This is a genomic window from Rhodovulum sp. P5, assembly GCF_002079305.1.
Classification (GTDB): Bacteria; Pseudomonadota; Alphaproteobacteria; order Rhodobacterales; family Rhodobacteraceae; genus Rhodovulum.
Map to the genome: position 1 here is coordinate 3,657,944 of NZ_CP015039.1, position 111,733 is coordinate 3,769,676.

The window sequence follows — 111,733 nt, forward strand, 5'->3', positions numbered from 1 at the left end:
CGTTTACGTCTTGGCGACTATGCTGCTTCATTGGGCGGGACGTGTCCGGTTGCGCACCGCTATCAACCTCAACAGACGAAAAGCGAGTCGCGCTCTTGCAGGTAAAACGGCACGAAACTAAGACTCTGATGAAACCTCAGGGCGACCATCACCCCTGACACCATCCAGAGGCAGGCAAACATGACCGATCCGATCGAGCACTACATGAACAACCTCGTTCCCATGGTGGTCGAACAGACCTCGCGCGGAGAGCGGGCCTACGACATCTTCTCGCGGCTTCTGAAAGAGCGGATCGTCTTCGTGACCGGCCCGGTGCATGACGGAATGTCCAGCCTGATCGTCGCGCAGCTTCTGCATCTTGAGGCCGAGAACCCCTCGAAAGACATCTCGATGTACATCAACAGCCCCGGCGGCGTGGTGACCTCGGGCCTGTCGATCTATGACACGATGCAGTACATCAAACCCAAGGTGTCCACGCTGGTCATCGGTCAGGCCGCCTCGATGGGGTCGCTTCTGCTGGCCGCGGGGGCGCCCGGCATGCGGTACTCCCTGCCCAACTCTCGCATCATGGTGCACCAGCCCTCCGGCGGATATCAGGGGCAGGCGACCGATATCATGATCCATGCGCAGGAAACGCAGAAGCTGAAAGACCGGCTTAACCAGATCTACGTGAAACACACCGGGCAGGAATTCCAGGCAGTTGTCGATGCGCTTGAGCGCGATAACTTCATGGATGCCGAGACGGCAAAGGACTGGGGCCTGATCGACGAAATCGTCGAAAGCCGCATGGCGGTGGAAGGCGAAGCGGGCTGATGCCGGCCGGGCCCGCGCCCGGATTTAGGCATTGTGCCCCAAAACGTCCTGCCCTACCCTGACAGGTGGGGCAGCGAAACTGGGGCAAAAGCCCACACCTGCCGCGAGGGACGCGGCACACAGGACGACCGCAGAGGACCGACATGGCGACGAATTCAGGCAGCGACTCCAAGAACACCCTCTACTGCTCTTTCTGCGGGAAGAGCCAGCATGAGGTGCGCAAGCTGATCGCCGGCCCCACGGTGTTCATCTGCGACGAATGCGTCGAACTGTGCATGGATATCATCCGCGAGGAAACCAAGACCTCGGGGCTGAAGTCCTCCGAAGGGGTGCCCACGCCCAAGGACATCTGCGAGGTGCTGGACGACTACGTGATCGGACAAGCGCATGCGAAGCGCGTTCTGTCGGTGGCGGTCCACAACCACTACAAGCGTCTGAACCACGGCGGGAAGTCGGGCGATATCGAACTGGCCAAGTCGAACATCCTGCTGATCGGCCCGACGGGGTGCGGCAAGACCCTGCTGGCGCAAACGCTGGCCCGTATTCTTGATGTGCCCTTCACCATGGCCGACGCCACCACCCTGACCGAGGCCGGTTATGTGGGCGAGGATGTCGAGAACATCATCCTGAAGCTCTTGCAGGCCAGTGAATACAATGTCGAGCGTGCACAGCGCGGCATCGTCTATATCGACGAGGTCGACAAGATCACGCGCAAGTCCGACAACCCCTCGATCACCCGCGACGTGTCGGGCGAGGGCGTGCAGCAGGCGCTTCTGAAGATCATGGAAGGCACGGTTGCCAGCGTGCCACCGCAGGGCGGGCGCAAGCATCCGCAGCAGGAATTCCTGCAGGTGGACACGACCAATATCCTGTTCATCTGCGGCGGTGCCTTTGCCGGTCTTGAAAAGATCATCGCCCAGCGCGGCAAGGGCTCTGCCATCGGCTTCGGCGCCGATGTGAAGGAAGAGGACAGCCGCGGCATCGGCGAGATGTTCATGGAGCTGGAGCCTGAGGACCTGCTGAAATTCGGGCTGATCCCTGAATTCGTTGGCCGTCTGCCGGTGATCGCGACTCTGCAAGACCTTGATGAGGACGCGCTGGTCCAGATCTTGACGGAGCCCAAGAATGCTCTGGTCAAACAGTATCAGCGCCTCTTCGAACTGGAAGACACGCGCCTGACCTTTACCGACGATGCGCTGTCGGCAATTGCCAAGCGGGCCATCGAACGGAAGACCGGTGCGCGGGGCCTGCGCTCGATCATGGAGGACATCCTGCTGGATACCATGTTCGACCTGCCCGGCATGGAAGGCGTTGAAGAGGTCGTGGTGAACGAAGAGGCCGTGGCGTCCGAGGCTGCACCGCTGATGATCTACGCCGATCAGAAAAAGAAGGAAGGCGCCACCGCGGGCTGACGCCCGATGCTACGCCTGATTTCGTCGGGGTTCCCCTTTGAACGGGACATCGGCTATTCCCGGGCGGTGGTCTGCGACGGGTGGATCTTCGTCGCGGGCACGACGGGATACGACTATTCAACGATGTCGATGCCCGAAGGCGTGGTAGATCAATGCGCCAACGCGCTTGGGACCATCGCAGCCGCCTTGGCGGAGGCTGGCGCGACGCTCGATGATGTGGTCCGCGTGCGCTACATCCTGCCCGATCGGGCGGGCTGGCCCCTTTGCTGGCCGGTCGTTTCCGAGGCGTTCGCCAAGGCGCGGCCCGCGGCCACGATGCTCGTCGCCGGGTTGCAGGAATCGGAAATGAAGATAGAGATCGAGGTGACCGCGCGGTTGCCCGCCGCGGCCGCGGGCGCGGGCCCCATATCCTGACGGCCCTCTGGACGTTCGCGCGCGCATGCGCCATATCAGGGTAAATTCTCGGGAGGACCGCATGGGCGTGATCGATGGCCTTTTGAAATATGTCACCTGGTGGAACGATCAGACCGTGGGCACGCGTCTGTTCACCGCGCGCTATGGCACGAAGGTCGGCGAGGATGAGCAGGGCAACGTCTTCTACCAGTCTCGTGACGGCAAGCGCCGCTGGGTGATCTATAACGGTGAGGTCGAGGCCAGCCGCGTGTCGCCCGACTGGCATGGCTGGCTGCATCACACCTATGACGCCCCGCCGACCGAGGCACCGCTGCCCAAGAAGGCCTGGGAAAAGCCCCATACCGAAAACCTGACCGGCACGCCGATGGCCTATGCCCCCCCGGGCTCCATCCGCCGTCCGGAGCCTGCCAGTCGGCAGGATTACGAGGCATGGCAACCGGAATAGACAATGGCTGAAAACAGCTCGACCGAAGTTCTCGTGGGCGGTGCCGTTCTGGCGCTGGCGATAGGTTTCTTTGTCTATGCAGGAAACGCGACCGGGTTGGGCGGTGGCGCTGCCGACCATTACGACCTGACGGCAAGCTTCCGCTCGGCCGAGGGTGTGTCGCTTGGCACCGATGTCCGGATGGCCGGTGTAAAGGTCGGGTCGGTCACCGGGCTCGATCTGAACCCGCAGACCTTCCGTGCCGACGTGACCTTCACGGTGAAGAACGGGATCGAACTGCCCGATGACAGCACCATCATGGTGTCGTCCGAAGGCTTGCTGGGCGGCACGTTCGTCGAGGTCGTGCCGGGTGGCTCTCCCTTCAACCTGGCCGCCGGGGACGAGGTTCTCGATACGCAGGGCGCCGTCAGCCTGGTGACGCTTCTCCTGAAATTCTTCGCCGGTTCGGGTGAGGACGGCGGAACATGATCGGCCGGGGTGCGATCGCAGCCCTCCTGCTTCTGGCGCCGGCGCTGTCGGCACAAACCGTGTGGGACCCCAATAGCTGGACGCCGGAGGGGTGGGAAGAAAACCCGTTGATCGGCCAACCGCTTCGGGAGGAGGGCGCGGACCCCCTGCAAATGGAGACGGCCGGCCCTCGTGCGCGCCCGCTTGACCGGTTGGAGCGGGACGACCCGTTGGTCATGTCGCAGTCGCACAATGAGAAGACGACCGCGCTTCTGGCCGAAGTGGCCCCGAGCGGCGCGACCTTGCGGGCCTTGGACCGGGTGTCGGGCGAAATCAGGGACCTGGCCCTCCAACCGGGTCAAACCGCGCGGATCGGCAAGCTTGAGGTGACGCTGCAGGAATGCCGCTACCCGGCGGACAACCCGGCGTCGGATGCCTATGCCTATGTCGATATCGTGGAAATGCGGGCGGCCGACTGGCTTTTTTCCGGGTGGATGCTGGCCTCCAGCCCAGCGCTGAATTCCCTCGATCACCGGCGCTATGACGTTTGGGTCCTGCGCTGCAATATGACCTGAGGATCGTCCGGAACCGGGCCGGGTCGGCTGAAATCGGCGTCTTCCTGCAAGGCCGCATCTAAAAGCAGCATGTAGTCCTCGTTCGGGATTTCCACGGCGCCGAGGCTTTGCAGATGCGGGGTCAGGAACTGGGTGTCGAACAGTTCGAATCCGCCGTGCTGCAACCGGTGGATCAGATAGGCCAGCGCGATCTTTGAGGCGTCCGTGCGCCGGGAGAACATGCTTTCCCCAAAGAAGGCGGCGCCCAGCGTCACGCCATAGACTCCGCCCACCAGATCGTCGCCGTCCCAAACCTCAAGGGAATGGGCGTATCCCATCGCGTGCAGTTGCAGGTAGAGATCGAAGATCGTGTCGTTGATCCATGTCTCCTCCCGGTCGGCGCAGCCCTCCAAAACATTGGCGAAGTCGGTATTCGTCCTGATCTGGAAGGGCTGTTGCCGAATACGCCGCGCAAGGCTGCGCGAGATATGAAATCCGTCCAACGGAAAGATGCCCCGCAACTGCGGCCGCACCCAGAAGATTTCGGGGTCGTCGCGTGTACGCGCCATGGGAAAGACGCCCGCCGAATAGGCACGCAGCAAGATCAGCGGGGTCAACCGGTCGGCCTGCATCACATCGCTCTCACGGGCAAGGACGCAGGGGTCAGAGGTCCGGGCCGGACTCCAGCCAGCGTTCCAGCCAGTGGATGTTGTAGTTTCCGCTCAGAATGTCGGGTTCCATCAGCAGCGCGCGGAACAGTGGCGCAGTGGTGTCCACGCCATCCACGATCAATTCACCCAAGGCCCGGTTGAGCCGCGCCAGCGCCTCGTTCCGGTCACGGCCATGCACGATCAGCTTGCCGATCAGGCTGTCGTAATAGGGCGGGATCGAATAGCCGTCGTAAAGGGCTGAATCCATCCGCACGCCAAGACCGCCGGGGGCGTGATAGGCCGTGATCTTGCCCGGCCGCGGCGAGAAATCGGGCAGGTGTTCGGCATTGATCCGCACCTCGATCGCGTGGCCGTTCAGGTCCAGGTCTTCCTGTGCAAAGGACAACGGGAAGCCTTCGGCAACGCGGATTTGCTCGCGCACCAGATCGACGCCGAAAATCGCCTCGGTCACGGGATGTTCAACCTGCAGGCGGGTGTTCATCTCGATGAAATAGAACTCGCCGTCTTCGAACAGGAACTCGATCGTGCCGGCGCCCACATAGTTGATGCGGGCCACGGCATCGGCACAGATCTTGCCGATCCGGGCGCGGGTTTCCGCATCGATGACGGGCCCCGGCGCCTCTTCGAAGACCTTCTGGTGGCGGCGCTGAAGGGAACAGTCGCGCTCACCCAGATGAACGGCGTGGCCCTTGCCATCCCCGAAGACCTGAATCTCGATATGGCGGGGCTTGCCGAGATATTTCTCGATATAGACCTCGTCATTACCGAAGGCCGATTTCGCTTCGGCCCGGGCGGTCTGGAAGGCATGTTCCAGATCGTCCGCGGTCTTTGCCAGTTTCATGCCGCGCCCGCCGCCGCCGGCGGTGGCCTTGATGATGACGGGATAGCCAATATCGGCGGCCACGGTCTTCGCCGTCTCAAGATCGGGAACGCCGCCATCGGACCCGGGCACACAGGGAACGCCCAGCGCCTTCATGGTTTCCTTGGCGGTGATCTTGTCGCCCATCATGCGGATATGTTCGGCAGACGGGCCGATGAAACTCAGCCCGTGATCCTCGACGATCTGCACGAAGCGGGCGTTCTCGGACAGAAAGCCATAGCCGGGATGGATCGCCTGTGCCCCGGTGATTTCGCAGGCCGAGATGATCGACGGGATGGAGAGGTAGCTGTCGGTGCCGGGCGGCGGGCCGATGCAAACGCTTTCGTCGGCCATGCGTACATGCATCGCGTCGGCATCTGCGGTCGAATGAACCGCGACCGAATGGATGCCCATTTCCCGGCAGGCCCGGATCACGCGCAGGGCAATCTCGCCACGGTTGGCAATGAGGATCTTGTCGAACATGGGCGCGGCTGCCTTATTCGAGGATCATCAGGGGCGCACCGAATTCCACGGGGGCCCCGTCTTCGACCAGAATCCGTTTCACCGTGCCTGCGCGGGGTGCCGCGATGTGGTTCATCGTCTTCATGGCTTCGACGATCAGCAGGGTCTGACCTTCGGTCACCGTGCTTCCGACACTGACAAAGGCGTCTGCCCCGGGTTCGGGTTGCAGATAGGCGGTACCAACCATGGGCGAGGTCACGGCGCCAGGATGCTGTGCGGGGTCCTCTGCGGCTGCGGGCGCCGGGTCGCTCGCCGCGACGGGGGCCGGGGCTGGCGGCGTGGGCGCATAGGCTGCGGGCATCGGCATGGCCGGAGCAACGGTGACGGCCCGGGAGACATGCACGTCAAGACAGTCGGCCTCGCCATACTCGCGTTTGACCGACAACTCCGTCAGGTCGTTGGCGTTCAGAAGCTCTGCCAGCGCCTGGATGAATGCCACGTCTTCTTCGCGGGAGTTCTTGCTCATTCCGTCCTCTTTCTTTGCGGGATGCCGCGTCCCGGGATTTTCGGCCTTATACGCGACGCATCAAGGCGATGAAAGCTGGCATTGCAGCCTGCGCCCGTCCCGTTTTGGGCCGGCCCCTCGTTCTGACGGCACCTCAGGCGGGGCACCGGGCCAAGGGGGCAGTCAGGGTCTTGCAGCGTGGTCGACGGCATGGGTTCACAGGAAATCAAGACTTTCGAAGAAAGCCATGCGGCCTGCTTCGAATCGGTTAACGGACCGTACGTTGCGTCATTGACCAGACACAATCCCTTTACCGTCGCAGTCTTGCGATGGGGCGGGGCCAAGGCTGTCTGGCTTGGTGCGCCCCTTGATCTGCCGGTGCGAATCGAGGCCGGGTGTGTGCGGCCATCCCCTTCCTGAAACCGGACATTGATCCGCAGCTTGGAACTGACCTAAGGTGCTTCGGAACAGGAAGAAAACGGGAAATGCGCCCATGTCGAACCGGCAGGCCGGTTTCGTCGCGCCTGCGTCGCGCGCGGCAAGCGAAGATTTATCACAGGCAGGCGGGGCCGGGGACGCAGAGGGCGCGGAGCGCGCCACCGACGATGGCACCGTTTCAGGGGCGTCCGGGGTGTTGCAAGAGATCGCGATCGAACTGACCACGAAATGCAACCTCTCATGCGAGATGTGCAGCATGTGGGAAGGTCGCCGAGACGGGCTGGCCCGCGAGACGATTTTCGACCTGTTGTCACAGGCACGCGATCTGGGTGCGCACACCTTCACGCCCCTTGGGGCCGAGATCTTCATGCGGAAAGATACTCCCGCAATCCTGCAAGAGGCCGCGCGGCTGGGCTATCGCAAGATCAGGATCGTGACCAATGGCATGCTGATCGCGCGCCATGCCATGACGCTGGCCGAGCTTCCGGGGCTGTCGCTGAATGTCAGCATCGATGGGCCTGAGGCCGTGCATGACAGTCTGCGTGGATCGGGCAAGTATCGCGCCGCGCTGATCGGGGTGCGGGCCGTGCTGGCCCGGCGCATCCCGGTCGGTCTTCAGGGCATCCTGATGCGCCCGACATTGGCGACCTCGGGGCATCTGATCGATCTGGCGGGAAAACTGGGTCTCACCGGTGTGTCCTATCAGCCGTTCCTGCCCGATCTGGCCTGGACCCAGCCGGATCATTCCCGATGGCTGTTCAAGCCGGAGGACCGGGACAGTGTCGTGCGGTCCGTCGACGGGCTTCTTGAAAAGGCGCACAAGGCCGGTGTGCCGATCCGGACCGAGGCGCTTTTCCCGGCGCTGGAGCCCTATTTCATGTCCGGTGTCCGTCCCGTTCCGCCCGGTGGCTGCCGGGTGCCGTCCCGCGCGGTTCTGATCGACGGGGAGGGGGAGTGCTTCCCCTGCCACTTCATGCGCGACCGCTCCCTTGGCAATGTCGCAAAGGGCGTGCGGTTGCGGGATATATGGCAAGGGCCGATGCGGCGGCGGATGCAGGAACAGGGCCTTTCCGGCCAGTGCCCCGGCTGCCTGTCGGTCTATTCCGATGTCGACGGGTTTGCGATGTCTCATGGTGGCGGCGCGGGGCGCACCTGTCCCGACGACCAGTCTTCGGTCCAACACGGCGCGCATGCGCTCAGCCGTTAAGCTGCCTGCCGGACCGTTCCGGTCCGCGGTCACTCTGCCCGTGTCAGCCGGACAAGGATGGTCAGGTTGACCTGATCGCCGACAAGACCGCTCCATCCATCCGCGCCGAAATCGCTGCGATTCAGATGACCGGTCAGACGCACGGACAGGCGGGATAGATCGTCCGGCTCCTGCCCACGCTGTCGATAAAGGCGCGCGTCAAAGGCGATTGGACGGGTCTGTCCGCGAAGGGTGATCTCGCCCGACACACGCCCGACAGATCCGTTGAACGCCATCTCGCGGCTTTGAAACGTGATGGCTGGAGATGCCCCCGCATTCAGAATGCCCGGCCCGCGCAAGGCCCGCGTGGCCAGCGGGAAATTCGCCTTGGCCTGCCGGCTGTTCAGGGTCACCGATATCCGGCTGTCGGGCGGCTGCACCAGATCAAGCAAGACATCCGCAGACGCAACCGGGATCGTCCCGGTCAACCTGTCGGCCCCGAAGGCGGCGTCGAAGGCAAAACGCGACCGGTCCCGGTCAAGGGCATAGCGTGAGGGCTCTGCCAAAGCAGCCGTGCAGATGAGGAGGGGCAATGCAAGGACAGACAGGGCCGGGCGGATCATGCCACAGATGTAGAGCACTGGGCCCAACGTTCACAGGCATATCCAAAACGGGAATTCAACTGGAGCGGGTGAAGGGAATCGAACCCTCGTCTTAAGCTTGGGAAGCTCCTGCTCTACCATTGAGCTACACCCGCCCGAGTGCCGTGTCAGGTAGCCAATGCGCGGGCCTGCGTCAAGCCCCACATCAGGGACGGCGGCGTCGACGGCCCGTCCCGGCCCCGGTGTTGAAATCGACCTGCGGCAGCGGCGCGACGGCCGCAAGGTTCGGGAACGGGTCGGATGCGTGGGGCAGGGCATTGGCGGCGACGAAATGGTCTTGAAACCGGGGTTCGACGGCGGTTTCGACCTTTTCGATCCGGCGGACATTCTCCTCTACCAGCCGCCGGGCGCTCCGGGAACACAGCGCAATGCGCGCGCCCGTGCCTGCCGCATTGCCGGCAGAGCGCACCTTGTCCAGTGGCACGTCCGGGATCATGCCCAGCGCCATGGCATGCTGCGGGCTGATATGCGCCCCGAAGGCGCCGGCCAGCACGATCCGGTCCACCCGGCTGACCGCCATCCGGTCCATCAGAAGGCGCGCGCCTGCGTAGAGCGCCGATTTGGCAAGCTGTATCGCGCGGATGTCCCCCTGCGTGACCGTGATCCGCGGGCCTCCCTCTGCCGTGGCGTCGTGCAGGAGGTAGGCGTTGGTTCGTCCCTCGGGCACGCAGCGCGCGCTGCCGGTCTGCTCTGCCGATCCGATCAGGCCAGAGGCATCGACCAGACCCGCCATGCGCATTTCGGCCACGACCTCGATGATGCCCGATCCGCAGATGCCGGTGACGCCGGCCGGCCCGACCGCCTCGGCAAACCCGGCCTCGTCGGACCACAGATCGCAACCGATAACACGAAAGCGCGGCGCCTTGGTCGCGGGGTCTATGCGCACCCGTTCGATTGCACCGGGGGCGGCGCGCTGGCCGGAGCTGATTTGCGCGCCTTCAAAGGCCGGGCCGGTGGGCGAGGAACAGGCCAGAACCCGGTCGCGATTGCCAAGCAGGATCTCGGCATTGGTGCCGACATCCACGATCAGGACCAGATCGTCAGACGTCTCTGGCGCTTCGCTCAGCGCCACCGCGGCGGCATCCGCCCCGACGTGGCCCGCGATCAGCGGAAGGACATAGGCGCGGGCCGCGGGGTTGATCGCCGTCAGTCCCAGATCGGCGGCAGGCAGATCGAGGCTGCCGGAGGTTGCAAGCGCGAAGGGTGCCTGCCCCAGTTCCACCGGGTCGATGCCCAGGGCCAGATGGTGCATGACCGGATTGCAGACGACCGTTGCCTCGACAATGAGACGCGGATCGATGCCCGCCTCTTGCCCAAGGCCGCGGGCGAGGTCGTCGAGAGCGCCGCGAACGGCAACCGTCATCTCTGCCGCGCCGCCGGGGTTCAGCATCGCGTATGACACCCGGCTCATCAGGTCTTCCCCAAACCGGATCTGCGGGTTCATGATCCCGGCCGAGGCCCGGACCTCACCCGAGGACAGGTCTGTCAGATGTGCCGCGATGGTGGTGGAGCCGATATCGACCGCCACCCCGAAAAGCGGCCCCTCGAAATAGCCGGGCCAGATGTCGAGGATCGCGGGGGCGGAACCGGCCTGCGCCTCGTGCACCGCCACGGTGACCTGCCAGCCCCCCTTGCGCAGGGCGGGTTGCAAACGGGCCAGAACGGGCAGGGGCGCGGTGGCGGGGGCGATCCCCCATTGTGTCGCCAACGCGTCGTTCAGCCGCTCCAGATCGCCCGAGGGTGCATGCATGTCGGGCTCTGCCACCTGTACCAGAACCAGCCGCGTGGCCGGGTCCATCTCGACGCTGCGCGCCTCTGCGGCCTTGCGCACGACCTGCCGGTGCAACTGGCTTTCGGGCGGCACATCAATCACGACGTCTGACAGGATCTGTGCCTGACAGCCCAGCCGCCGGCCCGGTTTCAGCCCGCGCTTGTCGTCATAGCGCTGTTCTACCGCGTTGAAGGGCGACAGCGCGTCCGCCGTCACGGTCACCCCATGCTTGGGGAAGTTGCCGATGGCGGGGGCCACCTGGCATTTCGAACAGATGCCACGCCCGCCGCAGACGCTGTCGAGATCGGCGCCCAGCGTTCGCGCGGCCTGCAATACCGTCGTGCCGGGGGCCACGCGGCCCCGCTTGCCCGAGGGCATGAAGATGACAAGCGGGTCGCCGTCGCTCATCTCAGCCCCGGCGGCGCCGCCGTCCACCGCGCCCGCTGCCGGCCTCGGCCGCGGCCTTCGACGCGTCGGGGAAGGGCGTGCCCTCGGCCACCGCGTCCAGCACGCGGGAAAACCCGATCCATGCCGCCCCGTTCGCGTCGTGGTTCATCAGCAGGTTCGCGGCGCGGATCGCCTCCATCTCCACCGGCCGTGTGGGGTTCATGATCGCGCTGGTCATCCCCGCGCCAATGGCCATGGGCAGAAATGCCGCGTTGATCCCGTGCCGATGCGGCAGGCCGAAGGACACGTTCGAGGCGCCGCAGGTTGTGTTCACGCCCAACTCGTCCCGCAATCGGCGGACAAGGGCAAAGACCTGCTGCCCGGCCGTCGCCATGGCGCCCACCGGCATCACCAGCGGATCGACGACAATGTCATGGGCGGGGATGCCGAAATCGGCGGCACGTTCGACGATCTTCTTGGCCACGGCGAAACGCACATCGGGGTCTTCGGAAATGCCGGTGTCGTCGTTGGAAATCGCCACCACCGGCACGTTGTATTTCTTCACCAGCGGAAGAACCCGCTCCAGCCGCTCTTCCTCCCCGGTGACGGAGTTCACCAAGGGTCGCCCTTCGGCCACCTCAAGCCCGGCCTCAAGCGCGCCCGGCACACTTGAATCGATGCACAAGGGAACGTCGACAAGGCCCTGAACAAGCTCGATCATCTGCCGCATCAGCGGTGGCTCGGTCAGGTTCGGATCGGGGTTCGAATTGTAGACGACCCCGGCGTTCACATCCAGCACCGCCGCCCCGCAGGCGACCTGTTCGATGGCGTCTTTCTCGACGGTCGAGAAATCGCCGGCCTCCAGTTCCGCGGCCAGCTTCTTGCGGCCGGTGGGGTTGATGCGTTCGCCGATCACGCAGAACGGCTCGTCAAAGCCGATGGCGACGGACTTCGATTTGGACTCCAGGACGGTGCGGGTCATGTGGTTCCTCAGCTTGCCTGTGCCGGGGCGAGACCGTGACCGGCCAGCCAGTCGGCACTGGTCTTGATGCCGCCAAGCGGGAAGAAATGCACGCCCTCAATCGGGAAGTCGGGCCGTTTGGCCGCGGCCGTGGCCAGATCGGTCAGGAACTCGTCCGGGGTGAAGGGCAGCACCAGCTTTGATACATCGCGCGCGCGCCGTTGCAGCACTTTCAGCGACGGGCCGACGCCGCAGGCTACGGCGAATTTGACTAGCGTCTGCAACTTGGCCGGCCCCGCCACGCCGATGCGGATCGGCAGGGCGATCCCCTCTGCCCGCAGGCGGTCGGCCCATGCGATCACCGGCGCGGCCTCGAAGGCGAACTGGGTGACGATGGCCATCTCGGCGTCGGTGCGCTCCGAGAACGCCTGTTTCCAGCGCAGCGCCTCCAGCACCAGCCGGTCCGATCCGTCCGGGTCGATGTCTCGGCTGCCTTCGGGGTGGCCGGCCACATGCAACGCGCTGAACCCCGCATTGTCGAACAGCCCGGTCTCCAGCAACTGCATGGAGCAGTGGAACGCGCCCCGGGGATGCGGGATGCCGCCGCCAAGGATCAGGCCCTGCCGCACGTCGGCCTCCCCCTGATATCGTGCGATCCAGTCCGCCAGCGTCGCGGCATCGGGGATGGAGCGGGCGGGGAAATGCGGCATCGGCTCGAACCCCTCCGCACGCAGGCGCGCGGCCGTGGCCACCATGTCTTCGATCGGGGTGCCGTCGAGATGCGCGATGTAGATGCGCGTCCCCGCGGGCAGAAGCGTGGCGAAGTCGTCGATCTTCGACGCCGTCCGCGGCATCACCTCGACCGAGTAGCCTTGAACGAAGCCGGTCAGCGGCCCCGCCACCGTTCGCCGGTCAATCCGCTTCCCGAACTGCAGAATTCCCATCGTCGTCTCCCAAAGCCCCAGTGTCCCGTTCCCACCCGGACGCTGCAATCAGCGCCTTCAGACGTGCGTCGTCATAGTCTGCGGCGATCCGCTGCGCCTCGGCATCCGCCATGGCGGCGGGGTCGCCCTCGACCGTCTGTGGGGGGCTGCGCCGCCATTCGGCCAGATAGGCATCGCTGTCCTTTGCGCCCATGGCCATGGCGCAGCGGTCGATCGCCTGCTCAAACCGCTCGGGCAGCACCCGCTTTTCCGCACGCCGGCCCCGCCCCACGATGATCTGCGCGGGAATGTCGCGCCAAAAGACGATGGTCAGATCCGCCATCCGATTCCCCTGTTTCTTAGACTGCTTTTAAATCGACGCCTTGCCGTAGCATCGGCGGTTTTCGACGCGATAAATGCAGGTTGCGACCTTGGGGCATTTCCTTGTTCTCGGGCAGTGGGAACTGCCGCGGCATCGGTTGTCGAATCGAACGGCGCGGTCACGGGCGAACCCGATTGTGACGACTCGCGGAAACGGTGTGGGCCGAAGGACGGGCTTGTTGCCGCTTCCGACCCGAAACATGGTTGACGGAGTGAAGACTTTGGCAATTTCGCGGCCCTCGTTGCATATTCTTGTGACGTAAGCGGACGAGGGGCGCGTCCGCAGGTTACGGTCGGGGCCAGGGTGAGGCCCCGGCAGGTGCATTGGCGAATGGCGCCATGCCCGTTACCCGGAGACGGAAATGAAACGCAGACTGGTGCTGGTGGCGGCATGCGCCCTGGCGATGGGCCCTCTGTTTCACTGGGGGGGCGAAATTGTGGAGTTGCAGGCGGTTCGCAACCTTGAGGAGATTGCCGTTCGTTATCCGGCGGCGGCGGACATGCCCCGCTTGGGTGTCGGACTGCCGTTCGTCGCGCCCGAGATGCTGCTTGCCGACGACATGGCATCCGGTCTGGGCATTTGCGTCAGGCCCGTCGGCCCCGGCATGTGTGACCGGCTGCCGGTTGTCGCCATCGACGATGCGGCGCTGATCCCCCCGCATCGGACGCGTCCCCAGATCGCCGGTTGGCTGGCCGATCCGGCGCAGACGGACGCCGACGGCCCGTCGGTCGGGTACATGGCGGCGGTCTCTGGCCCGTTTGGGCCCTTGAGCGGTGGCGAAGGGGAGTGGTCAGGCGATCCGGCGTGGCTTGAGGGCGCAGACGCATCCGGCGGGGCGCCTTATCGGCCCGGTGCCGGTACGCTGCCTGATGTATCGGGTCCGTCCAAACCGTTCGTTGTGGCACGCCATTCCGGTTCGGGGACCGCACCGCAGGGCGTTGTGTCGTCGGGTCTGTCGAACGATGGTGGGTCCGCGCCACTCGACCCGGGGCCGGAGGTTGTCGAGACTGTTCTGGAAACCCAACAGCCCGAGGTCGTCCCGCTGCCGCAGGCGCTGCCCCTGATGCTGACCGCGCTTGTGGGCATCGGGCTTGTGCGGCGCAGACGGCGGGCCTGACCGCCGGGTGGAGGCCCGTCGCGGGCGCAAGCCGGGCCCACGGTTTGTGTCGTGCGGGCCATCTGCGGCATTGCGCCCGGGGCAACTGGTCGCTACCTTGGGGATAACTCGATCTGGAGGGCGATCCGATGGCGCCCAAGCGTCCGAATGGTGCGGGCGCGTTCCCGAAGGCGGTTGATACCCCCGCGCCATGTCCGCCTGATCCGGCGTCGCTTTACGCTGCGCTGGATTTGGGGACAAACAGTTGCCGCATGCTGATTGCCCAGCCGAAGGGCAGTCAATTCCATGTCGTGGACAGCTTTTCCAAATCCGTACAACTGGGAACCGGGCTGGAATCGTCCGGACGGTTAAGCCGCGCCTCCATCGGCCGGACGGTGCAGGCCCTGCGCATCTGCAAAAGCAAGCTTGAGAAGCACTCGGTCGAACGCATGCGGCTGGTCGCGACAGAGGCCTGCCGCAGGGCGATCAATGCGCGCGAATTCATCAAGATGGTGCGCCGCGAAACCGGGCTGATGCTGGAAATCATCGAGCCCGAGGAAGAGGCCCGGCTGGCCGTGGTCGCCTGCGCGCCCTTGGTGTCCACCCGCACGCGGCAGTTGCTGGTGGTCGATATCGGCGGCGGCTCCACCGAACTTGTCTGGATCGATCTGTCGGCGGTCCCGCGGCAGGAAAGGCCCCGCGCGATCATGCGGTTGCATGCGGGCTTTCACACCAAGGACAGCCCGTTCCCCGCCGCCCGTGTGGTCGACTGGATCTCGGTCCCCCTTGGCGTGGCGACGCTGAAAGAGCAGTTCGACGATGTCGAGGACGACCACGCCCGGTTCGCGCTGATGAGCTGGTTCTTCGAGGAAAACCTTGCCGAATTCGCCCCGTATGAGGTGGAGCAGGCACGCGAAGGGTTTCAAATCATCGGGACGAGCGGCACGGTCACGACCGTGGCCGCCAGCCATCTGGGTCTGCGCCGTTATGATCGGACCAAGGTCGACGGGCTGCGCATGACCTCTGCCCAGATCGACAAGGTGATCCGCAAATATCTCGATCTCGGCCCCGACGGGCGGCGCGCGGACCCGCGCATCGGGCGCGACCGGCACGCGCTGATCATGTCGGGCGCGGCGATCCTGCAGGCCCTGATGCGCGTCTGGCCCACCGACCGGATGAGCGTGGCCGATCGCGGCCTGCGCGAGGGGTTGCTCTATGCGCAGATGAGTGCCGATGGCGTGCTGGAAGACGGTCCCTTCTAGACGGCACCGTCGCGGCTGTGGCAGAGGTCGGTCTTTGGGTGTCTGACCCAACAAGAAGCATCAGGCGAAGGCGCGGGAACGGCATGGCACAGGGCAAGGGCAGCAGCGGGCGCGGGCAGCGCGATCTGAAGGTCAAAGTAAAGACGGCGCGGGGGCGCAGGCTGTCGTCAACCCGTTGGCTGGAGCGGCAGTTGAACGACCCTTACGTGAAACGCGCAAAGGCCGAAGGCTATCGCGGGCGCGCGGCGTTCAAGATCCTCGAACTGGACGAAAAGTACCGCTTCCTCGTGCCCGGGGCGCGGGTGGTCGATCTGGGCTGTGCGCCCGGTGGCTGGTGCCAGGTGGCGGTGAAACGGGTGAACGCGCTGGGCGAGCAATCCGGCAAGGCGGTGGGCACCGTTCTGGGCGTCGATCTGCAAGAGGTCGAACCGATTGCGGGCGCCGAGATCCACCAGCTCGACTTCATGGAAGACGACGCCGACGCGAAGGTCAAGGCATGGCTGGGCGGCCCGGCCGATGTGGTGATGAGCGACATGGCTGCCGCCAGTTCCGGGCACAAGCAGACCGACCACTTGCGGATCGTGGCGCTGTGCGAGGCCGCGGCGGACCTGGCCTTTGACGTGCTGGAAGAGGGCGGGACCTTCGTTGCCAAGGTTCTGGCCGGCGGGGCAGAGGGCAGCCTGCAGACGCTTCTGAAACGGCGCTTCGACAAGGTCGCGAATGTGAAACCGCCGGCCAGCCGGTCGGACAGTTCCGAGAAATTCGTCGTCGCCACCGGGTTCCGGGGCCGTGGTGACGGGGACGCGTCCGCCTGACCCGGTCGACCTGTGGGTTTTGTGGCATGGCATGCGTCGGGCGCATTGCGGGACGCGTGCGGATGTGCCAAGGGAGCGCGCGATGACGCGCCCTTCCGCCATAGCCGCCTATCTGGCCTTCTGTCGCTGGCTTGACCGGATAACCCTTGCGATCAGCATCGGTGCCGGTCTGTTCCTGACCGGCGCGGGGCTGGCCATCGTTGTCATGCGCTATGGTTTCGGTGTCGGACGGGTGGAGTTGCAGGACGCCGCGGCCTATGCCTTTGCCGTTCTGCTGGCTTTCAGCCTGCCGGTGACGCTCGCCCGCGACGGGCATGTGCGGGTGGAGGTGATCTCCGAACGCCTGCCGGCCCTCTATCTGCGGGTCGCGGATATCCTGGCCTTTGCCCTGTTCCTGATCCCGGTCTTTGCGCTGATCCTGTGGGCGGGGTGGGCAGACCTAAGCTATGCGTGGGCGATCCGCGAAGGTGCGATAGAAACGGGCGGCTTGGGTGGGCTCTATCTGGTCAAGACGGCGCTGCCTGTCGCGGCGGTTCTGATGATCCTTCAGGGTCTCGCGCGGCTTCTTGCCCCGCGCACAGACCGGGCAGGTGACGCGTGACCGGTGAGGAAGGCTTCCTGCTGGCCATGGGGCTGGGGCTGTTCGCGGGTATCCTCAGCGGTATTCCGGCGATGTTGGCGATTGCGGGCGTGCCGCTTGTCACCGCGCTGATCGGCGCCTGGGCCGGTGTCTTCGATCTTGGCTTTCTGAATTTCTTTCCGGCCCGCGTCTGGGGCGTGATGTCGAACCGCCTGCTGATGGCGGTGCCGCTGTTCGTGCTGATGGGCGTGCTGCTGGAAAAGGCGCGGCTGGCCGAACGCATGCTGGGCGTTCTGGGGCGCATGACCGGGGGCGCGCCCCGTGGCATGGCGCTGGGCGTTCTGGCCTTTTCGACGCTGATCGCGGCGGCGACCGGCATCATCGGGGCGACGGTCGTGATGCTGGCCCTGATCAGCCTGCCGGCCATGCGCGCGGCCGGTGTGGACAAGCGGTTGGCCGCGGGTCTGGTCTGTGCTGCGGGCACGCTGGGGCAGGTGATCCCGCCCTCCATCATTCTGGTGCTGCTGGGCGACCGGATCGGCAATGTGTATATGGAGGCGCAGCAGGCCGCCGGCAATTTCGCACCCGACCCGGTGTCGGTGGGCGATCTGTTTGCCGGGGCGATGCTGCCGGGGCTGGTGCTGGTGGCGTTCTACGCCGTCTATGTCGCGATCCGCTTGCGCCCTGTGGCCGTGGCGGTGCCGCAGGCGCCGGTGCCTGCGGGCGAAATCCTGTTCACCTTCCTGCCGCCGATCCTTCTGATCCTCGCGGTGCTGGGCTCGATCCTGGCCGGTGTCGCCACAACGACCGAGGCTGCGGGGCTTGGCGCGGTGGGTGCGCTGCTTCTGGCCGCGCATCAGGCCGAAACGTTCCGGGCGGGGCGCTGGCTGATCGTGGCGGCGGGTATCTCGGCACTGGGTCTGGTCGGCATGGGCATGGCCGGGCTGGGGCGCGCCGCGCTCCATACGCTGCCGGGCCTTCTGGCGCTGGGCGCGGCGGGGGTGATCGCACTCGGCACACTGGCCGCAGCGGCCCGCCTTTGGCAGGCGCGGCTGCTGCCGCAGGCGATGACTGACACGGTGCGTATCTCTGGCATGGTGTTCGGCATCGTGGTCGCGGCCTCGCTTCTGTCGCTGGTGTTCCGGGGCTTCGGCGGTGACCGGCTGGTGGCGCAGGCGATGGAGACCCTGCCCGGCGGCACGATGGCCGCCGTGGCGCTGGTGATGGCGCTGATCTTCTTCCTGGGGTTCCTGCTGGAGGCGGTGGAGATCATCTATATCGTCGTGCCGCTTCTGGGCCCGCCGATCCTTGGCGCCGATATCTCGCCCGTCTGGTTCGCGGTGCTGATCGCGATGAACCTGCAGACCAGCTTTCTGACACCGCCGTTCGGGTTTGCCTTGTTCTATTTCCGCTCGGCCGCGCCGGCGGATATCTCCACCCTCGACACCTATCGGGGCGTGGTGCCATTCGTGCTGTTGCAGTTGGCCGCGCTTGGCGTACTGATAGCCGTGCCGGAGCTTGCGACCTGGCTGCCGGGGCTGATTTTCCGATAAGGTGAAAAGGGGACAGACATGCATCGCAGAACCTTCCTGAAGACCGGCGCCGGCGTGACCGCGGCCGGGGCGGTGGCCAGCCCGGCGATTGCCCAAGGCAAGATCAGGTGGAACCTGCCGACCGCGTTTCCCAAGAACGCACCGGGCGTTGGGACAAACGTGCAGAACTTTGCCGCCCGCGTGGCCGAGATGTCGGATGGCCGGCTGACCTTCACCGTCTATGGCGCGGGCGAACTGGTGCCGCCCTTCGGGGTGGAGGACGCGGTGCAGCAGGGCAACGCGCCCGTGGGCCATGGCCCCACCTACTACGCGGCCGGGAAGAACCCGGCGCTGCACTGGTTCACCGGTGTTCCCTTCGGGATGACCTCGAACGAACATGTGGCGTGGCTGCGCTGGGGCGGCGGGCAAGCGATCTGGGATGAAATCTATGCCCAGCGGAACCTCAAGCCGATCTATTCCGGCAACTCCAACACCCAGTCGGGCGGCTGGTTCAAGAAGCCGGTGGAGTCGGTCGAGGACCTGAAGGGCCTGAACATGCGCATCGCGGGGCTGGGCGGTGAAATCTACCGCAAGCTTGGCGTCAATGCCGTTCTGATGCCCCCGCCGGAGATCTTTCAGGCGCTGCAATCGGGCGCTATCGATGCGGCCGAATGGGTCGGGCCGATGCTGGACCAGGCCTTCGGGCTGCAGAAGATCAGCGATCTGTGCTACATGCCGGCCTTCAACGAACCCGGGGCCGGTCTGGCGGTTGTGTTCAACGCCGATGCCTGGGCGGAACTGACGCCCGATCTGCGCGCGATCTGCGAATCCGCCGCGCTGACCGCCGCGCTGGAGGTGCAGGCCCAGTTCGACTATTTCAACGCCAAGGCCTTTGCCGAGTTGAAAGCGCAGGGCGTGACCTTCCTGTCCTTCCCCGACGATGTCGTCGCTGCGCAGCACGCGGCCTGGGACGAGGTGCAGGACGATCTGGCGCTGAACAATCCCGATGTTGCGATGGTGCGCGAAAGCTATGACGCCTATCTGGCGCAGGCCCGCGATTATGCCGTGGCGATGGCCTTGCCGCTGCTGGCCGGGCGGGGCTGACCCGAGGCCGTGAAAACGTGGCCCGGCGCAGATGTGCCGGGCAGAGCCGTATCGGCGTTCGGTGCCGTCCGCGGCGTGCTCAGCGCAGGCCCTTGCGCACGATGATTTCCGACATCTCGCGCACGGCTTGTCCGCGGGCCGCGGCGATGGCCGCAGGGCCACCCTCGGCGGCCAGTGGAACGGTCACATCGAACGCGCCTGCCCGCGGGCGCCCGCCCATGTCGGGGGCGACGAAATACTGGCCGCTCAGGCGGAACTGGCCGCTGTCGGTCGCAAGCATCTCGGCAACGCGGATCTCAAGAACGGCCTGCGCGCGTTCGGCAAAGGGCCACGGTTCGGCGGCAACCCGGGCCCCCGTCATCCTGCCGATGGACCGGGCCACGTCGCCCGTCATGGCCCGCACCGGATCATCCGCCCACAGAACAAGGGGCGATGACTTGAGCGCCCCATCCGGCCCGAGGATGTGAATTTCTTCCGACGCGGCATAGGTCGGAAGCGACACGTCCCGCACCGCCACGGTGCCATAGGCAATCGCGATGCGCGTGGTTTCGACCGGGGCAGGGGGCACGATGAACCGCGACGGGTTGCCCGCGCATCCCGACAGGGCCAGCACCGCCACGGCGACCCCGGGCAAGACAAAACGGAAGGGCATCTTGGGCATCGTCCTACCTTCTGAACAGGGATCGGGAGTCGCGTTCCAGCGCCTTGGCAAGAGAGGCCACCGCCTCCGCCGCGCGCTGAACCTCGCGGATGGCAAGGTCGAGATCGCGGCCAAGACCTTGCGAGGCGTCATAGCCGCGGATGGTGCTGGCGGCTTGGTCCAGCACGATCTCGGTCCGGCGCAGGACCTCTGGCAGATCGCCGGCCGCGGCCGAGATGTCATCCGCCGCCGACCGGGCGGAGGCCATGGTCGCATTGGCATTCTCGATCACGCCGCCTTCGCGCACGCTGCGCAGCACCTTGGCAAGTTCATCCAGCGCGGCGGACAGATCCTCGGGCAGGGCGCGCGCGGCATCGGTGTCGATCAGCCGGTCGGCGCTGTCCAGAAGGGCCGAGGTGCGCGCCGCAAGCTCGTCCAGCGGCAGGCCCTCGGCGGTTTCGGCAATACCCGTCAGCCTGCCGACCAGATCGGGCAGGCCCGCCGTCGCATCGCTGACCGACTGTGCCGCCTCGGCGGCATTGTCCATCGCCGCGGCCAGATGGCTGGCCGCCTCTCGCGCCTCAAGTTCCGCGACCAGCGCATCCAGCCGCGCAACCGTGCCCGAGATCCGGCCGGGCAGCGCTTGCATGTCCTCCGACCCGACAAAACCCTGAACATCGGCCAGAACGGCGCCGAGATCGACGGGGATGGCGCGGATGTCCTCGCTCCCGGCAAGGCTGCTGACGCTGTTTAGCGCATCGATCGCGCTTTGCATCAGCGCCTCGATCGGCAGGGCGTTCACCCGCTTGTAAAGCCCTTCCGCGGTGTCGGCGACGTCCGAGATATTGCTTGGCGCCGTGGGGATCAGGGGGTTCGGCTCAGCGTCTGCTTCCAGGGCGGCCGGGACGGCATCGTCCAGCTGGATCAGTTCCACCTTCAGCCCCCCGGTCAGGATCGAGGCCGTCGCCAGCCGCGCCCGCAACCCGCCGGCCACGCGGGTCTCAAGATAGTCGAGCGCGGTTTCGGCGGTCACCTCGTCGGCCAGGCCAAGCTGGCCGGGCTCTATGGCGAGCGTCGTGGCAAGGCGGACATCGTTGTCCCCGAACCTGTCCTCATCGACGATGCCGTTCAGCGCGGTAACCTGGCCCACCCGCAGCCCGCCCAGATCGACCGGCGCGCCGACTGTCAGGCCCGCGACGTTTTCCGAAAAGATCGCGGTCAGGGTCAACAGGTCCCCATCGCCCCGGGCGAAGACGCTGGCGCGTGCCGTCGCCTCGTCGGCATAAACCTCGAACGTGGTTCCCGCCGTGACCCTGTCCCCGCCCGACACGACCGTCTGGAAGGTGATCCCGCCAGACAGCATCGCCGCGAGAGAGGAGAATTCCACCCGCGCGCCGCCCGGCCCCAGAGAGAAACTGACCCCGGACTGGTTCCAGAACCGCGTCGCGGTGGTGATCAGGCGGTCATGGGGGGCGTAGATGATCGCCTCTGCCTCGACGGTCGCACCGTCGCCGGTGATCTGCGCCTTGCCGATGCGGCCGACCTCGATCCCGCGATAGACGATGGGCGCGGCCTCCGACAGGGCGCTGGTCCCGGCCGCGCGCAGCCGCAGCCGCAGCCCGTCGCGCCCTTCGCGGTTCAGCGGGGCATCGGGGGAAACCACATGGCGGGCGGAAAACCCGCCCGGGGTCTGATCCCATATCCCTTCGATGAAGATCCCCGACAGGACCGTGTTCAGCCCGGTGACGCCCTGCGTCGTCACCTCTGGCCGGACAACCCAGAACGCGGCCTTGTCATCGACATAGTCGGCCACCTCCTTTTCCATCCGGACGCTGACCAGCACCTTTCCCAGGCCTTCGGTAAAGGCGACCTTTTCCACCACACCGACCGTCACGTCGCGATAGCGCAACTCTGTCTGCCCCGCGCGAATGCCAGAGGCATTTTCGAACACCAGTTCCAGCAAGGGGCCCCGGTCGGCATAGCTGTGCCATGCCACGCCAAGGGCGATGGCAAGGGCCAGAGCGGGGACCAGCCAGACGATGGAGAGACGTTCCAGCAGGCTCTTCCGGGCCGGTTCCACGGGCGTCATCGGGGGCAGGTCGGCACTCATGGCGCGGGCTCCCGCGATGGGGGGGCGTCGAGGTCCCAGATCATCCGGCTGTCAAAGCTTTCGGCGGCCAGCATCGTGAAGACGACCGACAGGGCGAAAAACAGGCTGGCAGGCCCCGGCGTGATCGACGCCACAGACCCCAGTTGCACCAGCGAGGACAGGATCGCCACGACGAACACGTCGATCATCGACCAGCGCCCGATATACTCCACCAGTTCGTAAAGCTGCTGCCGCCGCACGCGGCCCAGCCGGGCGGGCCGCCGCACGCTGATCGCAAGACCCGCAACGGCAACGAACTTGCCGACCGGGATCAGGACAGAGGCCGTCAGGATCACCAGAGCGATCACCCATGCCCCGTGATGGGCGATTTCGATGGCGCCGCCGATGATCGTGGCCTCCTGCGTGGTCACAAGCGTATGGGTGCGCAGCATCGGGTACATGTTGGCGGGGATGTAGCAGATCAGCCCGACCGACCACCATGCCCAGACGCGCTGCAACGTCTTTGGGTCGCGCGAATGCAGCGGATGACCGCAGCGCCCGCAACGGGCCCGGCCCTGCGGCCAGACCCGCGTGCAGCGCTTGCAGGCCACAAGGCCCATCTCGCGCGCGGTTGTTATCTTTCCAGCGATTTCCATACCGAGTACCGGCACATGAACGTGTCTTGCACCACAAGAAGAATGACGAGGCCCGAGAACATCCAGAACGCCGGGCCCAGGTGAACCTCTGCCAGATCGGCGATCTTGACCAGCGCGACGGCGCAGCCGATGGCAAAGATCTCGGCCATCGACCAGGGGCGCAGGGTTTCGGTCAGGCGAAAGGCGTGAATGGCACCGGGGGCGGGCGGGCGGTTCAGAACGACGGGTGTCAGAACGTAGATCAGCAACAGCGCGCGCAGAACGGGGATGAACACGATCACCGCCGCCACCGCCAGCGACAACCCGATCAACAGCCCCGAGGCCGAAAAGGCGAGGGCCGCGTCGAGGATCGAACTGGAATGGCTGCGCCCGCCGACCTCGATCCCCAGAAAGGGTGTCACCGTCGCGGCGATCACAAGCACCACGACCGCCAGCGACACCGCGATCAGACGTTGCCCGGCCTGCCGGCGCGGCGCGATCAGAACCGTGTGGCAGCGCGCACAGACCGCGCGTTCCCCCGCGGCCGGCTGCACCGCGCGATAGACCGCATCGCACTGCGGACAGGCCAAGAGGTCGGACAGATCGGGGGCGTCCGGGGTCTGCGAAAGGGGGGCGACGGAGGGCTGCGGTATCTCTGCCATTCTGGCCAAGGGTGTAAGGAAGGGCGTATCTGACAAATGCCTTGGCTTCAGCATAGGGTGGAAACGGGGTTGTTCCAGCCCTTTCGCGCGATAGGGGTATTGCCCTGTCATCGCCCCCGGTCATTGCCCCGGTCATCGCAATGTGTCTTGACCGGAGGAGTTGGACAGGCACGCTGCGGATATGTGCGTGATCCTTGCCCCAACTCCACTTGCGTCGCTGGAACGCTTGGCGCGCCTCCGCCGCTTTCCCCTGAGGCCGCCCCGGGTTCACGCAACCCATCGTTCCCCACCCGGTTTGAGGACATTTACAGCATGCGATTCCTTTCTGCCTTTGTGATCTTTCTGGCTCTGCCCCTTGCCGCTGTCGCCGCGGACGCCCGCGCCATCACCGGCAGTGTGACCTATCGCGAAAAGATCGCGCTGCCGCCGGGGGCCGAGATGCTGATTCAGTTGCGGGACCCGAAGGGGCAGGTGATTGCGACGGCAGGCCAATTGACCGACGGACAGCAGGTGCCGATCCCCTTCGCCGTTGAGGGACCGGCCGGCAAGGCCCTGACCCTGCGCGCCGCCCTGCGCGAAAACGGCCGCATTCGCTGGCTGAGCGCGCCTGTTGACGTAGAGGCGGGCCCGGCCCCCGCCGTTCTGGGCCCGGTGATCCTGCGCGGCTTCACGCCGATGGGCTATGTTAGCACACTCTCCTGCGGCGATATCACGGCGGAGGTCGGTTTCCTGGGTGACGCGGCGCGTCTGCGCGTGGGCGGGGCATATATCGACCTTGTCCCGACGCGGACCGCGTCGGGCGCGCGCTACATGTCCGAAACCGATCCCGGTACATGGATCTGGACAAAGGGCGATGTCGCGCTTCTCAGCCTGAGCGGGGCCGAACTGCCGGAATGTCAGGCGTTGCTGCCCCGGGAAAGCTATGTCGCCCGGGGCAACGAACCGGGCTGGCATGTGGAGATCGCGGGCGGTCAGATGCACTTTGTTACCGACTACGGGCAGAGTGAAACGACCGTCCCCCTGCGTGCGCCTGTGACGGTGGACGGCGCCCGGCGTTATGCCGATGCCGGTCTGTCGTTGACCCTGCGCCAAGCGCTGCACCGTGACGACATGACCGGCATGCCCTATCCTGATACCGCTGTGATCAAGACGGGGGGCAAGATGCTGACAGGGTCCGGCGGCGATCCCGCCGATCTGCTGACCGCGCATCCTTGGACCGTTGACCGGATCGAGGGCGTGCCGGTAATCCCGGACTTCCCGGTCACGCTGCGGTTAGAGCCGTCGGGCAAGGTCTCCGGCCGGCCCGGCTGCAACACGTTCAGCGGGAGCTATGATCTGACCGGGGAGGGGTTGCGCTTTGGCCCCGCCGCGATGAGCATGATGGCCTGCATCCCCGAGTTGTCGGCGCAGGAAGACCGGTTCATGGCGGCGCTGCGCCGCGTGGACCGGTTCGATATCGCCGACGACGGCAGCCTGATCCTGATCGCTGCTGGCACGCCGGTCATCTCGGCGCATCGCTGACGCTTTCCAACCGCGCGCGGCGGGGCTAATGTGCCGGTCGCGCCCGCGTGGTGGAATGGTAGACACAGGGGACTTAAAATCCCTAGGCTTCGGCCGTGCCGGTTCAAATCCGGCCGCGGGTACCACAGGCAAGGCCAAGCCATTGGTTTCGTTGGGGTGCCAGCCGGCGCCCCTTTCCCCTTAGGCCGACAGGGCTTCCTCCAGTTCCCGGGCCAGACGCCTTGTTTCCTCTGCCCGCGGGGGGGAGAACCGGGCGAGCAGCAGATAGGCCACCGGGGTCAGGTAGAGGGTTGAGACCGTGGCAAGACCCAGACCGCCGACGATCACCCAGCCCAGCGCCTCCCGCGCCTCGGCCCCCGCGCCGGTGGACAAGATCAGCGGCACGCCGCCCAGCACCGTCGAAGTCATGGTCATCATCACCGGCCGCAGGCGGATGGTCGACGCATCGAAGATCGCCTTGGCGACGCTTTCGCCCCCGTCGCGCAACTGATTTGCGAATTCCACGATCAGGATGCCGTTCTTGGCCATGATCCCGATCAGCATCACCAGCCCGATCTGGGAATAGACATTCAGGCTGAGCCCGGTGAACAGAAGCGCGAAGACCGCGCAGGCCAGCCCCAGCGGCACCGTCGCCATCACCACGATGGCCGAAACGAAGCTTTCGAATTGCGCGGCCAGCACAAGAAACACCACCGCGATGGCAAAGCCGAAGATCAGCGCCAGCCCCGTATTGGTCTGATCCAGCGTCGCGGCCTCCCCCAAGGGCACGATCCGGTTTTCCTCTGATAACAGGCCCTCGGCCAGTCGTTCGACCTCCCGCAGGGCATCGCCAAGGGCCAGATCGGGCGTCAGCCCGGCAGAGATTTCGACAGAGCGGTTCTGGTCCTCCCGGTCAAGCTCCGGTGCGACGGCGCGTTCCTCCAGCCGCACGAAGCTTGACATCGGTACCATCTGGCCCGCGGCGGTCTTGACGAAGACGTTCTCCAGATCGCCGGGATCGTCCAGCGGATCGGAACTCGACAGCACCTGCACATCGTAATTCTGGTCGCCGATGAAGACCGAGCCCACGCTGCGCCCGTTCAGCACCGCGCGCAGCGCCTGACCCAACCCGGTGATGTCGATCCCGAGATCGGAGGCCCGGGTGCGGTCGATCTCGACGAACAATTGCGGCTGGGTGCGTTCGTATTCCAGCCGGACCGAGCCGAAGGCGGAGTTCTCTTCCATCCGTTCCACGAGTGTTTCGGAGATATCGGCCAACTGGTCGTAGCTGTTCCCGGTGATCGCAAAGCTCAAGCCCCGCCCGGCGCCCCGGATGCCAAGGGAATTCGGCTGGATCACGAAGGCCCGCACCCCCACGATGCCGCGCAGGCGCCGGTTGATGTCGTCCACGATATCCTGCTGGCTGCGCGCGCGGTCGTCCCATTTCGCCAGCGTCAGCACCATGAAGCCGCGATTGTCCGCCCCGAAGCCGGAGATCGAGAAGATGTTGGTGACCTCACCGCTGTCGCGCAGGGGGGCCACGGCATCCTCGATCAGGCGCATCTTGCCCTGGGTATAGTCCAGCGACACGCCCTGCTGGGCCGTGATCCGCATCAGCGCGACGGCCCGGTCCTCCCGCGGGGTCAGTTCCTGCCGCAGGCCGCCGGCCACCAGGGCCGCGGTTGCCGCGAACAGCACCGCCGCCATCAACACCACCAGTGGCATCGCCAGTGCCCAGCGCAGCGTTCGTGCATAAAACGCGGCCAAGCGAGCACCCAGCCAGCCGATGGGGCCGGGTTTGTGGTTCATCTCTCCGGTAAGCAGGCGGCTGGCCAGCACCGGGCAGAGCGTTAGCGCAACGACCGAGGAAATCGCGACCGCCATCGCCAGCGTGAAACCGAATTCCCGGAACAGCCCGCCCGCCTGCCCGGGCAGGAACGACAGTGGCACGAACACCGCGGCCAGCGTCGCGGTTGTGGTGACGACCGCAAAGAACACCTGCTTGGTGCCCAGAACGGCGGCGGCGCGCACGCCGATCCCTTCGGCCCGGCGGCGCACGATGTTTTCCAGCACGACGATGGCGTCGTCCACCACAAGCCCCGTGGCCAGAACCAGCGCCAGAAGCGTCAGGATGTTGACGGAAAAGCCCGCGACATAGATCGCGGCCAACGTGCCGATCAGCGCCACCGGCATGGTCAGCCCGGGGATCAGCGTGGCGCGCAGGTTGCGCAGGAACAGGAAGATCACCAGAACCACGATGCCCACGGCCAGCCCCAGCGTCTTCAGCACCTCGGCAATCGCGCCCTTGACGAAGACCGCGTCGTCGGAGGTGACGAAGATTGAGATGTCATCGGGCAGGGTGCGGTCAAGTTCTGCCACCGCGGCCCGCACCGCGCGGGAGATATCCAGCGTATTGCTGCCCGCCTGCCGCACGATCCCCATGCCCACGCCGGTCTGGCCGTTGGCGCGCAACAGCGTCTCGTTCGGGGCGGGGCCAAGGCTGACGCTGGCGAAATCGCGCAGATAGACATCGGGGGCGACCAGCAGGGCCTCGAACGCCTCGGCAGAGGCGACCATGGCCGTGGTGCGCACGTTGATCGACTGGCGTTCCCCCGACAGATCGCCGGCGGCCGCGTTGAACCCCGCATCGGACAGTGCCGTTCCGATATCGGCCAGCGTCAGTCCGCGGCTGGCCAGCCGGGCAAGGTCGATATCGACGCGGAAGATCGGCTCCGCATCGCCGTAGACGGTGACATCGGCCACCCCCTCGACCGAGACGAGGCGGTCCTCCACCCGTTCCTGCACGATCTCGGTCAGTTCGTGGGGGGAGCGGCGCGAGGACGTCACCGCGATCCGCATCACCGGCTGGGCGTCGGCATCGGCCTTGACGACCTCCGGGTCCTCTGCGCCTTCGGGCAGGTCATCGGCGATGCGGGCGACCGCCTCCCGCGTATCGGTGGCGGCGACGTCGATATCCACGCTTTCGGCGAATTCCAGCGTCACCCGGCTGCGTCCGAAGCGCGAGTTGGAGGAGATCGACCGGATCCCCGCGACCCGGCCCACCGCGCCCTCGATCCGGCCGGTGATCTCCTGGTCGATGGTTTCCGGCGCGGCCCCGGGGAAGCGGGTCGTCACTGTCACGACCGGCCGGTCGACATTGGGCAATTCGCGGATTTCCACGCCGAAGAGCGCCGCAAACCCCGCCAGCACGATCAGCGCGCTGACCACCAGGGCAAGGATCGGTCGGCGCACGAACAGGGCCGGGCCACCCCCTTCCGCCGCGCGTGTCGCCTGTTCCAGCATCCTCGGCGCCCCTTACAGCGTTTGCGCTTTGGCGGCGTCGGGCAGTGCCGCCCGCGGCTCGACGATGCTGACCTCGGCGCCCTCTCGCAGGCTTTGCACGCCTTCGGTCACGACCTTGTCGCCGGGCGCAAGCGCGGCCTCGACCAGCACCGCATCGGCGTTGCGCTGGCGGATCGTCACCGGCACGCGGGCGGCTTTCCCGTCGCGAACCACCCAGACATAGGCGCCCGCGCTCGACCATTGCACGGCAAGCGGGTCGACCCGCGGCAGGGTCTCTCCGGGGAAGCTCAGCGCGACCTCGAAGGCCATGCCGCCGCGCAGCCGGTCGCCGGAATTGTCCAGCCGCCCCTGCACCCGCAGCGTCCGGCTGCTGCTGTCCACGATGTTGTCGACCGCATGAACCGCACCGGTCAGCTCCAACTCTGGCAGGGCCAGCGGCCGGGCGGCAAGCGGCATGCCGGGCGCGACCCGGTCGACCACGCGGGCGGGCACATGAAAGTCGATCAGGATCTGCGACCGGTCGGTCAGCGTGACAAGGCTGTCACCGCTCGACACTCGGTCGCCGACCGCGATGTCCAGAACGCCCGCCCGGCCGGCAAAGGGTGCGCGCACCATGCGCTCGGCCAGATCGAACTCTGCCTGCCGCAGTTCCAGTTCAGCCGTGCGCAGGGCCAGATTGGCCTCGCGCCGGCGCACCTCGGTCACCGCGCCGCTGGTTTCCAGCCGCTCCACGCGGGCGGCCTCGTCCCGGGCATCCTCCAGCACCAGCCTTGCGCGTTCCACCGCGATGCGCTCTGCCTCATCGTCGAAGCGGACCAGCATGGCCCCCGCCGCCACCGGGTCGCCATCGGCCAACCCAAGTTCGACCACCTGCCCGGTGACCTTGGCCCGCAAGGTGACCGTGCGCAGCGCCTTGCCATCCCCGATGGCGATGACCCGGTCGCGGATCCGGCCTTCCTCGACCTCCTCAACCACGACAGACGCAGCCCCGCGCGATCGCCGCCCGCCGCCCGCCTGTTCCGGGGACGGGGGTGTCACCCCGAGGACGCCCAGCACGCCGACCCTGTCCAGCAAGGGCAGGGCCGAGGGCACATAGATGACCCATAACGCCAGCGTGCCCGCGACAAGCACGAACGAAAGAAGAAGTTGCCGAACCATGTCTGCTCCAGGAAACCGGGGCCGGGCCCTGCCGGGTACCCAAAGCATATAGCGCAGGCTGGGCTGCGTCACTTCACATTGCGATGGTCAGGTCCGGTCCCCGGGCGACATGGCCAGATCGAGCGCCGGGCGCAGACAGGCGGGTTGGTCCGGTCTGGCCTGTCTGCGGGCGGCCAGATGGCCGCGTGGATCGGTGCCCATATGCACGGGGCTGTCCCCCTCCATCGCCCATTCGCCCGCAGCGTTTGCTGGCGCAAGGCCCCAGGGGCCGGTCAGGAAACCGGGCGGGGCCCTGTCGCCGATCCCCCAGGGGTGGGGCCAGCCGCCGGGGCCGCGCATCGCGGCCTCCCACTCCTCGGCGGTGGGAAGGCGCAGGGTCTTGCCAAGCTTGTCCGACAAGGCCGACAGGCGTTCAAGCGCCCGGTCGAAGGGGAGGGCGGAGTCATCGGCGGTGACGGAGATGGCGAAAGGTGCCTCCGGCGTCCAGCGCTGCAAGGGGGCCGCATGGTGCACGCGGCCCTCGGGCGGCTTTTCATGGCCGATCCAGTGGGGCTCTGCCGCGATCCGGTGGAAGACAAGCGTGTCGCTCTCACCGCGGGGGACCGGCACGATCTCTGGCGGGGGCAGGGTCAGGGCGTCGAGGAACGCGCTGTCGCGGCTGTCCGACGGTTGCCCCAGCAGCGCGCGCCAGAACCGGTTTCGCGGCGTGTCGGTATCGCCCGGGCGCCCGCCCGAAAGGGTTTCTAGCGTCAGGCCGCGGATCGCCTTCAGCCGCGCCATGCCCGCCCGGTCCAGCCCCGGAACGGCGATATCCGCCTGCTTGACGGCTTTCCCAAGGTCGGTCCCGCCATCCCGCGCCGCCCCGATCATCGCGGTCGCGGCCAGTTCCGGATCGGGGTCGCGCAGGGCGTCCGCCAACACCAGCTTGGCGCCGGCGGGCCGGTCGGCCATCATCTGGCGCAGCGTCGCCCGCCGCAGCACGGGGGGCAGGGCGGCAAAGGCGGTCCGCCCCATCGCGGCCGGTTCGGGCGGCGACAGGCGCGCGGCGGCCAGGCGGCCGATATGCCGAACGTCCTGCGGCAACTCCTCGGCGGCCTCTTGGGCCGCTTCGGCCAGCCCGTTCAGCCCCAGCACCTCTGCCGCGATCAGACCACGCAGGCGGGTGGCCGGGTCGGTATCGGCGATCCAGCGCGCGACGTCGTGCGCATCTGCGCGGGGCAGAACATCCTCAGGCGGCAGCCTGTCGCCCTCGATCTGCCGAAGGTCTACCGCGGGGTTGTAGGAATAGGACAACAGCGCGCCCCCCGTCCCGAACTCGAACACCGCGGTCTCCGGCTCTCCGGGGCGCAGCGGCGGGCGAAGGCCACGGGTCGGCGCCTCCTGCCAGCCCGCACCCTCCAGCGCGTCCCGAACCCCGGCAAAGCTGAGACCGGGGGCAAGAACCGCCCGCGTCACGGGATCTGGCCGCGTAGCCATGCGACAAGGCCATCGGGCGCGTCGCCGCCGATCACGCAATGGACCGCGCGGGCCGACCACAGGAATTCGGGCCACGAACTCCAGTCCGAGGCGAGCTTCAGCGGGAAGGTCTTTACCCACGCCTCCCATGCCGGTTGCGCCACCTCGGGGTTGGCGCCGTCGCGGACGCAGCGGAACAGGTGCAGCAGGATACGCTCGTCATTCTGGCCGAACGGTTGGCCTGCGTCGGGCGGTGCATCCCCGGGGTCCGCAGGCAGGACGGGCTTCAGACCCTCCGTCCGGCCATGGGCCAGCGCAGCCCATGCGGTGCGCAGCGCGAATTTCTCCGACAGCGGCTCCCGCGCCAAAAGGCGGTCGATCAGCACATCGGGATCGCCCGGCGGCGCATCGGCCAGCCCCGCCGCGGCCAGATCGTGCAGGGCCAGCGCGCCAAGGTTGATCGCACTGTCCCGCGCAAGCCCGGGGTCGGAGGCGTCCGACACCGCCGCCACCCGCGGCAGCACGAAGGACAGGAAGGCCGCCATCGCGTCGGGCTTTTCCAGCAGCGCCCCGTGGGTCAGTGCCCCGGCCGCCCCCCAAAGTTCCGGGCCGGAGCGGACCTCGTCCGGCGCGCGCTTGTCCAGTTGCCCGAAATACCAAAGGAACAGGTTTTGCGTGGCGGCCGGGTCCTGTTCGGACTCCGCGCGCAGTTCGGGCCAAGAGGCGGCAATATGGACGTCGTCGGACACCAGACCTTCCTTTCATCCCCAGACTAGTTGCGCGTCTGCAAAATGACCACGCGGCTCATCATCTCGTCGGCGCGGTCGCCATAGGCGGCACGCAGGGCATCTATCAACTGTTGCTCCACGGCCGCCTTGTCGCCCGCAAGATCGGACAGATCCACGATCAGGTTCAGCGGCGCATGACTGCCCGACGCGGTGGTCAAGGGCGTGTCGAGCCGGCCGCGCAGCCCCTGCACCAGCGCGTCGACATCCCCGCCCGCCACATCGCCGGCGTCCACCGGGACCACGTCGAAGAACCGGTCGCCGGCAGGCGTCGCGCCGCGGGCCATGTAGCGCGCGCCATCGACATCGCTGGGCACCAACCGCTCTGCGTCGATATCGCCACGGGCGCGGAACCCGTCCAGACCGCGGACCGCGGCCTCGGCGTCGCGGAAGACATCGGGCGGGATATCATCGACAAGGTCTTCGAAATGGCGCGGGGCCCGGATATCGGGCCGCGCCCCCCGCAGCGCCAGATGGGCAAGGTAGTCGCGCATCCGCCCCCAATGCCGCCGCAGCCGGTTGAAGGCAGACCCGCTGCCCCGCTGGCCGATCATCGTCCCCGGGCTGCGCCGGATCAGGGGCTGAAGGCTGAGATCCTGCAAGGCGGCAAGCGCGTGGCGATAGCTGTCGACCGTGAAGGGCTGGCCCAGCGCCTCTGACAATTGCGCGGCCATGCGCCGGTCGATCTCTGCGGCCATCGCGTCGTTGAAATCCCGCCCGCGCTGGGCGATCCCCTCTGGCCCAAGTTCCTGGATCTGGGCGGGGGTGAGTTCGGGGAAGTCCTCCGCGACGCGGGCATGGGCCTGCCGGACCATGCTGTCGCTGGGTCTGAGCGCGTCGTCCAGAAGTGCCAGGTTGTTGTCCAGATTGCCCGAGGTCTGGCGGGTCCCGAACAGGATCGCGGTGAAATCCTCGAACGAGACATAGTTGCCCTCGCCATAGTTCTTGGCCTCCACCAGCCGGAAGACCGGCCGCCCGTCGGCATCGAGGATCAGTTCCACACTGTCCAGCCCGGTGCCGTCCGCCCGCTGCACATCGAAGGTCGCCAGCACGCGGTTGTCGGCCCGGCCGACCATTTGCGATGCCAGTTCCCCCGCTTCGCCTTTCGCACCCGTCGCGGTGCCCCGTTCGCGCCAGGACATCTCTGTCAGGTCGCGGGCGCGGATCGGGCGGGTTTCGTCCTGTACCCGCAGGCGGCGCTCTACCCCGTTTTCGGTCCGGGTCACCTCCACCTGCCGGACGCGGCGTTGCACCCGAACCTCGCCCCGGCCGGTGACCTTGAAGGCGGGCGTGTTGCCCCGCGCGACGAACTCGGTCGGCGGGGTGTGGGGGACGGTCTTGCCGGTGGCCACGTCCACCAACCGCCCGCGCCGCATCTCCAGCGTCACGTCGACCTCGGCCCCGTCGACCACCTGACGGGTCTGGATCTGCGCATCGCGGGGCAGGGTGACAGAGCGTTCGACAAAGTCCTCGTCGCCGATCCGCTGCACCCGGTCGGTGTTTTCGTTGAAGTCCCTGCGCCCCGACAGCCCGCTGTCGGTCACTTCCGTCCTTGTGGGCGCCGCGTCGGCGGCGTCGGCTGTTGCGTCGGCCACCAGATTGTCGCCATCCTTCTGGAACAGGCGCGGCGGCTGGTCTAGGAAATCCGGCGGATCGCGCAGACCCCGCGACATCGCGATCCGGTCAAGCGGGCCGATATCGGCGACCTCGCGCGCACGCTGGGTCAGGTTGCGCAGGTTGACCTCGGCCAGGTCCAACTGGCGTTGCAGCCCGCGGGCCTGTGCCGGATCGGCATTGCGGGCGATGTCGTCGCGCAGGCCCGCGATCAGCCGGTTCTGCGCGTCGATCTCCAGATCGATCTTGATCGTGTAAAGCTCCAGCTGGTCGGCCAGGCCCATGCTGTCCCAGTCCTGCAGGCGGCCTTCGTCCAGCCGGCGGGCAAGGCGGCCCAGATCGGGGTCGGCGATCTGTTGCAGGTGGATCCCTTCCTCGCGCAGGGCGCCGGGCGGGGCGCCGTCGCGCAGGATGATCCGCGGCTCGCCATTTTCGATGATGGTGACGGCCGAGGCGCTGTCAGACCGCGTGAAGGCGCGGAAATCGGCCTCTGACATGACCTCGATCGGCACATCGGCAAACTGGCGGCGCTGGGCGGGCGGGATGCCCGACAGCAACTCGCCCCGCAATTCGCGCTGAATGCCGGCATCGCGGCTTTCGGCGGCCAGACGGTCGCGCACCTGATCGTCGTATTGGCGCAGGAAACTGCGCATGTCCGCATCGGGGTTTTCCGCCTTGTGGGCACGCCACGCCGCCACCCGGTCGGCGGGGGTGCCGCGATGGGCAAGGATATCGCCGGTGCGCGGCGTGGGCGGGTCGACATGGGGCATCGAGAACCCGCCAAGGCTGCCCATTCCCCCCGACACCACCGCGCCCATGCCGGTTTCCATCAGCGTGCCGCCGATGATGTTGGTGAACGGGTTGCCCTGTTCCCAGTTGCGGTCGTTCAGCATGTTGCCCGCAAGGGCCGAGGGCAGCGACCCGGCCACGCCCTCGACCATTTCCGACATGCCATGGGCGAACATGCGCTGGGTGCGGGAACTGGCCACTGCCATCCGCGACAGGGTGGAGGCCAGCCGCGTGCCCCCCAGCCGCCCGACCCGGCCACCCTGGCTGGTGGCGACCCGCAACAGGGCATTGCCCATCCCGAAGGTGGCATAGGCGGCCACGGCGTCCACGATGCCCACCACGGCATCCACGGCCATTTCGTCGGCGCCATAGGCCGCGCCCTTCAGGCCCGCCTTGACCGACATGCTCATCGCTGCGGCGGCCAGCGCCCCCAGAACCGCGCCCGCGACGCCGCCGGTCAGGATCGTGACCGTGATCGCGGCCGCAAGCGACAGGGTGGTGGCCACCGCATCGGTGACCGCATCGACCTGCGCGCGATAGCTGTCCACGCCGGCCTCGACCCCGGTGCCGCGAGCCTGGAACTGTTGCAGGGCGCGGCGGCGTTCCACCGGGTCGGCGTCGGGGTCGTTGATCAGCGCGTACTGGTTGCGCATCCGGTCCAGCCGCGCCTGCATCACGTCGCGCTGCACCCCCTGCACGGGAGAGTTCTGCAATTCCCACTGCACGCGCAGTTCGGCCTGCCGCAGTTCCTCCTCGGCATTCTCGGGGACGCCGCGCAGGCGCAGGCTCATGTCCTGATAGTCGCGCCCGTCCAGTTCGTCGCGGGCGATCTCCTGCACGGTCGGGCGGCCCATGCGGGCCAGTTCGCGGTTGATCTCGGCGATCTCGGCGGCGGTGCGCCCGGCCATCGCGCGCTCGAACTCCGCCTCGTCGGTGCCCACGCCGCGGGTGGCATAGTCGATCCGCTGGGCGGGGCTGAGATAGCCGCCCTGTTGGGTCAGCGTCCGGGCCCGTTCCCGGTCGGTCCCGGACATGTTGAAGGTGATCATGGTCTGCAGACCACCGGACCCCCAGCGCGAGTATTTGCTGTCGTAACGCGCCTCCAGCGCCGCCATGTTTTCAGAGGCACCGACGCGGGCCTCCTGCTCCAGCTCCCGTTGCAGGGCGCGTTCGGCATTGGCTAGCTGGTAGGGATCCCAGCCCTCCCGCTGCGCGCGGTCGCGCAGGGCCTGCCGCCGGCGCTCGGTCGCGGGGTCGCGCTCCACGGCGTCCAGCGCGCGGGCGTACTGGTTTTCCAGTACCCCGTTGACGACGTCGTCATCGGTGTAAAAGCCCAGCCGTTCCCGCTCCAGCCGGGCGGCGTCGGCGGCGACAAGGTCATTGTCTGCCAGCGCATTGGCAAGGTCGAGGTCGGGGCCGCTCAACTCGTCCGCATAGGCGGCGCGCAGGGCGCTTTCCTGATCGTTCGGGTCGCCATAGCGGTCGTCGTAGGACGCCTCGACCTCCTGATTGCGGCGCAGAACCTCGGCCTCCATCTCGGCCTGGGTCATGCGGCGCATCTGCCCGGTGTCAGGGTCGCGGATCTGCTGTGACGACACGTCGTTGCGGATGTCGGAATAGACGCTTTCGATCTGGTCCTCGTCGGTGCCCCAGCCAAGGATGCCGCCATGCATGGCCTGATCCAGCGCGATGGCGTCGGCCCGGGCCGTGTCGCCGGCCAGAAGCGCCTCGGCACGCTCCTGATCGTGGTCGTCCATCTCGGCGTCGAGTTCGGCCTCCAGATCGACGCCGTATTGCCGGCGGTATTCCTCCACGATGCGGGCGCGTTGTTCGGCGGTCTTGCCGCGCAGCATCCGCATGATCGTGTCCTCGTCGGTGCCGATCCCCGACATCGCCTCGTTCAGGGCGCCGACGGTTTCCATCACCGGGTCGCCGTCCAGCGCGGCGCGGGCACGGATCAGGGCGTTGTCCTCGTCCAGTTCCGAGGCAAGGTCGCTGTCGAGATTGCGCCCGTAATCGGCGTTGTAGTTGCCGCGGACGGCCCGGCCCTGCACCGGCGTCAGGCCGGAGAGGTTGTTGTAGATCTGGTCCTCATCGGTGCCCCAGCCGGTGACGCCGCCGAACATCGCGTCGTAAAGCTGGCTGGAAATCCGCTCGGCGCTGAAGCCCGACCGCTGCGCCCTCCCGATCTGTTCCAACTGCGCCCATTCGCTCAGCGGCTTGCCGGTGACCTCGGATTTCATCGCCTCGATCAGCGGGGTTTTCTGTTCCCCGGCAAGGCGGTGACGCAGGCCCGCGGCCACCGCGCCGATGGTGTCGCGGTTGGCGGGGGGCGAGGCATAATAGGCGCGGATCACCGCCTGCTGTTCCTCGGTCAGGCGGGCAAAGGCGGCGTTGGTTTCAAGGTTCACCGTCTCGCCCTGGGATTGGACAAAGGCGTTCAGCGTCATCATGTTGCCGACGGTGGCATCGCGCGCCTCGCCCGCGCGGACCTCGGCCCAGACCTCGGCCTCGCTCTCGGCCTGCTGTGACCAGTCGCTGAAGAGCGCCCACAACCGGTCCCACCAGCTTTCTTCCTCGCCCTTCTGCGTCTCGGCCCATGTGCGCACCATTTCCGATGCCTCAAGCGCCGCTGCGGTGGTGTCGCCGCGGAAATCGCCCTCTTCGGTCGTGGCGACGCCCTTCAGCCGCGTGACCTCGGTGTTCAATTCGCGCTTCACGCGGTTCAGCCAGATCGTCGTGCGGCCCTGGTCGAGGGCCTGCGTGGCCGACGCCTCCTCTGCCGCGATGGCGCGCCGGTCCTCGGTCGCCGTGGCGTCATAGGCGCGGACCTGCGCGGCCTTGGCCCGGTCAAGCGCGCCGTGAAACCGGGTCTTGGCGCGGGTGTAGTCGGCCTTCAGCACACCTGCGCGGCGGTTGATCTGGCGGATCTGGTCATTGGCGCGACGGTCGATCACCTCGGGGCTGGCCTCGCCTTCGGCCGCGCTCATCACCGCGGTGGTGTGTTCGTTCTGGGCGGTTTCCGCGGCCTCCACCTCGGCCACCTCGTCGGCGCTGTCCTGCTCGGCGGCCTCGGCCTCCTCGGTTCCGGCGGCGGCGATGTCGGCCTCGGCCTCTCCGGCGGCGCCTTCGACCTCGGTCCGGCGGCGTTCGATCGCGGCGTCAAGATCCTCGGCGGCGACGCCTGCATCGGCGGCGATCATCCGAAGCGCGTTCGACAGCGCCTCGGTCAGACCGTTCAGCCGGTCATTGCCGATTTCGGGATAGGCCTGCGGCAGGACCCGATTGGGATAGGCCTCGTTGCGGGCGGCGGTCACGATGGGGGTGGCCTGCTGGCGCGGGTTGACCATCAGCCGCGCGATGACCTCTCGCATCACATTGCCCAGCATCGGCGGCAGCGGCTCGCGGGGTTCGGGCGGTTCGTCGGTGATCGTGGCGCCTTCGGCGGTGCCGGGCGGCACCTCGGGCGCGGGCGTCTCGGCCTCGTTTTCGATATCGCCGACATGGTCTTCGCCTGCGTCCGACGGGGTTTCGGGGCCGGCGGCGCTCTCGGGCGTCTCGGGTGCGGCCGCCGGTTCCTCTGTCTCGACGGGCGGAGGGCGGCGCGGGGCGGCGCCGGGCACCAGGGGCTGCGTGCCGCGGGGAGAGGCCTCCAGATCGGGCAGGGTGGCCGGGGTCAGGTCCCGTCCGGCGGTGTCCTCGACCCGCTGGTTGGCCTCCGGCACCGGGTCGGGCGGCGGGTCGGGCAGGGGCTCCTCCGTCTCGGGCGGGGGGCTGACGGCGGCCTCGGCCTCTCGCGTGATCGCCTCGCGCCGCTGGGTGCGCGTGCCGCGAAGGGAGGCGCCCTCACGCCGCACCGCCGCGCCACCGCCCCCGGCGGTCGGCAGTTCCGGTGTCTCGATGGCCTGGGTGCCGGCGGTGACCCGCGCCCGCCAGGCCTGAATCTGCGGCCCCGGTTCCAGCGTGACGCCGCCCGTGTCGTCGGCCGGGGCCTGCGCGGGCGCGGCGCCGGTACCGGTCTCGGTCGGCGCGGGCCCGGCGGCCTGTGCGCCCTCGGCCGTGTCGGTCTGAGGCTCTGCCTGAGCCGCGGTTTCGGCCGCCTGCTGCGTTTCCCCCTCGGCCGCGGTCTGTGCCGCGTCCGGCGGGGTGGTCCCCTCGGTCGTCGCGGGTTCGGGCGGCGCTTCCGGGGCAGGGCGTTCGGCCGCGGCGCGGGCCTCTTCCGTCTCGGCCTCGGGTGGTTCGGTCCGGGCGGTTTCGGGCGGCGCAGCGGCGTGTTCCGTGTCCTCCGCCGTTTCCGCTGACTGGGGGGGCTGTTCGGCGGCCTCGGCTTCCGCCGTCTGCGTCTCCGGTTCTTCCGAAGCTGTCTCAGCCGGGGGCGGAGCGGTTTCCGCCTCCCCGGTCTCCATCTCTCGCTGTGCCGCTTCGGCGCGATCCAGCGCCATGGCCGCCGCACGGTTGGCCCGCAGGCGGGCAAGCAAGGCCTCGGTCGCGCGATTGCCCAGCCCCAGAGGCGGCGCCGGCACCCGCTCCGGGCGCTGCGCTTCTTGCCCCTCGATTTGGGCCTCTGCCGGTGTGCGGGTCTGGTCCGTCTGGGTCTCTGCCGCCATCCGGCCCGCGGCGCGGCTGCGCCTGCGGGGCGGGGGCGCGGCTGGGCGGTGGTCGGCGGCATCCCCTCAGCCCCCGTTGCGCGCGGGCCGCAATTGCAGGAACGCCTCGCCGAAATCGGCGCGGGTCAGCGGGCGGCCGGTCTTTTCATATTCCTGCGCCACGGCCATCAGGCAGTGCCGGGTCTCGATCCGCTCTGCCCCGTCCTCGGCCGCAAGGAACGCCGCGGTGACAAGGCAATTGCGGATCGACCCGCCCGACAGTTCGAACTGACGCCCCAGCCGGTCGGCATCGATCTCCGCCCCGGCGGCCGGGGGCAGCAGACGCTGCCACAGCGCACTGCGAAGGCCCGCATCGGGCATCGGGAATTCGACGGTCAGATCGATGCGCCGGGTGAACGCCTCGTCGATGTTCTGGGGATAGTTGGAGGCGAGGAAGACGATGCCGCGATGGATTTCCAGTCGCTGCAGCAGATAGGATGTCTCGATATTGGCATAGCGGTCATGGGCGTCCGATACCTCGGACCGTTTGCCGAACAGCGCATCGCATTCGTCGAAGAACAGGCAGGCATTCCCGGCCTCGGCGGCGCTGAAGATCTGTTCAAGCTGCTTCTCGGTCTCGCCTATATACTTGCTGACCGTGGCCGACAGATCGACCCGGTAAAGCGGCAGACCCAGATCGCGGGCGACCACCCCGGCGCTGAGCGTCTTGCCCGCCCCCGACGGGCCGGAGAACAGCGCCGTCACCCCGCGATTGGGGGCGAGCTTTTCGCCGAAGCCCCATTGGTCATATACCGTGCGGGCGTGGCGTGCGCGCTGTACGATCGACCGCAACAGACGCATCTGCCGGGGCGGCAGCACCAGATCGTCCCAGTCATGGCGGCAGTCGATGGCGGTGGCGAAGCGGTCCAGCAGCGTGGTGGAGTGGGCAAGGCAAGCCTTGGCGACTGCGTCGGCCCCCTGGCAGCGGGTGTCCGCCGCGACGCGCAGGATATCGGCGGCTGACAGGCGAAACTGGTGGGCCATGCGGTCGGCGGTGACCTCGTCCCCCGGCCCAAGCCCATAACGCCAAAGGGTCTGCGCGCGGTCATGGCCGAGCGCCGGGATTGCAAAGGTCGGCCAGTTCAGCGCCAGCCGCCGGTCGGCGGTCAGCGCGATGGGGATCTGTGCAGCCTCAAGCGTTCCGATCAGGGTGGCAAGGTCGATCCGGTCGGCGTCGGTCACGATCAGGGCCGTGGCACCCAGCGTCGCCTCCCGCAGGCCAAGGCGCATCAACGCGCCCGCCCGGCCCGCCTGCGCCAGACGCGCGCCGTCAAGGATCAGCGCCTCGCCCAGAACGGCCCGAGCGATCAGCGCGCGGCCATGACCCGTGCCGCCGGTCAGGATCAGCCGCTTTGGGGCGTCTTCGGTCAGGTCGCCGGGAAAGGCGGTGCCGGGGGCAAGCGCGTGCAGGGGCGCCTTGGGCAGGGTCAGGCGAAAGCCCTCCAGCGCCGGGTCGGGCCCGGGCGGGGTGCGTCGCCCAGAAGCCAGCGCACCACCTGCGGCTGCCATTGCAGGGGCCGGTCGGGCAGGGGGCGGTCGCCGTCCTGGTCGCAGATCAGGGCAAGGGCGCAAAGCGGCCCATCGGGGGCCAGCAACTCGGCCAAGGGCAGGCCCGGATCCCCGGCCAGTTCCGCCAGAAGCCCCGCGGTTGGCAGCCGCGCCCCGGCATGATCGTTCAGCCAGGCAAAAAGGGTGCCCCAGCGCGCGTCCGTTTCGCCCAACAGCATCAGCGCGGCCCAGCCGGCAAATCCGGGGGGCAGGGCCGCGAGGGTCAGCAGACGGCCAATGGGCAGATCGTCCAGCGCGGCCGTGGGCAGTGGGTCAAGCGGGCCTTCGACACCGTCTGGCGTGGCGGGCGCGGCAAGGCTTTGCGCCAGCCTTTCGGCCTCGGCACTCGGGACATAGCCCAGACCGATCTCGGCACCGGCACGGGTGCGTTCGGCAATCAGGTCGGCGATCCGCCGGGCAAAGACATGCTGCGCCGCGGCCAGCCAGCCTGCGGTGTCGGGGAAGAACCGAAGGTCCGGGCGCGCGTCATCCATTGGCGATCTCCACGATCAAGTGCCGCCCCTCAAGGCTTTGCGGCTGGCCCTGCTCCCCCAGCCGTCCGCCCATCCGCAGCAATAGGCCCAGCGGCACGGCGTCCAGCCGCACGGTCACGGCGCCCGGTTCAAGGACCAGCGTTCCGGACTGGTGAAAGAACTGACGGGCGAGATAACCAAGGCTCGACCCCGGCATGCCGCGCAGCCCCTCTGCATAAAGATCGGCGGCGGCGCGCAGGGCGGGCAGTTCCGGCCCGGTTCCGTGGCTGTCCGCGTCCTTGCGCAGGGTTTCGGGGGCAAGGCCGAGGGCGGTGGCTTCGGGCCAGTCGGGCTTGGGCAGCAACTCGGGCAGCGCGTTTTCCGGCAGGCCCGACAAGTGCCGCAAGCCGGGATCGAACCGCGCCAGAAGCGCGGGCTTGCGCCCAACAGACGCGGCCAGCAGGGTTTGCAGGCCCAGCGGGCCAAGCCGTGGGGCAAGGCCCAGACGGTCGATGGCCGGAAGCAGCAGCGCGGCCCCGGCATAGGCGCTGCGCAGGCGTTCCGCGGTGGGCTGCGGCATTACCGGTTCGGTCGTGGCGGGCTGCCCCAGCGCCATCGTGGCGAGGGCGCGCAGCGCGGCGGGGCCGGTGTCTGCCTCGAGGTTTTGGCGCAACCAGTCCCGCGGGGCCGCAAGATCCTCCGGCAGGTCTGCAAGGGTTGCACGCAGGCGCCCCAAATCGGGCGCAGGCTGTCGCAGCGCCGCTTTCAACTCTGGCCGCAGCGCCATGAGCGCCGACAGATGCCCAAGCTGCAGCGCGGGCCGGGCCGCGACCTCCACCGGGATCCGGGCCGGGCCGGTTGTCAGCGCGATCAGCCAGCCGAACGCCATGCGCGCGCGTCCCGCACGCGTTCCGGCCTCGACCGGCGGCGGGGTGACGGGGCCGATGCGCGCAAGGTGATCGGGCGAGACGAGCGCCCCGGGGTCGGGGGGCGCCCCGGTCCATGCGTGCCAGAGCGTGACGACATCCGCCGCGGTGCATTTGGCGATCACCTGCTGGATCGTGCCCCCCGCCGATAGCAGGGCCATGACCTCCCCCACATGCTGCGGCGTATGGCTCAGCACCGCGGAAATCGCGCGGCCGGCGGGCAGGTCGGCGACATGGCGGAAATCGGTCCAGTACCAGCGCAAATCGGCGGTGCCGCCTGCCATGTCGCTGACCCATGCGGCCAGCCGCGCGGGTTCAGAGGGGAAGCGCATGACCTCCTCCGGCCCGCCCTCCGCCTGCAAGCGGTAGATCGCGCGCAGGATGGCCTCGGCCCAGCAGCGCGCGGTGGCGCTGTCGTCCAGCCGCCCGATATCAAGCCAGAGCGACAGCCGCAGCCGCCGGATGCAGATCGCGGGGCCGTCGGCGCCGGTTTCCTGTTCTGTCGTCAGGGTGTCGAGGGCTTCGCCCAGCAGCTCACCCACCACCCGGTCCAGCCGCCTTGCCAGCAGGGTTCGCCGCTCGGGCGTGCCTGCAAGCCGATAGCGTGTGGTCATGTGGTCGATGACCGCGGTCATGGCTTAGAACCCGATGCCGAAACGGGTTAGGAACCAGTCGAGATCGCGCACCCGGGCGCGCTGCATCTCCTCCCGCTTTGACCAAAGCCCGTCGGTCAGCGCCCGTGCAAGGCATTTCTCTGCGCCGGGGCAGCGGATGATGCGGGCCAGGATCCGCTCCAGCCGTGCCTCGTCGAAATGCAGCATCGCAAGGCGCAGGTGGTTGTAAAGGATCAGCGCCGGGTCGACGTCATAGGGCCGCGAGGTGCGGAACAGGTGATAGACAAGGCTTTGCGGGGCGGCGTGCACCTCGTAGCCCATCAGCCACATCCGCAGGCAAATCTCGATATCCTCCGACCCCCAGCGGGTCATGCCGGGATCGAAGCCCCCCAAGGCGGCGAAGGCATCCGCCCGGACCGCCTGACAGGCGCCGATATGGAACGGCACGGGGCCGCGGGTGCCGGCGGGCAGCCAGACATTGCCAAGGCCCTCGTCCTCCCATGTGATGCCGCAGGCGACAAGGCGATGGTCGCGGATCGAGGTGAAGGCCGGACCGCTGAGCCCAACGGCTTCATCGGCAAGGGGCGCAACCAGCGGGGCAAGCCAACCGTCGGGCACGTAGCAATGACCGTCGAGAAACACGATCGCCTCGCCCTCTGCCACGGCGGCCCCGGCATTGCGGGCGCGGGCGATGCCCTCGCCGGGCCCGTGGATCACCCGCACCTGCGGATCGTCGGCAAAGCGCGCGGCGGTGCGCTGGGGCGCCCCGTCGGTGGAGCCGTCATCGACCACGATCACCTGCGGGTCGAGCGGCCCGGAATGCGCGCGGACCGAGGCCACCGTGTCGATCAGGTTCTCTCCTTCGCTCAGCGCCGGGATCACCACGCTGACCGAGGGCAGGCCGAGGGCGCGTGCGCCATCCATCAGGGGCCACCCCGCCGTGTCCGGTTGCGCGCCTCGGCCTGCAATTCGGCAACGCGGACCTCTGACATGCCCAGGGTTTCTGAAAGGGTTTCGCTACTCGCGCCGATGAAATCGGTCAGGTTGGTGATCCCGATCTCGGCCAGTCGGCCGCTGCGGCTTGGCCCGATATCGGTCAGGTCGGTCACGGCCATGTCGCGGCCGGCCGCGGGGTCGAACTCCGTCATCATCGGGCCGGGGTCAAACGGGTCCCCGGGGTTCACGAACTCGCTGAACGGGTTCATGTCGGTAAAGAAGGACGGCCCCCCGGTGAAGAAAGACGGTCCGGTAAAGACCGATGGACCGGTGAAGAAGGATGGCCCGCCCGTGAAGAACGAGGGTTGCGAGAACAAGGTGAATTCGCTGGGTTGGGTGAAGATGGTCGGTGCCGTGGCCCGTGTGAATTGCGTGGGCGGTGTCGGCGTCGGTGTCGGGCTTGGCGGCGGGGTCGAGGGGGCAGGCACGCCGCACTGGCAGGCATGGCGCCGGGCCTGCAGCCACATGGGCAGCAGTTGCCGCCGGTCCCGGAATTCGTCGATCCCGAGGATTCCGGTGCGCCCGACCTCGATCGTGGCGATGACCACGCAGTCCCCGTCAGAGGGCGGAACCGGCAAAAGGCTGTCGGTGCAGACCAGTGCTTCGACCTCGTCGCATCCGGGCGGGGCATTGCCCGCGGGCAGATCGCACAGGATCTTCAGCCTGTAACTTTCGCAGACCCGGGAAAACCGGTCCTCCGCATTCGGCTCCCTGCAGGCCTCTGGCACCGCCGGGCGCGGGGCGGCCAACTGGTCGAAGGGGCAAAGGGCAAGATAGACCTCGCCCATGACCGGGCTGGAGGGCGCGAGACCCAGAAGGAAGACCGCGTTGCCGTCGGCATTTATCTCCACGCTCTGGATGCCGGCGCCGGTCAGCCTCAGCGATTGCGGCACCATCGGGTCGACGGTCTGCATCAGGGTATCGACGATGTTCCCGGCGGCATCGCGCGCGGTGACGGTGGCCGGTTTCGCCGTGTGGGCGACGATAACCGTGATCTCGTCCATCGGGTCGGCAAGTTGAATGAGGCCGCTGACCCCCAGCAGCAGTGCCGTGAACTGATCCAGGGCCATTATGCGCGTCTGATCGTCTGCGCCGGGCACATCCGTCTGAATGGTGGCCCAGCCGACATCGCGCGGGTTGGCGTCGACTTCCGGGTGACCCGGATCGGCGAAATTGACCGGGGCGGGCAGGTCTTCCGGAAAGCCGGTATCGGTCAGGTCGCCGGGATTGGGGCAGGGGCCGGGGATGCCCAGGCAGGCGCGCGCCTCGGGGCAGATGTCATAGGGGGCCGCACCCGCGGGCACGGCGATCTCGGCCCCCGTGGGGGCGATGGCAAATCCGGCGCCCACCTGCACCGCCCAGGGCTGCCCCGCCACCGGGCTGACCGGCAGGCCCGACAGGACGCCCCAGCCGATGGCATGCCGGTTGAACCGGCGGCGGCTGTCGCGCATCCAGTCGACCAGCGCATTGAGGTCTTCGGCGCGCAGGTTCTGGCGGTCGAAAAAGAGCGGGCGGATAAGGGTGTCATCGTCTGCCATGGCTCTGTCCCTTTGCTTGCGGCGCTGGTCGGCCTGCCGGGCACGGCGGCCGGACGCCCGAAATGTCAACCACGCGGCACCGCGAACCAGCTTTCGAAGCTGCCGCCCTCCAGCCGGTTGCCGCTGGGCCGTCGTGGCACGGCGCCGAAGATGTGGTTCCCGTCCACCGCGAATTCGCCCTTTTCGTCCCGGACGAAGTCGCTGCGGAACAGGATGCGGAAGAGGCCCACGCCCAGTTCCTGCACCCAGCCCTGGAACGTGTCGCCGCCGGCCAGTCGCACGGCCTGGGTAATCGGGTCGGCCGTGGCGGTGACGGCGGTGATGCGGCCGCCGGCGTCGATCGCGTCGATCTGGCAGGGTTCGCAGGTCAGGCCCGGTGGGATCACGTCATAGGTGCAGCCGCCGGGGCCGGTGATCCGTGCGAACAGGCGGAAGACCTCGCTGTCGGACAGGATCTTGGGGTTGCCGCGGACGCTGTCGAACAGGACAGGGGCGCTGAAGGCGATCACCAGCCCGGTCTTGTTGAAATCGTCGAGGAAGGCGCCGACGCTGTTCCACGGGCTGTCGTCATGCACCCAGGAAAGGTTGGTGATGCGCACCAGATTGTCGTTCAGGCCGTCCGCCGGCGGGCCCTCTGGCCCTTCCGGCCCTTCTGGTCCCTCGGGTCCTTCCGGCCCCTCCGGTCCTTCGGGGCCCTCTGGCCCTTCTGGTCCTTCCGGGCCTTCCTGACCCTCGGGGCCCGGCATGCCGGCCGGGCCGCGCGGGCCGGGGCGGCCCTGGGCGAAACCCTGTTCCAGCATGCAGCGGACGACCTCGACAATGGTGTTCGACGAGGGCACCAGACGGCGATGGGTCAGGTTGTCGATGATCGCGTCGGTCCCTTCGGTGCCGATGCCCGGATCCTGCATCAGCATGCCCGGCACATAGCCCGGCAGATGGGCCAGCGTGACGCAGTGATCCCCGTCATCACCACAGGCCGGGCAGGGGCCGATTATCTCGTCGAAGATCGTGCCGCAGTCGTTTTCGGTGATGTCGATGACCGCGACCAGCGCGCGGCTGGGTTGCGCCGGGCTTGCATCGTTGGCGGCGGCGTAAAGCCGGTTCAGCACCGGGGCGAGGCGCAGGAACCGGGCCTCTCCGGCGATGGCCTGCCGCGTGCCCAGTGGATTGGCGCGCTCGGGCGCGGACACATCCGCGATGGCATCGACGGACAGGGTGACGACAGAGGCATGGCCCTCTTCATCGCTTTCCAGCGCATAGGCCCAGCGTTCCCCCGGTGCCAGCGTCAGATCCAGCGCCTCTGCCGCCCACGCGCCGCCGCGCCCGTCCGGCCGGATCGAGAAGACGCCGCCGGGGTCGAGCAACTGGAACCGGTCCAGATGCGCGGTTTCCGCATCCGCCTGCGACAGGACATAGACATATTCCCCGTCGAACGACACCGACAGCGCCACCGGCCTGCCGTCGATCTTGACCGGCACGGTGATTTCGTCGCCCGGCTCACCCCCCGCATCGCCGGAGAACAGCCGCGAGATGTCGAAGATGCGCAGCCGCCGGTCGTCGTCGTCCGCATCGACATCCAGCAGGAACAGCATCTGGCCGCTGGCGCTGACCTGTATCACGTTCGCGCCGCGGGTTGCCGGGGTGTCGGGGCTGGTCGCATGGCCCAGATCGAACCGGCGCTGACCGGCCGGCACGCCCACGCCGCCGTCCGAAATCCAGTTCTGGATATCGGCCTCGCGCCAGGCGAGGATTTCGCCGTCATCGAGGCTCCAGACAAACAGGGTGCCGTCCTCGCTGACCGCCAGCCGCAGGCCCCAGCCCAGGCTGATGACCGGCGCATCGGGATCGGCGCTGCGGATATCGGCCTCCCGGTAGACGGCGATGCCGTCGTCGTCCTCGACCCCGGTGCCGACCACGTAGATCAGATCGCCCCGCGGCGAGACGGCGATGTCGCGCACCGACTTGCCGGTCTCGAACGCGGTGATCAGATCATGGGTCGTGGCGTCGTAGACGAAAACCCGCGCGCCGCCATCGCTTGAGGTCACGGCGACATAGACCTGCCCGTTTTCTTCATCCACCGCGGTGGCGGTGACCCGCTGGTCATGCAGGATCAGCGTCTGCACCCAGTCAAGCCGCGCGTCGGTCGGTTGCTGCACCGGGGGCACCGTGTCCGACCGCGCGACATGCAGCGCGATCTTCCAGCCCTCGCGGATGCGGTTGAAGGCGTCGTTGTCGTCGGCGCAACTGCAATCGGGCAGGATGACCGGCACCTTTTCATCGCCGGCTTCGTCATAACAGATCGAAAGGAACAGGTCCTCGTCATGGGCGTCGTCGAAGGTGATGCCCTGGGCCTCGATCTCGGCGGTGATGTCGATCACCGTGGGTTCCGTTACCACGATTTCCCGCCCGCAGCAGTCCAGGGCAAGACCCGGTTCCAGCACGACATAGCGGCGGCGGCATTCCTCGTTCGGATGGGCGGTGACCGACAAGCCGCAGACCGTGCCCGTGCCGTGCAGATAGGCGTTGTGCAGGCGGTCCTTGCCGACAAGGTAGGCCTGTTCTTGCTGGAAATCCCTTTCGGTCAGCAGCTTCCCGTTGAAATACGTGTTCCGGCGGAAGGTCTGAAGCCCGCAGGGGATGCAAGAAGTGTCGAAGGCCGGCATGTCGAAGTCTCCTTCCTTAATGGGTCTGCGAGACCAGTCGGGTGGTCCCGACCCGGGCGGCATTTGCGGATGCCGGGGCGGTGATGGCGGTCTGGCCCAGGCGGGTTTCGCCAAGGGGCGCAGAGGGGATATCCCCCAAAAGCGTATCGACCCCGATCATCGACTGGCACCCGATCCTAAGGCCCGGGCGCACCACGATCAGGCGCCAGTCGGTATGGGCCGGGCGATAGGCATCGATCAGGCGCACCAGCGTGTCGCGCGCGTCGTCGTCTGGGATCGCGGCCTCGGGCACGATCACGGTAAAGCGGTGGGCGGTGTCGCCCCCGACGGCCGGCAGCGTCACCGGCACGCCGCCGATGCGCAGCGTCCCACCCGGCAGGTCTGTGTCGTCCGCGATCAGGCGGCGCTGGGCATAGCCGCGCAGCCGAAAGTCTTCCAGCAGGGCAGGCATCGGATCGTCCAGCCCCAGATGCAGCCGGATCAGCGCGGTCAGCCCGGCCCGCGTGCCCCGCGCCCGGTGCAGGCGCATCGCGTTGGCCAGAAACGCGCGGCGCGTGGCGTCGTCCCAGCTTGCGATCACCTCGATATCGAACCACGACAGCAGCCATGCAAGGAAGGCGCCCTCGGGCGCACCGCGAGGGGACAATTCCGCCGCGAAACGGGTGAAGTCGGTGGCGATTTCATCGAAGATCGTGTCGAAGTAGCTGAGGAACCGGTCGAGGAAATCGCGACTGATGGCATCTTCGTGGAACGGCGCGGGCAGAAAGCGCAGGCTGGACCGGCGCGGCCCAAGGATGTCGATCGCGTGAAGCGCGGGGCTGCCGGTGCCGTCGCCGATCAGGCGCAGCCGCACCCACAGATAGCGGCCCGGCGGGGACTGGATCAGCGCCTCTTTCGGGCTGTCTGCCTTCAGCACGGCGCGGCGCGACCACGCCTGTTCGGGCAGCACCTCGATCCGTTCGGGTTCCAGCGGGACCGCATCGGTATAGGTCTGGATGTCGAGGGCATCGGCCGTGCCGAGGGTGCAATCGAACAGCATCCGGTGCCATGCGAAATTGAACGTCTCGCCGTCGAGCGGCCCGATCATCAGCGTCCCGTCGCGAAAGCGTTGCGCCTGCCGCGGCCGGTAGATCAGGGTTGGCCCTTGGGGTAACCGGCCGCGCCGGTCGACGGTGACGCCCAACAGGTCCCGGCCCAGCTCGGGGCAGGGGGCGCCCGGGGCGAAAAGCGTGCCGTCGCGTTCCTGCACGGGCGGCGGCCAGACGCCTGCCTGCCAGATATCGCGGGTGTCGGGGGCAACGATGGTGGTTGCCCGGCCCAGATGGTCGAGGCGTGACAGCCGCCCGACACCCGTTTCCGGGTCGCTGTCGATCACCAGAACCGTGCCGTCCGTGCCAATCACCAGATGCCGGGGCCGCCAAAGCTGCCCGGCGCCGCCGGGCCAGTCGTCCCGCCGCCAAAGCCGGTCGAACCGCAGAACCTGCCCCCCGGCCATGTCGGCAACAAGAATGCGCCCGCGGTCATCCACGGCCACGTCCCACGGCCGCCCGGACAGGCGGATTTCATGGCGCAGCGCCACCCGCGGCCAGGTGTAGACGAGGATCCGGCCCGGCCGGTCTTCGTCGCCCTCGTCGGTCACGATCAGGTCGCCGTCGCGGGTGAAGGCCAGCCCCCGGGGGCGGATCAGCTGAAAGGGACCGGGCGGGGGGACGTGGGACGGCAAAGCGCAGTCGTCTTCGGTGGCCGCGGGCGCTGCGGTTTCCCAAAGCGGCGCGAAGCCCAAGGGCGGTGTGGTATCCTCCGGTGGGCAGTCGCAGCCTGCGGGGCAGGGGGGTGCCTCAGGCATCGGCGGCGGGAAAAGGCCGGGATGGGGCGTGCGCAGGATCCGCCCGCCCTGCGGGTCGGCCACCAGAACGCCGCCCTCGGGGTCAAGCGCCACGCCGGTCGGCAGGGTCAGCCCGCCCAGGCTGCCCGACGGGTCGGTCAGGGGATCGGCCCGGTCCGCCCCCGGCGTGCCCAGCACCAGCGCCCCGGTAATCGGGTCCTCGACCACGTTCTCGCTCAGCCGGTCCTCGAACGACCAGCCGGTCGCGGGATCGACGCGCAGGAAGGCGGGGAGTCTGGGAACCTCAGTCACCACGCGGATACCTCACCGTCAGCTTGGCTACCGTGCCGGGCAGATGCACCAGCGTGCCCTCGGGCACCGTCAGCCGGTCAAGGCAGGCGTCGGCGGGGTCATCCGCGGTTCCGATGCTGAGGGATGGCACACGCAGGACCCCCTCTTGCGCCAGAAGCCGGTCAAAGACGTTGCCCGTGTAGATATCGCCGCCGATGGGCCATCCGGGGCCCTTGCCGGTCGTCTCATCGGGATATCCGCCATCCAGCGGGTGAAAATACTGCGCCAGCGCGGCAAGGCAGCGGTCCTGCACGGCCTTGAGATCCTCATCGGGGCGGACAAGGATCTCGGCCTCCAGCGTGTTGATGTCGAGGTATCGCGGGCCGGTCACGTAAAGCTCTGTCGTGATCAGGCGGCGTTCGTTCAGATAGGCGCAGATCAGGCGCAGCTGGTCCTCGCTCGGCTGCGGTTTCGGGTCGGCATTGTTGGGCAGCACCACGACCGTGACCGCGCCGGCGCTGTTGGGCAGGTGCGTCGGCGGGTCGGTGGCGTGATCCAGCGCGACCAGCGGCAGGGCGAAGGCCGATTTCAGATCGACCCCGGGGGTGCGCAGCGCCAGATCGGCGAAGTCATCGGCCGACACCGCCCGATCGCGGGTGCGCAACTGCTGTGGCGCGCGCAGCTTTGCCTGATCCAGCGTTTCGGCATCCGATCCGCCGCTGGCATCGCGGTGGTTGGTCACCTTTTCCACCCTCGGCAGCGCGGTTTTCAGCGAGGTGATGGTGCCCGCCGCGACATTGCCCGCCGCGCCGCCGCCCACGCGATAGCCGCTGGCGATGATCCGCGTGCCGGCAACCGGGATCCGGCCGTTCACCCCGTCGCCGAAGGTGATCGTGCCGGTTTCGGGGTCCAGCAGGTAGCGGTTGGTGTCGCGACCGGCGCCGAAGAAATCCTCGCCGCGCTCCCATGTCTCGCTGCGGGTGCCGGAGGCGTCGACAAGATCGATGGTGATGTCCGGCGTATCCGTGGCGGGATCGATCAGGATCGGGGCGCGCTTGGTCTTGAAGCTCTGGTTCGGTCGTCCCGCGCTTGTGCCCAGCGTTTCGTTCGTGCGCGTTGTGGCCGCCGTGGCGCGCACGGTGTTCAGGCGGATCGCGCTGATTTCCGGCGCCCGGTCCCGCGCCGTGGTCAGCCGTGCCCGCAGCCAGATCAGCCCATAGGTCACCGGCGGCGCGGAATAGCCCAGATCGGTCCATGCGTCGCTTTCCACCGCGGCAAAGTCCAGCTCATCGGGAAGCGCCTTGATCGCCCCGGCCAGCGCAATGGGGTCGGCAAGGTCCGGGTCGGGCAGGCCAAGCTGATCCTTCCATATGTCGGGGGCAAGATCGGCGGGGATGAACACCTCGTTCTCGATATCTTCGGCCAGTTCGATATTCTCGCCCGGCGGTTTGGACAGCCCCAGGTCTTTCCAGTGCTCCCGCGACAGGGCCGTGAAGGGCACCGCCGACAGCCCCGCCGGCATGTCGAGGTAGAGATGCCCGCTGCGGGCAAGCCCCGCGGTATCGTCCCCGCGCAGCGTCAGTTCCTTCCATGCCGACGACGTGTCCATATCGGTGGCCGGGTCCGTGCCGTCATAGACCTCCCACACCAGGTCGGCGCCGCCTTCGGTCACCTGCCAGGGGAACAGGCAGGTCATGCCGAAGGGGCCCTCGATCTCCTCCCCATCGGCATCGGTATCATAGACTTCGGGGACGAATACGGTGACGTCCAGTTCACCCTCGGGGAAGCGGTCGAGGAAATAGTTCTGCTTGTCGTCGCGATAGGGGCGCAACAGCAGCCCCACGCGCATTTCCGCCGCCGCGGTGGCATCGCCGAAGGGCCGGAAAGGTTGGGTGAGCAGCAATTCGGCGCTGTCTTCGTGATAGCTGCCCACCAGCGCGCGGTCGCCCGCAACCGCGCCGGGCACGGTGATCGCGGCCACCGCCGCGTTGATCGCGCGAAGCGAGCTGTCGGTCTCGAAACTGATCGGGCTTGCAAGGTCGGGGTCGTCCACGCCCACGGTGACGTTCTTCGGGATCAGCACGGTCAGCGGATCCTGCGCCTTGTCCAGCTTGGCCAGCGTAAAGGTCAACTCCGCCGTCGCCGCGCGGGCCGGTGCGGGCTGTGTGCCGATCAGGTTCAGGAAATTGACATAGGCCAGATCCGGCAGGCGGTTCATCCGCCATAAAAGCGTTTCGGTCAGCCAGGCATGCAGCTGGACCAGCGTCATGCCCGGATCGCTTTCGTTGAAATTGGTCCAGTCGCCGGTATAGGTGGGGATCCGCGCACGGGCCTCTTCGACGAGGCTCCGGTAGTCGCGGTCGTCGAGTTTCGGCGGTGGCAGCGTCATGGCTCAGCCCTCCCCCTCGTTGATGAAGAACGGATAGACGAGGTTGTGGAACGCGTTGTTGGCGCGGATCCGGTAGTCGATATGGATAAGCAGCGTGCTTTCGCTGTCAGCAGACGTCCGGGTGCGGACGCTCAGCACGTCGATCCGCGGTTCGAACCGGACCAGCGCGCGCTGCACCTCTGCCGCGATGGTGGCGCGCAGCCGGTCGGTGTTGGAGGCGAAGACATAGTCATGGATGCCGCAGCCGAATTCGGGGACCATCACGCGCGATCCGGGCGAGGTCGACAGGATCAGCCAGATCGACTGTTCGATCAGGTCGGTGCCCTCGGCATAGTCAAGCCCGCCGCGGCCGTTCGGTTTGATCGGAAAGCGCCAGCCCTTGCCCAGAAACGCGGTCATCGCTCAGCCCCCCACCAGAACGGTCGGGAAGGCGCCCATCAGCACCCCGACGGCATTGTCGTCATTCTGGCTGGTCGGATCGCCGAACCGGGCGATCCCCTTGCCGCCATAAAGAACGGTGGAGGACCCGCTGGTGACCGAACAGGCGCCCTTGATGCCGCCGCTGGTGACCCCGCCAATACTGCCGGCCTCATCCCCGGTCGAGGTGGCGATGCTGCTGTCCTGCAAAACGGCCTTGAGGCTGGAGGGGCCCAGCAGCAGGTCATCGGCCACGTCGGTTGCGTCGGCCAACTGGGCGATATTGGGATAGGGCAGCGGCACGGGGCCGCCCGGTGTCGGCGTCTTGCAGACATCGGGAAAGGCCATCGCGATGCCTTGGGTGGGGCAGATCGGCAGGCCCATGCTCAGCCTCCTTCCCATGTCACGGTGACGGACCGGTTGTTGTCGAGGGGTACGGTCCCGGTTCCGTCGGGGTCGAAATCCACCGGCCATGCCGCGCGCCAGACCGCGTAGGCGTGGTCGCGGTCCGGTTCGATCACCAGCGTGTCGAGGTTGAAGACGATATCGCGCTTGCGCCACAGGCAGGGGTCGTCCTGCCCCGTCCCGGTGAACCACGCATGCACCGCGCGGGGGCCGCCCGTGGTCAGGGTAAAGGCGTAGATGTCCGCATCGGCATCCGTGACGACGATTTCCGCCCCGTCTGCGGGATAGGGCACAGTCGCGCCCTGCCGCCGGTCGCGGCGATAGCCGTTGTAATAGCGGTTCTCGAACGCGTCGGGCAGGGGCTGCGGCGGGGGCGGGTCGAAGACACCCCCGTCGGTTTCCCGAATGGTACCGAAGCGACGCTCCCACCCCAGGCCGGTCAGCGGGCGGATGGCCAGCGCCTCCTGGCTCATCCGCGTGGTGCCGTCGACGGCGATCGCGACCGGCACGGGATCGGCATCGGCGATCACGATCAGGTCGGCCTCGGGCTTGAAGGGGACCATGTCGCTTTCGTATTCGATGGATGCGGCGCTGGGCGCGGCATAGGTGACGGATTGCCCGTCTGCGCCCATCGTGCCCATCCGGAACGATGCTGTGCTGGCGGTGACGGCAGAGGAGAACTCGGCAAAGCCTGAAATCGTCACCGGCTGCTTGTCCGCCGCGGGGAAGGGCGTGCCCAGCCCCGGATCGTCGGCCAGAACGGTCTGCCCGCTGGCCACGACGCGAAGCTCGGGCAGGGTCAGCCCCTCGGTCCCGGTGGCATCGACGGAGAAGCCGACATCGCGGTCACGAAGGGTCCGGCCGAACCCGGCATTGCGGCGCAGATCGCCCAGCGCGCCGTTGCGCAGGATCGTGACGTTTTCATCGCCGACCGTGGCCTCGGCGCCGCCGGTCTCGCTCCACCCGTCCAGACCGTCGGCGAAATCCGCGTTATCAAGGAACGCGCCGGGCTGGTCGCCCTCGAAGATCTCCGGCCCGTCCTCGCGCGGGGTCAGGCTGCCCGCTGTGGGATCGGTGGCAGAGGCGGCGATGGTATAGGCGCGCTTGACGATGATCGAGATCACCTGCTCGATATTGTCCCCCGACACGGGGCTGCCCGGGCGCCGCCGATGCCCCAGAAGGAAGGCGCCGGACAGGCCGGGAAGGTCGGGGAAGGTGACGTCCATGTGCTGTCCTTTCTTCTCAGGGGTTGAGGTGGATGGGGTTGCCCTTGCCGGTCAGCTGGGCGCTGGCCTCGATGGTCACATTGGTGCCCTTCAGCGTCAGGTCCCCTTGGGTTTCGATTGTGACGCCGGAGGCCTCCATGGTGATGGTGCTGCCGGTCTTGTCGGTGATGACGATGGTTTCCGACCCTTCGGTGTCATCCAGCATGATCTCGTGCCCGCTTTCGCTGCGGATGACGCGCTGCTTGACCTCGGTCACCGGGGGGGTGTTGTCGCCGGTAAAGATCGCCCCGACCACGTAGGGACGTTCGATCACGCCCTCTTCGAAGCCAAGGACGACCATGTCGCCCGCGACCGGCTGCCAGAAAAGCCCGAACCCGCCCGAGGCCAGCGGCCGCGCAACCGGCGCCCATTGGCAGACAGGTTCGCCGGGCCGCGATTTCAGCTTGGCGCGGATGCGGCCCAGCCCTTGCGGATCGTCCACATCCGTCACTTCGCCCAGCAGGAATCCCCTCACGCGATCGGTCATGGCAGGCTGCCCTCCAGCCGGGCGGAAAAGGCGGTGGAATAGCCAGCGGCGTCGATCTTGTGGGTGGTCTTGGTCAGAACCCAAAGGCCGGAATAGCGCGGCCCGATGCCGGTGATCTCCACCGCGCTGCCGGCGCGCAGATGCGGAAAGCCGATGGTCGCGCCTTCTGCCGTGACCATGTCCTTGACCCGTTCGCGCAGGATGCCCAGCGCCTTCACCTGTGCCTCTGCCGCGTTCTGGACGGGTTCGTCGACCACGACCTCCTGCGTGTCGGACAGGGCGTCGGTGACGGTGGCCAACAGGTTCGGATCGGGGAAGTCGAGGTCGAGGTCGTCCAGCGTCGCCACGGCCTCCACCTCCGCCTCCGACCCGCTGGCGGCGGGGTTTTGCGAGCGGATCGTGACCTCGCCCACCTGATCCTTGATCCGCACGCTGATGTCGAATTTCGACAGCGTGCTGCCCCAGGCCAGCGCATAGGTCGCTGGCGGCTGGTCGGAGGGGCCGAAAAACAGCGCCGGTTCGTCCGCCCCGCCGGTCGAAACCAGCCCCGAGGCCGGATCGACATTGGGCAAAAGCGCAAGGTCATAGCCCAACCGCCGGGCGCGGCGCATCAGGAAGTTAACCGGGTATTCGTTGTTCAGCATCAGGAATTCATGCACCGTTTCCCCCGCCGCCTGTCCGGGCGTGGTGGCGACCGCGATCCCCAGATCCTCGGCCAGGGCCTGCGCGATGGCGGTGTCGGTCTGGTCGGTGAATTCGCGGGTCGCCTGCGCGTTCTGCAACTGGAACAGTCCCGACAGCACGCGCACCTTCATCTGCGGGATGCCGCTGTCGGGAAAGCTTGGCGCGATCGACACGATCATGCCGGTCAGCTTTTGCACGGGGTCTTCGGGCCCGTAGTATCCCATCGACAGGGACGCGGTCATTCCCGGTTCGAACGCGGGCACCGGCTGGCCCTGCGCATCGGTCTGCGGCGCGCCGGAGGCGTCATAGGGGGAGCTGTATTTGGGTGCATTCCGCACCGGGTCCCTGTCATGCAGGGTGAATTCGAAGAACTCCAGCGCCGACAGGCTGTCCTCGAACGTCACTTCGATGACGTCGCGGATGGTGTGCGGCGGCACGTCCTGCCCATCGACCTGAAGGACGAAGCGGGGGGCATAGAAGCTGCGGCCCGTATGGATGGCTTCGGCGGTCATCTAGAGGAGCGGAGGCAGCTCAAGCGCCTCTCCCGGTGTCAGGGTGGTTGGGTCGGAAAGATCGTTGGCCTCGGCGATCACGCGCCAGCGGGCGGGGTCCTTGTAGGCGACCCATGCGATCTGCGGCAGCGTCTCGCCCTCGCGCACGGTATGGGTGCGGGTGTGGTCGGCGGTTTGCAGGTTCAACTCCTGCAACTGCTCTGACAGGGTGCGGTATTCCTTCAGCGTCAGCTCCACGATGCAGCGCAGCGGCACCCCGTCGGGGTCGAACAGCGTATAGCGGCGGTTCACGGTTTCCACGACCGCGTCGAAGGTGGGGGAGGGGACGTCGCTTTCAGATGTGGTGGCACCGGGAAAGGCGCTGCCCCAACTGATCCGGACAAGGGGCGGCGTGTGCAGATCGCCGGAAATCTTGACCATGCGATAGAAGGCGTCCACGCGCTGCGTCACCGTCTGGGGTTCCTCGGCACCGCCACCGCCGATCCCGGCCCCGATGGCGCCCAGAAGCCCCCCGGCCGAGGGCGGGCTGGTGCCGTCGAAGAACAACTCCAGCGTCAGCTTCTCGCTTTCGCCACGGACGAATTGCAGGATCGGGCTGTCGAGACCGGGCAGGCTGACCTCGCCCAGATGCGCGGTCTTCTCGAACGCGTATTCGGTGGGGTTGAACTGCACCTCGATCGGGTCGCCGACGGGGCGTTTTTCAAGGTCCAGCTTCTGGAAGGTCAGCTTGCCCATTCTGCCCTACTCCTGCGCGCGCCGGTTGGCGCCGATGGCCGTGTCGCGGCTGCGCCCCCGGTCCTCGGCCGCATCGCGGGCCAAGGCCTCGCGCAGGCGCTGGACCAGCACGGCCATCACCTCATCCGTCAAAAGGGCGCTGGCATCGAAGGCGTGCACCTCGGCATCCACTTCGTTGATTTTCCACGGCATGGCCTGCACCCCCTCAGAACGGTGAAATCGCGTCGAGCAGCTTGCCGGGCGAGACGATCAGCTCCAGCTTCTCATGTGCGATCTCTAGGCTTTCGATGGCGACCTGGCTTTCGCCGGCATTGAAGGCGGGGCCAGTCCATTTCACCGGCAGGCCGTTGGAAAAGCTCCACGTCTTGATCGGCAGGCCGAAATTGTCCTGCAGGATGATCAGCCCGTCGCGCCGGGTGCCCTCGCCCTTCTGGAACTCCTCGTGCCAGAGCCACAAATCCTCCCCCAGCCCCACGCCGCGCACCAGCGTGATGTTGGAATAGGCCATGCGGCTGGGGAATCTGTGCACCCGGTCGTTCACCCCGCCTTCCAGATAGGTTTCGAAGTCGAGAGAGCTTTCGAGGCCGCGGCATTCGGTGAACCCGCCCAGAACAAGGCCCGCGGCGGCGCTGACCGCCCCGCCCAGCAGGCCGCCGCTGTCAAAGAGCGTCACGAGGAACCGGTAGTTCGGAAGCGGGTCAAAGCGCGGCAGGTCGATCATCGCGTCATTCCTCGATCTGGACCGACAGCCGGTCGGTGCGGCCAAGTCTCAGCCGGATGAATTCGTAGGGGCGGACGGGGGCGACCGCGATCTCGGCCACAAGCTGGCCGGCCTCAGTGACGGCGGGCGGGTTGTTCTCGGCATCGCACTTGACCGCAAAGGCCGCGGCGGGGCTGGCCCCCGCCAAGGCGCCGCGCCGCCAGAGGGCGGACAGGAACGCCGAAACCGAATGGCGGATCGCGTCCCGCAGGACCTGAGAGTTGGGTTCGAACACCGCCCATTGGTGGCCGTCCTGAATCGCCTCGGCGATCATCAGCATCAGGCGGCGCACGTTCAGGAACCGCCATTCGGGATCGGAACTGAGCGTCCGCGCTCCCTGCGGTGCGATCCCGCGTCCCGGCGTGGCACGGATGACATTGACCCCCAGCGTGTTCAGGAGCCCATGCACCGCGTCGTCCGCCGCATCGGTCAGCGCGGCGACATCGCGCAGGCGCTGGTTGGCGGGCGCGCGTTGCGGCCCCTCTGACAGATCGATGCGTGCGATCAACCCGGCAATGGCGCCCGAGGGCGGCAGGCTGCGCGCCTCTTGCCCCGGTTCGGCCAGCACCAGCCACGGCCAGTAGAGCGCGGCATGGGCGGTGTCGAACCGCGCCCGCCAGCTTTGCACATCGTCCAGCCGCAGCATTTCTTGCGGCACGTCCAGCAGGGCCACGCGGTACAGACCGCTTTCGCCCTGTCCCGCCATCTCCATCTGCAACGCGTAGATGTCGTCGATATGCAGGGCGGGAGGCAGGGTGCGCTCTGCGATATGGAATTCCTGAGGCGTCGTCAGGACAACGCTGAAGGTCTGGGTCGAGGCGTCAAGCGTGGTATAGCCGACCTTGGCGATGCGGATGTCGACCTGCCCCAGCGGCAGACCGGTGAGGGTAAAGCTGCCGTCCCCGGCGGTCATGGCAACGCGCCCCTCGACATCCAGGCTGGTGACGCGCGCGCCCCCGACGGGCGCGTCGGTGTCGGCGTCGCGGACGATGCCCGACAGGATCCCCTCTGGCAGCGGTTCGGGGCTGGTGCAGGCATTGGGGCGGAGGATCGGGGCCAGCGGTGCGGCCTCGGCTTCGGCTCGCAGCACGATATCGGGCGCGGCAAGGACCGAGATCTCGTCCACCTCGGCCAGCCGGGTCAGCGCATCGGAGAACTGGGTGCGTGTAAGGCTGCGCAGGCCATCCCGCCCGCCGGAAAATGCCAAGGGCAGCCCCGGTGCCGGCCAGTTCGCCGGGTCGGACAGATCGGCCAGGGCGACCTCGACCGGCGGTTGGCCCGGTGGCCCGGGTACAAAGGTCGTGGCGACGCGGGCGGCCAGCATGGCGCATTGTTCCTGCAGCAGGCGGCCGACATAACGTGTACTGCGCGGGTCGAGGGACAGATCGGCGTGGCGAGAGACCTCTTGCCCGTCAAGCGCCAGCGACAGGGTGAATTCCACGGTTTCCAGCCGGACGGGCCGGGCGAAATCCAGCCCCGTCACCGGGCTTTGCCACGTGATTTCCAGAAGCGCCCGGTCGATTGCCGCGACATGGGCATAGGCGGGGGCGTCCATCCCGTCCTGGATCAGGCGCACCCAGCTTCCCGTCTCGAACCCCGGCAGCGCGGCGGCACGCATCGTGGCCCCATCGGCGGGCTGGTTCGGCAGGCTTTCGGTCACGCCGCGCCCGCCCGCGAAGACGGTGACGGACAACCGGTTGCCCCATGCGCCGGGGCTGTCGGATACAAGCCGCGACGGCGTTGTCAGGGGGCCGGAGTTGTCGCTTTGCCCCCGCCCGATGGCGGCATAGGCGGCGGACAGCGTCAGCCCGCCGGGCAGCGTGACCCGCGCCGTGGCCGCGTCTGCCGGATCGGCCACGCGCGCCATGAACGCGGTGTCGCCGCCGTTCTCAAAGAAGAGCCGCACGGCCTCCCCGGTATAGGCGTACTCAAGCGGTGGGCCGAAGGCGTCGAGGAATTGCCGCCAGCTGCGCAGCTTGACCGCCCGGTCTAGCGGTCCGCGTTCGGCAAACCCCGCAAAGCCGCAGATATCCGTCCGCAGCGCCGACACGCGGGGGCGGTTCAGATCGACGGTTTCGAAGGTGACGCCCGGGGCCAGCATGGCTTTCTCTCCTCACGCGTGGGCCCGGACTTACGTCTGGGTGTCCAGCCCTTCGTGGCAGATTTCCAGCGACTCGATGGCGACCTCGTTGGTGGTGGAGTTGAGCTTCGGCCCCTCCCACTTGCAGATCCAGCCTTCGCGGAAATTGAACCGCAGGGCTTCCTCCCGTGCCTCGTCCAGCACGATGATCGAGAACGACTTGCGCTCGGTCTGGCCGTCGATGGTCGTCTTGCGCCAGGTCCAGAGTTCGTAATTCTGGGTCCAGCCGCGTTTCAGCGCGATGTTGGCATAGTTGGTCAGACCGGGCAGTTTGCGCTTGGTCGTGATCTCGTTGCCGGTGCGGTATTCGATGATCTCCTGGCTGGTCTCCAGCCCGCTGGCCTCTGTAAAGCCCGCGCTGGCGACCCCGTCGATTTCGATGAGGAAGTTGAACTGGGCGAGGGGATCGTTCCTGTCTCCGACGGGCATGGGCGGGTCCTCCTGATGTCTGTGGCCGGCCGCTTAGGCGGACGCGGTTTTCTGGGAAATGCGGAAAATGACGAATTCGGCGGGGCGTAGCGGGGCGATGGCCACCTGTACGACCAGCCGCCCGTTCAGGATGTCCGACTGGCTCATCGTGTTGGGGCCGACATCGACGAAGAACGCCTCTTCGGGGCTGGCGCCGGCCAGTGCGCCGTCGCGCCACAGGCCCGTCAGGAAGTTCGTCAGGCTGCGGTTGATCGTGGCCCACAGCGCCTGTCCGTTCGGCTCGAACACCGCGAATTGCGTGCCCCGCTCGATCGATTTCTCCACGAACAGGAACAGGCGCCGCACCGGGACATAGATCCATTCGGAATCGGACGTCACGGTGCGGGCCCCCCATATGCGCTTGGACCGGCCGAGGTTGGAAAAATCGCGGATCACGTTGATGCCGCGCGGGTTCAGGATTTCCTGCTGCCCGGTTGTGATGTTGGCGTTCAGATCAAGGATGTTGCGCACCACGACATTGGCCGGGGCCTTGTGCACCCCGCGTTCGTTGTCGGTGCGGGCAAAGGCGCCGCAGACATGGCCCGAGGGCGGAATGACAAGCCGGTCGCCGGGCTGTCCGAACGGGTCGGAGATTTGCAGCCACGGGTAATAAAGTGCCGCCCGCGTGCTGTCGTAAAGCGCCCGCTGCGCCTGCACCGTTGCAAGATCGGCATTGGGCTGGCTGTCCAGCACGGCGATCCGATAGCGCATCAGTTCGCAATGGGTGATCATCTGGTTCTGGACGACCTGTTCCCAGCGGCCCGGCACCGCGACGATCGAGATATCGTCGATGCCGGTCAGGGCGTGGATGCCGGTGCGGTCGGCCACATCCGCCGCGTCATCGCCGCGATAGGTATTCTCGTTCACGGTGGCGAGGTCGTCGTCGCCCCCGTCAAGGCCGCGATTGAGCCCCAGCATGACCTGCGACAGGCGCAGGGTGGCGGCATCGGCCAGATCGGCGCCGGTGTCGTCCCGGGTCAGATCCGACAGGCGGATCAGGTCGGACAGGCCGGCACGCGCGCTTTCCCCGGCGGCCCGGTCGAAATGGCCGACGATGGTGGGTGCATAGCGGGGGTGCGTCGGGTCCTGCGCGAGACTGTCGAAGGATTCGTCCATCGCGACGCGCCCGGTTTCGTCCAGAAGCTCCACGGTCAGGGCGAATTCAAGGCTGGTGACGGTGTCGCCCAAATTCAGATCGACGGCGGCGCCGCCTTCCAACTCGACCTCTGCCCCGCTGGTGCCGGTCACGCGCTGGCGGGCGATCTCGGTCCCGGCGCGGGCGATGCTGACGACCGAACCGGGATAAAGGCCGACACCTGTGCCCAGCGTGATCGGGCTGTCGCCGGTCAGGGCGGCCACGGCCACGGTGGTTTCGTTCAAGGGCGCCGCGGTCGCGCGGACACGCAACCGGTTGGCCCAACCGCCTTCGTCCCGGGCATGGACGCGCAACAGGTCCACCTGCTTGCGGATTTCCACACCGGTGGCGTGGATCGCAAGGGTGGGCGTCGTGGCGACCGAAAGCTGAGAGACAACGGTGCGCACGACGTGGAATTCCCGTGTGGGCGCGGTGCCGATGGCGACCACGTCGCCCTCTGCCATACCGGCGGTGGCGGCGACGGCGACGATCCCGGCCCCGGCGGCGGTTGCGCCATCGACCGTGGTCGCCGTGGCGCTGTCGCCCATCGTGACGACCATCACCTCTACCGTGGCCTGCGGGTGATCGAAGAGGAGCGTGCCCTCGTCGAAATCGGCCGCGGCGTTGGCGGTGATGGTCACGAATTCCGTGGTGCTGTCGTCGCCGGTTTGGCGGATCCGCAGCACCTGCCCGGCGGTCAGGGCCGCGACGGTGGCGCCGTCCAGCGCAAGCCCGCCGCCCGCGTCCATGTCACCGGTGACGCCGGCGGTCAGGTCGGCGCCCTCGACCGGCGCGTTTTGCAGCACGACCGGTTGGGTATCCCCCTGTGCGGCGTGGAGCGTTCCGGTCAGAGCCAGACCCATGGCAAGCGGGTCGCTGTCGGCGGTTACATATTCGCTGCGCGCCCCGTCAGACAGCAGCAGCGTATCGCCATTGGCGATGTTGGTGCCATCGTCGATCTGAAGCAGAACCGCCCCGGCCACCGCGCGGCTGGACAGCGCCGTCACTGCCGGTGTCTGCGTCGCGTCGCCCAGCATGTCGACCGTGGCGAAATCGGCGTCGGTTCCGACAATCCGGTTGACGTAGATCCGGCCCGCGCCGTTGTCGAAGGCGCCCTGAACCGCAAGGGGCAGCGCGTCGCGGTTGTTGGTGTAGACCGCGCTGTTCAGCAAGCCGCCAAAGCTGCGGGTGAAATCCCCGAAACTGGTGACAAGTGTCGGCCGGTTCACCGGGCCGCGTTCGGTCATGCCGACCATGCCGATGGTCGATGTCGACACGCCCGCGATGGGTTTTGCGCCGCTCGGAACCTCTTCGACGAAAACGCCGGGTGCAAGATATTCAGGCATGCTTGGTCTCCCTACGTGGGTTGGAGCGTGAGGCTCACCCGGTTGATCGGTGCCGCGAAATTCAGTCTGATGTCGGTGTCGAGCGGGATGCGCCCCGTGGCCGTGACGGACAGCGTGACGGTTGCCGCGACGGGCGCGGGCCCAAGGGTGAAAAACCCGTCGGCATCCGTCAGAACGGGGCCCAGCGCGGCCGGCGCGGTGACGCTGACCGACGCGCCTGCAATGGCGATCTCGGGGTCTTCGGCCCGGGACACACGGCCCTTGAGCGTCACTGGGTCGGGCAAGAGCGCGATGTCCTGCGCGCGGGGCAGGCCGCCGATGATCTGCACCGCCTGGGTTTCGTCGCCCAGGGTCAGGCTGCGCGCGATGCGTGCCAGTTCCGCCGCGGTAAAGCTGAGCGTGACCGAGGACGGCTGATAGCCGTCGGCCTCGACCTCCAGCCGGATATCGACATTTGCCGGGGGCAGCATGTGCAGCGGATCGCCAAAGACCGCGTATTGCGCATCGGGCAGAACGCGCAAGGTGACGTGGTCCAACGGCCCGTCGTCGGCGGCATCCACGACCCGCACAAGGGGTGGTGTGCGCGGTTGCCCCGTGCTGATCGCATCGGTGATCCGCCCGGCGACCACCACCTGTCGGGACAGAACCTCGAACGTCATGGGCCAACCCCCTGATCGACAAGGATATGGCTTTCCGTCACGCGGTCGGCGCTGACCGGATCAAGCGCGCTGTCGATCATCACCGTCCGCATCTCATAGGCGACGGACAGGCGGTAATCGCTGCCCATGGCGTGCCAGACCCGCGCGATGTCTTCCAGCCGCAGGGGTTGCAGGTTGAGGCGCAGCGCCCGGCTGCCGCCGCCCCGGCTGTCGTCCAGCGGGGCACCGGCCAGCGTCTCGATGGTCGGCCGGTCATGCAGCGCCTGCATGATCCGCCCGAGGATCAGGTGGTTTTGTTCCTCATCGGCCTGAAGCGGGGTGATCAGGTACTGATGGCGCAGCGCCAGCGGCGCGCGGACCAGCCCAGTCGTGCCGATCGGCAGCGGCCGCTGGTTCCGCAACTGGGAATCGGGTTCGATGCTGTAAAGATAGACCGACAGGCGCGCGGTGGCGGGTACGTCGCTGTCCGGGGCCGACAGGATAATGTCGGTCGCCATGTCGGCAAACCCGAAATCGACGTCCGCAACGGTGGTCAGGGCCTCGTAAAGGAAGGCGCGCAATTCCCGCGTTGCGTCGCGCAGGATCGAGAAGTGGCTCATCTCCCGACCCCTCCTGCAATCGCGCCCGCTGTTTGCCTGTCTGACGAAATCCTGGCCATCGTCAGTGCCTTTTCTCGTCGGGGGCGTGCCAGTCGCCGGAGGGCGACGCGTCGGCGGCCTTGGCCATCCGGTCGCGCAGCCAGTCCAGCGCGCTCTCGATGGAATGGTGAAGGCTGAAGTCGGAACTGTTCACATGTTCGATCTGCACGAACAGGCGCCCTTCGCCGCCGCCGGTCTGCTGCGGCAATTGCGGTTGCAGGCTGGGATCGGGAGAGGCATTCACCCGCAGGCGCACCACGAAGGCATGGCTTTCGTCACGTGTCCTGTCCGGGGTCGGCGTGGTCATCGGAAGTCCGATCCTCTTGGGTGTCGGAATCACCCTTAACAGGTCGTGAATGCCGGCCCGTCCGCAGGGCGGCACATCGCCCTCACGACCGTCGGACAGATCGGGCACGCCGCCATCACCGATGCGTCACCGCCCGGTCACAACCTGACAAAGGCCGACCCGGTGGATCGGCCTTTCAGGTTTGAAATTGATAGGGAATTCGCGCCTGCTCAGTCGCCGGTATACATCGTCTGCAGCGCCGCATAGATCGAGGCGCGGGAGCGTTCCACGGTCTGCAGATAGCCCTCATACCGGCGCGCCGTGAGTTCCGAGGACGGCGCCTGCGGTGGCGCGTCAGGACAGCGTTCCAGCCCGGTCCGGATATAGTCGAACAGCGCCGCGGTTTCCGACATCGGACCGATGCCCAACTCGCGTTGCAGCAGGGTGCAGAATTCCTTGTGCCGGGTGATGGCCGTGGCGCGGCGTCCGGTCAGGACAAGCAGCCACATCACCTCGCAATGGATGCCCTCGCGAAACGGATCGACGGCCAGAACACGCTGGCCGCACTCCAGCGCCTCCTCGAACCGCCGTTCGCGGCCGGCATGGCGCATCAGGGCGATCAGCGCCTGAATATAGGTGTTCAACAGACGCTCTCGCATCACCAGCGCCCAGTTCGACGACAGGCCATCGGCGAAGTCGCCGCGCCACAGCTCGACCGCCGCGCGAAGCGTTTCCAGTTCTGTCAGCGTCAGGTCTTCCGGGGCGCTCGACAGGGCGGCCTGCGCGTCAAGAACCTTGCGGATATCCAGCCGGGCCGGGGCCGCGACATCCAGCATCAGCGTGTCGTTCCCGCACTCCATCGTGATTCCGGGCAGCCCGGTCAGGCACTTCTTCAGCCGCCAAAGCGTCGTGTTGAAGGCCGAGCGCGAGGGCGCACCGTCGGGCCAGACGGCCTCGGCAATGATTTCGCGCCGGATGCGCGTCCCGGATCGGGTCAGGAGATAAAAGAAAAGCCGCCGCGCCGGACCTTTCAAACGGTGGTCCATCGGCGTGCCGCGATGCAGCAGGGTAAATGGGCCAAGTAAGCGAATTTCGGTTTCTATGCCATTTTCAGCACTGCAAGCCATGATTGTCCGTCCCAGTCTGACTGCCGGAAAAAAAGACCGAGCCAAAGGCGATGGAGGCACCCTTCAAGGCCCAAGGCCGGGATCGTGCGTCGAAAAAGGTGACGCCGGTCGAACAACGCAAAACACTCAGTTAATAGCAATTAACGTAACATTCATGCGCGAGGCTGTCCAATTCTCACCGGTTTGTAACTGGCTTGTTACCGGAACTCGGCCGAGACGCACCGATATTGAAAGGATTTCCCGGCCGCGGATCCGGGATCGCAATTTCTTCCCGTGAATGCGGTTTCCGGTTTTGCGGCGGACAGGGCATCGGTCGGGTCCGCTCCTGTTTGGAAATATGCACGCTTGCCGTAGGTCGGCGCCCGGGCGGTTGCGCTTGACCCCGCAGACCGGTCGGCTAGCCTTCGGCCATGTTTCCCTTGCGCGACCACAATCCATCCCGGCGGACGCCGTATGTCACTTTGGCCCTGATCGCTGCAAATGTGGTGGTCTTCGTGTCCTACTTTCACCTGTTCGCCGATCCCCGGGCCGTGCAGGGCTTTTTCATTGAATGGGCGCTTGTCCCTGCCGCGGTGACAGAGGGCCATCACCTGACCGGGTTCCTGACCTCGATGTTCCTGCATGGCGGTCTGATGCATCTTGCGGGCAACATGCTGTTTCTGTGGATCTTCGGCGACAACATGGAAGACGAGTTCGGTCCTCTGGGTTTTTTGCTGTTCTATCTGGCCTGTGGGCTATTGGCGGCGGGCGGGCAGTATCTGGCCGCGCCGCAGTCGATGGTGCCGATGGTCGGGGCGTCGGGCGCGATTGCGGGCGTCATGGGGGGCTATCTGCTGCTGTTCCCGAAGGCGCGCGTCGATATCCTCGTGATCCTCGTCTTCATCTTCCGGGTGATCCCGATTCCCGCATGGCTGATGCTGGGCGTCTGGTTCGCGCTGCAACTTTTCGCCGGTGTCTCGGCCCCGCAGGATGGGGGCGGGGTGGCCTATTGGGCCCATGCGGGCGGGTTTGCGGCCGGTCTGGCCCTGACCCTGCCGCTGTGGTTGCGTCTTGGCGGGCCCGCCTACTGGGCCCGGACCCACGGTCATCCGCCGCATCCCGAGGGTCTTTATCGCCGAAGCCCGATTCCGAAGGTCAAACGCCGCCGCTAGGGGGCGGGTTCGTCACTCGCCCAGCACGCCAAGCTGCACGATCTCGGCCCCGGCCAGGCCGTCGTCTATGACCTCCCCAAGGCCGAGGACGCCCTTGTCGACCGTGAAAAGAACGGATGTGGACAGCCCGACAAGGGCCGCGGTCAAGACCACCCAGTCCACCGTCACGGTGCCGTCTTCAACCCGCGCGAACCGCGCAAGGGTTCTGCCGCTTCCGATCTTCGTGTCACGCATAGGCCAGCGCATCCCGTCGCCTCCCCTTACTGATCAAATGACTGGGCAGGAGGATGCCGCACGAACGGGGCACAACAATGACCGGTTGGCGGTGGTCAGGTGTTCCGGATGATGCCGGCAAAGCTGTTATAGATCGCCTCGTTCGCGACAAGCACATCGCCGTGGACAAGGGGGTCGTGCCCTTCGCGGAGCGGCCCGACAAGGCCCCCGGCCTCGCGCACGATCACAAGGCCCGCGGCCATGTCCCAGGCGTTGATCTCACGCTCCCAATAGCCGTCATAGCGCCCCGCGGCCACATAGGCGAGGTCGAGCGCCGCCGACCCCCAGCGCCGCACGCCTGCGCAATGCGGCATCAGCCGGGCAAGGTCCTGAAGCGTGGCGGGCAGGGTCTTCTTGGCCGCGAAGGGGACGCCGGTTGCGAAGATGCACTCCACCATGCGGGACCGGCCAGAGACGCGAAGCCGCCGGTCGTTCATCCATGCGCCCGCGCCCTTTTCGGCAAAGAACATCTCGTCCTTGGCGGCGTCGAACACCACGCCGGCCACGATCTCGCCCTTGTGCTCCAGCGCGATGGAGACGGCCCAATGCGGCAGGCCGTGAAGGAAATTCGTCGTGCCGTCCAGCGGATCGACGATCCAGCGCCGCGTGGGGTCTTCGCCGGCCTCTTCGCCGGTTTCCTCGCCCAGCCAGCCGTAATTCGGGCGGGCCTCGCGCAGCTCGGTGCGGATGATGTCCTCGGCCGCGGTGTCGGCCCGGGACACGAAATCGCCGGCGCCCTTCATCGAGACCTGAAGGTTTTCGACCTCGCGGAAGTCCTTGACGAGGCTCCGGCCGGCCTTGCGGGCGGCCTTGATCATGATGTTGAGATTGGCGCTGCCTTGCATCCTTGCCTCCTCGTGGCTTGGGGGCGGCTTACACGCGGGGCGCCCCGGTGCCAAGGGGCTTGCGGCAGTCTGGAGCGGGACGGTCCATGGACGGGAGCCGTCGGTAGCTGAGAACAAGGGCTGCGGCGGTCAGATCCCGAAGCTGGAATAGGGCAGGAACCGGACCGGGGTGCCGGGGGCGATCTCGGCCGCGTCGTCGGGCAGTTCCACCAGCCCGGTCGCCCAGGACAGCCCGCTGATCCGCCCCGAGCCTTCGGAGCGGAAGACCTCTGCCCGGCCGGCCCCGTCCAGCCGCGCGCGCAGATATTCCCGGCGTCCCGGCTTCTTGGCTTTCGTGAAGGCCGCCGGAACGGTAAAACCCTGCACCTCGGCCCAGCCGCTGCCCGCCATCAAGGATAGCGCCGGGCGGCCGAACACCAACGCGCAGACGAAGGCCGCAACCGGGTTGCCCGGCAGGCCGAAGACGGGCGTGCCCTGCCATAGCGCCAGCGCCAGGGGACGCCCCGGTTTCAGTGCGATCCGCCAGCTTGAGAGCGTCCCCCGGTCGCGTAGCAGGCGCGCGACGTGATCCTCATCCCCGGCCGAGGCCCCCCCCGAGGTCAGGATCACATCGGCGGTCTGCGCGCCCTTGTCGAAGCGCGCCGCGATCTCGGTCGGGTCATCGGGTGCATGGCCCAGATCGATGGGGTCGTATCCCCAGCGTTCTGCCAGCGACAGCAGCATCGGGCGGTTTGCGTCGAAGATGTGGTGGGGGCCGTCCGGCATCGTGCCGCCCGTGACCAGTTCGTCCCCGGTGGACAGGACGCCGACGCGCAGGCGGCGGTGCACCTGAACCTCTGCCACACCAAGGGCCGTCAGCAGGGCGATGTCGGGCGGGCGCAGCAGGTGACCGGCGGGCAGGGCGGGGGCGCCGGCCGCGACGTCCTCGCCAGCCTTGCGGGTGTTGGCCCCGGCGCGAATGGGGCCGTCGAATGCAACCGACAGGCCATCGGTGGCGGTGTCCTCTTCCAACACGACCGTATCCACGCCCGCGGGCAGGATCGCGCCGGTCAGGATGCGCACCGCGGCCCCGCCGGGACCACACCGTCGAAGGGCTGGCCCGCCGCCGCGCGGCCCGGCACAAGCGGCAGGCTTTGCGGGCCTGCCCCCGTCGCGGCATGGGCAAAGCCGTAGCCATCGACGGCGGAATTCGCTGCGGGCGGGTTGGAGCGTTGCGCGGTGGCCGCCTGTGCCAGCACCCGGCCCGCGGCGGCGGCGGTGTCGATCCGCTCCGTCCCGGTGATTGGATGCAAGGCCGCGCACAGCCGCGCCAGCGCGGTGTCGACCGGCACCCAGTCCACCCCTTGCGGCATGGCGAAACAGTCGTTCTTCAGACGCGGCGGGGTGAGCGTTTCGATTGAAGCGAGTTCCGTCAGCAGTTCCTTGTGACATGCGCCGATGATCCAGGCCTCTTCGGCAGCTTCGCGTGGCAGTCCGTCCATCATCTGCGAGAGCTTTTCGCTGGGTAGCCGAGCCAGAGCGAGGGACAGCAATCGCACCTGCTCTCGGTCGCGGATCGCGCAGTCGCCCAGTTCGGAGAGCCGTGTACTGACAGCCGGCTCGATGAGGCCCGGCCAGATCTCGGCCAGCACGATGGGCGCGTCCTGCACAGGCTCGAACGGCCAGACCGACACGCCGGGGCGGCGACGCAGACGCGCCAGCATCGGTAACCCCATCAGGATCTGACCGCCCACCGTTGGCGGAAAGAAGAGTTGAAAGCAACTTGAGGATGCCTGAGCAGCCATGTCGCAGGCACGACGTTCCGGGATGGCGTCATAGGCGATACCCTTTTTGCGATAGGGAATACCGGGCCAATCCTGTTCGTTCGGTTTGCCCCAGAACGGACCAAGGCCATCGAACGTCGCGTTGATCTCCTCTGCGACTTCAAAGCGGTTGTTCTTGCCGTCCGGCGCGTCCTCGATGCGGGTGGCGATCCAGTCCCAGAGTGCGAACGGATCGCTCTTGCCCGTCACGTGGCGGGCGAAGCCGCGGGGATAGCCGAACGGGAAGTCGAAGGTCAGGAGCATCCGCCGCCCGGCATCGCGTTCGGAGTCGATCAGGCCCTCCAGATGCACCTCGGCTGTCTGGCGGGTTCGGCAGTAGACAGGTTCCTGCGCGACACCTGCCCGCGCCACGCCCAGCCAAATCGCATCTTTCGATGGGTTCCTCGGACCGCGCTGCCCGGCCGACCAGTCCACAACCACGATGGTGTCGAACGTCACAGCCCCACCTCTGCCAGAATGAATTCGGCAATCGCCCCGGTGTCGTCCAGCGGCAGGACGGGGACCGGGGTATCGGGCGCGGCGTTCGAGGCCACGGCGCGGATTGTCGGGTTGTCATTCGCCAGCAGGGGCTGGCCGGTTGCGGCCCGGTGCGCCTCGACCTTTGGGTGCGGCGCGGTCTTGTAGCCTTCGATCAGCACCAGATCGACGGGGGAGAGGTGCGCCAGAAGGTCGGCCAAGGGCGGTTCCTCCGCCCCGCGCAATTCGTGCATCAGCGCCCAGCGCAGGGGGGAGGCCACCAGAACCTCCACCGCGCCCGCCTGACGGTGGCGATAGCTGTCGCGCCCGGGATGGTCGATCTCGGTCGCGTGGTGGGCGTGCTTGACGGTCGAGACGGTCAGGCCCCGGCCCGTGATCTCGGTCACCAGCCGTTCCATGAGGCCGGTCTTGCCGGAGTTCTTCCAGCCGGTGATACCGTAGAGCTTCACGCCGTCAGCCCCAGCAGACGCTCGGCCTCGTCGATATCCTCGGGCCGGTTGATATTGAAGAACGGATCGATTGGGGTCGTCGCGAATTCGGCCTCGCCCGCGCCGTGGGCGTCGGTCCATAGCACGACCTTGCGCAGGCCGCCCTCCAGCGCCGCGCGCAAATCCTCCCGCAGGGCGACGGGCCAGAGACCGAAGGTCGGTTGGCGCCATGTCTTGCCGGTTTCGTCCCGCGTCGCGGCCAATGCCAGACCGGCGGGGCTGCGGGCCGCCCAAAGCCGGTCTGCCAGATCGACCGGAAAGAACGGTGTATCGCCCGCGGCCGAGATCACATGGCTGGCCCCCAGCCCGGCGGCCCAGTCGAGTCCCGCCAGAACGCCCGCTAGCGGGCCGGGATGGTCGGGGATGCTGTCGGACAGGACCGGCAGCCCGTACCCTGCCAGCCGCGCCGGGTTGCCATTGGCGTTCAGCGCCAGCGGCGCGCATTGCGGTTTCATCCGCGCAATCACGTGGTCGAGGATGGCGCGGCCGCCAAGGGGGCGCAACGGCTTGTCCCCGCCGCCCATCCGGGTCGCGCGGCCGCCTGCAAGGATGACCGCCGGCAACCGCTCAGTCACGGTTCGCCGCCTTGCGCCGGTGGGCAGGGTCCTCGGTGGGCATTGCCGTTGGATCGGCGTCGAAGATCACCCGCTCGGCCCCCGACAGGCAGACGAAGCGCTGCCCCCGCAGCCGCCCGATCAGGGTCAGCCCGACCTGTTGCGCGATCTCCACCCCCCAGGCGGTAAAGCCGGAGCGGGAGGCGAGGACCGGGATGCCCATAAGCGCCGTCTTGATCACCATTTCCGAGGTCAGCCGACCCGTGGTGTAGAGGATCTTGTCGTCCGTCCGCGCGCTGCGGGTGAACATCCAACCCGCGATCTTGTCCACCGCATTGTGCCGCCCGACATCCTCCATGTAGATCAGCGGCCGGTCCCGCTCGCACAGCACCGTGCCGTGGATCGCGCCCGCGGTCAGGTAGAGCGAGGGCATGGTGTTGATCTGCCGGGCAAGGGCGTAAAGCCAGCTTGTACGCAATTCGGCGGGCGGCAGGCGCAGGCCCTCCAGCCCCTCCATCATGTCGCCAAAGACGGTGCCCACCGCGCAGCCGGAGGTGCGGGTTTTCTTCTTCACCTTCTCCTCATACCCGGTCTGGCGGGCGGTGCGGACGACGACGGTGTCTATGTCTTCGTCGTAGTCGACGCCTGTCACCTCGTCATCGTCGCGCAGCATGCCCTGATTGCGCAGGAATCCCAGTGCGAGATATTCGGGGTAATCGCCGATCGTCATGGCGGTGACGATTTCCTGGCCGTTGAGGAAGATGGTCAGCGGCCGTTCCTCGATCACCGGCAAGACCGTTGGTGCGCCGGTCTGGTCGATGCCGGTCACCGTTCGCGTCAGGCGCGCGTCCTGCGGCGTCGGGAAGATCGTCTCAGGCTGCGATGTCGGCATGGTTCCCATCCTGTCGGTCATATTGTATCCCTGAGACGTTCCGCGCAAGGGAGGCTGCGCCGGGGCAGGGGAGGACCATGCTGGCATTCTTTTCGACCGAGGGGCGCGGCGCGGCCGATGCGCTGATCGCCGGGGTGGCCGAACGGCTCCGGGCGGAGGGTGTGCGGCTGGCCGGGGCGGTGCAACGGAATATCGACCGGCCGGACAGGGCGCGGTGCGACATGGTCCTTGAGGTGCTGGACGGCACCGGCACGATCCCGATCAGCCAGAACCTGGGGGCGATGGCCACGGCCTGCCGTCTGGATCCCCGCGGTCTGGAACGGGCGGTCGGGCTGGCCGCTGCGGCGGTTGCGCGCGCGGATGTCGATCTGCTCATCGTGAACAAGTTCGGCAAGCAGGAGGCCGAGGGGCGCGGGTTTCGCCCCGTGATCGGCGAGGCGATGGCCGCGGGCCTGCCGGTGCTGACGACGGTGAACACCGAAAACCGGGCGGCCTTTCTGGCCTTCAGCGAGGGTATTGCCGAGGAACTGCCGCCCGATCCCGACCGGATCCTGGCGTGGTGTCGGGCTGCGGTGGGGCGCGCGACCGGGTGATCGGTCAGTCAAGCCGCACGCTGTCGCTGGTGTAACGTTCCTGCGTGGAATAGCCGTTCTGCTCCAGCACGTAATGCGCGCCGATGGCGATGGCGATGGTGGCGGCGAAGGCCAGAAACATGGCGCGCATGGGGTCCTCCGGTCAATCGGGTGCGGTTTCGCGTTTCAGGAACGCGATCAGGTCGGCCCGGTCCTCGGGCGCGGTGATCTTCTGCATCGGCATCTTGCTGCCGGGGGTGACGTGATCCGGCCCGATCTCGAACAGCTTGTCGATGGTGGCATCGGACCAGACGATGGAACTGTCGGCAAGGGCGGCGGAGTAGCTGTAGCCCGGATAGGTGCCCGCCCGCCGCCCGAACAGGCCATGCAGAGATGGGCCGGCGCGGCGCCCGCCATCGGGGGCAAGCGTGTGGCAGACCGAGCATTTGCGCAGGAACTGCCGCTCGCCATTCGAAACCTCGCCCGGCGCGGTGTGGAACCCGCGCCGTGTCTGGGCCATGGGGGCCGGATCGTCGTCTGTGTCCAGGGGCCAGAGAAAGGCCCGATCATCGATCCCGCCGGCGAGGATGCCCGCCCCGTCCCCCGCAAAGGCCAGCGCCCAGATGGGCCCGTTGACGGCGGCGCGGAAATCGTGGGCGACCGACCAGTCGGCGGTATCGACCACCATGATGTATCCTTCGCCATCGCCGATGGCGAGGCGGCTGCCATCGGGCGACCGGGCCAAGGCAAGGATCGGGCGGCGCCCCGCGGTCAGGTCGGCCAGCACCGCGCCGGTATCCGGGGCGACCACCACGGTTCCGCCGTCCACGGTGCCGAAGGCCAGCCATCCGGCCCCCTCGTCCAGCGCAAGAACGTTGATGCCGAACCCGTGCCGGACAATCCGGCGGACCGCGGTCCGGTGCTTGACGTCCCACAGGACGATCTTGCCGTCATACCCCGCGGAATAGATCTGCGCGCCCCCGGCGGCCCATGCCACGTCGTTGACCGGCCCGTCATGGTCCCCAAGCACCGCCAGCGATGTGCCGGTTTCGGCATCCCAAAGCCGTACCGTGCCGTCCCAGCTTGCCGAGGCGATCATCGATCCGTCCGGCGATGGCCGGGCGGTCATCACCTTGCCCTTGTGGCCGCCAAGCCGGTGCAGCACCCGTGCCGAGGCAAGATCCCAGATCAGAATGTCGAAATCGTCGCCCGCTGACACAGCCCGGTCGGTGCCAAGGAACGCCAGGGCATTGACCGCCGCGGCGTGCCCCTCCAGCCACCGGGGTGGGGTGTCGCGCCCGATTTCCCACAGACCCACGGAGTAGTCGAAGCTGGCGGTCAGCGCGCGGGTGCCGTCCGGCGACACCGCCACGCCCATCACCGGGCCGCCATGGCCGTCGAAGCTGCGAAACCCCTCTGCCCCTGCGGGGGCGGCGAGCATCGCAGACAGGATCAACATGCGCAGCGCCATGGATCTATTCGGCGGGGCTTTGTTTCGAACCGTCGAACAGGCGCCCCTCTTCTTCCTCCATCTCCTCCACCCACAGCTTGTGGTGATCGTTGGCCCAGTTGAGATCGACCTTGCCATTGCCCATGGCCGAGAACGCGCCCTGCATGCCCACAGTGCCGATATAGATATGGCCGGTGGTCAGGGCCATCAGGCCGAAGGCTGCCAGGACATGCCAAAGCTGGGCGAACTGCATCTCTTCCTGCGGGGAAAGTTGCGTGGGGAACGGGTCGAGGCCCAGCAGCCCGGGGATACCGATATCGTTCAGCACCGCGAAGGTCGGTGCGAAAAGCGGGAACTCGAACGGGAAGATCAGCGAAATGCCGGAGGCGGAGACCGACCCACCCAGCAGGATCACCGTCCAGAACAGGATCTTCTGCCCGGCGTTGAATTTCTTGGCGGGCGGGTGTTTCGACCCGAACAGGCCGCCTCCTTCCGCAAACCACTGGACATCGATCTTGCGGGGGATGTTGTGATGCACCCAGAACAGGAACACCATCACAAGGGCCAGCATGAAGGCCCAACTGACATTGTTATGGGTCAGCTTGGCGTAATGGGCGATCTGGGCATAGGTCTCCTTTCCGATGACGGGCATGAACCATGTTCGCCCGAACAGCAGCAAGAGCCCCGTCGCGCCCAGAAGCATCAGCGAGCCCGCCAGCATCCAGTGGGCGAACCGTTCGATGGCGGTGAAGCGCACGATCTTGATGCCCGACATGCCGCCCGAGACGCGGATCCGGCCACGGAGCAGGTAGAACAGGGCCAGGAAGGTCACCAGCCCGATCCAGAAGAAAAACCCCCAGTTCGAAAGCCGCCCCTCGCGGAATTTCAGCCACCACATGCCGCGATCCTGCATCACCACGCGGGCCTGTGCACCCCCGGCGGAGACCTGCACATCGGCGGTGCCGAAGCGCAGCGCCTCCCACACCTCCGAATCCGACGGGCCGCCGCGGGTGCCAAGCTGGGTACCGATCCCGGCCGCCTGTCCCGCGGCACTGTCGAAATCGCGCGGTGCGCGCGGGTCGTGCTGCCCCGCCTGCCGGGCAAGGATGTCGTCAAGCGTCTGGCGATGGGGGGCGGGGGTGTCGGGGGGCGTCTCTACCGGTTGCGCCGCGGCCCCGATGGCCAGCGCCAGGATCAACAGACCCGCGCAAAACATCTGTTCCAGCCGTTTCATCGGGTTTCTCCCTTAAAGACCATCAGGGGGCACACACGCGGCGCGCCCCCTCATGCCCAGTTCCCATCCGGTGTCAGGCGCGGCGATCAGTTGCCCTTCTGATCATAGGCGGTGCCCCAGCCCCATGCGCCGGAGCCGAAGCCGCGGGCGACCACCCGTTCGCGGTAGATGGCCGACACATCGTCCCCGTCACCCGCCAGGAGCGCCTTGGTCGCGCACATCTCTGCGCAGATCGGCAGCTTGCCCTCGGCGATCCGGTTGCGGCCGTATTTCTGGAACTCGGCCTCGGACATGTCCTTTTCCGGGCCGCCGGCGCAGAAGGTACATTTGTCCATCTTGCCGCGCGAGCCGAAATTGCCGGCCTGCGGGTATTGCGGCGCGCCGAAGGGGCAGGCGTAGAAGCAGTAGCCGCAGCCGATGCACAGGTCCTTGGAGTGCAGGACGATGCCGTCCTCGGTCTGGTAGAAGCAGTCGACCGGGCAAACCGCCATGCAGGGCGCATCGGAACAATGCATGCAGGCCACCGAGATCGAGCGTTCGCCGGGCTTGCCGTCCTGGATCGTCACCACCCGGCGCCGGTTGATGCCCCAGGGCACCTCATGCTCGTTCTTGCAGGCGGTCACGCAGGCGTTGCACTCGATGCAGCGTTCCGCGTCACAGAGGAATTTCGCTCTTGCCATCTCTCAGTCCTCCCTCAAGCGGCCCAGATCTTGCAGAGCGTGGCCTTGGTCTCCTGCATCTGCGTGACGGAGTCGTAGCCATAGGTCTGCGCGGTGTTGGTGGATTCCCCAAGCACGTAAGGATCGGCCCCCTTGGGATATTTCGAGCGCCGGTCCTCGCCCTGCCAGTAGCCGCCGAAGTGGAACGGCATGAAGGCAACGCCGGGCGCCACCCGCTCGGTGACCATGGCCTTGACGCGGACCTTGCCCTTTTCGGGGCCCTCGACCCAGACATCGGCGCCGTCGCGGATGCCGATATCGTTCGCGGTGCGCGGGTTCACCTCGATGAACATCTCCTGCTGCAACTCGGCCAGCCACGGGTTCGAGCGGGTCTCATCGCCGCCGCCCTCGTATTCGACCAGCCGGCCGGAGGTCAGGATGATCGGGTAGTCCTCGGAGAAGTCATTGCTCTGGATCGAGGCATACATGGTCGGCACCCGCCAGAACTTCTTGTCGTCATAGGTCGGGTAGTCGGCCACCAGATCGCGCCGGTTGGAATAGAGCGGTTCGCGGTGCAGCGGCACCGGGTCGGGGAAGGTCCAGACCACGGCGCGGGCCTTTGCGTTGCCGTAGGGCGCGCAGCCATGCTTGATCGCGACCCGCTGGATGCCGCCCGAAAGGTCGGTCTTCCAGTTGGTCTTGGGGCCTGCGATGCCGTCGATGGTGGCGCGTTCCTCTGCCGTCAGGTCGCCATCCCAGCCCAGATCCATCAGCATCTGCATGGTGAATTCCGGGTAGCCGTCCTGAATTTCCGACCCCACGGGGGCCACGCCCTCGGCCAGCAGGTTGTCGCCGTTGCGTTCGACGCCAAACCGCGCGCGGAAGCCCATGCCGCCATCCTTCACCGGCAGCGAGATGTCGTAAAGGTTGGCCGAGCCCGGATGCCCCATTTCGGCGGTGCCCCAGCAGGGCCACGGCATGCCGTAGTAGTCGCCATCGGCCGGGCCGCCCAGCGCGCGCAGCGTCGTGCGGTCGAAGGTGTGCTGGTTTTCCATGTGCAGGCGCATCCGCTCCGGGCTTTGGCCGGTATAGCCGATGGTCCACATGCCGCGGTTGAACTCCCGCGTGATATCCTCCACCAGCGGCTCGTCGCCATTCACCGCGATGTTGCGGAAGAGCCGGTCGGAGAAGCCGAACTTGTCGGCGAAGAGCTTCATGATCGTGTGGTCGGGTTTGCACTCGAAGAGCGGTTCCACCACCTTCTCGCGCCACTGGATCGAGCGGTTGGAGGCCGTCACCGATCCGTAGGTTTCGAACTGCGTCGCGGCGGGCAGCAGGTACACCCCGTCGGTGCGGTCCTGCATGATCGCGCTGACCGTGGGATAGGGATCGATGACGACCATCAGGTCGAGCATCTCCATCGCCTTTTTCATGTCGGGCAGGCGGGTTTGCGAGTTCGGCGCATGGCCCCAGAACACCATCGCGCGGGTGTTGTCGGGCTGGTCGATGTTCTCTTTCGCCTCAAGCACGCCGTCGATCCAGCGGGACACGGGGATGCCGGTCTCGTTGATCATCATCCGGTCCTTGCCATCGGCACCTGCGCCGGGCATCACGTTGAACCGGCCGCGCAGCCAGTCCTCGTCTTCCTCCCAGACGCGGGCCCAGTGGCTCCACGATCCGTCGGCCAGACCGTAATAACCCGGCAGCGTATCGGCCAGAACACCCAGATCGGTTGCGCCCTGCACGTTGTCATGGCCGCGGAAGATGTTGGTGCCGCCCCCCGCCGTGCCCATGTTCCCCAGCGCAAGCTGAAGGATGCAATAGGCGCGGGTGTTGTTGTTGCCGTTGGTATGCTGGGTGCCGCCCATGCACCAGATGACCGTGCCGGGGCGGTTGTTGGCCAAGGTCCGCGCGACCCGTTCCATCTGAGAGCCGGGAACGCCGGTGACGCGCTCCACTTCCTCCGGATCCCAGCGGGCGACCTCTTCGCGGATCTGATCCATGCCCCAGACGCGGGTGCGGATGAATTCCTTGTCCTCCCAGCCATTTTCGAAGATGTGCCAGAGGATGCCCCAGACCAGCGCCACATCGCTGCCGGGCCGGAAGCGGACATATTCGTCGGCATGGGCCGCGGTGCGGGTAAAGCGCGGATCGCAGACGATCAGGGGCGCGTTGTTCTCTTCCTTCGACTTCAGCACATGCAGCAGCGACACGGGATGCGCCTCGGCCGGGTTGCCGCCGATGATGAAGATCGCCTTTGACTTGTGGATATCGTTGTAGGAGTTGGTCATGGCGCCGTAGCCCCATGTATTGGCCACCCCGGCCACGGTGGTCGAATGGCAGATCCGCGCCTGATGGTCGATGTTGTTGGTGCCCCAATAGGCGGCAAACTTGCGCAAGAGGTAGGCCTGCTCGTTCGAATGCTTGGCCGAACCCAGCCAATAGACGCTGTCAGGCCCGCTTTCCTCGCGGATCGCCAGCATCTGGTCGCCGATCTCATTGATCGCATCTTCCCAAGTGACGCGGGTCCATTCACCGCCGACAAGCTTCATCGGGTATTTCAGCCGCCGTTCCCCATGGGCATGTTCGCGCACCGCCGCGCCCTTGGCGCAATGGGCGCCCAGGTTGAACGGGCTGTCCCAGCCGGGTTCCTGCCCGATCCAGACGCCGTTCTGGACCTCGGCGATCACCGTGCATCCGACAGAGCAATGGGTGCAGATCGACTTGACGTTGGTGACCGCCGTCGCCGCCGTGGTCTGGGCGTTTGCCTTCGTGACCGTGCCCCCGGTGGTGCCCAGCGCGGCAAGCCCGCCGATGGCAAGGCCGGAGGTCCGCAGGAACGACCGGCGGTCGACCCGTGCCTCGGACGCGCGGTCCAAAAGCCCGTTGGCCCGGTTGCGTGCGGGCGCTGTCGTGGTCTTCTTTCTCAGCATGGACTCCTCCCTTGCCGGGCCCCCGGTCCCGGCGCTGTTCCCGGTTGTTCCGCCTTAGAAGCGGGCGCTGTCCAGATAGGCCCGGACATGCGCGGTCTTGCGCAACCCGGTGACTTCGGGCGTGTCTTCGGCCGCCTCGGCCTCGGTTCCGCTGACCGCCGTCACGGCCACGGCCGGCGCTGCGGTCGCGGCAAGGGCAAGGAACGTGCGCCGCCCCTTGTCGGTGGGTATGTCGGAATCGTTCACGTCCGTGTCCTCCCTTTTCCGCATGCCCCGCTTCCCGACGGGGCCTGTCGCGTCATGCGGGTTCTGCCGCGGCAAGGCGAAAGGCCTCTCTCTCGATCTCGATGAAGCTCTTCCCGATGGCCCCGACGGGGGCATAGAAGAACGAGGCCTCCGCCCCTTCCAGATCGGTGAAGAACGGCCCCGCCCATGGGGCAATGTGCCGGTTGAAAAAGTCGCGCTGTGCGGACAGGGACGCCGGGGCACCGAACCGCCCCGCGATCAGGAATCCCATCATCTCGCACAGGCTGGCGATGTTGTCCTCGGGCTCATAGACATTCGGCGCGCGCTCGATGCCCAGTCGCGCCATGTCCTGCCGCAACAGCGCCAGCGGTTTTTCATTCAGAAAGCCCGTCATGTAGAAACTGGCATAGGGCACCAGTTCGCCGCGGCCGAGCCCGATGAAAAGCCGATTGAATTCTCGCTCGACGGCACCTGCATCGACGGTGTGGGCAACCTTGGACAATGCGATGGCGCCTCGACCGAGGGGGGTATCATCGCCTGTCAGGCCCCGCAGCTTTGTTATCAGCGCTCCATCGGCGGGTCGGGCCAGTACCGACGCGAGCAGATCGTAAAGACCTGCCCTCAGCATGTCTTCCTCTGCAACGTCGGGGTTTTCGGTGCGCTGCGGCACGAAACCAGTCCTCCCCATCTCCGGCTGTCCGGGATTTTGATCGAGTCTAAGAGGCAACCTTGCCGTTTATCAAGAAAATCTTCCGGGGGCCTCGGCGGGTGGCAATCACGCTTCGAACCGGAAATGCATGCGGCGGCGGGGGGCGGGGCTGTCGGACTCTTGCAGAATTTGTCGTTCTGTTACGTCCTCTGCGGCAGCGGTGAAATCTTCGCCGGGATCCGCATCGCCGGTGGCGGTGTCTGCGGCGACGTCTTTTTCGGAGGGTGCCGTGTCGGCGGTGGAGGGTTCCGTAGCGTCAGCAATGTCTTGCACGAATCCCAGCCCCACCCGATAGGCCGTCTGCAACAGGCCCGGGGCGACGGAATCGCCGGTGAAGTCGGTATCGTAGTCGTTCAGCCCGTCCAGATTCGCCAGAACCGGGTTCGACCGCCACAGCCGGCGCAGGGCGCGGCGGCGCAGATGCTCGGGCACGGCCTCGCGCAGGAATGCCGAGAAATCGTCGCCGGGTTGCAACAGGTCCGGATCGGTCAGGCCGAGGTCTTGCAGGATTTCGGCATCGTCGCGGTCGTCTAGTTCGGCCGGGGGGGCAGTTTCTGTCGGCTCCGCCAGCTCCACGCCTCCGGCGCGCTTGGTGCGCGACCAGCGGGACAGAAAGCCGTCGGAATCCCCGGTCATGACTGCCCGCCGCGGAGCGAGGCCGGAGAGCGGTAGACATCGGCCCCCTGCCGGATCCGCGCGTCGCCTTTGCCGTCTTCGGTCTGCGCCTCCACATGCGGGCGGCGCTTGCGCTTGACGAAGGTCTCCTCGACATGATGGCGGGCGCAGAAATCGGCGATCCACGCCTTCAGCCCCTCGGGCATCGGCACAGGTTCGACGATGTCCTCGCCATTGTCGGTGTGGTCCTGCGCGGCATAGGCCGAGGCGGTGACGGCGACGACCTCGGGCCGATCATCGGCACCGCCGTTGGCCCGCAGGATCACGAAGACCGACGGCGGGGTGGCGTTCAGCGATACGAGGTATCCTTCGGTTTCCGCGCGATGCAATTCCATCGGCACGGTGGCGGCGTGAAATTCTGCGGTGTCGCCTTCGCGCCGCAGTTCGGTCCAGTGTCCCGGGCCGCCGCCGGGTGTCACCGCCACGGCGCGCCACGCCCATTTGGCCCAGCGGGTGACACCGGGACTTTGGCGCAGGACGACGCCGACCGGCATCGTCGCCGTGCGGGCCTCGGCCACCTTGTCGTTCATCTTGTCCTCCCGCCCCTGCCGTCCTAGTCTTCGTCAAGACAGTAAAACGCCGCAAGGGCGATCTGTCCAGCGCACTGGGGGGAGGATCCATGGGCGTAAAGCTGTTGCTGTGCGATTGCGCAGGCACGCAGGTACTGGGTCGCGAGGCCATCGCGCGGGCCTGTGGCCTCGACTGTTCGGCGATCCATTCAGAACTTTGCGGGGCCGAGGCCGACAGGTTGGCCTCGGCCCTGTCCGCGCCGGGGGCGGAGGTCATCGTCGCCTGTGCGCAAGAGGCGGAGACCTTTGCGGAATTGGCCGAGGATCTGGGCGCCGCGCCCCCGCTGAGCGTCGATATTCGCGACCGAGCGGGATGGTCGGACGAGGCCGGACAGGCGACCCCGAAGATCGCGGCGCTGCTGGCCGCGGCGCAGCGGCACAGGCCGCCGGTGAAGACCGTGGATGTGCTTTCGGACGGGGTGTGCCTCGTGCTTGGTCCTCCCGGTGTGGCGCTGCCCGCCGCCGAACAGCTTGCCGATGTCCTGTCCGTGACCTGCCTGCTGACGGAAACGACCGAAATAGTCCCCGCACCGGTCCGGCGCTTCGATATCGCGGTGGGGAGGTTGCGCAAGGCGTCGGGCGTCTTCGGGCGGTTCGCGGTCACTGTCGATGCGATGCGCGCAGGCGCCCCGTCGGGGCGCGGGGCGGTGAGCTTTGGCGAAGCCCGCGATGGCGGTGTCGCCGATTGCGACATCATCCTCGATCTGTCGGGCAATCCGCCGCTGTTCCCCGCGCATGAGAAACGCGATGGATATCTGCGCGCCGATCCGGGTGATCCGCTGACGGTTCAGCGGGTGGTGTTCGACGCGTCGCATCTGGTGGGCGTGTTCGAAAAGACGCTGCATGTCGCGCTGGATGGCAGCCTGTGCGCGCATGCGCGGGCGGGAAAGACCGGCTGTACCCGGTGTCTGGACGCTTGCCCCACCGGGGCGATCCTGCCTGACGGGGACAGCGTGGCGGTCGATCCGCTGATTTGCGCGGGCTGCGGTGCATGCTCGTCGCTTTGCCCATCGGGGGCGATCGCTTATGACGCCCCGCCCGTGACCGCCACCTTCGACCACATCCTGACCCTGGCCGGGGCCTATCGTGCGGCCGGTGGCGTGGCGCCCCGCCTGCTGGTCCATGACGACACGCACGGGCGGGAGATGATCGCCCTGGCCGCCCGTTTCGGTCGTGGATTGCCCGCGGACGTGATTCCGCTGGCGCTGCCGTCACTTGGGGCGTTCGGTCATGCCGAGATGATGGCCGCGCTGGCGACCGGGTTCGTTGCGGTCGATCTTTTGTTGTCGCCCCGGGCCGACCGGGAGACGCTGACGCAAGAGACGGCGTTGGCCAATGCAATGACCGCAGGGCTTGGTGCCGGGGCCGGACGGGTTGCGTTGCTGGACGTGACCGACCCCGACGCGCTGTCGGATGCGCTTTATGGCGCCCAGCCACATCCGCTGCCGGTGGACCCGATCCTGCCGCTGGGCCAGCGGCGCGAGGTGACGCGGCTCGCGGCCCGGGCCCTGGCGCAGCAGGCCGCGCCTGTCGCACTGCCTGCGGGCGCCCCCTATGGCGCGGTCGTTCTGGATGCCGAGGCGTGCACCCTGTGCCTGTCCTGCGCCGGTCTCTGCCCGCCCGGCGCCCTTCTGGACAACCCCGACAAGCCACAGTTGCGATTTCGCGAGGAGGCCTGCCTGCAATGCGGGCTTTGCGTGGCGGTGTGCCCGGAAGATGCGATCCGGTTGCAGCCGCGGCTCGATATCTCCGATGCGGCGCTGTCGCCCCGGGTGCTGAAGGAGGAGGAGCCTTACCACTGCATCGAATGCGGCAAGCCCTTCGGCGTGAAATCCACCGTCGAACGGATCGTGGCCAAGCTTGAGGGCAGCCATGCGATGTTCACCAATTCCGACAATACCCGTCTGATCCGCATGTGCGACGATTGCCGGGTGAATGCGCAATACCACGCCCAGGCCGCGCCGTTCCGGATGGGGGACCGGCCGAAGGTGCGCACGACCGACGACTATCTGGAGGAGCGGAAGAAGACCTGAGCCCCTACCGCGCCTGCACCCCGGCGCCCAGATCGGCGGGCGTGATCGACGCGGCATAGGCGGTGATCGCCTCCACATCCTCCGGTGTCAGTTCCACGGGCGCGATATGGGGTGGGCGCGCGGGGTCGAATGGTACCGTCACGCCCGCCACCTGCGTGAAGGCGGGATGGGGGTTTTCCCGCCAGAAGCTGCGGAACTTGTCCTCCCATCCCGGGATCGTGCGCAGCGCCGCGAAAGAGGGGGTGGAGCCGATCCCGCCGAACCGGTTCTTCGCAGAGACGACATGACACCGGCCGCAATGCAGCAGCGCCAGCGCCGCGCCCCGGTCCTCATCCCCCTGTGGGCGGGTCGGTTCGGCCACCGCGACGGCCTGTGCGCCGGGAATGTAGACGACGCCGGAAGGCGAGGCGAACTGCGCCACGGTGCGCTGCCCGATGTCGGAGGTCAGCCAGTCGGCAAACCGTGCGCCCAACTCCGCGTTAGTGGCGTTCGGGGGAAGGGCAATGGCGAACAGGCCGCCGCCGTCCGGTGTACTGGCTTGGAAGATGGGTGTTGCGGAGGCGCCTGCGAACAACCTCTCGACAACGGCTTTGGGCCCGATCACGGCATCTGCCGGGGGCACGATGTTGGCGGCAAGGTCGCTGGGTGCTGTGCTGGTCACGCTGACCCGAATGCCGGTCTTCAGGGAAAACCGGGGGATGAGAAAGGCCAGAAGGCCACTGTCCTCCAGCCGTGCATCGGCGGCCAGCGTCATGTTGCGGGTCTGGGCCGTGGCTTGGCCCGCGCTGCCAAGGGCCGCGCAAAACAGCGTGCAGATCAGGACAGTACGCATCGCATCCTTCCCTTGCCTCCGTCCCGTCATTGTTTCACAACGGTTGAAAAGCGCAATTATTACAATGAAAGCGCAGATGGACGGGGAGTTTTGGACATGAACGACAATGCGTTCGCGACGCGGATGCGGCAGCCGGGGAATGCGGGCCTCGCGACCGGAGACCGGGTGTGAGTGTGACGCGCGATGAGGTGCTTGCCGTCCTGAAGGGCATCGTGAACCCGGCGACGGGGACCGATCTGATCGCTTCTGACACCGTGCGGGCCCTTACGGTGGAGGGCGGCAAGATCCGCTTCGTGCTGGAGGTCGCACCCGATCAGGGCAGTGCGATGGCGCCGGTTCGGCAGGCCGCGCAGGCCGCGCTGGAACAGATCGCGGGGGAGGGCAATGTCACGGTCCTGCTGACCGCCCATTCCACGCCAAAACCGCCCGATCTGAAGGCGGCGGGGCGCCCGGCGCAGGGGCCGCAGAAACCGGACGGCGTCGGCGCCGTGATCGCCATCGCCTCGGGCAAGGGGGGCGTCGGCAAATCCACCGTTGCCGCGAACCTTGCCGTTGCGCTTGTGGCCGAGGGCAAGCGGGTTGGCCTGTTGGATGCCGATGTCTATGGGCCGTCGCAGCCGCGCATGCTGGGGGTCACAGGGCGGCCGGCATCGCCGGATGGCAAGACGATCCTGCCGTTGCGCAATCACGGCGTCACGCTGATGTCGATCGGGCTGATGACGCAGGAGGAAGAGGCCGTCATCTGGCGCGGTCCGATGCTGATCGGGGCGCTGCAACAGATGCTGACCCAGGTGAAGTGGGGGCAGCTTGACGTGCTGCTGGTCGACCTGCCGCCGGGGACGGGCGATGTGCAGTTGACGTTGACGCAGAAGACCGAACTCGCCGGGGCGGTCGTCGTCTCCACCCCGCAGGACATCGCGCTGCTGGATGTGCGCAAGGCGCTGAACATGTTCGAGAAGACCGGGACGCCGGTGCTGGGTATGATCGAGAACATGTCGACCTTTATCTGCCCCCATTGCGGGGGAGAGACCCAGCTGTTCGGCCATGGCGGCGCGCGGGAGAATGCGGAGCGGCTGGGTATTCCGTTCCTTGGCGAAATCCCGCTTGATCTTGAAATTCGGAAGGCAGGGGATGGCGGCGCGCCCATCGTGGTGTCGAAGGCCGACAGCCCCGAGGCGCTGGCCTTTCGCGCTATCGCGCGCGGGCTGATCGATGAAGGGCGTGTCTGACGCCGCACCCAACCTGCCGCCCCTGATGTCGGGGGAGGGCACGCCGGGCGACCCGTTCGCGGTGGCCGTCGCACGGGCCCGGGCCGGGACGGAGGCGGGGCTGATCGTCCACAATGTCACGCCTGATCATCTGTCTGCCGCGCTGGTGCTGGCGCCCGAGGTGCCGCTGGCCGAGGCGATGGCGATGGTGCTGGCCGTGGCCAATGGCTTCGCCGATGCGTTCGGCGCGCTGGCCCCGTCAGAGGTCGCCGCGCAGTTCGACTGGCCGGGCGGGTTTCGGATCAACGGCGGGCAATGCGGCGGTATTCGGGCCGCGGCGTCGACCACGGCGCCGGGGAAGGTGCCCGGCTGGCTGGTGCTGGGCCTTGATGTGCCGTTTCGTGCCCCCGCGGATCGTGAACCGGGCGAGGACCCGGAGCGGACGACGCTGGACGAGGAAGGCTGTGGTGACATCTGCCCGGTGCGGCTTGTGGAAAGCTGGGCGCGGCATACCCTGTTCTGGATCCACGACTGGCAGGAGGGAGGACCGGCGCGGCTGCACGATCACTGGTGCGGCCGGGCCTTTGCGCTGGGCCGCGATGTGACGCTGACGGCGGGCGGCGAGAGGCGGAGCGGGCGGGCCATCGGCCTTGACGAACAGGGGGGGCTGTTGCTGAGACTTGGGGACGACACGCGCATCCTGCCGCTGACCGAGATGCTGGAGCCGCTGCCATGCTGAAACTCGCCCGCACGATCCGTCTTGACGAAAGCGACGGCAATATATTCGCCCGGCCCGCCGACAGCGGCGAATGGGCGATCCCCGGCGGGTTCGAGTTTTCCAACTGGACCGAGGGCGACCTGACCGGCAAGGCGCGGCAGGCGTTTGCCAATGGCTGGCTGTCGCTGGACAGTTTCGGCCGGGCGACCTTCGTCGCGGTCACGGCTATCGAACAGGCGGAGCTGGACGTGCTGGCCGAGGCGCTGGCCGGCCATTTCGTGACGATCTACGGCGCACCCGATATCGCGGCGGCGCTGCCGACGGCGCGGGAAGAACTCGCCTTCATGCAGGACCTGTGCGCCGAGCACGACCCGAACACGCTGCTGGTCGTGCAACGGGAACTGACCGGGGCCGGGGTTCGGGAAAGCTTCCGTGCGATTGCGCCGGGCGAGGCCGGGATCGACCTTGTCGCCCTGCATGGCAGTCTGGAGTAGCCCGGCCAGTTGGCAGGGACCGCGCCATCAGTCCAGCAGCAACTGTCCCAACGCCAGCGCCATGACCTTTGCGCTGTCCACCATGTCGTCGATCCCCACCCATTCGTCGGGCTGGTGGGCGAGGTCAAGGATACCGGGGCCATAGGCGATACAGTTCTTCAGCCGCCCGATCCGGTCGATATGCTTTTGATCATAGGTGCCGGGGGAGACGACGAAATCGGGCGCGTGGCCCAGCACCGTCTCGATAGCGCCTGCAACGGTCGTGACCACGGGGGCGTCGCGTTCGGCCATGGTGGGCAGAACTTCGAACAACTCCCGTATCTCGTAATCGAAGCCGGGGCGCTTGGCTTTCACCCGTTCCATCATGTCGGCGATCTCGCGCTTCACCTCGCCCAGATCCTCCTCGATCAGGAAACGGCGGTCGAGCGTGATGCGGCAGCGGTCGGGCACGCAAGGGGCTGGCAGGCCGGTATAGTCGGGGTCCTGTTCGGGCTCTCCCCCGTGGATGGCGTTGATGTTCAGGGTGGACTGGCGCGCCCCTTCGGGCACCACCGGCATGTCTGTCCGCTTGCCGGCCAGCAGGGGGAACAGGGTCGCCTCCATCTCCTCCAGCACGGCGCCCATATGGCGGATCGCGCAATCGCCGAGGAAAGGCATGGACCCGTGCGCGATGCGCCCCTTGGTCTCGATCTCGGCCCACCAGACGCCGCGATGGCCAAGGCAGACGCGATCCTTGTTCAGCGGCTCGGGAATGATGACATGCTGCACGCGGGCGGGATCGAACCAGCCGTGCTCGGCCAGATAGGCCACGCCCCCATAGCCGCCGGATTCCTCGTCCGCCGTGGCGCTGATTTCCACGGCGCCCTTGAAATCGGGGCAGACCTCAATGAACGCCTCGGCCGCAATGATCGACGCGGCGATCCCGCCTTTCATGTCACAGGCGCCGCGACCGTAGACCCGGCCGTCCTTGACCTCTCCACCGAAGGGATCGACGGTCCAGCCATGGCCGACCTCGACCACGTCGTGATGGCCGTTGAAATGGACGCAGTCGCCGGGGCGGGTGCCCTCGCACCGGGCGACCAGGTTCCAGCGCGGATGCCGGTCACTGTCGGCCGGTGCCCCCTCTGCCCGGATCAGGTCGACCTTGAAGCCACCCGCCGACAGCCGCGCCGCCAGCAGATCGCAGATCTCGCGGTAATGGCGCCCGGGCGGGTTCAGCGTGGGGATGCGGATCAAGTCCTGCGTCAGGGCAACCACCGCGTCCCGGCGGCGCGCGACGGCTTCTTCCAGTCTTGTGCGGATGTCGTCATTCATCCCGCGACAGTAGCGTGGCCTTGTGCCTGCGGCAATCGCATCCGGACCGGGGCAAGGGGTGCAAAGAACGGCCGCGATCCCCTATATTCCGACGCAGGAACGGGACCCGGCGACAGGGCATGCCCGGCGGATGGAGGGAACCATGTTCGCATTCCTGCGTTTCGCCGTCATAGGCTTCGTGATCCTCAGCGTGATCTACGTGGCCCTTTCTCTCTATTCGCGCGCCGTGCGCCGCGCCAAGCTGAAACGGGAATGGGAAGATGAAATCGGCTATGGCGACCGCGATGTCTATGTGCGCGAGGGACTGGAAGATTATGACAGTTCACTGAGGCGCAAGCTGATCCTCGGTGTCTATGTCGTGCCGGTCGCGGTGATCGGCACGATCATCTATATCACGAATTACATGTGAGGCTAGAATGACTTACGTCAAATGGACCTTCATCGCGATCATCGTGCTGATCGTCGGCGGCTTCCTGCACTACACGCTCCCCCAGCACGATGTCGTTCGCCTGATCGACGCGCGCGAACGCCAGATCGAATGGGGTGAGAACGACCTGTTCTTCGCGGATTCGTCGTCTGCGGAGAACCGGGAGAAAAGCTCGGGCCGTTACGTGAACTTCATCTCGGGCGCGCGGCCGAACGACGATATCGAGGTCTATCGCAACCAGGATACGGGCTGGGGCTGGCCGCCCTATTTCAAGTTCGACACGTCGAACCTTCAGGCCAAGGCCAGCGATATGATCTCGTCCAAAGAAGACCCGGACTGGGTGATCGTGACCCATTACGGCTGGCGGAACGAGTATCTGAGCATCTATCCCAACGCGGTTGAAATCCGCCCGGTCGAAGGCCCGGACGTGACCGTCATCCCGTGGTTCAACATCGCCTTCCTGTCGGTGTTTGCGATCTTCGGGCTGTGGGTCTGGCGGGTGGTGGCGCGGTTCCGCGAGGACCGGATCGAGCCGATGATCGACGATATGGAAGACACGTTCGAAGCTGCGGGCGACCGGGCACAGGGGATCTGGAGCCGGCTGTTCGGTTCGCGCGGATAGGCGCGGGGCTCAGGCCCCGGTCGGAATCCAGATGCTCTTGATCTTGCAGGCCGCGCCGCCAAAGGCGCGGCCTGCGTCATGTCCGGGCTGTTGGTCGATGCGTTTTCCAGCGTTGCGTGCCGCTTGGACGACCTGTGCCGAGACGTCAGCGGAGGACAGGAACCGAACCGCATCGATGCCGGGCTCGGTTGCAAGGCGGTCGGCCGGGGTATCGTCCGGGCCGGTGACGACACCGATCAGCCCCGGCGGGGCGCCTGCCTCGGTCAATAGCCCCGACAGAGCGATGATCGCGGGGTCGAGATGTCCGGACGACACGATCAGGCACGCATTGCCACGGGCGATGGCGGGCGCAACGGCCGCGACGATGCCCTGAAGCGTGGGGGACCGCTGGCCGATCAGGGCGACGACGCCTGCGGGTCGCTCCATCTCCTGCACCATGAAACCGCCGGGCAGGTGCTGCGTGCGTCCGGCGGAGCGCAGAGCAAGCGCTGCACTTTCGTTAAGGCATGCGCGGCAGACGGCGATCTCCTCGACGGTGGCCGTCAGGTCTTCGACGAACGCTGACGCGCTGTCCGCCAGCATCGCGGCCGCGGCGTGCAGGACCCTTGCCCGGTGATGGTCCGCCGCCGATGCCCATGCGGACTGCCGAACTTCGACAAAATCCGGGGGAATCTGCGTGAGCGCGTTCAGCGCAGGTATGGGATTTCAATAGCTTAAGGCGCGCGAGGTGGGCAGTTCGGCCGAAGTCGTGTAGTTACACGTTATGATGTTTAAGACCCTATGAATGCGCCCAAACGTGCGATATCCTGCATGCCATGTTCACGCGCATCACCGAGAGCGGCGGGCGTCGCTATCTGCAGATTGTCGAGTCCTTCCGTAACGAGGCGGGCAAGCCCCGGCTGCGCGTCGTGGCCAATCTGGGGCGCGTGGACGGGATGAAGGATGGCCAGCTCGATGCGCTGATCCGGGGGCTCAGTCGCGCCGCGGGTCGGGTCGAGCCCGAGAAGGCCGAGATCACCTACGAGGCGGCGCGCAGCTATGGCGACGTCTTTGCCCTGCACGAGTTGTGGAAGGACCTTGGTTTCGATCATGCCCTCGGCCGTGCGCTGCGTTCCGGCAAGCGGAAAGTCGACGTGGAGGCGCTGGTCCGCGCCATGGTGTTCAATCGGTTGTGCGACCCCACAAGCAAGCTTGGCTGCCTGCGCTGGCTGGAAACGGTCGCGATGCCCGCGATGCCGGACACCGTCACGCATCAACATCTGCTCCGCGCCATGGATGCGCTGATGGACCATGCCGAGCGGGTCGAGATGGAACTGGCCAGACAAATCCGTCCGCTGGTCGATCGGGACCTGGCCGTGGTCTTCTACGACCTGACCACGGTGCGCATCCATGGCGACGGAGAGGTTGACGACGACCTCCGCGCCTATGGCATGAACAAGGAAACCGGTGGCATCGCCCGGCAATTCGTGCTCGGCGTCGTGCAAACCGCCGACGGCCTGCCGCTCATGCACACGGTCCACCCCGGCAATGTCGGGGAGACGAAAACCCTGCAGGGCATGCTGCAGACGGTGTTGCAGCGGTTTCCCGTGCAGCGTGTCATCCTGGTCGCCGACCGTGGCCTGCTCAGCCTTGAAAACATCGACGAACTGACCGCCCTGGCCGATCAGGACGACCGCAAGCTGGAGTTCATCCTCGCCGTCCCCGCCCGTCGCTATGCCGATCTGGTCGAGACCTTTCGGGGCCTTGCCTTCGACGAAGGCGGCCTGGCGGAAAGCAATTTTGCCGGCCATCGCCTGATCGTCGCCCATGATCCCGTTCGAGCCGCCGACCAATCCGAACGACGTCGCGCCCGCATCGCCGAACTTGAAGCCCAGGCCGAAAAGATGGTCGCCAAGCTCGATGCGCAAGACGACGGCCAGACGGCGCGGGGCCGCCGCGCCTCCGACCGCGGCGCCTATAGCCGCTTCACGCGCGCCGTGGCCGAGGCCGAACTGACCCGGTTCCTCAAGGCAGACCTGCAGGCCGACCGGTTCAGCTACAGCATCGACGAAGACGCCGTCGCCCGAGCCGAACTCTTCGACGGCAAGCTCGCCCTGCTGACCAATGCCCCCGACCTGACGCCGACCGCAACCGTGACCCGCTACAAGTCGCTGGCCGATATCGAACGCGGCTTCCGCGTCCTGAAATCCGATATCGAGATCGCCCCCGTCCACCATCGGCTGCCCGACCGCATCCGCGCCCACGCGCTGATCTGCTTTCTCGCCCTCGTCCTCTACCGCGTCATGCGCATGCGGCTGAAGGCAAAAGGACATGACGCCAGCCCACGAACCGCCCTCGACATGCTCGCGCGCATCCACCGCCACGAAGCCCGGATCGCCGACCGAAAGCTCGACGGCCTCACCACCCCGACCCCCGAACAACTGGACCTCTTCGACACCCTGAACCTGCCAAAACCCGCCTGATCACCCTCGCGTAGTTACATTTTGGCCAATCTCGCCATAACGATATCAATCACTTACGCGTTTTACTGGTGAACTTGAGGGACTGTGCCTTGCGGGCGGCGGATATGGCCGTTGCCGGATCGTCCATGCCGCTCGCGTTCGTATCGGGTGGGAGGGTGTCCGGCGCGACATCCGCAACCGGCGCGGATTTGGGCCGCAGGAAGTCCATCGCATGGGTGTCCTCCAACGCGCTGCGCACATTTGGATCCGTCGGGTTCACCGCGTTGATCCAGACCGTCCCGGCCGTCAGTTTCGGCGCGATCGCAAAGGCCGTGGTCAGGCTTTCGCTCCACAGGCTTGCCGCGGGACGGGGGGCTGCGGCGTTGACCATCTGCACGGCTTCGTCCGCCGTTCGGAAGGTCTTCGACAAGAGCACGGGACCCGGGTCTTCCGCTTGCATCGCGGGGCTGGCCGGGGAGAGCCCGGTGACCAGCGTTGGCGGGAAGATGTCCCTTTCCGTGATGTCCATGTCCGGTTGGAAGACCTCGCCGTCCTCTCTGGCACTTTCCACCAGTGCCTTCAGCCGCCCGATGTCGTCGGGGCTGGTCAGCGGGCCGAAATCCGTCTGCGGTGACAGCGGATCGCCCGGGCTCAGTTGGCGAATGCGGTGCTGCAACCGGGCATGGAACGTCTCGGCAATCCCCTCCTGCACCAGCAGGTGCAGCCCCGCGGCCGTCGCGGGGCCGGGGCGGCCCCATGCGGCGTCCACCAGATCCGCGATGGCCGCTTCGATATCGGCCTCTGCGTCCACGATGAACCAGCAGGGCCCGTGCGGCGCCTCGGTCATCACCCGGCCCCGTTCGGCCTCTGCCCCGTCCAGCTTGGGCAGGGCCGGGCCCGCGACCACCAGGCGGTCGATCCCTGCATGCCCGGCGATATGCGCGCCGGTGTCCGTTTCCGTCAGGACGTTGACGACGCCCGCGGGCAGCCCGGCTTTCCGGCAAATCTCGGCAAACAGAAGTGCCGGCAGCGCGGCCTGTGGCGCGGCGGACACCACCAGCGTGTTGCCGGCCGCCAATGCCGGCCCGGCGCTGCGCAAAAGCGCCCAAACCGGGAAGCGCGCGGGCAGGATCAGGCCGCACACGCCCAGCGGTTTGCTGTCGGGGCAGGTCTGCGGAAGCAGTGCCGCCCGCGCCGCGTGCCGCTCAAGGCACTCCGCGGCGCCCGCCATCTCGACCTCAAGCGTACTGCGCAAAGTCCGCCCGGTGGTGAGCGTTGTCAGCAGAGCCAGTCGGCGCCCCTCTGACCGGAGCGCCGCGGCAAGGGCCGCCAGATGCGCGGCCCGGGCCGATGCGGGCGCCCGCGCCCAATCGCCTTGGGCGGTCCGTGCCGCCGCGATGGCGGCATCGGCCTCCGCCGTCGTTGCGTCCGTCAGCATGGCCAAGGGGGCACCGGTCGCGGGATTGGCAACCGCGATGCCGCCGCGCGCGTCGGTCAGTGCCCCGCCGATGAACTGGCCGAATTGCCCTCCATGCCCGGCCAGCCAGTCAAGCGCGGCGGCGGCGCTTTCGGCTGCGTCTCCCTCGTCCATATCGTTCAGGATCTCTGACACGCGCATCCCGTCTATCCCATCGCTAGGCGCCCGGCGGGGGCCGGTACGCCGGTTACCGCCACCTCGATCTGCCGTTCGATATCGCCCAGAAGGGAGGACGCGCCGAAGCGGAACAGGTCGGGTTCCATCCAGCGCGCGCCCAGTTCCCGTTTCAGCATCCAAAGCCAGACGAGCGCATCCCCCGTCTTCGAAATCCCCCCTGCGGGTTTGAAGCCCACCCGGTGCCCCGTCGCGTCGCCATAGGCGCGGATCGCCCGCAGCATCGTCAGCCCCACGGGCAGGGTGGCGTTCACCGCTTCTTTCCCCGTCGAGGTCTTGATGAAATCGGCACCCGCCATCATGCAGACCAGGCTGGCGCGGGCCACATTGGTCAGCCCGCCAAGCTCTCCGGTGGCGAGGATCGTCTTCAGATGCGCCGGGCCGCAGGCGGTGCGAAAGGCGGCGACCTCATCATAAAGCGCCTGCCAGTCACCCAAAAGAACGTGGCGGCGGGAGATCACGATATCGATCTCCGCGGCGCCTGCGGCCACGCTCGCCTTGATCTCGGCGAGCCTTGTGGCATAGGGCGACAGCCCCGTGGGAAAACCGGTGGAGACTGCGGCGACGGGCAGGCCCGATCCTTTCAGGGCGTCGACCGCGGGGGCGATCATCTCGTGATAGACGCAGACCGCGGCGGTGGTCAGGCCCGGCACCCCGACTGCGCCCAATATGTCGGCCCGCAGCGGATGCCGCGCCTTGGCGCACAGGCGGCGCACGCGGCCGGGCGTGTCGTCGCCCGCAAGTGTCGTCAGGTCGATCAGCGACACGGCCTTCAACAGCCACGCGATGCGAGTGTTCCCGGTCAGCGCGACGCGGGCGGGCAGGGCGGCGGCCTGGCGGATCACGGCGGGGTCGTTCAAACGGGTTGCGCGCACCCACCCCACATCCAGCGGCAGCCCCGGATTACGCGCATGGGCCAGTTGCGGCAGGGCCGCATCTGGACCCGCGGCCATGTCTTGCGTCTGCGTCCGGGTCTTTGGCACGGGCCACCTGTCGCGCTCTTCTCGCCCTTTCGTCGCATGGGCATCGGGCGTTGGCAAGCGCGGGGCGCTGTCTTGCGGGGCCGCTATTCAGGGAATTTGCGGCGCGCCGTCGCCCGGGCGAGGACCTTGTTGCCGTTGCGCGCGGTGGCAGTCCAGACATAGCGGTGCGCGCCGCGCGGGGGGCACGGACCCTTATAGGTGAAGGTGCCGGCCGGCACGCGCCCGCTTTTCGTGATCTTCAGCCGTCCGCCGCCGTGGTTGTATTGCGGCGCATCAAGGTCCTTCATCCGAAAGTCGACCGAGGTCGTGCCCGCGGGCACCCCTTTCAGCACGAATTCCGGGTTGCCGACGGTCTTGGCGCGGCCCGTGTTGCAGGCCGGCGTCGCGCCCCACGCGAAACTGAGCGTCATCTCTGCATGGGCAAGCCCCGCCGAAAGGGTCAGGGCCGCAAGGCTGAGCGGAAGGAGTTTCATGGATCACCTCTATGCAAGCTATGCTAGAAGTATCGCAGATTCAGTCGCGCGAAAAGGGCGTGCCCGATTGTTGCCGCGTCGGGTTACGTTCCGGTCCCTGACGCGCGGTCCCCCATCGCCTCGCGCCAGTGGCGGCGGCAGAGGGAGACATAGGTTTCGTTCCCCCCGATCTGCACCTGATCGCCGTCACGCATGGGCTGTCCGTCCGGCCCCATGCGGACCACCATCGACGCCTTGCGCCCGCAATGGCAGATCGTGCGGATCTCGCGCAGCACATCGGCGATGGCGAGAAGCGTGGCGGAGCCCGGGAATAGCTCCCCCCGGAAATCGACGCGCAACCCGTAGGCCATCACCGGCACGCCAAGGTCATCCGCCGCGCGGGCCAGTTGCCAGACCTGTTCGGGTGTCAGGAACTGCGCCTCGTCAATGAAGACACAAGCGCAGGGGCCGGCCTGCAGCCGGTCCGCGATGCGGGCGAACAGGTCATCTGTGGGGAAGAACCTGTCCGCCGCCGCCCCGATCCCGATGCGAGAGGCGATGCGCCCCGCGCCGGCCCGCGTATCGACGCCCGCGGTCAGCAGATAGGTGGCCATCCCCCGTTCGACATAGTTGTAGGAGGCCTGCAACAGCAGCGTCGACTTGCCGGCATTCATGGTGGAGTAGTGGAAATGCAGCTTGGCCATGGGGGAGGGGCGTAGCGGATGGGGAGAGGTTGGGCAAGGTTGGTTACATACGCAAATTGGCTCACTGTATTCGGAGTGCGCCTTATACGTTGATTTTCTGAGTAGAGTAGCTGTACGCTCCAAGCGAAGCTCGCAGACCTCGCAGATAAGGGTGCAACGCAAATATGACTCAAACTCTTTCGATAGAAGGTTTTTTGGGGATAAGAAAGGCGGAAGTCGAACTTAGAGGCCTGTCTTTGATTATTGGCGAGCAGGCATCGGGAAAGAGTATCGTTGCCCGCTTGTTTTACTTTTTCAATAAATATTTCTCGGATTTTGACGAGATATCTCTAATCAATAATGAGCACAAGAAGACTTATGACAAGAGAAAGAAAGATGAATTCTACCAGATTTTTCCGCCTTACTCGTGGGAGGGTGACTCTTTTCAAATTTCCTATTCAGTGGATGGTTACCAAGCGTGCATCTCTTCAGAGAAGAACTCCTCTGTTATTGATGTCTCAACATCCCCCTCCGTGGCAAAGTACTTCAGAGATCTAAAGCACAATTTTAAGCAATTTGTCGACTCATTTCCAGAAGAAGAAAGTTTGGCGAGAACTAGATTGCTTCGCGAGTTCCGTCATGTGGAGTCGCAAAGCCAACTTTTCCGCTTTCAGACCGCACTGTTTGTTCCTGCTGCTCGATCATTCTACGCAACTTTACGTGATGAAATATTTTCAATATTAGCGCTCGATACCAAAATTGATCAAATTATTCTGCAGTTCGGGGAGTTCTACGAAGGCGCAAAGGTTTTCGGCGGTCGGGTTATGCCAAGCGGTCGATATGCAACGCGCGCGCTGAGGGTTCGTGAAGAAAGAGACATATTCAAAAAAGTTGTTAAGGGAGAATATGTTCGGGAAGATGCGCGGGATTGGATTCAAATGGATCGAGGTCGGATTGAGCTAAGTAAAGCTTCTTCGGGTCAGCAGGAGGCTACGCCGCTTATTTTTGCGATTTCGCGGTTCCCGAGTCCTGGGCGTACACTTATTATCGAAGAGCCAGAAGCGCACTTGTTTCCTGATGCGCAAGTTGCAATCTTGGAGTTCATGATTCGCCAGAGTTTAGCGCGAGAAACCTCCATCCTTTTTACCACTCACTCTCCATATTTGCTTACTGCGTTGAACAACTTTATTTTGGCTTCTGAAGTCGGAGAGCAAGGTGGGATTGATGTCGAAAGTGTTAGTGCTTATGCTCTTCGTGGCGGTTATTCTCATGATATTGTTGACAGAAATGAAAACATCATCTCCGCAGATTATATCGATTCCGTATCTGATGACTTGAATGAGAAATTCTCAAATCTGTTGGATAAGTATGATAGCTGATCCAAATAACTGCTGCGAGATTCGGAATGATCCGCTGATCGTGTGTGGCGAGAAGAAGAGGGAGTTTTGCGTAAAGAACCCGGGCAAACTAGATGTCCAGGTTTGTCGGGTTGACGGTTGCATTTTGACTGGTGACGAGAAGAAATGCGATATCTCCTTGTGCGTTGCGGGAGGATTCTTTGCACTGGTCGAGTTCAAGGGAACTGATGTTGTCTACGCGCTGGAGCAACTTATTGTGACTGCTGAGCAGTTAAGTAAATTTGACCTCCCTTTGGAAAGGCGGACTTATATAGTTGGTGCGCCCGCGCCAAAGGCGAATACCCGATACCAAAAGAAGCTTAAGGCGCTTAGATCTAGGTATGCAGCAGTGGGCTTTGCTTTGCCCAAGAAGGCAAATAACCGCATGGAAATTGTAGTGTGATCAGGAGTCCATCTTCAACGCATTGATGAACGCCTGCTGCGGGATCTCTACCTTCCCGAACTGCCGCATCTTCTTCTTGCCGGCCTTCTGCTTGTCCAACAGCTTCCGCTTTCGCGTCGCGTCGCCGCCATAGCATTTCGCCGTCACGTCTTTCCGCAGCGCCGCCAGAGTCTCTCGCGCGATGACGCGGCCGCCGATGGCCGCCTGGATCGGGATCTTGAACATGTGGCGGGGGATCAGTTCCTTCAGCTTCTCGCACATGGCCCGCCCGCGCATTTCCGCCCGGTCACGATGCACCATGGTCGACAGCGCGTCCACCGGTTCGTCATTGACGAGGATCTGCATCTTGACGAGGTAATCCTGCCGGTACCCCTCCATCTGGTAATCGAAGGAGGCATAGCCCTTGGTCACCGATTTCAGACGGTCGTAGAAATCGAACACCACCTCGTTCAGCGGCAGGTTGTAGACGGCCATCGCGCGGGACCCGGCATAGGTCAGGTCCAACTGCTCCCCCCGCCGGTCCTGGCAGAGTTTCAGCACGTCGCCGAGGAATTCGTCGGGCACAAGGATCGTCGCCTTGATCCGCGGCTCCTCGATATGGTCCACATGGGTCAGGTCGGGCATGTCGGCGGGGTTGTGCAGCTCCACCATCGAGCCGTCGCGCATGTAGACATGGTAGATCACGCTGGGCGCGGTGGTGATCAGGTCGATGCCGTATTCCCGTTCCAGCCGGTCGCGCACGACCTCCAGATGCAAAAGCCCCAGGAACCCGCAGCGGAAGCCAAAGCCGAGCGCGGCGGAGGTTTCCATCTCATAAGTGAAACTCGCGTCGTTCAGGGCCAGCTTGTCGATGGCGTCGCGAAGGTCCTCGAATTCCGCCGTGTCCACGGGGAAGAGACCGCAGAACACCACCGGCTGTGAGGGTTTGAAGCCGGGCAGGGGCGTTTCGCAGCCCTGTTTCTCGGTCGTGATGGTGTCGCCGACGCGGGTGTCGCGCACCTGCTTGATCGAGGCGGTGAGGAACCCGATCTCACCCGGCCCAAGCTCCGCGATGTCCTGCATGGCGGGACGGAAGACGCCGACCTTGTCGACGGGATAGGTGCCGCCGGTTTTCATCATGCGGATGCGCTGGCCCTTTTTCAGGATGCCGTCGATGATGCGCACGATGACCACGACGCCAAGATAGGGGTCGTAATAGCTGTCCACCAGCATGGCCTTCAGCGGCTTGGTCGGGTCGCCTTCATGCGGCTGGGGCAGGCGGTGCACGATCGCCTCCAGCACGTCGGGGATGCCGAGGCCGGTCTTGGCGGAGATCTGGATCGCGTCGGTCGCGTCGATGCCGATCACGTCCTCGATCTGTTCGGAGATTCGTTCAGGCTCTGCCGCGGGCAGGTCGATCTTGTTCAGGACGGGGACGATTTCATGATCGGCCTCGATGGCGGTGTAGACGTTCGCCAGCGTCTGCGCCTCCACCCCCTGCGTCGCGTCGACGACCAGAAGCGACCCTTCCACCGCGCGCATCGACCGCGACACCTCATAGGCGAAGTCGACATGGCCGGGGGTGTCGATCAGGTTCAGCACATAGGTCTGGCCATCCTTCGCGGGATATTCGATCCGCACGGTGTTGGCCTTGATGGTGATGCCCCGCTCCCGCTCGATATCCATCGCGTCGAGAAGCTGTTCCTTCATGTCGCGCTCCGCCACCGTGCCGGTCAGCTGGATCAGCCGGTCGGCGAGCGTCGACTTGCCGTGGTCGATATGCGCCACGATGGAGAAATTGCGGATGTGTTTGAGCTCGGTCATGGGCAAGCGATATGCGGCGGTTTCGGGGGCCGGTCAATGGGGTGCGTGCGGGGGAGGGCCGTCTTGGAAATCGGCGGGGGGAGGATTTCGGGGGCTGAACGGGCAGAGGCCCGGGTGGGCGCGGCCCGGGCTGGTCGCCCGGGCCGGAGGGGTGACACCGGCGCGCTTGAACGGGGGACGTCCCGCGGCCAGAGTGGCGGGGCAGGTTTGGCGAGGGGCCGATGGTCGAGATCACGGACTATGAAAGCGCGGAGGCGTGGCTGAAGGACAAGTCGCGCGCGGTGCAGGTGGCCTTTGCCGCGCGCTGTGCGCTCCGCGCGCTGCCGGGGATTGGTTGGGCGGATGACGCGACACTGGGCGACATTGCGTTGCCTGTGATGCGGGCGATGCTGATTCCGGGGGTTGCGGGCACATGTCCAACCCCGGAAATCAGACAGGCCTCCGCCGCCGCCGCCCACTCCGCCTCCGCCGCCCACTTCTCCGCCGCCTTCTCCGCCGCTTCCGCCGCCTACGCCGCCGACTCCGCCGCCTCCGCCGCCGCCCACTCCGCCGCCGCCTCCGCCTCCGCCGCCGCCCACTCCGCCGCCGCCGCCGCCCACTCCGCCGCCGACTCCGCCGCCTTCTCCGCCCACTCCGCCGCCTTCTCCGCCGCCTCAGAAGATGCGACGTCCCTGGATCCAGCCGGGCTGCAGGCCCTGTTCGTCACGCCCTTGTGGCCCGTGGCCCCGATGCCGGAGGGGTTGAGCGAAGGGTTCGCCAAGCTCCGCGCGTTCTGGGACGCCGACCCAGATACATGGGGATTCTGGCGCGACTGGTATCAGGGGATGCTGGACGGCCAGCCGATGGACTGGGCGCTGCAGGAGAAGATTGCGCTGATCCCGAAGGAGGACTGGGAAAAGGGGGCGGCGCATGTTGCGGGGGTGATCGCGGAGATCCGAGCGCGTTTCGATCTTGAAAAGCGTATCGCGGAGTTGGAATCCGAACTCGCCTTGGCATCGCAAGATCGCCTCGGGATCGGTGGGAACCACCCGCCAGAGCCCATTGAAGAAGCCCCGGCGATTGCCAAGGAACTCGTGATCGTCTGGGGTCCAATTCAGGAGTTGAAAGAAGAACTCCAAGCCGAAGACCCGGATCCGTCGCGTATCGCGCAAATTGTTGGGCTGCTGTTATCTGCCTTGAGGAAGGGGCTGGGCTGGTGTGCCGCCAAGGCCGACCTCGCCGTCGATACCACGATCAAATGGGGTATTCCGGCCGCGGGTGGCGGCTACCTTGCTCTGAACCCGGACAAGCTGGAACAGGTGATCCACGCGGCGCAGACGTGGCAGACGGCCCTTCAGAACATTTTGAACTAGGTGCGGGGCCGGGCGCGGCCCGGGCTGGCCGCCCGCGCCCGCGCACTCCACTCGCGATTTCGTGAACCGGCTGCGACAACCGGTCCGTCCCCTGCTGCGTATTCCCTAAGCATTAACCATAGGGAGACCAGACCATGGACCGTTTGAGCCTGATCCTCACCGTGCCCGCGGGGGCCGTCATCACCGGGGGGTTGACCGTGCTGATGCTGAGCCTTGGCTTCTACAGCTGGATCGCCATCGGCAGCGCGGCCATCATCGGTATCGTCGCCGCATGGCCCGTGGCCTATCGCATCTCGCGCCGGATCAAGGAGGCCGACCCGATGTGGGATCACAGCCGCATCAGCCGGGTGGGCCCGCTGCCCAACCCGGCCGCGCCGGAAGTCTAACGAATACGGGGGGCTATTCGGCCCCCCGCGCTGCCTCTGGGTGCTCTGCCATGAAGTTATGCAGCACGGCGTAAAGCGCCTTGGCGTGGTCCACGTCGTCCTTGTGGAGCGCCGCGCGGATATCCTCGCAAATCATCTGCTGCACCTTCTGCGCCCCGTGATGGGTGTGCATCATGTAATCGGATATCAGTGTCGCGTCGGCCTCGGGCACATGTTCATGCTCGGCAATCGCGGCGATTTCCTCGCGGGTGAGGCAGCTCATGTCCTCGATATCGTCCAGCGTGATCATCGGTCTCCCCCCTTCTGATCGACGACATGATAGCATGGGCCGCTCGGCGTGCCCTTGACGCGCATCAAGGGCTTCACGTTCCCGTCAGAACCGCCGCGACTGTGCGCAAGTCACAAAGTGTATCTTCGATATATCTTATGGGTCCCCCATCAATGTTGCTCAAACAGGGGAATATCCCATGCTCAAGACCCTTCAGGCGGCCGTTGCCGCGCTTGCCATTGCCGCCACGCCCGCCATGGCCAAGGACGTGCGCAAGCTTGTCGCCGTTGTCACCGATGCCAACCCGCAGACCCAGTTGATGAGCATGGTGCTGACCCTGCAATCGGCCGCCCGCGACGTGCCGACCCATGTTCTGCTGTGCGGCCCGGCCGCCGACATCGCCCTGAAGGACGCCCCCGAAAGCGCCACCGCCGCCCAGCCGCCGAAGGGGATGAGCCCCCAGGGCGCGCTGAAGGCCGCGATGGAGAAGGGCGTGAAGGTCGAGGTCTGCGCCATCTACCTGCCGGGCAAGGGCGCCACGCCCGATGCGCTGATCGACGGCGTGACCGTGGCTCAGCCGCCGGAGATGGCCAAGCGTCTTTTGGCAAGCGGCACCCGCGTCTGGTCGTTCTGACGCGATTTGCGCCATATCAAGGACGGAATCGGGGGAACGGTGATTCCCTGCACCTTGTCTTACTCCAGATCAGAGGTGCGACATGCTTCGCCTAGCCGCAGTCCTGTTTTCCCTGATTTCGCCTACCTTGATGGGCGTGGGTATCGTTGCCGTTCTTGTCGCCGGATACGGCACCATGATTCCGATCCTCGTCGCGGCGGCGGTCGGGTTCGTCATTGCCCTTCCGGTGACATGGCAGGTGACGCGCGCCATTTACTGACCGCCGGGTCTCCGGCGGTCGCATCTAATGTATGACCATCGGAGGGCCAAGAATGTCTTCGGTTACGGGCTATTCGCGGATGCAGATCCGCCTGCACTGGGCGGTTGTCGCCCTGATCCTGATTCAATTTCTGCTGGCCGAGGGAATCGCCTCGGCCTTTCATGAGTTCGTGGAGACGGGCGAGAAGTCCTTCTCCATCTTTGTCGGTGCGCATGTTCTGATCGGTTTTGCGATCCTGATCCTGGCCTTCTGGCGGATCGTCCTGCGCATGATGCACGGTGTGCCTGATCCTGACCCGTCCCATTCCAAGGCGCAGGTCATGGTGGCGCGGGTGATGTACGGGCTGTTCTACCTGCTGATGGTGCTCTTGCCGGTGTCCGGCATGATCGCTTGGTCGCAGGGGTCCGAGATCGCGGCGGGGATCCATTTGGCGCTGCGCGGCCTGATGGTTCTCTTGATCCTGCTGCATATCGCGGCAGCGCTCGCCGGGCAGTTCATCAAGAAGGACGGCACCATGGACCGGATGATGAAGCCGGTCGACTAAGCGAGGAACGTGGCCACGGCGGCCACGAATTCCCTCGGCTTCTCGGCGTGGAGCCAATGGTCCGCGCCGGGAAGTTTCGCGAACCGCGCCTTGGGGAAATACCCCTTGATCCGGTTGCGATGCTCTGGGCGGACATAGTCGGACTCCGCACCGGATAGGAACAGGGCAGTGCCGCCGAAAACCCCGTCGATCTCCTCGGGCCAGCCGATGATGGCATCCATATCGGCCTCCAGCACATCGAGGTTCAGGCACCAGCTTGAGGGCGTCGTTTTCAGGTCAAGCGATTGCAGCAGAAACGCGCGGACGGCGGGCGTATCTATGAACTCTGCAAGGGCCCTATCGGCTGCACTGCGCGATGCGATTTTCGGCAGGTCGAGCGCCCGCATCGCCGCGATCAGATGCGCCTGGGTATGGGAATAGCCCACGGGCGCGATATCGGCGACGACAAGCCTCTTCACCTTTTCCGGATGGGTCAGCGCCAGAACCATCGCCGCCTTGCCGCCCATGGAATGGCCCAGAACGTCCAGTTGGCCGCCATGGGCGTCAATGACTTCTGCCAGGTCGGCGGCCAGATCGGCGTAGGTGTGGGTTTCGGTCCAGGGACTGGCGCCGTGGTTGCGCATGTCGACGGTGATGACCTGACGCTCTTCGGACAGCCGCTTGGCCACGACACCCCAGTTCCGGGCAGAGCCGAACAGGCCATGAGCGATCAGAAGTGGCGTTTGCCCCGTGTCGGCGCCGTGAATCGTTTCTGCAAGCATGGCCCCTGCATAGCGGCCCCCGGCCTTTCGGGCCAGACACGTTGCGACCGGCTTTGTCGAACCGTAACCTTTGGTCCCTAGGGTGAGGGCGTGACGATGAGGGGACCTTTTCGCGTGCAATATCGTGGTCTTGATGATCTTGCCGGTGCCATCGAGGCACGGATCGAGCGGAGCTTCGGTCTTAGCGGCCCGTTGGATCGGCAGGTGCCCCGACTGCGACGCAAACTGCCCGCCCATCTGCGGCGGGAGGCGATGCTGATCGTCGAGGCGCGGGAGACGTTGCAGCATCCGAAACTGTCGCGTCAGATCGACATCGCACGGATGCGTCTGGCCCATGACCGGCTGTCCGCACATCTCAGACGCGCCGCACCCGCCGGTCGACGGTTGGGCTGGTTCCGCGGTTGGATTACTTCGGTCTCGGTGAACCTGCTGGCGCTGAGTGCGGTCGCACTGGACGTGCTGGCTTGGGGCGGGCATGTCTGACGCGGCCCGCCCGGCCGGGTAATCGGTAAGGGCGCCGCGGGGCGGATTGGCCTCCGCCCGCGGCCGCGGAAGTCAGAGCCCGGGATAGACCGGGAACTTGGCGCAGAGCGCCGCGACTTCGGCCTTCACCTTGGCTTCCACGTCGGCGTTGCCTTCTTCGCCATTGGCCGCCAGCCCGTCGACCACTTCGGTGATCCATTTGCCGATCTGCGTGAACTCGGCCTCTCCGAAGCCGCGGGTGGTCCCGGCGGGGCTGCCCAAACGGATGCCGCTGGTGATCGTGGGTTTTTCGGTGTCGAACGGGATGCCGTTCTTGTTGCAGGTGATGTGGGCGCGGCCGAGCGCCTTTTCGGTGGCGTTGCCTTTCACACCCTTGGGCCGCAGGTCGACCAGCAGGACGTGGCTGTCGGTGCCGCCGGTGACGAGGCTGAGGCCACCGTCTACCAATGCCGCCCCCATCGCCTTGGCGTTCTTGATCACCTGTTCCTGATAGGTCTTGAAGTCGGGGCGCAGCGCCTCGCCAAAGGCGACGGCCTTGCCGGCGATCACATGCATCAGCGGACCGCCCTGAATGCCGGGGAAGATGGCGGAGTTGAACTTCTTCGCCAGCGCCTCGTCATTTGTCAGGATCATCCCGCCACGGGGCCCTCGCAGCGTCTTGTGCGTCGTGGTCGTTGCCACATGGGCGTGCGGGAAGGGCGAGGGGTAGAGGCCCGCAGCGACCAGCCCCGCGAAATGGGCCATGTCGACCATCAGATAGGCGCCCACCATGTCGGCGATCTCGCGGAAGCGCTTGAAGTCGATGATGCGCGGAATGGCCGAACCGCCCGCGATGATCATCTTGGGCTGATGCTCCTTTGCCAGAGCCTCGATCTGGTCATAGTCGATTTCAAGATCGCTTTCGCGCACGCCATATTGCACCGCATTGAACCACTTGCCCGACTGGTTCGGCTTGGCGCCATGGGTCAGGTGTCCGCCCGCATCAAGGCTCATGCCCAGGATCGTGTCGCCCGGTTGCAGAAGGGCCGTGAACACGCCCTGGTTCGCTTGTGACCCCGAATTCGGCTGGACGTTGGCGAAGCCGCAATCGAACAGCTTGCACGCACGCTCAATGGCCAGGTTCTCGGCGATGTCGACGAACTGGCAGCCGCCGTAATAGCGTTTGCCCGGATAGCCTTCGGCGTATTTGTTCGTCATCACCGAACCCTGCGCCTCCATCACGGCGCGGCTGACGATGTTTTCCGAGGCGATCAATTCGATCTCGTCACGCTGGCGGCCGAGTTCCAGCCCTATGGCCTTCGCGATCTCGGGGTCGCGGGAAGCCAGCGCTTCGTTGAAAAAGCCGTTGTCCTGATGGGATGCGGTCATCGTGGCGTCTCCTGATGGCGGCCATTTGCGGGATGGCGGGGTCTTAACGGAAGCGCGTGCTGGGAAAAAGCCCCGATTGCGTGCGGATCGGGCCCCTCGCGGCCCTTGTGTTTCCGATCGGCGCGCGCGATGACTTGGGCGGAAACGCGCGAAGGACGACCCCCATGCCGAGAGCCGCGAAGATCGCCTTTCTGGCCAGCGATACCGCGCGGGCCGAGGGCGCACTTGACGTGCTGACGGCGCGCTATGGGCAGGTGCCGCCGGAAGAAGCCGATGTGATCCTGGCGCTGGGCGGCGACGGCTTCATGTTGCAGACGCTGCACGCGACGCAGGAGATGGCCGCGCCGGTTTACGGCATGAATCGCGGCACCGTCGGGTTCCTGATGAACGAGTATCACCAGGACGACCTGATCGACCGGCTGGAAAGCGCGGAGGAGGCGATCATCAATCCGCTGCGCCTGCGCGCGGTGCGTCCCGATGGCAGTGTGGTCGAGGCATTGGCGATCAATGAGGTCAGCCTGCTGCGCGCGGGGCCGCAGGCGGCCAAGCTGCGGATCCGCGTCGATGGCAAGGTGCGGCTGGAAGAACTGGTGTGCGACGGGGCGCTGGTGGCGACGCCCGCGGGATCGACGGCCTACAACTACTCGGCGCACGGGCCAATCCTGCCGATTGGGTCCGACGTGCTGGCGCTGACGGCCGTGGCGCCGTTCCGCCCGCGCCGGTGGCGGGGGGCGTTGTTGCCCAAGACGGCAAAGGTCCGCATCGAGGTGCTGGAACAGGACAAGCGCCCTGTCATGGCCGAGGGCGACAGCCGTGGGGCGGGGCGGGTGTCCTCGGTCGAGATCGTGTCGGAGCCCGCCATTCGGCACCGCATTCTGTTCGATCCCGGCCACGGGTTGGAAGAACGCCTGATCCGTGAGCAGTTCCTGTAAGTCGAAGGGTCTTGCGACGCTGTCGCATGGCCGCCCGCTTGCCCTTGACCGTCTGCCCCGCTAGGGGAGGCCGAAACAGGCTGGAAGGAGGGCGCCCATGTTCACCGGCATCATCACCGATATCGGCACCGTTCGTGCGTTGGAGCAGAAAGGCGACCTGACCGCCCGGATTGGCTGTGGCTATGATGTGGACAGCATCGAGATCGGCTGTTCCATCGCCTGCGATGGTGTTTGCCTGACGGTGGTCGACCGCGGGGCGGAAGACCAAGGCGCATGGTTTCAGGTCTCGATCTCGGGAGAGACGGTCTCGAAAACCAATCTAGGCGGCTGGGTCGAGGGGAGCCGGATCAACCTTGAACGCGCACTGAAGGTCGGCGACGAGCTGGGTGGCCACATCGTTTCGGGCCATGTGGACGGACTGGCCGAGGTCGTGGGCATGGCGGATGAGGGCGATAGCACGCGCATCACCTTCCGCGCGCCCGACGCGTTGAAGAAGTTCATCGCACCGAAGGGCTCGGTCGCGCTGAACGGCACCTCCCTGACGGTGAACGAGGTCGAGGGGGCCGACTTCGGTGTGAACTTCATCCCCCATACGAAAGAGGCGACGACCTGGGGGCTGGTGAAGGTCGGCGACCGGATCAACCTGGAGATCGACACACTGGCCCGCTATGTCGCGCGCCTGAACGAGGTCGACGGGTAACGCGCGCGTTAACTTTGATGGTGCGAGACGGGTCCTTTTGCGTTAAGATTTGTGCAAATCTTGTGGCCAATCCATGGCTCGAATTGGGTAATTACATTTCTGGAGTAACGAGAATGACCAAGACCAACCTGCTTGCTACGACGGGCCTTGTTCTTGCGGTGTCCGCCGCGACGGCGCAGGCGGCCACGACCATCTTCTTCGAGGACTTTGCCGAGGAACTGGCCTCTATCGCGCCCGCCAACACCGCCGGCAATTTCACCGGCCTCGACAGCTTCACCATCGTGAACGGCAGCGTCGACCTGTTCGGCAACGGCGGCTATAGCCTGTCCTGTCAGTCGGCCGGGTGTCTGGATCTCGACGGGTCGACGTCGGATGCAGCGCGTCTTGAGAGCACGGCGCTCAGTTTCGTCGCCGGTGTCACCTACACTTTGGAATTCACGGTTAGTGGGAACCAGCGCGGCAGGGCAAACGACACGCTTGAATATGGCCTTACCGGTCTGCTCAACGGTCCGCTGACCCTTACCGGAAACGATTCCTTCCAAACCATCACACGCACCTTTACGATGCTCGCGGATGCGACGGCGTCGATCTATTTTGATCACGCGGGCGGCGACAATTATGGCATCATCCTCGACAGCGTGACGGTTACGGCAGATACCCCCGCGGTGCCGCTGCCGGCCTCGCTTCCGCTTCTGGGGGCCGGTCTGGCCGGTCTGGTTGCCATGCGCCGCCGCAAGGGCTGATCCCGACTTCCCAACCATGACGTCCGGCCCGTGCGCTCTTGCCGGCCGGACGTTCCCGTTCACGGACCTCTCCGATCCTGTTGATCCGAAGTGACCCCCGCTGGGGAAGCGCCGCCCGTAGGCTGGATGTGCCGGGACGGATCCGGCGTCACTCCAGAACGGGAGGTTACAATGTCAGAAATTCTGGTGCGTGTGGGCAGGGGCGTGCTGCCCGCCATGCTGGGCAGTCTTGCCCTGTCGGGCGCGGTCTTTGCGGGGCCCATTACAGTGTCCATCACCAATGAACAGGCGGCGGATGGGCTCTATGTCACGCCGTTGTTCACCGTCTTCCACGATGGCACCTACGATGCCTTCGATCCCGGCACCCCGGCCAGTCTCGGGGTGGAGAATATCGCAGAGGCGGGCGACCCGGCCCACGAGGCCGCGACAAACGCGGCGGGCTATCGTTCGGGTGTAATCACCTCTCCCGGCGGGTTTGCCGGGGCACCCGTGATCGACCCGGGCGAAACGGCGAGCCTGACTTTCGACCTCGATCCGATGACCGACCGGTATCTCAGCTTCCTTGCCATGGTGATTCCGTCGAACGACCTGTTCATCGGGAATGCCGCGCCGACGGCCTATGAGGTCTTCGATATGGCCGGGAACTTCACCGGCCTCGGGCCGATCATGATCTACACCTCGGATGTCTGGGATGCCGGCACCGAGGAAAACGACAATCTCGGCGCGGCCTTCAACATTGCGGGCGGCGACAGCACCGACACGATGAACGATATCTCGATTGCGGGCGATCTGGGCTTTTTGAATGGCCAGATGACCCCGGCCGGGACGACCATTGCACTGCCGGATGGCGGCAGCCTGCTGGCCACGATCACGCTTCGGGACAGTGCGGCACCGGTGCCATTGCCGGCGGCGGCGCCGCTTCTTCTGCTGGGCCTTGCGGGGCTGGGACTGTCGCGGCGCAAGCGTGGCTGACCGGAACGACGGGCGGGCGCCTCCCTCTGAGTTGGGGGCGCCCATCCCATCCGTGCCCTTTCCCCCTCTGGCACTGGCGCGCCTTATGGTCTATCTGCCTCGCCACGGCTGAAGCGCAAAGGCAGACCATGGACTCCGAAACGCCCCTGCAGGAAAACTGGCACGACGCGATCTCCTCTATCGAGGAAATCATAGAGGACGCCCGCAACGGGCGGATGTTCATCCTCGTCGACCATGAGGACCGCGAGAATGAGGGCGATCTGGTGATCCCCGCGCAGATGGCCACGCCCGAGGCGATCAACTTCATGGCGACCCATGGGCGCGGGCTGATCTGTCTGTCGCTGACCGGGGAACGGGTGGATGCGTTGGGCCTGCATCTGATGGCGTCGCAGAATTCCTCGCGCCACGAAACCGCCTTCACCATTTCTATCGAGGCACGCGAAGGCGTGACGACTGGAATTTCCGCCCATGACCGCGCCCGCACCGTGGCTGTTGCGATCGATGCCGGCAAGGGACCGAAGGACATCGCGACACCGGGTCATATTTTCCCGCTGCGCGCCCGCGATGGCGGCGTTCTGGTGCGTGCCGGCCATACCGAGGCAGCCGTGGATGTGGCGCGTCTGGCCGGGTTGAACCCGTCAGGCGTGATCTGCGAGATCATGAACGAGGACGGCACGATGGCCCGGCTGCCGGATCTGGTGGCCTTTTCCCAAAGGCACGGGCTGAAGATCGGCACGATTTCCGACCTGATCGGCTATCGCCGACGCCATGACAATCTGGTCAACGAGTCGGCGGTGAAACCGGTGACCTCGGCCTTTGGCGGCGACTGGATGATGCGCGTCTACACCGATGAGACCCAAGGCGCCGAACATGTCGTCCTGACCAAGGGCGATATCACAACGGCCGAGCCCGTGCTGGTGCGGATGCATGCGCTTGACGTGTTGCAGGACGTTCTTGGCCTGGGCCCGCATCCGGCGGGTGAGCTTGCCGCCGCCATGGAAATCATCGCGGCTGAGGGGCGGGGGGTCGTGGTGCTGTTGCGCGATACGACGATGAAGCTTGGCGGTGTCGACGCGTCGCCCCAGACCCTGCGGCAATACGGGCTGGGGGCGCAGATCTTGGCTGCGCTGGGCCTGCACAAGCTGGAACTTCTGACCAATTCGCCCCTGCCCAAGGTTGTCGGGCTGGAGGCATACGGGCTCTCCATCGAGGGTACGCGCAAGATCGAAAGGAAAGGCTGAGCCATGGCCGATCAGGACCCGCATCACATTCTGCCGCTGCCCCGGTTCGACAAGCCGGTCAAACTGCTGATCGCCGTGGCACCGTTTTATCGCGACATCGCCGACATGCTGATTGCTGGCGCGCGGGCCAAGCTGGACGAAGCCGGGGCCACCCATGAATTGATCGAGGTGCCGGGGGCGCTGGAACTGCCGACGGCAATCGGGTTGGCGCACCGGATGTCGAATTTTGACGGCTACGTGGCACTTGGCTGCGTGATCCGGGGTGAGACGACGCATTACGAAACGGTCTGCAACGATTCCTCTCGCGGTCTGATGCTTCTGGGCCTGCAGGGGGCGATGATCGGCAATGGCATCCTGACCGTGGAAAACCACGAACAGGGCGTCGCCCGCGCCGACCCTGCCGACATGGACAAGGGCGGCGGTGCTGCGGCCGCGGCCCTGCACCTGATCGCGCTGGGTCGTCGCTGGGGCGGTGAGACGAAGGGCGTGGGCTTCCGTCCCTCGGGCGGGTTCCAGATCGCCGAGGGGACCGACCGCGCATGAGCACTGACCGGAAACCCGACAAGCGCCAGATGCGGTCGGCGGCGCGGCTTTACGCCGTGCAGGCGCTGTTCCAGATGGAGCACTCCAGCCAGTCGGTCGATACCGTGCGGCAGGAGTTCGAGGACTGGCGGTTCGGTGTCGGCTATCAAGAGGGCGAGGATCTGGCAGAGGGCGATGTGGGCCTGTTCCGCCAGACGCTTGAGGGCGCCGTGAACTGGCAGGCAAAGATCGACCAGATGACCGACCGCGCACTTGTGGCGAAATGGCCCATCGACCGGATCGACCCGACCCTTCGCGCGCTGTTCCGCGCGGCGGGCGCCGAACTGGTGCAAGGCACCGCGCCGCCCAAGGTGGTGATCACCGAATATGTCGACGTGGCCAAGGCGTTCTTCCCCGAGGGGCGGGAACCCAAATTCGTCAACGCCGTGCTGGACCACATGGCGCGCGAGGCGAAGCCGGAGACGTTCTGAGTCGGCGCTCAGGGCAACAGCTTCGCCGCGATCCCGTCTCTGACAGCTTGGTGATAGGTGACAAGGGCAGTGTGCCCCTTGGCCGCCTGGGCAAGCGGTGTTTCGAGTTCTGCTGGCAACAGGTTTTCCAGAAGGCCGAAGACCACCGTGTCGATGCCCGATGGCCTGTCACCGAAGACGTAGGGCCCGTTGCCCACGAGGACGGCAAGCGCATTCAGAGACTTTTCCCCCATCGCGTAGATGTCCTCGCGCGAATGCCGGCCCATGCCTTGGCCGTTTAGCGCCTGCGCCACCTGTCGGCGGACCATGGCAAAGACCGGACGGCGGAGGGGAAGCGGCAGCGGTGCAAAGAACGCCTGCCGTGTCGCTGCCGGGTTGTCGATCCAGCGGGAATAGACGAGCGCCCAGTAGATATGGTCCTCCACCATATGCCGGATGGCTTCGGCCTCGGCCCGGTGGCGCGGGCTCAGATGGGCGTCGGGGTCAAAGCCGTGGTTCTGGGCCAGATGCGCCTCGATCGCCTGCGAGTCGGGAATCATCTGGCCGTCATCCTCCAGCACGGGCAGTTTCGACTTGGGCGCCTTGCGCGGATCGCCGGCAATTCGCCGGTAGGGCAGGCCGCTCATTTCCAGAAGCAGCAGCGATTTCACGGAAAACGGGCTGGGGCTGATCGTGCCCATGGCGGGGGGAAACACATGCAGGCCCAACATGGCCGGTAAGACTCCCTTAACCTTGTCACGTCCAAAATGGCACCAAATCGAGACCAAAACCAGATCGCCGCCGGCCGCCATGGCAGATTTTTCTTGGATTCGGCGCACGAATGCATACCTAATGAGGCAACAGACGGAGACGCAGCATGCCCAAACTCGTGAGCCTCTATATCCGCCAGTGCCTGATCGGATTTGCCCTTTCGGGGGTGTTCGTGGGGGCGCTGTTGTATCTTGACGTGGCGAACCTGTGGCATCTGGTCACCCATGTCTCCGGCGGCTGGCTGGCGGGCCTCTTGCTGTTCGTGTTCAACGGCATCGTGTTTTCCGGCGTCCAGTTCGGTATCGCGGTCATGTCCATGGCCGATGACCGGGATGACGATTCCGGCCGGCGCCGCCCGGAGCGTGTCGGCCCCTTCGCCGAAGCGCTGGTGCCTGTTCCTGTACCTGTTGAGAGTGAGCGCCGCTTTCGGCACTGAATCGAACCCCTTTCGGGATGCACCAACTGGCGGCCTGTTGGCCGCCTTTTCTTTGGTGGGGTACCGGCGGATGACCTTTTGCCTGTCGCTTTGACCGGGATCCCGGAACAGCGAAACGGGTGCGCGGCGTCGTGATGCGGACAGCCCGACTCGTCTCTGACGAAAAGGACGCCTATGTTGGGACCGAACAGGTTGCGACGGGTGAATGAGCGATGCGCATTCTGATCGGTGTCTGGTTGCTGCAGATCATGACGGTCGGGCCGCTCTGGCTGGTGCTGACCGGGCAGGACCCAGCCCTTGTGGGGCTTGGCGTGGCGATGGTGCTGGGGGCGGGTCTTCTGGCCGCGCTATGGTTCAGTACGCTTTTGCGCGACCAGAAACGGCTGAGCGAGGCACGGCATTCCGAACGTCTGGCCAATGCCAAGGCACGGTTTCAGGCAACGCTGGCCAAGCATAAATCCGACGATGCGGCCAAGCTGTCCGACCTCACGAAAAAGATGGGGCGCACCCGCACGCGGCTGCTGAAGCTGGGGCTGGTCACCGGTGGGGCGCTGGGCCTTGGGGCCGCGCTGTTCTTTGCACAGGTGTTTACCGCG

The 111,733-nt window shown here is 66.5% G+C and carries 106 protein-coding genes, 2 tRNA genes and 1 pseudogene (1 of these 109 only partly in view); 41 read left to right on the forward strand and 68 right to left on the reverse strand.

The genetic code is table 11. The annotated features are described in order from the left end of the window. Positions 1–180 precede the first annotated feature (180 nt). The 6 genes from RGUI_RS17345 (at position 181) to RGUI_RS22240 (ending at position 4,106) form a co-directional block, all read left to right on the forward strand. Positions 181–813, forward strand: coding sequence for an ATP-dependent Clp protease proteolytic subunit (locus RGUI_RS17345; RefSeq protein WP_081535257.1), 633 nt, complete (start codon positions 181–183; stop codon positions 811–813). 143 nt (positions 814–956) lie between these two features. After that, entirely contained in the window at positions 957–2,225 is a 1,269-nt protein-coding gene (gene clpX / locus RGUI_RS17350) for an ATP-dependent Clp protease ATP-binding subunit ClpX (protein ID WP_081535259.1), read from the forward strand. A gap of 6 nt (positions 2,226–2,231) precedes the next feature. Continuing rightward, the gene (locus RGUI_RS17355) at positions 2,232–2,639 is read left to right on the forward strand and encodes a RidA family protein (RefSeq protein ID WP_081535261.1); all 408 of its coding nucleotides are present in this window, start codon (positions 2,232–2,234) and stop codon (positions 2,637–2,639) included. A gap of 61 nt (positions 2,640–2,700) precedes the next feature. Then, the gene (locus tag RGUI_RS17360; protein ID WP_081535263.1) at positions 2,701–3,084 is read left to right on the forward strand and encodes an NADH:ubiquinone oxidoreductase subunit NDUFA12; all 384 of its coding nucleotides are present in this window, start codon (positions 2,701–2,703) and stop codon (positions 3,082–3,084) included. A 3-nt stretch (positions 3,085–3,087) separates the two neighbouring features. Next, positions 3,088–3,552, forward strand: coding sequence for an outer membrane lipid asymmetry maintenance protein MlaD (mlaD, locus tag RGUI_RS17365; RefSeq protein WP_081535265.1), 465 nt, complete (start codon positions 3,088–3,090; stop codon positions 3,550–3,552). Further along, the gene (locus RGUI_RS22240) at positions 3,549–4,106 is read left to right on the forward strand and encodes a DUF2155 domain-containing protein (RefSeq protein ID WP_253798592.1); all 558 of its coding nucleotides are present in this window, start codon (positions 3,549–3,551) and stop codon (positions 4,104–4,106) included. Before mlaD ends, RGUI_RS22240 begins: the two co-directional genes overlap by 4 nt. Here RGUI_RS22240 and aat read toward each other — a convergent pair. The 3 genes from aat to accB are packed head-to-tail and all read right to left on the reverse strand — an operon-like array spanning position 4,070 to position 6,603. Further along, a complete protein-coding gene (gene aat, locus RGUI_RS17375) occupies positions 4,070–4,717 on the reverse strand; it encodes a leucyl/phenylalanyl-tRNA--protein transferase (RefSeq protein WP_081535267.1) in 648 nt (215 codons plus the stop codon). The genes RGUI_RS22240 and aat overlap by 37 nt on opposite strands. A 31-nt stretch (positions 4,718–4,748) precedes the next feature. After that, positions 4,749–6,098 carry an acetyl-CoA carboxylase biotin carboxylase subunit gene (accC, locus tag RGUI_RS17380; protein WP_081535269.1) on the reverse strand — a complete coding sequence of 450 codons (1,350 nt, stop codon included), beginning with the start codon at positions 6,096–6,098 and terminating at the stop codon, positions 4,749–4,751. 13 nt (positions 6,099–6,111) lie between these two features. Further along, positions 6,112–6,603: an acetyl-CoA carboxylase biotin carboxyl carrier protein gene (gene accB, locus RGUI_RS17385; RefSeq protein WP_081535271.1), complete on the reverse strand. Its 492-nt coding sequence runs from the start codon at positions 6,601–6,603 to the stop codon at positions 6,112–6,114. A gap of 472 nt (positions 6,604–7,075) precedes the next feature. Here accB and RGUI_RS17390 point away from each other — a divergent pair, with 472 nt between their 5' ends. Further along, positions 7,076–8,227: a radical SAM protein gene (locus RGUI_RS17390; protein WP_081535273.1), complete on the forward strand. Its 1,152-nt coding sequence runs from the start codon at positions 7,076–7,078 to the stop codon at positions 8,225–8,227. Between the two features lie 29 nt (positions 8,228–8,256). Here RGUI_RS17390 and RGUI_RS17395 read toward each other — a convergent pair whose 3' ends face one another. The 6 genes from RGUI_RS17395 to RGUI_RS17420 form a co-directional block, all read right to left on the reverse strand. Continuing rightward, complete coding sequence (locus tag RGUI_RS17395; protein ID WP_156883018.1) at positions 8,257–8,829, reverse strand: YceI family protein; 573 nt, start codon at positions 8,827–8,829, stop codon at positions 8,257–8,259. A gap of 60 nt (positions 8,830–8,889) precedes the next feature. Further along, positions 8,890–8,963, reverse strand: a tRNA-Gly gene (locus tag RGUI_RS17400). Between the two features lie 50 nt (positions 8,964–9,013). Next, positions 9,014–11,047: an ASKHA domain-containing protein gene (locus RGUI_RS17405; protein WP_081536153.1), complete on the reverse strand. Its 2,034-nt coding sequence runs from the start codon at positions 11,045–11,047 to the stop codon at positions 9,014–9,016. 1 nt (position 11,048) lies between these two features. Then, complete coding sequence (locus RGUI_RS17410; protein WP_081535277.1) at positions 11,049–12,008, reverse strand: methyltetrahydrofolate cobalamin methyltransferase; 960 nt, start codon at positions 12,006–12,008, stop codon at positions 11,049–11,051. 8 nt (positions 12,009–12,016) lie between these two features. After that, on the reverse strand, positions 12,017–12,931 hold the full coding sequence (locus RGUI_RS17415; protein ID WP_081535279.1) for a 5,10-methylenetetrahydrofolate reductase: 915 nt from the start codon (positions 12,929–12,931) through the stop codon (positions 12,017–12,019). Next, a complete protein-coding gene (locus RGUI_RS17420; RefSeq protein WP_081535281.1) occupies positions 12,900–13,253 on the reverse strand; it encodes a virulence factor in 354 nt (117 codons plus the stop codon). Before RGUI_RS17420 ends, RGUI_RS17415 begins: the two co-directional genes overlap by 32 nt. Positions 13,254–13,653: 400 nt before the next feature. Here RGUI_RS17420 and RGUI_RS17425 point away from each other — a divergent pair, with 400 nt between their 5' ends. The 6 genes from RGUI_RS17425 (at position 13,654) to RGUI_RS17450 (ending at position 19,681) form a co-directional block, all read left to right on the forward strand. Continuing rightward, on the forward strand, positions 13,654–14,409 hold the full coding sequence (locus RGUI_RS17425; protein WP_081535283.1) for a hypothetical protein: 756 nt from the start codon (positions 13,654–13,656) through the stop codon (positions 14,407–14,409). Positions 14,410–14,537: 128 nt separating this feature from the next. Beyond that, positions 14,538–15,650: a Ppx/GppA phosphatase family protein gene (locus tag RGUI_RS17430; RefSeq protein WP_081535285.1), complete on the forward strand. Its 1,113-nt coding sequence runs from the start codon at positions 14,538–14,540 to the stop codon at positions 15,648–15,650. Between the two features lie 83 nt (positions 15,651–15,733). Then, entirely contained in the window at positions 15,734–16,465 is a 732-nt protein-coding gene (locus RGUI_RS17435; RefSeq protein ID WP_081535287.1) for an RlmE family RNA methyltransferase, read from the forward strand. A gap of 82 nt (positions 16,466–16,547) precedes the next feature. Further along, a complete protein-coding gene (locus tag RGUI_RS17440; RefSeq protein WP_081535289.1) occupies positions 16,548–17,066 on the forward strand; it encodes a TRAP transporter small permease subunit in 519 nt (172 codons plus the stop codon). Then, entirely contained in the window at positions 17,063–18,598 is a 1,536-nt protein-coding gene (locus RGUI_RS17445; RefSeq protein ID WP_081535291.1) for a TRAP transporter large permease subunit, read from the forward strand. The genes RGUI_RS17440 and RGUI_RS17445 overlap by 4 nt, the downstream gene beginning before the upstream one ends. Before the next feature lie 18 nt (positions 18,599–18,616). Continuing rightward, the gene (locus RGUI_RS17450) at positions 18,617–19,681 is read left to right on the forward strand and encodes a TRAP transporter substrate-binding protein (protein WP_081535293.1); all 1,065 of its coding nucleotides are present in this window, start codon (positions 18,617–18,619) and stop codon (positions 19,679–19,681) included. Positions 19,682–19,760: 79 nt separating this feature from the next. Here the strand turns inward: RGUI_RS17450 and RGUI_RS17455 are convergent, their stop codons facing one another. From RGUI_RS17455 to RGUI_RS17470, 4 genes are read right to left on the reverse strand one after another with little or no spacing between them, the layout of a single operon-like run. Beyond that, entirely contained in the window at positions 19,761–20,342 is a 582-nt protein-coding gene (locus RGUI_RS17455) for a membrane integrity-associated transporter subunit PqiC (protein ID WP_253798594.1), read from the reverse strand. A gap of 4 nt (positions 20,343–20,346) precedes the next feature. Then, complete coding sequence (locus tag RGUI_RS17460; RefSeq protein ID WP_081535295.1) at positions 20,347–22,431, reverse strand: MlaD family protein; 2,085 nt, start codon at positions 22,429–22,431, stop codon at positions 20,347–20,349. Next, the gene (locus RGUI_RS17465) at positions 22,428–23,030 is read right to left on the reverse strand and encodes a paraquat-inducible protein A (RefSeq protein WP_081535297.1); all 603 of its coding nucleotides are present in this window, start codon (positions 23,028–23,030) and stop codon (positions 22,428–22,430) included. The genes RGUI_RS17460 and RGUI_RS17465 overlap by 4 nt, the downstream gene beginning before the upstream one ends. A gap of 14 nt (positions 23,031–23,044) precedes the next feature. Next, the gene (locus RGUI_RS17470) at positions 23,045–23,707 is read right to left on the reverse strand and encodes a paraquat-inducible protein A (RefSeq protein ID WP_081535298.1); all 663 of its coding nucleotides are present in this window, start codon (positions 23,705–23,707) and stop codon (positions 23,045–23,047) included. A gap of 312 nt (positions 23,708–24,019) precedes the next feature. Here RGUI_RS17470 and RGUI_RS17475 point away from each other — a divergent pair, with 312 nt between their 5' ends. Both RGUI_RS17475 and RGUI_RS17480 read left to right on the forward strand, forming a co-directional pair. Beyond that, entirely contained in the window at positions 24,020–25,228 is a 1,209-nt protein-coding gene (locus tag RGUI_RS17475; protein WP_172841181.1) for an META domain-containing protein, read from the forward strand. Between the two features lie 41 nt (positions 25,229–25,269). Beyond that, positions 25,270–25,353, forward strand: a tRNA-Leu gene (locus RGUI_RS17480). 55 nt (positions 25,354–25,408) lie between these two features. On the opposite strand, the gene RGUI_RS17485 is transcribed toward RGUI_RS17480, so the two are convergent. From RGUI_RS17485 to RGUI_RS17620, 28 genes are all read right to left on the reverse strand, one after another. Then, entirely contained in the window at positions 25,409–28,510 is a 3,102-nt protein-coding gene (locus RGUI_RS17485; protein WP_081535302.1) for an efflux RND transporter permease subunit, read from the reverse strand. Between the two features lie 12 nt (positions 28,511–28,522). Continuing rightward, complete coding sequence (locus RGUI_RS17490) at positions 28,523–29,668, reverse strand: efflux RND transporter periplasmic adaptor subunit (RefSeq protein WP_081535304.1); 1,146 nt, start codon at positions 29,666–29,668, stop codon at positions 28,523–28,525. Positions 29,669–29,755: 87 nt separating this feature from the next. Then, the gene (locus RGUI_RS17495; protein ID WP_172841182.1) at positions 29,756–31,144 is read right to left on the reverse strand and encodes a hypothetical protein; all 1,389 of its coding nucleotides are present in this window, start codon (positions 31,142–31,144) and stop codon (positions 29,756–29,758) included. Then, positions 31,120–31,872 (reverse strand): hypothetical protein, encoded by a 753-nt coding sequence (locus RGUI_RS17500; RefSeq protein WP_081535308.1) that lies wholly within the window; start codon positions 31,870–31,872, stop codon positions 31,120–31,122. The genes RGUI_RS17495 and RGUI_RS17500 overlap by 25 nt, the downstream gene beginning before the upstream one ends. Before the next feature lie 23 nt (positions 31,873–31,895). Beyond that, positions 31,896–38,918, reverse strand: a complete 7,023-nt coding sequence (locus RGUI_RS17505; protein ID WP_081535310.1) for an annexin — start codon at positions 38,916–38,918, stop codon at positions 31,896–31,898. A 66-nt stretch (positions 38,919–38,984) separates the two neighbouring features. Further along, positions 38,985–40,466, reverse strand: a complete 1,482-nt coding sequence (locus tag RGUI_RS17510; protein WP_081535312.1) for an ATP-binding protein — start codon at positions 40,464–40,466, stop codon at positions 38,985–38,987. Beyond that, positions 40,385–40,999 (reverse strand): hypothetical protein, encoded by a 615-nt coding sequence (locus RGUI_RS17515; RefSeq protein WP_081535314.1) that lies wholly within the window; start codon positions 40,997–40,999, stop codon positions 40,385–40,387. Before RGUI_RS17515 ends, RGUI_RS17510 begins: the two co-directional genes overlap by 82 nt. Next, the gene (locus RGUI_RS17520; RefSeq protein WP_081535316.1) at positions 40,992–42,539 is read right to left on the reverse strand and encodes a hypothetical protein; all 1,548 of its coding nucleotides are present in this window, start codon (positions 42,537–42,539) and stop codon (positions 40,992–40,994) included. Before RGUI_RS17520 ends, RGUI_RS17515 begins: the two co-directional genes overlap by 8 nt. Positions 42,540–42,542: 3 nt before the next feature. Next, positions 42,543–43,442: a glycosyltransferase family 2 protein gene (locus RGUI_RS17525; RefSeq protein WP_081535318.1), complete on the reverse strand. Its 900-nt coding sequence runs from the start codon at positions 43,440–43,442 to the stop codon at positions 42,543–42,545. Further along, positions 43,442–45,052, reverse strand: a complete 1,611-nt coding sequence (locus RGUI_RS17530; protein WP_081535320.1) for a hypothetical protein — start codon at positions 45,050–45,052, stop codon at positions 43,442–43,444. The genes RGUI_RS17525 and RGUI_RS17530 overlap by 1 nt, the downstream gene beginning before the upstream one ends. 65 nt (positions 45,053–45,117) lie before the next feature. Next, on the reverse strand, positions 45,118–47,715 hold the full coding sequence (locus tag RGUI_RS21930) for a hypothetical protein (RefSeq protein WP_081535322.1): 2,598 nt from the start codon (positions 47,713–47,715) through the stop codon (positions 45,118–45,120). A gap of 16 nt (positions 47,716–47,731) precedes the next feature. After that, positions 47,732–49,852 (reverse strand): phage tail protein, encoded by a 2,121-nt coding sequence (locus RGUI_RS17540; RefSeq protein ID WP_156883019.1) that lies wholly within the window; start codon positions 49,850–49,852, stop codon positions 47,732–47,734. After that, positions 49,845–52,220, reverse strand: coding sequence for a putative baseplate assembly protein (locus tag RGUI_RS17545; protein ID WP_081535326.1), 2,376 nt, complete (start codon positions 52,218–52,220; stop codon positions 49,845–49,847). Before RGUI_RS17545 ends, RGUI_RS17540 begins: the two co-directional genes overlap by 8 nt. 3 nt (positions 52,221–52,223) lie before the next feature. Then, a complete protein-coding gene (locus tag RGUI_RS17550; protein ID WP_081535328.1) occupies positions 52,224–52,619 on the reverse strand; it encodes a GPW/gp25 family protein in 396 nt (131 codons plus the stop codon). Positions 52,620–52,622: 3 nt separating this feature from the next. Beyond that, positions 52,623–53,021, reverse strand: coding sequence for a DUF4150 domain-containing protein (locus RGUI_RS17555; RefSeq protein WP_081535330.1), 399 nt, complete (start codon positions 53,019–53,021; stop codon positions 52,623–52,625). 2 nt (positions 53,022–53,023) lie between these two features. Continuing rightward, the gene (locus RGUI_RS17560) at positions 53,024–54,268 is read right to left on the reverse strand and encodes a hypothetical protein (protein WP_081535331.1); all 1,245 of its coding nucleotides are present in this window, start codon (positions 54,266–54,268) and stop codon (positions 53,024–53,026) included. A gap of 16 nt (positions 54,269–54,284) precedes the next feature. Further along, complete coding sequence (locus RGUI_RS17565) at positions 54,285–54,794, reverse strand: phage baseplate assembly protein V (protein WP_081535333.1); 510 nt, start codon at positions 54,792–54,794, stop codon at positions 54,285–54,287. Further along, on the reverse strand, positions 54,791–55,990 hold the full coding sequence (locus tag RGUI_RS17570) for a phage late control D family protein (RefSeq protein WP_081535335.1): 1,200 nt from the start codon (positions 55,988–55,990) through the stop codon (positions 54,791–54,793). Before RGUI_RS17570 ends, RGUI_RS17565 begins: the two co-directional genes overlap by 4 nt. Next, positions 55,991–56,725 carry a LysM peptidoglycan-binding domain-containing protein gene (locus tag RGUI_RS17575; protein WP_081535337.1) on the reverse strand — a complete coding sequence of 245 codons (735 nt, stop codon included), beginning with the start codon at positions 56,723–56,725 and terminating at the stop codon, positions 55,991–55,993. It lies immediately after the preceding gene. A 6-nt stretch (positions 56,726–56,731) separates the two neighbouring features. Then, positions 56,732–56,917: a hypothetical protein gene (locus RGUI_RS17580; protein ID WP_081535339.1), complete on the reverse strand. Its 186-nt coding sequence runs from the start codon at positions 56,915–56,917 to the stop codon at positions 56,732–56,734. Positions 56,918–56,930: 13 nt separating this feature from the next. Continuing rightward, entirely contained in the window at positions 56,931–57,446 is a 516-nt protein-coding gene (locus RGUI_RS17585) for a phage tail protein (RefSeq protein ID WP_253798596.1), read from the reverse strand. Positions 57,447–57,450: 4 nt separating this feature from the next. Next, positions 57,451–59,586, reverse strand: coding sequence for a phage tail sheath C-terminal domain-containing protein (locus tag RGUI_RS17590; RefSeq protein ID WP_081535341.1), 2,136 nt, complete (start codon positions 59,584–59,586; stop codon positions 57,451–57,453). A gap of 30 nt (positions 59,587–59,616) precedes the next feature. Further along, on the reverse strand, positions 59,617–60,054 hold the full coding sequence (locus RGUI_RS17595) for a phage tail protein (RefSeq protein ID WP_081535343.1): 438 nt from the start codon (positions 60,052–60,054) through the stop codon (positions 59,617–59,619). Between the two features lie 33 nt (positions 60,055–60,087). Beyond that, positions 60,088–62,574, reverse strand: a complete 2,487-nt coding sequence (locus RGUI_RS17600) for a phage tail sheath subtilisin-like domain-containing protein (RefSeq protein WP_081535345.1) — start codon at positions 62,572–62,574, stop codon at positions 60,088–60,090. An 11-nt stretch (positions 62,575–62,585) separates the two neighbouring features. Then, complete coding sequence (locus RGUI_RS17605) at positions 62,586–63,233, reverse strand: hypothetical protein (protein WP_081535347.1); 648 nt, start codon at positions 63,231–63,233, stop codon at positions 62,586–62,588. Continuing rightward, positions 63,230–63,832, reverse strand: coding sequence for a DUF4255 domain-containing protein (locus RGUI_RS17610; RefSeq protein WP_081535349.1), 603 nt, complete (start codon positions 63,830–63,832; stop codon positions 63,230–63,232). Before RGUI_RS17610 ends, RGUI_RS17605 begins: the two co-directional genes overlap by 4 nt. Positions 63,833–63,893: 61 nt before the next feature. Continuing rightward, the gene (locus tag RGUI_RS17615) at positions 63,894–64,178 is read right to left on the reverse strand and encodes a hypothetical protein (protein ID WP_081535351.1); all 285 of its coding nucleotides are present in this window, start codon (positions 64,176–64,178) and stop codon (positions 63,894–63,896) included. Positions 64,179–64,387: 209 nt separating this feature from the next. Next, complete coding sequence (locus RGUI_RS17620; protein WP_081535353.1) at positions 64,388–65,284, reverse strand: BTAD domain-containing putative transcriptional regulator; 897 nt, start codon at positions 65,282–65,284, stop codon at positions 64,388–64,390. Positions 65,285–65,694: 410 nt separating this feature from the next. Between RGUI_RS17620 and RGUI_RS17625 the strand changes: the two genes are divergently transcribed. Then, a complete protein-coding gene (locus RGUI_RS17625) occupies positions 65,695–66,435 on the forward strand; it encodes a rhomboid family intramembrane serine protease (protein ID WP_081535355.1) in 741 nt (246 codons plus the stop codon). A 12-nt stretch (positions 66,436–66,447) separates the two neighbouring features. Here RGUI_RS17625 and RGUI_RS17630 read toward each other — a convergent pair whose 3' ends face one another. The 6 genes and pseudogenes from RGUI_RS17630 to RGUI_RS17655 form a co-directional block, all read right to left on the reverse strand. After that, entirely contained in the window at positions 66,448–66,681 is a 234-nt protein-coding gene (locus RGUI_RS17630; RefSeq protein WP_253798598.1) for a hypothetical protein, read from the reverse strand. Between the two features lie 83 nt (positions 66,682–66,764). Next, entirely contained in the window at positions 66,765–67,553 is a 789-nt protein-coding gene (locus RGUI_RS17635; RefSeq protein WP_081535359.1) for an inositol monophosphatase family protein, read from the reverse strand. Between the two features lie 129 nt (positions 67,554–67,682). Beyond that, positions 67,683–69,814: pseudogene (glp, locus tag RGUI_RS17640) on the reverse strand (gephyrin-like molybdotransferase Glp). Next, positions 69,811–70,302, reverse strand: coding sequence for a molybdopterin-guanine dinucleotide biosynthesis protein B (gene mobB / locus RGUI_RS17645; RefSeq protein ID WP_081535361.1), 492 nt, complete (start codon positions 70,300–70,302; stop codon positions 69,811–69,813). The pseudogene glp and the gene mobB overlap by 4 nt, the downstream one beginning before the upstream one ends. Next, entirely contained in the window at positions 70,299–70,916 is a 618-nt protein-coding gene (mobA, locus tag RGUI_RS17650) for a molybdenum cofactor guanylyltransferase MobA (RefSeq protein WP_081535363.1), read from the reverse strand. The genes mobB and mobA overlap by 4 nt, the downstream gene beginning before the upstream one ends. Then, the gene (locus tag RGUI_RS17655) at positions 70,909–71,787 is read right to left on the reverse strand and encodes a formate dehydrogenase accessory sulfurtransferase FdhD (RefSeq protein ID WP_156883020.1); all 879 of its coding nucleotides are present in this window, start codon (positions 71,785–71,787) and stop codon (positions 70,909–70,911) included. The genes mobA and RGUI_RS17655 overlap by 8 nt, the downstream gene beginning before the upstream one ends. A gap of 77 nt (positions 71,788–71,864) precedes the next feature. Here RGUI_RS17655 and RGUI_RS17660 point away from each other — a divergent pair, with 77 nt between their 5' ends. Beyond that, on the forward strand, positions 71,865–72,380 hold the full coding sequence (locus RGUI_RS17660; RefSeq protein WP_081535365.1) for a DUF2478 domain-containing protein: 516 nt from the start codon (positions 71,865–71,867) through the stop codon (positions 72,378–72,380). Between the two features lie 4 nt (positions 72,381–72,384). Here RGUI_RS17660 and RGUI_RS22395 read toward each other — a convergent pair whose 3' ends face one another. The 9 genes from RGUI_RS22395 to RGUI_RS17700 form a co-directional block, all read right to left on the reverse strand. Beyond that, positions 72,385–72,510 carry a hypothetical protein gene (locus RGUI_RS22395; protein ID WP_256387859.1) on the reverse strand — a complete coding sequence of 42 codons (126 nt, stop codon included), beginning with the start codon at positions 72,508–72,510 and terminating at the stop codon, positions 72,385–72,387. Positions 72,511–72,522: 12 nt separating this feature from the next. Next, complete coding sequence (locus RGUI_RS17665; RefSeq protein ID WP_081535367.1) at positions 72,523–73,830, reverse strand: c-type cytochrome; 1,308 nt, start codon at positions 73,828–73,830, stop codon at positions 72,523–72,525. A gap of 4 nt (positions 73,831–73,834) precedes the next feature. Continuing rightward, the gene (locus tag RGUI_RS17670) at positions 73,835–75,043 is read right to left on the reverse strand and encodes a formate dehydrogenase subunit gamma (protein ID WP_081535369.1); all 1,209 of its coding nucleotides are present in this window, start codon (positions 75,041–75,043) and stop codon (positions 73,835–73,837) included. 86 nt (positions 75,044–75,129) lie between these two features. Further along, a complete protein-coding gene (gene fdh3B, locus RGUI_RS17675) occupies positions 75,130–75,723 on the reverse strand; it encodes a formate dehydrogenase FDH3 subunit beta (RefSeq protein WP_081535371.1) in 594 nt (197 codons plus the stop codon). 14 nt (positions 75,724–75,737) lie between these two features. Then, positions 75,738–78,635 carry a formate dehydrogenase subunit alpha gene (locus RGUI_RS17680; protein ID WP_081535373.1) on the reverse strand — a complete coding sequence of 966 codons (2,898 nt, stop codon included), beginning with the start codon at positions 78,633–78,635 and terminating at the stop codon, positions 75,738–75,740. 54 nt (positions 78,636–78,689) lie between these two features. Beyond that, a complete protein-coding gene (locus tag RGUI_RS17685) occupies positions 78,690–78,881 on the reverse strand; it encodes a twin-arginine translocation pathway signal protein (protein ID WP_253798600.1) in 192 nt (63 codons plus the stop codon). A 52-nt stretch (positions 78,882–78,933) separates the two neighbouring features. Further along, positions 78,934–79,551 carry a molecular chaperone gene (locus RGUI_RS17690; RefSeq protein WP_371586949.1) on the reverse strand — a complete coding sequence of 206 codons (618 nt, stop codon included), beginning with the start codon at positions 79,549–79,551 and terminating at the stop codon, positions 78,934–78,936. A gap of 105 nt (positions 79,552–79,656) precedes the next feature. Next, positions 79,657–80,226, reverse strand: coding sequence for a DUF3306 domain-containing protein (locus RGUI_RS17695; protein ID WP_081535379.1), 570 nt, complete (start codon positions 80,224–80,226; stop codon positions 79,657–79,659). Then, positions 80,223–80,795, reverse strand: coding sequence for a DUF3305 domain-containing protein (locus RGUI_RS17700; protein ID WP_253798602.1), 573 nt, complete (start codon positions 80,793–80,795; stop codon positions 80,223–80,225). The genes RGUI_RS17695 and RGUI_RS17700 overlap by 4 nt, the downstream gene beginning before the upstream one ends. Before the next feature lie 89 nt (positions 80,796–80,884). On the opposite strand from RGUI_RS17700, the gene RGUI_RS17705 reads away from it, so the two are divergent. Beyond that, positions 80,885–82,867: a 4Fe-4S binding protein gene (locus RGUI_RS17705; RefSeq protein ID WP_081535381.1), complete on the forward strand. Its 1,983-nt coding sequence runs from the start codon at positions 80,885–80,887 to the stop codon at positions 82,865–82,867. A gap of 4 nt (positions 82,868–82,871) precedes the next feature. On the opposite strand, the gene RGUI_RS17710 is transcribed toward RGUI_RS17705, so the two are convergent. After that, complete coding sequence (locus tag RGUI_RS17710; RefSeq protein WP_081535383.1) at positions 82,872–83,699, reverse strand: cytochrome c; 828 nt, start codon at positions 83,697–83,699, stop codon at positions 82,872–82,874. 167 nt (positions 83,700–83,866) lie between these two features. On the opposite strand from RGUI_RS17710, the gene RGUI_RS17715 reads away from it, so the two are divergent. Genes RGUI_RS17715 through RGUI_RS17725 form a run of 3 tightly spaced genes read left to right on the forward strand, consistent with a single transcriptional unit; the run spans position 83,867 to position 86,119 of the window. After that, on the forward strand, positions 83,867–84,928 hold the full coding sequence (locus RGUI_RS17715; protein ID WP_081535385.1) for an Mrp/NBP35 family ATP-binding protein: 1,062 nt from the start codon (positions 83,867–83,869) through the stop codon (positions 84,926–84,928). Further along, complete coding sequence (locus tag RGUI_RS17720) at positions 84,921–85,646, forward strand: biotin/lipoate--protein ligase family protein (protein WP_253798605.1); 726 nt, start codon at positions 84,921–84,923, stop codon at positions 85,644–85,646. Before RGUI_RS17715 ends, RGUI_RS17720 begins: the two co-directional genes overlap by 8 nt. Next, a complete protein-coding gene (locus RGUI_RS17725; protein ID WP_081536158.1) occupies positions 85,643–86,119 on the forward strand; it encodes a DUF6505 family protein in 477 nt (158 codons plus the stop codon). Before RGUI_RS17720 ends, RGUI_RS17725 begins: the two co-directional genes overlap by 4 nt. A gap of 27 nt (positions 86,120–86,146) precedes the next feature. On the opposite strand, the gene RGUI_RS17730 is transcribed toward RGUI_RS17725, so the two are convergent. Beyond that, positions 86,147–87,433, reverse strand: coding sequence for an acetylornithine deacetylase/succinyl-diaminopimelate desuccinylase family protein (locus RGUI_RS17730; RefSeq protein WP_081535388.1), 1,287 nt, complete (start codon positions 87,431–87,433; stop codon positions 86,147–86,149). Between the two features lie 142 nt (positions 87,434–87,575). Here RGUI_RS17730 and RGUI_RS17735 point away from each other — a divergent pair, with 142 nt between their 5' ends. Then, on the forward strand, positions 87,576–87,842 hold the full coding sequence (locus tag RGUI_RS17735; protein WP_081536159.1) for a hypothetical protein: 267 nt from the start codon (positions 87,576–87,578) through the stop codon (positions 87,840–87,842). 7 nt (positions 87,843–87,849) lie between these two features. Next, positions 87,850–88,482, forward strand: coding sequence for a DUF1523 family protein (locus tag RGUI_RS17740; RefSeq protein ID WP_081535389.1), 633 nt, complete (start codon positions 87,850–87,852; stop codon positions 88,480–88,482). A gap of 9 nt (positions 88,483–88,491) precedes the next feature. Here RGUI_RS17740 and RGUI_RS17745 read toward each other — a convergent pair whose 3' ends face one another. After that, entirely contained in the window at positions 88,492–89,181 is a 690-nt protein-coding gene (locus RGUI_RS17745) for an aldehyde dehydrogenase family protein (RefSeq protein WP_081535390.1), read from the reverse strand. 116 nt (positions 89,182–89,297) lie between these two features. On the opposite strand from RGUI_RS17745, the gene RGUI_RS17750 reads away from it, so the two are divergent. Next, positions 89,298–90,944 (forward strand): IS1634 family transposase, encoded by a 1,647-nt coding sequence (locus RGUI_RS17750; RefSeq protein ID WP_081532493.1) that lies wholly within the window; start codon positions 89,298–89,300, stop codon positions 90,942–90,944. 49 nt (positions 90,945–90,993) lie between these two features. Here the strand turns inward: RGUI_RS17750 and RGUI_RS17755 are convergent, their stop codons facing one another. The 4 genes from RGUI_RS17755 to RGUI_RS17770 all read right to left on the reverse strand — a co-directional run bounded on the left by RGUI_RS17755 (position 90,994) and on the right by RGUI_RS17770 (position 94,713). After that, positions 90,994–92,541, reverse strand: coding sequence for an aldehyde dehydrogenase family protein (locus RGUI_RS17755; protein WP_081535391.1), 1,548 nt, complete (start codon positions 92,539–92,541; stop codon positions 90,994–90,996). A gap of 5 nt (positions 92,542–92,546) precedes the next feature. Beyond that, positions 92,547–93,527: a deoxyribose-phosphate aldolase gene (gene deoC, locus RGUI_RS17760; protein WP_081535392.1), complete on the reverse strand. Its 981-nt coding sequence runs from the start codon at positions 93,525–93,527 to the stop codon at positions 92,547–92,549. Positions 93,528–93,640: 113 nt separating this feature from the next. After that, positions 93,641–94,030, reverse strand: a complete 390-nt coding sequence (locus RGUI_RS17765) for a YbhB/YbcL family Raf kinase inhibitor-like protein (RefSeq protein WP_216640084.1) — start codon at positions 94,028–94,030, stop codon at positions 93,641–93,643. A gap of 83 nt (positions 94,031–94,113) precedes the next feature. Beyond that, complete coding sequence (locus RGUI_RS17770) at positions 94,114–94,713, reverse strand: thymidine kinase (protein WP_081535393.1); 600 nt, start codon at positions 94,711–94,713, stop codon at positions 94,114–94,116. Between the two features lie 164 nt (positions 94,714–94,877). On the opposite strand from RGUI_RS17770, the gene RGUI_RS17775 reads away from it, so the two are divergent. Both RGUI_RS17775 and RGUI_RS17780 read left to right on the forward strand, forming a co-directional pair. Beyond that, positions 94,878–96,071, forward strand: a complete 1,194-nt coding sequence (locus RGUI_RS17775; protein WP_081535394.1) for an AAA family ATPase — start codon at positions 94,878–94,880, stop codon at positions 96,069–96,071. After that, positions 96,061–96,492, forward strand: a complete 432-nt coding sequence (locus tag RGUI_RS17780; RefSeq protein ID WP_081535395.1) for a hypothetical protein — start codon at positions 96,061–96,063, stop codon at positions 96,490–96,492. Before RGUI_RS17775 ends, RGUI_RS17780 begins: the two co-directional genes overlap by 11 nt. Here RGUI_RS17780 and lepA read toward each other — a convergent pair whose 3' ends face one another. Further along, positions 96,493–98,295: a translation elongation factor 4 gene (gene lepA / locus RGUI_RS17785; RefSeq protein WP_081535396.1), complete on the reverse strand. Its 1,803-nt coding sequence runs from the start codon at positions 98,293–98,295 to the stop codon at positions 96,493–96,495. It lies immediately after the preceding gene. A 221-nt stretch (positions 98,296–98,516) separates the two neighbouring features. Between lepA and RGUI_RS21765 the strand changes: the two genes are divergently transcribed. Further along, positions 98,517–99,647, forward strand: a complete 1,131-nt coding sequence (locus RGUI_RS21765; RefSeq protein ID WP_172841183.1) for a hypothetical protein — start codon at positions 98,517–98,519, stop codon at positions 99,645–99,647. A 134-nt stretch (positions 99,648–99,781) separates the two neighbouring features. Continuing rightward, entirely contained in the window at positions 99,782–100,033 is a 252-nt protein-coding gene (locus tag RGUI_RS17800) for a hypothetical protein (protein ID WP_081535398.1), read from the forward strand. A 13-nt stretch (positions 100,034–100,046) separates the two neighbouring features. Here the strand turns inward: RGUI_RS17800 and RGUI_RS17805 are convergent, their stop codons facing one another. Beyond that, the gene (locus tag RGUI_RS17805; RefSeq protein ID WP_081535399.1) at positions 100,047–100,322 is read right to left on the reverse strand and encodes a hypothetical protein; all 276 of its coding nucleotides are present in this window, start codon (positions 100,320–100,322) and stop codon (positions 100,047–100,049) included. A gap of 178 nt (positions 100,323–100,500) precedes the next feature. On the opposite strand from RGUI_RS17805, the gene RGUI_RS17810 reads away from it, so the two are divergent. The 3 genes from RGUI_RS17810 to RGUI_RS17820 all read left to right on the forward strand — a co-directional run bounded on the left by RGUI_RS17810 (position 100,501) and on the right by RGUI_RS17820 (position 101,738). Continuing rightward, positions 100,501–100,935 (forward strand): DsrE family protein, encoded by a 435-nt coding sequence (locus RGUI_RS17810; RefSeq protein WP_081535400.1) that lies wholly within the window; start codon positions 100,501–100,503, stop codon positions 100,933–100,935. A 130-nt stretch (positions 100,936–101,065) separates the two neighbouring features. After that, on the forward strand, positions 101,066–101,194 hold the full coding sequence (locus RGUI_RS17815; RefSeq protein WP_371586956.1) for a hypothetical protein: 129 nt from the start codon (positions 101,066–101,068) through the stop codon (positions 101,192–101,194). Positions 101,195–101,246: 52 nt separating this feature from the next. Then, positions 101,247–101,738 carry a cytochrome b gene (locus RGUI_RS17820; protein WP_172841184.1) on the forward strand — a complete coding sequence of 164 codons (492 nt, stop codon included), beginning with the start codon at positions 101,247–101,249 and terminating at the stop codon, positions 101,736–101,738. Here RGUI_RS17820 and RGUI_RS17825 read toward each other — a convergent pair. Next, positions 101,735–102,499 carry an alpha/beta fold hydrolase gene (locus tag RGUI_RS17825; RefSeq protein ID WP_081535403.1) on the reverse strand — a complete coding sequence of 255 codons (765 nt, stop codon included), beginning with the start codon at positions 102,497–102,499 and terminating at the stop codon, positions 101,735–101,737. The two genes, RGUI_RS17820 and RGUI_RS17825, sit on opposite strands and share 4 nt — an antisense overlap. A gap of 96 nt (positions 102,500–102,595) precedes the next feature. On the opposite strand from RGUI_RS17825, the gene RGUI_RS17830 reads away from it, so the two are divergent. Beyond that, positions 102,596–102,982 carry a hypothetical protein gene (locus RGUI_RS17830; protein ID WP_156883022.1) on the forward strand — a complete coding sequence of 129 codons (387 nt, stop codon included), beginning with the start codon at positions 102,596–102,598 and terminating at the stop codon, positions 102,980–102,982. 72 nt (positions 102,983–103,054) lie between these two features. Here the strand turns inward: RGUI_RS17830 and glyA are convergent, their stop codons facing one another. Then, on the reverse strand, positions 103,055–104,350 hold the full coding sequence (gene glyA / locus RGUI_RS17835) for a serine hydroxymethyltransferase (protein ID WP_081535405.1): 1,296 nt from the start codon (positions 104,348–104,350) through the stop codon (positions 103,055–103,057). 164 nt (positions 104,351–104,514) lie between these two features. Here glyA and RGUI_RS17840 point away from each other — a divergent pair, with 164 nt between their 5' ends. The 7 genes from RGUI_RS17840 to nusB all read left to right on the forward strand — a co-directional run bounded on the left by RGUI_RS17840 (position 104,515) and on the right by nusB (position 109,951). Further along, complete coding sequence (locus RGUI_RS17840) at positions 104,515–105,282, forward strand: NAD kinase (RefSeq protein WP_081536161.1); 768 nt, start codon at positions 104,515–104,517, stop codon at positions 105,280–105,282. A 97-nt stretch (positions 105,283–105,379) separates the two neighbouring features. Next, the gene (locus tag RGUI_RS17845; RefSeq protein WP_081535406.1) at positions 105,380–105,982 is read left to right on the forward strand and encodes a riboflavin synthase; all 603 of its coding nucleotides are present in this window, start codon (positions 105,380–105,382) and stop codon (positions 105,980–105,982) included. Between the two features lie 113 nt (positions 105,983–106,095). Then, positions 106,096–106,725, forward strand: a complete 630-nt coding sequence (locus RGUI_RS17850) for a VPLPA-CTERM sorting domain-containing protein (RefSeq protein ID WP_172841185.1) — start codon at positions 106,096–106,098, stop codon at positions 106,723–106,725. A gap of 171 nt (positions 106,726–106,896) precedes the next feature. Continuing rightward, positions 106,897–107,697, forward strand: a complete 801-nt coding sequence (locus tag RGUI_RS17855; RefSeq protein WP_172841186.1) for a spondin domain-containing protein — start codon at positions 106,897–106,899, stop codon at positions 107,695–107,697. Positions 107,698–107,825: 128 nt separating this feature from the next. Then, positions 107,826–108,938 (forward strand): 3,4-dihydroxy-2-butanone-4-phosphate synthase, encoded by a 1,113-nt coding sequence (gene ribB, locus RGUI_RS17860; protein WP_081535409.1) that lies wholly within the window; start codon positions 107,826–107,828, stop codon positions 108,936–108,938. Between the two features lie 3 nt (positions 108,939–108,941). Next, a complete protein-coding gene (locus RGUI_RS17865) occupies positions 108,942–109,481 on the forward strand; it encodes a 6,7-dimethyl-8-ribityllumazine synthase (RefSeq protein WP_081535410.1) in 540 nt (179 codons plus the stop codon). Beyond that, positions 109,478–109,951 (forward strand): transcription antitermination factor NusB, encoded by a 474-nt coding sequence (gene nusB / locus RGUI_RS17870; RefSeq protein WP_081535411.1) that lies wholly within the window; start codon positions 109,478–109,480, stop codon positions 109,949–109,951. Before RGUI_RS17865 ends, nusB begins: the two co-directional genes overlap by 4 nt. 8 nt (positions 109,952–109,959) lie before the next feature. Here nusB and RGUI_RS17875 read toward each other — a convergent pair whose 3' ends face one another. Continuing rightward, positions 109,960–110,661, reverse strand: a complete 702-nt coding sequence (locus tag RGUI_RS17875; protein ID WP_172841187.1) for a glutathione S-transferase family protein — start codon at positions 110,659–110,661, stop codon at positions 109,960–109,962. Positions 110,662–110,807: 146 nt separating this feature from the next. Between RGUI_RS17875 and RGUI_RS17880 the strand changes: the two genes are divergently transcribed. Then, positions 110,808–111,137 carry a hypothetical protein gene (locus RGUI_RS17880; RefSeq protein ID WP_081535413.1) on the forward strand — a complete coding sequence of 110 codons (330 nt, stop codon included), beginning with the start codon at positions 110,808–110,810 and terminating at the stop codon, positions 111,135–111,137. A 212-nt stretch (positions 111,138–111,349) separates the two neighbouring features. Continuing rightward, positions 111,350–111,733, forward strand: partial view of a hypothetical protein gene (locus RGUI_RS17885; protein WP_081535414.1) — the 5' portion only. Its footprint extends 180 nt past the window's final position; 384 of the gene's 564 nt are visible here — the first part of the coding sequence; the start codon lies at positions 111,350–111,352; the stop codon falls past the right edge of the window.

Bases quoted from the DNA above. Each gene is read 5' to 3' on its own strand.
- RGUI_RS17345 (WP_081535257.1), top strand. From the start codon at position 181: ATGACCGATCCGATCGAGCACTACATGAACAACCTCGTTCCCATGGTG.
- clpX (WP_081535259.1), top strand. From the start codon at position 957: ATGGCGACGAATTCAGGCAGCGACTCCAAGAACACCCTCTACTGCTCT.
- RGUI_RS17355 (WP_081535261.1), top strand. From the start codon at position 2,232: ATGCTACGCCTGATTTCGTCGGGGTTCCCCTTTGAACGGGACATCGGC.
- RGUI_RS17360 (WP_081535263.1), top strand. From the start codon at position 2,701: ATGGGCGTGATCGATGGCCTTTTGAAATATGTCACCTGGTGGAACGAT.
- mlaD (WP_081535265.1), top strand. From the start codon at position 3,088: ATGGCTGAAAACAGCTCGACCGAAGTTCTCGTGGGCGGTGCCGTTCTG.
- RGUI_RS22240 (WP_253798592.1), top strand. From the start codon at position 3,549: ATGATCGGCCGGGGTGCGATCGCAGCCCTCCTGCTTCTGGCGCCGGCG.
- aat (WP_081535267.1), bottom strand. From the start codon at position 4,717: ATGCAGGCCGACCGGTTGACCCCGCTGATCTTGCTGCGTGCCTATTCG.
- accC (WP_081535269.1), bottom strand. From the start codon at position 6,098: ATGTTCGACAAGATCCTCATTGCCAACCGTGGCGAGATTGCCCTGCGC.
- accB (WP_081535271.1), bottom strand. From the start codon at position 6,603: ATGAGCAAGAACTCCCGCGAAGAAGACGTGGCATTCATCCAGGCGCTG.
- RGUI_RS17390 (WP_081535273.1), top strand. From the start codon at position 7,076: ATGTCGAACCGGCAGGCCGGTTTCGTCGCGCCTGCGTCGCGCGCGGCA.
- RGUI_RS17395 (WP_156883018.1), bottom strand. From the start codon at position 8,829: ATGATCCGCCCGGCCCTGTCTGTCCTTGCATTGCCCCTCCTCATCTGC.
- RGUI_RS17405 (WP_081536153.1), bottom strand. From the start codon at position 11,047: ATGAGCGACGGCGACCCGCTTGTCATCTTCATGCCCTCGGGCAAGCGG.
- RGUI_RS17410 (WP_081535277.1), bottom strand. From the start codon at position 12,008: ATGACCCGCACCGTCCTGGAGTCCAAATCGAAGTCCGTCGCCATCGGC.
- RGUI_RS17415 (WP_081535279.1), bottom strand. From the start codon at position 12,931: ATGGGAATTCTGCAGTTCGGGAAGCGGATTGACCGGCGAACGGTGGCG.
- RGUI_RS17420 (WP_081535281.1), bottom strand. From the start codon at position 13,253: ATGGCGGATCTGACCATCGTCTTTTGGCGCGACATTCCCGCGCAGATC.
- RGUI_RS17425 (WP_081535283.1), top strand. From the start codon at position 13,654: ATGAAACGCAGACTGGTGCTGGTGGCGGCATGCGCCCTGGCGATGGGC.
- RGUI_RS17430 (WP_081535285.1), top strand. From the start codon at position 14,538: ATGGCGCCCAAGCGTCCGAATGGTGCGGGCGCGTTCCCGAAGGCGGTT.
- RGUI_RS17435 (WP_081535287.1), top strand. From the start codon at position 15,734: ATGGCACAGGGCAAGGGCAGCAGCGGGCGCGGGCAGCGCGATCTGAAG.
- RGUI_RS17440 (WP_081535289.1), top strand. From the start codon at position 16,548: ATGACGCGCCCTTCCGCCATAGCCGCCTATCTGGCCTTCTGTCGCTGG.
- RGUI_RS17450 (WP_081535293.1), top strand. From the start codon at position 18,617: ATGCATCGCAGAACCTTCCTGAAGACCGGCGCCGGCGTGACCGCGGCC.
- RGUI_RS17455 (WP_253798594.1), bottom strand. From the start codon at position 20,342: ATGCCCAAGATGCCCTTCCGTTTTGTCTTGCCCGGGGTCGCCGTGGCG.
- RGUI_RS17460 (WP_081535295.1), bottom strand. From the start codon at position 22,431: ATGAGTGCCGACCTGCCCCCGATGACGCCCGTGGAACCGGCCCGGAAG.
- RGUI_RS17465 (WP_081535297.1), bottom strand. From the start codon at position 23,030: ATGGGCCTTGTGGCCTGCAAGCGCTGCACGCGGGTCTGGCCGCAGGGC.
- RGUI_RS17470 (WP_081535298.1), bottom strand. From the start codon at position 23,707: ATGGCAGAGATACCGCAGCCCTCCGTCGCCCCCCTTTCGCAGACCCCG.
- RGUI_RS17475 (WP_172841181.1), top strand. From the start codon at position 24,020: ATGCGATTCCTTTCTGCCTTTGTGATCTTTCTGGCTCTGCCCCTTGCC.
- RGUI_RS17485 (WP_081535302.1), bottom strand. From the start codon at position 28,510: ATGCTGGAACAGGCGACACGCGCGGCGGAAGGGGGTGGCCCGGCCCTG.
- RGUI_RS17490 (WP_081535304.1), bottom strand. From the start codon at position 29,668: ATGGTTCGGCAACTTCTTCTTTCGTTCGTGCTTGTCGCGGGCACGCTG.
- RGUI_RS17495 (WP_172841182.1), bottom strand. From the start codon at position 31,144: ATGGCTACGCGGCCAGATCCCGTGACGCGGGCGGTTCTTGCCCCCGGT.
- RGUI_RS17505 (WP_081535310.1), bottom strand. From the start codon at position 38,918: ATGGCGGCAGAGACCCAGACGGACCAGACCCGCACACCGGCAGAGGCC.
- RGUI_RS17510 (WP_081535312.1), bottom strand. From the start codon at position 40,466: ATGGCAGCCGCAGGTGGTGCGCTGGCTTCTGGGCGACGCACCCCGCCC.
- RGUI_RS17515 (WP_081535314.1), bottom strand. From the start codon at position 40,999: ATGGATGACGCGCGCCCGGACCTTCGGTTCTTCCCCGACACCGCAGGC.
- RGUI_RS17520 (WP_081535316.1), bottom strand. From the start codon at position 42,539: ATGACCGCGGTCATCGACCACATGACCACACGCTATCGGCTTGCAGGC.
- RGUI_RS17525 (WP_081535318.1), bottom strand. From the start codon at position 43,442: ATGGATGGCGCACGCGCCCTCGGCCTGCCCTCGGTCAGCGTGGTGATC.
- RGUI_RS17530 (WP_081535320.1), bottom strand. From the start codon at position 45,052: ATGGCAGACGATGACACCCTTATCCGCCCGCTCTTTTTCGACCGCCAG.
- RGUI_RS21930 (WP_081535322.1), bottom strand. From the start codon at position 47,715: ATGCCGGCCTTCGACACTTCTTGCATCCCCTGCGGGCTTCAGACCTTC.
- RGUI_RS17545 (WP_081535326.1), bottom strand. From the start codon at position 52,220: ATGACGCTGCCACCGCCGAAACTCGACGACCGCGACTACCGGAGCCTC.
- RGUI_RS17550 (WP_081535328.1), bottom strand. From the start codon at position 52,619: ATGACCGCGTTTCTGGGCAAGGGCTGGCGCTTTCCGATCAAACCGAAC.
- RGUI_RS17555 (WP_081535330.1), bottom strand. From the start codon at position 53,021: ATGGGCCTGCCGATCTGCCCCACCCAAGGCATCGCGATGGCCTTTCCC.
- RGUI_RS17560 (WP_081535331.1), bottom strand. From the start codon at position 54,268: ATGGACGTCACCTTCCCCGACCTTCCCGGCCTGTCCGGCGCCTTCCTT.
- RGUI_RS17565 (WP_081535333.1), bottom strand. From the start codon at position 54,794: ATGACCGATCGCGTGAGGGGATTCCTGCTGGGCGAAGTGACGGATGTG.
- RGUI_RS17570 (WP_081535335.1), bottom strand. From the start codon at position 55,990: ATGACCGCCGAAGCCATCCATACGGGCCGCAGCTTCTATGCCCCCCGC.
- RGUI_RS17575 (WP_081535337.1), bottom strand. From the start codon at position 56,725: ATGGGCAAGCTGACCTTCCAGAAGCTGGACCTTGAAAAACGCCCCGTC.
- RGUI_RS17580 (WP_081535339.1), bottom strand. From the start codon at position 56,917: ATGCCGTGGAAAATCAACGAAGTGGATGCCGAGGTGCACGCCTTCGAT.
- RGUI_RS17585 (WP_253798596.1), bottom strand. From the start codon at position 57,446: ATGATCGACCTGCCGCGCTTTGACCCGCTTCCGAACTACCGGTTCCTC.
- RGUI_RS17590 (WP_081535341.1), bottom strand. From the start codon at position 59,586: ATGCTGGCCCCGGGCGTCACCTTCGAAACCGTCGATCTGAACCGCCCC.
- RGUI_RS17595 (WP_081535343.1), bottom strand. From the start codon at position 60,054: ATGCCCGTCGGAGACAGGAACGATCCCCTCGCCCAGTTCAACTTCCTC.
- RGUI_RS17600 (WP_081535345.1), bottom strand. From the start codon at position 62,574: ATGCCTGAATATCTTGCACCCGGCGTTTTCGTCGAAGAGGTTCCGAGC.
- RGUI_RS17605 (WP_081535347.1), bottom strand. From the start codon at position 63,233: ATGACGTTCGAGGTTCTGTCCCGACAGGTGGTGGTCGCCGGGCGGATC.
- RGUI_RS17610 (WP_081535349.1), bottom strand. From the start codon at position 63,832: ATGAGCCACTTCTCGATCCTGCGCGACGCAACGCGGGAATTGCGCGCC.
- RGUI_RS17615 (WP_081535351.1), bottom strand. From the start codon at position 64,178: ATGACCACGCCGACCCCGGACAGGACACGTGACGAAAGCCATGCCTTC.
- RGUI_RS17620 (WP_081535353.1), bottom strand. From the start codon at position 65,284: ATGGCTTGCAGTGCTGAAAATGGCATAGAAACCGAAATTCGCTTACTT.
- RGUI_RS17625 (WP_081535355.1), top strand. From the start codon at position 65,695: ATGTTTCCCTTGCGCGACCACAATCCATCCCGGCGGACGCCGTATGTC.
- RGUI_RS17630 (WP_253798598.1), bottom strand. From the start codon at position 66,681: ATGCGCTGGCCTATGCGTGACACGAAGATCGGAAGCGGCAGAACCCTT.
- RGUI_RS17635 (WP_081535359.1), bottom strand. From the start codon at position 67,553: ATGCAAGGCAGCGCCAATCTCAACATCATGATCAAGGCCGCCCGCAAG.
- RGUI_RS17655 (WP_156883020.1), bottom strand. From the start codon at position 71,787: ATGCCGACATCGCAGCCTGAGACGATCTTCCCGACGCCGCAGGACGCG.
- RGUI_RS17660 (WP_081535365.1), top strand. From the start codon at position 71,865: ATGCTGGCATTCTTTTCGACCGAGGGGCGCGGCGCGGCCGATGCGCTG.
- RGUI_RS22395 (WP_256387859.1), bottom strand. From the start codon at position 72,510: ATGCGCGCCATGTTTCTGGCCTTCGCCGCCACCATCGCCATCGCCATC.
- RGUI_RS17665 (WP_081535367.1), bottom strand. From the start codon at position 73,830: ATGGCGCTGCGCATGTTGATCCTGTCTGCGATGCTCGCCGCCCCCGCA.
- RGUI_RS17670 (WP_081535369.1), bottom strand. From the start codon at position 75,043: ATGAAACGGCTGGAACAGATGTTTTGCGCGGGTCTGTTGATCCTGGCG.
- fdh3B (WP_081535371.1), bottom strand. From the start codon at position 75,723: ATGGCAAGAGCGAAATTCCTCTGTGACGCGGAACGCTGCATCGAGTGC.
- RGUI_RS17680 (WP_081535373.1), bottom strand. From the start codon at position 78,635: ATGCTGAGAAAGAAGACCACGACAGCGCCCGCACGCAACCGGGCCAAC.
- RGUI_RS17695 (WP_081535379.1), bottom strand. From the start codon at position 80,226: ATGACCGGGGATTCCGACGGCTTTCTGTCCCGCTGGTCGCGCACCAAG.
- RGUI_RS17700 (WP_253798602.1), bottom strand. From the start codon at position 80,795: ATGAACGACAAGGTGGCCGAGGCCCGCACGGCGACGATGCCGGTCGGC.
- RGUI_RS17705 (WP_081535381.1), top strand. From the start codon at position 80,885: ATGGGCGTAAAGCTGTTGCTGTGCGATTGCGCAGGCACGCAGGTACTG.
- RGUI_RS17710 (WP_081535383.1), bottom strand. From the start codon at position 83,699: ATGCGTACTGTCCTGATCTGCACGCTGTTTTGCGCGGCCCTTGGCAGC.
- RGUI_RS17730 (WP_081535388.1), bottom strand. From the start codon at position 87,433: ATGAATGACGACATCCGCACAAGACTGGAAGAAGCCGTCGCGCGCCGC.
- RGUI_RS17735 (WP_081536159.1), top strand. From the start codon at position 87,576: ATGTTCGCATTCCTGCGTTTCGCCGTCATAGGCTTCGTGATCCTCAGC.
- RGUI_RS17740 (WP_081535389.1), top strand. From the start codon at position 87,850: ATGACTTACGTCAAATGGACCTTCATCGCGATCATCGTGCTGATCGTC.
- RGUI_RS17750 (WP_081532493.1), top strand. From the start codon at position 89,298: ATGTTCACGCGCATCACCGAGAGCGGCGGGCGTCGCTATCTGCAGATT.
- RGUI_RS17755 (WP_081535391.1), bottom strand. From the start codon at position 92,541: ATGCGCGTGTCAGAGATCCTGAACGATATGGACGAGGGAGACGCAGCC.
- deoC (WP_081535392.1), bottom strand. From the start codon at position 93,527: ATGGCCGCGGGTCCAGATGCGGCCCTGCCGCAACTGGCCCATGCGCGT.
- RGUI_RS17765 (WP_216640084.1), bottom strand. From the start codon at position 94,030: ATGAAACTCCTTCCGCTCAGCCTTGCGGCCCTGACCCTTTCGGCGGGG.
- RGUI_RS17770 (WP_081535393.1), bottom strand. From the start codon at position 94,713: ATGGCCAAGCTGCATTTCCACTACTCCACCATGAATGCCGGCAAGTCG.
- RGUI_RS17775 (WP_081535394.1), top strand. From the start codon at position 94,878: ATGACTCAAACTCTTTCGATAGAAGGTTTTTTGGGGATAAGAAAGGCG.
- RGUI_RS17780 (WP_081535395.1), top strand. From the start codon at position 96,061: ATGATAGCTGATCCAAATAACTGCTGCGAGATTCGGAATGATCCGCTG.
- lepA (WP_081535396.1), bottom strand. From the start codon at position 98,295: ATGACCGAGCTCAAACACATCCGCAATTTCTCCATCGTGGCGCATATC.
- RGUI_RS21765 (WP_172841183.1), top strand. From the start codon at position 98,517: ATGGTCGAGATCACGGACTATGAAAGCGCGGAGGCGTGGCTGAAGGAC.
- RGUI_RS17800 (WP_081535398.1), top strand. From the start codon at position 99,782: ATGGACCGTTTGAGCCTGATCCTCACCGTGCCCGCGGGGGCCGTCATC.
- RGUI_RS17805 (WP_081535399.1), bottom strand. From the start codon at position 100,322: ATGATCACGCTGGACGATATCGAGGACATGAGCTGCCTCACCCGCGAG.
- RGUI_RS17810 (WP_081535400.1), top strand. From the start codon at position 100,501: ATGCTCAAGACCCTTCAGGCGGCCGTTGCCGCGCTTGCCATTGCCGCC.
- RGUI_RS17815 (WP_371586956.1), top strand. From the start codon at position 101,066: ATGGGCGTGGGTATCGTTGCCGTTCTTGTCGCCGGATACGGCACCATG.
- RGUI_RS17820 (WP_172841184.1), top strand. From the start codon at position 101,247: ATGTCTTCGGTTACGGGCTATTCGCGGATGCAGATCCGCCTGCACTGG.
- RGUI_RS17825 (WP_081535403.1), bottom strand. From the start codon at position 102,499: ATGCTTGCAGAAACGATTCACGGCGCCGACACGGGGCAAACGCCACTT.
- RGUI_RS17830 (WP_156883022.1), top strand. From the start codon at position 102,596: ATGAGGGGACCTTTTCGCGTGCAATATCGTGGTCTTGATGATCTTGCC.
- glyA (WP_081535405.1), bottom strand. From the start codon at position 104,350: ATGACCGCATCCCATCAGGACAACGGCTTTTTCAACGAAGCGCTGGCT.
- RGUI_RS17840 (WP_081536161.1), top strand. From the start codon at position 104,515: ATGCCGAGAGCCGCGAAGATCGCCTTTCTGGCCAGCGATACCGCGCGG.
- RGUI_RS17845 (WP_081535406.1), top strand. From the start codon at position 105,380: ATGTTCACCGGCATCATCACCGATATCGGCACCGTTCGTGCGTTGGAG.
- RGUI_RS17850 (WP_172841185.1), top strand. From the start codon at position 106,096: ATGACCAAGACCAACCTGCTTGCTACGACGGGCCTTGTTCTTGCGGTG.
- RGUI_RS17855 (WP_172841186.1), top strand. From the start codon at position 106,897: ATGTCAGAAATTCTGGTGCGTGTGGGCAGGGGCGTGCTGCCCGCCATG.
- ribB (WP_081535409.1), top strand. From the start codon at position 107,826: ATGGACTCCGAAACGCCCCTGCAGGAAAACTGGCACGACGCGATCTCC.
- RGUI_RS17865 (WP_081535410.1), top strand. From the start codon at position 108,942: ATGGCCGATCAGGACCCGCATCACATTCTGCCGCTGCCCCGGTTCGAC.
- nusB (WP_081535411.1), top strand. From the start codon at position 109,478: ATGAGCACTGACCGGAAACCCGACAAGCGCCAGATGCGGTCGGCGGCG.
- RGUI_RS17875 (WP_172841187.1), bottom strand. From the start codon at position 110,661: ATGTTGGGCCTGCATGTGTTTCCCCCCGCCATGGGCACGATCAGCCCC.
- RGUI_RS17880 (WP_081535413.1), top strand. From the start codon at position 110,808: ATGCCCAAACTCGTGAGCCTCTATATCCGCCAGTGCCTGATCGGATTT.